113 protein-coding genes and 1 tRNA gene (1 of these 114 running past the window's edge) are annotated in these 110,267 nt (G+C 67.6%); 49 read left to right on the top strand and 65 right to left on the bottom strand.

Annotation, left to right across the window (positions count from 1 at the left end; translation table 11 throughout):
* The 3 genes in view from F3H32_RS05720 to lpdA (F3H32_RS05710) are tightly spaced (at most 56 nt apart) and all read left to right on the top strand, a layout consistent with a single transcriptional unit that may run on beyond the window.
* Positions 1 to 902 carry the 3' portion of an MFS transporter gene (locus F3H32_RS05720; protein WP_149765007.1) on the top strand. It extends 343 nt beyond the left edge of the window, so only the last 902 of its 1,245 coding nucleotides appear in the window; the start codon falls outside the window, past its left edge; the stop codon is at positions 900 to 902.
* A 56-nt stretch (positions 903 to 958) separates the two neighbouring features.
* On the top strand, positions 959 to 1,540 hold the full coding sequence (locus F3H32_RS05715; RefSeq protein WP_149765006.1) for a DUF924 family protein: 582 nt from the start codon (positions 959 to 961) through the stop codon (positions 1,538 to 1,540).
* Positions 1,541 to 1,584: 44 nt separating this feature from the next.
* The gene (gene lpdA, locus F3H32_RS05710; RefSeq protein WP_149765005.1) at positions 1,585 to 2,976 is read left to right on the top strand and encodes a dihydrolipoyl dehydrogenase; all 1,392 of its coding nucleotides are present in this window, start codon (positions 1,585 to 1,587) and stop codon (positions 2,974 to 2,976) included.
* A 109-nt stretch (positions 2,977 to 3,085) separates the two neighbouring features.
* Here the strand turns inward: lpdA (F3H32_RS05710) and F3H32_RS05705 are convergent, their stop codons facing one another.
* The 4 genes from F3H32_RS05705 to F3H32_RS05690 form a co-directional block, all read right to left on the bottom strand.
* On the bottom strand, positions 3,086 to 4,255 hold the full coding sequence (locus tag F3H32_RS05705; RefSeq protein ID WP_149765004.1) for a M20 aminoacylase family protein: 1,170 nt from the start codon (positions 4,253 to 4,255) through the stop codon (positions 3,086 to 3,088).
* 92 nt (positions 4,256 to 4,347) lie between these two features.
* Positions 4,348 to 4,992, bottom strand: coding sequence for a thiamine diphosphokinase (locus tag F3H32_RS05700; RefSeq protein WP_149765003.1), 645 nt, complete (start codon positions 4,990 to 4,992; stop codon positions 4,348 to 4,350).
* Complete coding sequence (locus F3H32_RS05695) at positions 4,989 to 5,201, bottom strand: DUF2842 domain-containing protein (RefSeq protein WP_149765002.1); 213 nt, start codon at positions 5,199 to 5,201, stop codon at positions 4,989 to 4,991. Before F3H32_RS05695 ends, F3H32_RS05700 begins: the two co-directional genes overlap by 4 nt.
* Positions 5,202 to 5,213: 12 nt before the next feature.
* The gene (locus F3H32_RS05690) at positions 5,214 to 6,506 is read right to left on the bottom strand and encodes an adenylosuccinate synthase (RefSeq protein ID WP_149765001.1); all 1,293 of its coding nucleotides are present in this window, start codon (positions 6,504 to 6,506) and stop codon (positions 5,214 to 5,216) included.
* A gap of 226 nt (positions 6,507 to 6,732) precedes the next feature.
* On the opposite strand from F3H32_RS05690, the gene F3H32_RS05685 reads away from it, so the two are divergent.
* On the top strand, positions 6,733 to 6,942 hold the full coding sequence (locus tag F3H32_RS05685) for a hypothetical protein (RefSeq protein ID WP_149765000.1): 210 nt from the start codon (positions 6,733 to 6,735) through the stop codon (positions 6,940 to 6,942).
* Between the two features lie 201 nt (positions 6,943 to 7,143).
* Here the strand turns inward: F3H32_RS05685 and F3H32_RS05680 are convergent, their stop codons facing one another.
* From F3H32_RS05680 to recA, 3 genes are all read right to left on the bottom strand, one after another.
* Positions 7,144 to 7,434: a DUF1330 domain-containing protein gene (locus tag F3H32_RS05680; protein ID WP_149764999.1), complete on the bottom strand. Its 291-nt coding sequence runs from the start codon at positions 7,432 to 7,434 to the stop codon at positions 7,144 to 7,146.
* Entirely contained in the window at positions 7,431 to 10,088 is a 2,658-nt protein-coding gene (gene alaS / locus F3H32_RS05675) for an alanine--tRNA ligase (RefSeq protein WP_149764998.1), read from the bottom strand. Before alaS ends, F3H32_RS05680 begins: the two co-directional genes overlap by 4 nt.
* Positions 10,089 to 10,305: 217 nt before the next feature.
* Positions 10,306 to 11,376, bottom strand: coding sequence for a recombinase RecA (gene recA, locus F3H32_RS05670; protein WP_115755442.1), 1,071 nt, complete (start codon positions 11,374 to 11,376; stop codon positions 10,306 to 10,308).
* 240 nt (positions 11,377 to 11,616) lie between these two features.
* On the opposite strand from recA, the gene F3H32_RS05665 reads away from it, so the two are divergent.
* Positions 11,617 to 12,201 carry a sulfotransferase family protein gene (locus F3H32_RS05665; protein WP_149764997.1) on the top strand — a complete coding sequence of 195 codons (585 nt, stop codon included), beginning with the start codon at positions 11,617 to 11,619 and terminating at the stop codon, positions 12,199 to 12,201.
* Here F3H32_RS05665 and F3H32_RS05660 read toward each other — a convergent pair.
* The 5 genes from F3H32_RS05660 to F3H32_RS05640 form a co-directional block, all read right to left on the bottom strand.
* On the bottom strand, positions 12,186 to 14,273 hold the full coding sequence (locus tag F3H32_RS05660) for an ATP-binding response regulator (protein WP_149764996.1): 2,088 nt from the start codon (positions 14,271 to 14,273) through the stop codon (positions 12,186 to 12,188). The genes F3H32_RS05665 and F3H32_RS05660 overlap by 16 nt on opposite strands.
* Before the next feature lie 59 nt (positions 14,274 to 14,332).
* Positions 14,333 to 15,484, bottom strand: coding sequence for an RsmB/NOP family class I SAM-dependent RNA methyltransferase (locus F3H32_RS05655; RefSeq protein WP_149764995.1), 1,152 nt, complete (start codon positions 15,482 to 15,484; stop codon positions 14,333 to 14,335).
* A 75-nt stretch (positions 15,485 to 15,559) separates the two neighbouring features.
* Entirely contained in the window at positions 15,560 to 16,357 is a 798-nt protein-coding gene (locus F3H32_RS05650; RefSeq protein ID WP_149764994.1) for a lysozyme family protein, read from the bottom strand.
* 83 nt (positions 16,358 to 16,440) lie between these two features.
* Complete coding sequence (gene guaB, locus F3H32_RS05645; RefSeq protein WP_149764993.1) at positions 16,441 to 17,889, bottom strand: IMP dehydrogenase; 1,449 nt, start codon at positions 17,887 to 17,889, stop codon at positions 16,441 to 16,443.
* Between the two features lie 69 nt (positions 17,890 to 17,958).
* Positions 17,959 to 18,930: a TDT family transporter gene (locus F3H32_RS05640; protein ID WP_149764992.1), complete on the bottom strand. Its 972-nt coding sequence runs from the start codon at positions 18,928 to 18,930 to the stop codon at positions 17,959 to 17,961.
* A 163-nt stretch (positions 18,931 to 19,093) separates the two neighbouring features.
* Here F3H32_RS05640 and F3H32_RS05635 point away from each other — a divergent pair, with 163 nt between their 5' ends.
* On the top strand, positions 19,094 to 20,233 hold the full coding sequence (locus tag F3H32_RS05635; RefSeq protein ID WP_149764991.1) for an OmpP1/FadL family transporter: 1,140 nt from the start codon (positions 19,094 to 19,096) through the stop codon (positions 20,231 to 20,233).
* Between the two features lie 139 nt (positions 20,234 to 20,372).
* On the opposite strand, the gene murD is transcribed toward F3H32_RS05635, so the two are convergent.
* From murD to F3H32_RS05590, 9 genes are all read right to left on the bottom strand, one after another.
* Entirely contained in the window at positions 20,373 to 21,773 is a 1,401-nt protein-coding gene (gene murD / locus F3H32_RS05630; protein ID WP_149764990.1) for a UDP-N-acetylmuramoyl-L-alanine--D-glutamate ligase, read from the bottom strand.
* Positions 21,774 to 21,856: 83 nt separating this feature from the next.
* The gene (mraY, locus tag F3H32_RS05625) at positions 21,857 to 22,939 is read right to left on the bottom strand and encodes a phospho-N-acetylmuramoyl-pentapeptide-transferase (RefSeq protein WP_149764989.1); all 1,083 of its coding nucleotides are present in this window, start codon (positions 22,937 to 22,939) and stop codon (positions 21,857 to 21,859) included.
* Positions 22,939 to 24,324 (bottom strand): UDP-N-acetylmuramoyl-tripeptide--D-alanyl-D-alanine ligase, encoded by a 1,386-nt coding sequence (locus F3H32_RS05620; RefSeq protein WP_149764988.1) that lies wholly within the window; start codon positions 24,322 to 24,324, stop codon positions 22,939 to 22,941. The genes mraY and F3H32_RS05620 overlap by 1 nt, the downstream gene beginning before the upstream one ends.
* A complete protein-coding gene (locus F3H32_RS05615; protein WP_149765050.1) occupies positions 24,321 to 25,790 on the bottom strand; it encodes a UDP-N-acetylmuramoyl-L-alanyl-D-glutamate--2,6-diaminopimelate ligase in 1,470 nt (489 codons plus the stop codon). The genes F3H32_RS05620 and F3H32_RS05615 overlap by 4 nt, the downstream gene beginning before the upstream one ends.
* 30 nt (positions 25,791 to 25,820) lie before the next feature.
* Complete coding sequence (locus tag F3H32_RS05610) at positions 25,821 to 27,626, bottom strand: peptidoglycan D,D-transpeptidase FtsI family protein (protein WP_149764987.1); 1,806 nt, start codon at positions 27,624 to 27,626, stop codon at positions 25,821 to 25,823.
* Positions 27,623 to 28,006, bottom strand: coding sequence for a cell division protein FtsL (gene ftsL, locus F3H32_RS05605; RefSeq protein WP_188128595.1), 384 nt, complete (start codon positions 28,004 to 28,006; stop codon positions 27,623 to 27,625). The genes F3H32_RS05610 and ftsL overlap by 4 nt, the downstream gene beginning before the upstream one ends.
* Complete coding sequence (gene rsmH, locus F3H32_RS05600; RefSeq protein ID WP_149764985.1) at positions 28,006 to 28,974, bottom strand: 16S rRNA (cytosine(1402)-N(4))-methyltransferase RsmH; 969 nt, start codon at positions 28,972 to 28,974, stop codon at positions 28,006 to 28,008. The genes ftsL and rsmH overlap by 1 nt, the downstream gene beginning before the upstream one ends.
* A 3-nt stretch (positions 28,975 to 28,977) precedes the next feature.
* Entirely contained in the window at positions 28,978 to 29,487 is a 510-nt protein-coding gene (gene mraZ, locus F3H32_RS05595) for a division/cell wall cluster transcriptional repressor MraZ (protein ID WP_149764984.1), read from the bottom strand.
* Between the two features lie 628 nt (positions 29,488 to 30,115).
* The gene (locus F3H32_RS05590; RefSeq protein WP_149764983.1) at positions 30,116 to 31,219 is read right to left on the bottom strand and encodes an Mrp/NBP35 family ATP-binding protein; all 1,104 of its coding nucleotides are present in this window, start codon (positions 31,217 to 31,219) and stop codon (positions 30,116 to 30,118) included.
* Between the two features lie 199 nt (positions 31,220 to 31,418).
* On the opposite strand from F3H32_RS05590, the gene F3H32_RS18065 reads away from it, so the two are divergent.
* The 3 genes from F3H32_RS18065 to rlmJ all read left to right on the top strand — a co-directional run bounded on the left by F3H32_RS18065 (position 31,419) and on the right by rlmJ (position 33,078).
* Positions 31,419 to 31,541 (top strand): hypothetical protein, encoded by a 123-nt coding sequence (locus tag F3H32_RS18065; RefSeq protein WP_262494984.1) that lies wholly within the window; start codon positions 31,419 to 31,421, stop codon positions 31,539 to 31,541.
* 5 nt (positions 31,542 to 31,546) lie between these two features.
* Complete coding sequence (locus F3H32_RS05585; RefSeq protein ID WP_115756038.1) at positions 31,547 to 31,768, top strand: DUF1127 domain-containing protein; 222 nt, start codon at positions 31,547 to 31,549, stop codon at positions 31,766 to 31,768.
* Between the two features lie 542 nt (positions 31,769 to 32,310).
* Positions 32,311 to 33,078, top strand: coding sequence for a 23S rRNA (adenine(2030)-N(6))-methyltransferase RlmJ (gene rlmJ / locus F3H32_RS05580; protein WP_149764982.1), 768 nt, complete (start codon positions 32,311 to 32,313; stop codon positions 33,076 to 33,078).
* On the opposite strand, the gene F3H32_RS05575 is transcribed toward rlmJ, so the two are convergent.
* From F3H32_RS05575 to gatC, 4 genes are read right to left on the bottom strand one after another with little or no spacing between them, the layout of a single operon-like run.
* Complete coding sequence (locus F3H32_RS05575) at positions 33,075 to 33,782, bottom strand: N-acetylmuramoyl-L-alanine amidase (RefSeq protein ID WP_149764981.1); 708 nt, start codon at positions 33,780 to 33,782, stop codon at positions 33,075 to 33,077. The two genes, rlmJ and F3H32_RS05575, sit on opposite strands and share 4 nt — an antisense overlap.
* On the bottom strand, positions 33,779 to 34,324 hold the full coding sequence (locus F3H32_RS05570; protein WP_149764980.1) for a hypothetical protein: 546 nt from the start codon (positions 34,322 to 34,324) through the stop codon (positions 33,779 to 33,781). The genes F3H32_RS05575 and F3H32_RS05570 overlap by 4 nt, the downstream gene beginning before the upstream one ends.
* 23 nt (positions 34,325 to 34,347) lie before the next feature.
* Complete coding sequence (gatA, locus tag F3H32_RS05565) at positions 34,348 to 35,829, bottom strand: Asp-tRNA(Asn)/Glu-tRNA(Gln) amidotransferase subunit GatA (RefSeq protein ID WP_149764979.1); 1,482 nt, start codon at positions 35,827 to 35,829, stop codon at positions 34,348 to 34,350.
* Positions 35,826 to 36,113 (bottom strand): Asp-tRNA(Asn)/Glu-tRNA(Gln) amidotransferase subunit GatC, encoded by a 288-nt coding sequence (gene gatC, locus F3H32_RS05560; protein ID WP_115756034.1) that lies wholly within the window; start codon positions 36,111 to 36,113, stop codon positions 35,826 to 35,828. The genes gatA and gatC overlap by 4 nt, the downstream gene beginning before the upstream one ends.
* Positions 36,114 to 36,244: 131 nt before the next feature.
* Between gatC and F3H32_RS05555 the strand changes: the two genes are divergently transcribed.
* Complete coding sequence (locus F3H32_RS05555; protein WP_149764978.1) at positions 36,245 to 36,937, top strand: metal-dependent hydrolase; 693 nt, start codon at positions 36,245 to 36,247, stop codon at positions 36,935 to 36,937.
* A 351-nt stretch (positions 36,938 to 37,288) separates the two neighbouring features.
* Here the strand turns inward: F3H32_RS05555 and F3H32_RS17660 are convergent, their stop codons facing one another.
* The 12 genes from F3H32_RS17660 to F3H32_RS05500 form a co-directional block, all read right to left on the bottom strand.
* Positions 37,289 to 37,450, bottom strand: a complete 162-nt coding sequence (locus F3H32_RS17660) for a hypothetical protein (RefSeq protein WP_188128594.1) — start codon at positions 37,448 to 37,450, stop codon at positions 37,289 to 37,291.
* A gap of 130 nt (positions 37,451 to 37,580) precedes the next feature.
* Positions 37,581 to 38,360 carry a succinate dehydrogenase iron-sulfur subunit gene (locus F3H32_RS05550; RefSeq protein ID WP_149764977.1) on the bottom strand — a complete coding sequence of 260 codons (780 nt, stop codon included), beginning with the start codon at positions 38,358 to 38,360 and terminating at the stop codon, positions 37,581 to 37,583.
* 55 nt (positions 38,361 to 38,415) lie between these two features.
* Entirely contained in the window at positions 38,416 to 38,742 is a 327-nt protein-coding gene (locus F3H32_RS05545; protein WP_149764976.1) for a hypothetical protein, read from the bottom strand.
* Entirely contained in the window at positions 38,742 to 39,107 is a 366-nt protein-coding gene (locus tag F3H32_RS05540; protein ID WP_223191353.1) for a hypothetical protein, read from the bottom strand. The genes F3H32_RS05545 and F3H32_RS05540 overlap by 1 nt, the downstream gene beginning before the upstream one ends.
* A complete protein-coding gene (gene sdhA / locus F3H32_RS05535; protein ID WP_149764975.1) occupies positions 39,107 to 40,909 on the bottom strand; it encodes a succinate dehydrogenase flavoprotein subunit in 1,803 nt (600 codons plus the stop codon). Before sdhA ends, F3H32_RS05540 begins: the two co-directional genes overlap by 1 nt.
* 9 nt (positions 40,910 to 40,918) lie before the next feature.
* On the bottom strand, positions 40,919 to 41,308 hold the full coding sequence (sdhD, locus tag F3H32_RS05530) for a succinate dehydrogenase, hydrophobic membrane anchor protein (protein WP_149764974.1): 390 nt from the start codon (positions 41,306 to 41,308) through the stop codon (positions 40,919 to 40,921).
* A gap of 12 nt (positions 41,309 to 41,320) precedes the next feature.
* Entirely contained in the window at positions 41,321 to 41,713 is a 393-nt protein-coding gene (gene sdhC, locus F3H32_RS05525; protein ID WP_149764973.1) for a succinate dehydrogenase, cytochrome b556 subunit, read from the bottom strand.
* A gap of 312 nt (positions 41,714 to 42,025) precedes the next feature.
* Complete coding sequence (locus F3H32_RS05520) at positions 42,026 to 43,060, bottom strand: MaoC family dehydratase (RefSeq protein WP_149764972.1); 1,035 nt, start codon at positions 43,058 to 43,060, stop codon at positions 42,026 to 42,028.
* A 9-nt stretch (positions 43,061 to 43,069) separates the two neighbouring features.
* Positions 43,070 to 43,276, bottom strand: coding sequence for a DUF1737 domain-containing protein (locus F3H32_RS05515; protein ID WP_115756639.1), 207 nt, complete (start codon positions 43,274 to 43,276; stop codon positions 43,070 to 43,072).
* 1 nt (position 43,277) lies between these two features.
* The gene (locus tag F3H32_RS05510; protein WP_115756638.1) at positions 43,278 to 43,823 is read right to left on the bottom strand and encodes an NnrU family protein; all 546 of its coding nucleotides are present in this window, start codon (positions 43,821 to 43,823) and stop codon (positions 43,278 to 43,280) included.
* A gap of 44 nt (positions 43,824 to 43,867) precedes the next feature.
* Positions 43,868 to 44,710 carry an HpcH/HpaI aldolase/citrate lyase family protein gene (locus F3H32_RS05505; RefSeq protein ID WP_149764971.1) on the bottom strand — a complete coding sequence of 281 codons (843 nt, stop codon included), beginning with the start codon at positions 44,708 to 44,710 and terminating at the stop codon, positions 43,868 to 43,870.
* Between the two features lie 80 nt (positions 44,711 to 44,790).
* Entirely contained in the window at positions 44,791 to 45,525 is a 735-nt protein-coding gene (locus F3H32_RS05500) for a sulfite exporter TauE/SafE family protein (protein WP_115756636.1), read from the bottom strand.
* Positions 45,526 to 45,710: 185 nt separating this feature from the next.
* On the opposite strand from F3H32_RS05500, the gene mdh reads away from it, so the two are divergent.
* From mdh to F3H32_RS05435, 13 genes are all read left to right on the top strand, one after another.
* Positions 45,711 to 46,673, top strand: a complete 963-nt coding sequence (gene mdh, locus F3H32_RS05495) for a malate dehydrogenase (RefSeq protein ID WP_149764970.1) — start codon at positions 45,711 to 45,713, stop codon at positions 46,671 to 46,673.
* 308 nt (positions 46,674 to 46,981) lie between these two features.
* On the top strand, positions 46,982 to 48,175 hold the full coding sequence (sucC, locus tag F3H32_RS05490; protein WP_115756634.1) for an ADP-forming succinate--CoA ligase subunit beta: 1,194 nt from the start codon (positions 46,982 to 46,984) through the stop codon (positions 48,173 to 48,175).
* Positions 48,175 to 48,720 carry a hypothetical protein gene (locus F3H32_RS05485; RefSeq protein WP_139293895.1) on the top strand — a complete coding sequence of 182 codons (546 nt, stop codon included), beginning with the start codon at positions 48,175 to 48,177 and terminating at the stop codon, positions 48,718 to 48,720. The genes sucC and F3H32_RS05485 overlap by 1 nt, the downstream gene beginning before the upstream one ends.
* A gap of 45 nt (positions 48,721 to 48,765) precedes the next feature.
* Positions 48,766 to 49,650, top strand: a complete 885-nt coding sequence (sucD, locus tag F3H32_RS05480; RefSeq protein WP_149764969.1) for a succinate--CoA ligase subunit alpha — start codon at positions 48,766 to 48,768, stop codon at positions 49,648 to 49,650.
* 175 nt (positions 49,651 to 49,825) lie between these two features.
* Positions 49,826 to 50,977 carry a glycosyltransferase family 2 protein gene (locus F3H32_RS05475; protein WP_149764968.1) on the top strand — a complete coding sequence of 384 codons (1,152 nt, stop codon included), beginning with the start codon at positions 49,826 to 49,828 and terminating at the stop codon, positions 50,975 to 50,977.
* Positions 50,978 to 50,996: 19 nt separating this feature from the next.
* Complete coding sequence (locus F3H32_RS05470; RefSeq protein ID WP_149764967.1) at positions 50,997 to 53,966, top strand: 2-oxoglutarate dehydrogenase E1 component; 2,970 nt, start codon at positions 50,997 to 50,999, stop codon at positions 53,964 to 53,966.
* 2 nt (positions 53,967 to 53,968) lie between these two features.
* On the top strand, positions 53,969 to 55,519 hold the full coding sequence (odhB, locus tag F3H32_RS05465; RefSeq protein WP_149764966.1) for a 2-oxoglutarate dehydrogenase complex dihydrolipoyllysine-residue succinyltransferase: 1,551 nt from the start codon (positions 53,969 to 53,971) through the stop codon (positions 55,517 to 55,519).
* A 128-nt stretch (positions 55,520 to 55,647) separates the two neighbouring features.
* The gene (locus F3H32_RS05460; RefSeq protein ID WP_149764965.1) at positions 55,648 to 56,529 is read left to right on the top strand and encodes a sulfotransferase family 2 domain-containing protein; all 882 of its coding nucleotides are present in this window, start codon (positions 55,648 to 55,650) and stop codon (positions 56,527 to 56,529) included.
* A 123-nt stretch (positions 56,530 to 56,652) separates the two neighbouring features.
* Positions 56,653 to 56,907, top strand: coding sequence for a hypothetical protein (locus F3H32_RS05455; protein ID WP_149764964.1), 255 nt, complete (start codon positions 56,653 to 56,655; stop codon positions 56,905 to 56,907).
* Positions 56,907 to 57,299, top strand: a complete 393-nt coding sequence (locus F3H32_RS05450; protein ID WP_149764963.1) for an MAPEG family protein — start codon at positions 56,907 to 56,909, stop codon at positions 57,297 to 57,299. The genes F3H32_RS05455 and F3H32_RS05450 overlap by 1 nt, the downstream gene beginning before the upstream one ends.
* Before the next feature lie 50 nt (positions 57,300 to 57,349).
* A complete protein-coding gene (gene lpdA / locus F3H32_RS05445) occupies positions 57,350 to 58,744 on the top strand; it encodes a dihydrolipoyl dehydrogenase (RefSeq protein WP_149764962.1) in 1,395 nt (464 codons plus the stop codon).
* A 162-nt stretch (positions 58,745 to 58,906) separates the two neighbouring features.
* Complete coding sequence (locus F3H32_RS05440; protein ID WP_149764961.1) at positions 58,907 to 59,401, top strand: lytic transglycosylase domain-containing protein; 495 nt, start codon at positions 58,907 to 58,909, stop codon at positions 59,399 to 59,401.
* Between the two features lie 222 nt (positions 59,402 to 59,623).
* Positions 59,624 to 60,781, top strand: coding sequence for a lysozyme inhibitor LprI family protein (locus F3H32_RS05435; protein ID WP_149764960.1), 1,158 nt, complete (start codon positions 59,624 to 59,626; stop codon positions 60,779 to 60,781).
* Between the two features lie 143 nt (positions 60,782 to 60,924).
* Here F3H32_RS05435 and F3H32_RS05430 read toward each other — a convergent pair whose 3' ends face one another.
* A complete protein-coding gene (locus F3H32_RS05430) occupies positions 60,925 to 61,365 on the bottom strand; it encodes a GNAT family N-acetyltransferase (RefSeq protein WP_149764959.1) in 441 nt (146 codons plus the stop codon).
* An 11-nt stretch (positions 61,366 to 61,376) separates the two neighbouring features.
* A complete protein-coding gene (locus F3H32_RS05425; RefSeq protein WP_149764958.1) occupies positions 61,377 to 62,216 on the bottom strand; it encodes an AAA family ATPase in 840 nt (279 codons plus the stop codon).
* Between the two features lie 161 nt (positions 62,217 to 62,377).
* On the opposite strand from F3H32_RS05425, the gene dksA reads away from it, so the two are divergent.
* Positions 62,378 to 62,800, top strand: coding sequence for an RNA polymerase-binding protein DksA (gene dksA, locus F3H32_RS05420; RefSeq protein ID WP_115756752.1), 423 nt, complete (start codon positions 62,378 to 62,380; stop codon positions 62,798 to 62,800).
* 45 nt (positions 62,801 to 62,845) lie between these two features.
* Positions 62,846 to 63,967, top strand: coding sequence for an FAD-dependent monooxygenase (locus F3H32_RS05415; RefSeq protein WP_149764957.1), 1,122 nt, complete (start codon positions 62,846 to 62,848; stop codon positions 63,965 to 63,967).
* A gap of 176 nt (positions 63,968 to 64,143) precedes the next feature.
* Here the strand turns inward: F3H32_RS05415 and glmM are convergent, their stop codons facing one another.
* The 8 genes from glmM to F3H32_RS05375 form a co-directional block, all read right to left on the bottom strand.
* A complete protein-coding gene (glmM, locus tag F3H32_RS05410; RefSeq protein WP_149764956.1) occupies positions 64,144 to 65,487 on the bottom strand; it encodes a phosphoglucosamine mutase in 1,344 nt (447 codons plus the stop codon).
* Positions 65,488 to 65,497: 10 nt separating this feature from the next.
* Positions 65,498 to 66,469, bottom strand: coding sequence for a dihydropteroate synthase (folP, locus tag F3H32_RS05405; RefSeq protein WP_149764955.1), 972 nt, complete (start codon positions 66,467 to 66,469; stop codon positions 65,498 to 65,500).
* Between the two features lie 43 nt (positions 66,470 to 66,512).
* Positions 66,513 to 67,295, bottom strand: a complete 783-nt coding sequence (locus tag F3H32_RS05400; protein WP_149764954.1) for a dihydroneopterin aldolase — start codon at positions 67,293 to 67,295, stop codon at positions 66,513 to 66,515.
* A 78-nt stretch (positions 67,296 to 67,373) separates the two neighbouring features.
* The gene (locus F3H32_RS05395) at positions 67,374 to 67,910 is read right to left on the bottom strand and encodes a cell wall hydrolase (RefSeq protein WP_115756520.1); all 537 of its coding nucleotides are present in this window, start codon (positions 67,908 to 67,910) and stop codon (positions 67,374 to 67,376) included.
* Between the two features lie 215 nt (positions 67,911 to 68,125).
* On the bottom strand, positions 68,126 to 70,687 hold the full coding sequence (locus F3H32_RS05390) for a putative PEP-binding protein (protein ID WP_149764953.1): 2,562 nt from the start codon (positions 70,685 to 70,687) through the stop codon (positions 68,126 to 68,128).
* A 147-nt stretch (positions 70,688 to 70,834) separates the two neighbouring features.
* Entirely contained in the window at positions 70,835 to 72,892 is a 2,058-nt protein-coding gene (glyS, locus tag F3H32_RS05385; protein WP_149764952.1) for a glycine--tRNA ligase subunit beta, read from the bottom strand.
* Positions 72,892 to 73,374, bottom strand: coding sequence for a DUF6446 family protein (locus F3H32_RS05380; RefSeq protein ID WP_149764951.1), 483 nt, complete (start codon positions 73,372 to 73,374; stop codon positions 72,892 to 72,894). The genes glyS and F3H32_RS05380 overlap by 1 nt, the downstream gene beginning before the upstream one ends.
* The gene (locus F3H32_RS05375) at positions 73,371 to 74,321 is read right to left on the bottom strand and encodes a glycine--tRNA ligase subunit alpha (protein ID WP_149764950.1); all 951 of its coding nucleotides are present in this window, start codon (positions 74,319 to 74,321) and stop codon (positions 73,371 to 73,373) included. The genes F3H32_RS05380 and F3H32_RS05375 overlap by 4 nt, the downstream gene beginning before the upstream one ends.
* A gap of 85 nt (positions 74,322 to 74,406) precedes the next feature.
* Between F3H32_RS05375 and F3H32_RS05370 the strand changes: the two genes are divergently transcribed.
* Complete coding sequence (locus F3H32_RS05370) at positions 74,407 to 75,870, top strand: peptidoglycan-binding domain-containing protein (RefSeq protein ID WP_149764949.1); 1,464 nt, start codon at positions 74,407 to 74,409, stop codon at positions 75,868 to 75,870.
* On the opposite strand, the gene F3H32_RS05365 is transcribed toward F3H32_RS05370, so the two are convergent.
* The gene (locus F3H32_RS05365) at positions 75,867 to 77,315 is read right to left on the bottom strand and encodes a TrkH family potassium uptake protein (protein ID WP_149764948.1); all 1,449 of its coding nucleotides are present in this window, start codon (positions 77,313 to 77,315) and stop codon (positions 75,867 to 75,869) included. The genes F3H32_RS05370 and F3H32_RS05365 overlap by 4 nt on opposite strands.
* Before the next feature lie 84 nt (positions 77,316 to 77,399).
* Here F3H32_RS05365 and F3H32_RS05360 point away from each other — a divergent pair.
* Positions 77,400 to 77,473 (top strand) — tRNA-Gly (locus F3H32_RS05360).
* Between the two features lie 261 nt (positions 77,474 to 77,734).
* Here the strand turns inward: F3H32_RS05360 and F3H32_RS17845 are convergent.
* Positions 77,735 to 78,001 carry a hypothetical protein gene (locus tag F3H32_RS17845; RefSeq protein ID WP_223191352.1) on the bottom strand — a complete coding sequence of 89 codons (267 nt, stop codon included), beginning with the start codon at positions 77,999 to 78,001 and terminating at the stop codon, positions 77,735 to 77,737.
* Here F3H32_RS17845 and F3H32_RS05355 point away from each other — a divergent pair.
* Positions 78,000 to 78,842: a 5-bromo-4-chloroindolyl phosphate hydrolysis family protein gene (locus tag F3H32_RS05355; RefSeq protein WP_223191351.1), complete on the top strand. Its 843-nt coding sequence runs from the start codon at positions 78,000 to 78,002 to the stop codon at positions 78,840 to 78,842. The genes F3H32_RS17845 and F3H32_RS05355 overlap by 2 nt on opposite strands.
* Positions 78,843 to 78,845: 3 nt before the next feature.
* Positions 78,846 to 79,631 carry a tRNA pseudouridine(38-40) synthase TruA gene (gene truA, locus F3H32_RS05350; RefSeq protein ID WP_149764946.1) on the top strand — a complete coding sequence of 262 codons (786 nt, stop codon included), beginning with the start codon at positions 78,846 to 78,848 and terminating at the stop codon, positions 79,629 to 79,631.
* Here the strand turns inward: truA and F3H32_RS05345 are convergent.
* Both F3H32_RS05345 and F3H32_RS05340 read right to left on the bottom strand, forming a co-directional pair.
* Positions 79,598 to 80,557 (bottom strand): NAD-dependent epimerase/dehydratase family protein, encoded by a 960-nt coding sequence (locus tag F3H32_RS05345; protein ID WP_223191350.1) that lies wholly within the window; start codon positions 80,555 to 80,557, stop codon positions 79,598 to 79,600. The genes truA and F3H32_RS05345 overlap by 34 nt on opposite strands.
* A gap of 152 nt (positions 80,558 to 80,709) precedes the next feature.
* Positions 80,710 to 81,459 carry a sugar transferase gene (locus F3H32_RS05340; protein ID WP_149764944.1) on the bottom strand — a complete coding sequence of 250 codons (750 nt, stop codon included), beginning with the start codon at positions 81,457 to 81,459 and terminating at the stop codon, positions 80,710 to 80,712.
* A gap of 154 nt (positions 81,460 to 81,613) precedes the next feature.
* Here F3H32_RS05340 and F3H32_RS05335 point away from each other — a divergent pair, with 154 nt between their 5' ends.
* The 9 genes from F3H32_RS05335 (at position 81,614) to F3H32_RS05295 (ending at position 89,333) form a co-directional block, all read left to right on the top strand.
* The gene (locus tag F3H32_RS05335) at positions 81,614 to 82,069 is read left to right on the top strand and encodes a universal stress protein (RefSeq protein ID WP_149764943.1); all 456 of its coding nucleotides are present in this window, start codon (positions 81,614 to 81,616) and stop codon (positions 82,067 to 82,069) included.
* A gap of 180 nt (positions 82,070 to 82,249) precedes the next feature.
* Complete coding sequence (locus tag F3H32_RS05330; protein ID WP_149764942.1) at positions 82,250 to 82,804, top strand: NifU family protein; 555 nt, start codon at positions 82,250 to 82,252, stop codon at positions 82,802 to 82,804.
* Entirely contained in the window at positions 82,797 to 83,390 is a 594-nt protein-coding gene (gene tsaB, locus F3H32_RS05325; RefSeq protein ID WP_149764941.1) for a tRNA (adenosine(37)-N6)-threonylcarbamoyltransferase complex dimerization subunit type 1 TsaB, read from the top strand. Before F3H32_RS05330 ends, tsaB begins: the two co-directional genes overlap by 8 nt.
* Complete coding sequence (locus F3H32_RS05320; RefSeq protein WP_149764940.1) at positions 83,387 to 83,788, top strand: GNAT family N-acetyltransferase; 402 nt, start codon at positions 83,387 to 83,389, stop codon at positions 83,786 to 83,788. The genes tsaB and F3H32_RS05320 overlap by 4 nt, the downstream gene beginning before the upstream one ends.
* Positions 83,789 to 83,879: 91 nt before the next feature.
* Positions 83,880 to 84,866: a BMP family lipoprotein gene (locus tag F3H32_RS05315; RefSeq protein WP_149764939.1), complete on the top strand. Its 987-nt coding sequence runs from the start codon at positions 83,880 to 83,882 to the stop codon at positions 84,864 to 84,866.
* Positions 84,866 to 86,425, top strand: coding sequence for an ABC transporter ATP-binding protein (locus F3H32_RS05310; RefSeq protein WP_149764938.1), 1,560 nt, complete (start codon positions 84,866 to 84,868; stop codon positions 86,423 to 86,425). Before F3H32_RS05315 ends, F3H32_RS05310 begins: the two co-directional genes overlap by 1 nt.
* Before the next feature lie 61 nt (positions 86,426 to 86,486).
* On the top strand, positions 86,487 to 87,581 hold the full coding sequence (locus F3H32_RS05305; protein ID WP_149764937.1) for an ABC transporter permease: 1,095 nt from the start codon (positions 86,487 to 86,489) through the stop codon (positions 87,579 to 87,581).
* Positions 87,581 to 88,546 carry an ABC transporter permease gene (locus F3H32_RS05300; RefSeq protein WP_149764936.1) on the top strand — a complete coding sequence of 322 codons (966 nt, stop codon included), beginning with the start codon at positions 87,581 to 87,583 and terminating at the stop codon, positions 88,544 to 88,546. The genes F3H32_RS05305 and F3H32_RS05300 overlap by 1 nt, the downstream gene beginning before the upstream one ends.
* Positions 88,530 to 89,333: a purine-nucleoside phosphorylase gene (locus F3H32_RS05295; RefSeq protein ID WP_149764935.1), complete on the top strand. Its 804-nt coding sequence runs from the start codon at positions 88,530 to 88,532 to the stop codon at positions 89,331 to 89,333. Before F3H32_RS05300 ends, F3H32_RS05295 begins: the two co-directional genes overlap by 17 nt.
* Positions 89,334 to 89,352: 19 nt before the next feature.
* Here the strand turns inward: F3H32_RS05295 and mnmH are convergent, their stop codons facing one another.
* Entirely contained in the window at positions 89,353 to 90,450 is a 1,098-nt protein-coding gene (gene mnmH / locus F3H32_RS05290) for a tRNA 2-selenouridine(34) synthase MnmH (RefSeq protein ID WP_149764934.1), read from the bottom strand.
* Entirely contained in the window at positions 90,451 to 91,029 is a 579-nt protein-coding gene (locus F3H32_RS05285; RefSeq protein WP_149764933.1) for a L,D-transpeptidase, read from the bottom strand.
* Between the two features lie 427 nt (positions 91,030 to 91,456).
* Between F3H32_RS05285 and F3H32_RS05280 the strand changes: the two genes are divergently transcribed.
* A complete protein-coding gene (locus tag F3H32_RS05280; protein ID WP_149764932.1) occupies positions 91,457 to 93,880 on the top strand; it encodes a heavy metal translocating P-type ATPase in 2,424 nt (807 codons plus the stop codon).
* Positions 93,877 to 94,524 (top strand): GDSL-type esterase/lipase family protein, encoded by a 648-nt coding sequence (locus F3H32_RS05275; protein ID WP_223191349.1) that lies wholly within the window; start codon positions 93,877 to 93,879, stop codon positions 94,522 to 94,524. Before F3H32_RS05280 ends, F3H32_RS05275 begins: the two co-directional genes overlap by 4 nt.
* A gap of 70 nt (positions 94,525 to 94,594) precedes the next feature.
* Here the strand turns inward: F3H32_RS05275 and F3H32_RS05270 are convergent, their stop codons facing one another.
* The 7 genes from F3H32_RS05270 to F3H32_RS05240 form a co-directional block, all read right to left on the bottom strand.
* On the bottom strand, positions 94,595 to 95,194 hold the full coding sequence (locus F3H32_RS05270; RefSeq protein ID WP_149764931.1) for a superoxide dismutase: 600 nt from the start codon (positions 95,192 to 95,194) through the stop codon (positions 94,595 to 94,597).
* Positions 95,195 to 95,270: 76 nt separating this feature from the next.
* Positions 95,271 to 95,759 carry a hypothetical protein gene (locus F3H32_RS05265; RefSeq protein ID WP_149764930.1) on the bottom strand — a complete coding sequence of 163 codons (489 nt, stop codon included), beginning with the start codon at positions 95,757 to 95,759 and terminating at the stop codon, positions 95,271 to 95,273.
* A 59-nt stretch (positions 95,760 to 95,818) separates the two neighbouring features.
* The gene (locus F3H32_RS05260) at positions 95,819 to 96,337 is read right to left on the bottom strand and encodes a sarcosine oxidase subunit gamma (RefSeq protein ID WP_149764929.1); all 519 of its coding nucleotides are present in this window, start codon (positions 96,335 to 96,337) and stop codon (positions 95,819 to 95,821) included.
* The gene (locus tag F3H32_RS05255) at positions 96,330 to 99,260 is read right to left on the bottom strand and encodes a sarcosine oxidase subunit alpha family protein (protein ID WP_149764928.1); all 2,931 of its coding nucleotides are present in this window, start codon (positions 99,258 to 99,260) and stop codon (positions 96,330 to 96,332) included. The genes F3H32_RS05260 and F3H32_RS05255 overlap by 8 nt, the downstream gene beginning before the upstream one ends.
* Positions 99,257 to 99,628 (bottom strand): sarcosine oxidase subunit delta, encoded by a 372-nt coding sequence (locus F3H32_RS05250; protein WP_149764927.1) that lies wholly within the window; start codon positions 99,626 to 99,628, stop codon positions 99,257 to 99,259. The genes F3H32_RS05255 and F3H32_RS05250 overlap by 4 nt, the downstream gene beginning before the upstream one ends.
* Before the next feature lie 237 nt (positions 99,629 to 99,865).
* Entirely contained in the window at positions 99,866 to 100,114 is a 249-nt protein-coding gene (locus F3H32_RS05245) for a hypothetical protein (RefSeq protein WP_149764926.1), read from the bottom strand.
* A 157-nt stretch (positions 100,115 to 100,271) separates the two neighbouring features.
* A complete protein-coding gene (locus F3H32_RS05240) occupies positions 100,272 to 101,546 on the bottom strand; it encodes a sarcosine oxidase subunit beta family protein (protein WP_149764925.1) in 1,275 nt (424 codons plus the stop codon).
* Between the two features lie 204 nt (positions 101,547 to 101,750).
* On the opposite strand from F3H32_RS05240, the gene ccmI reads away from it, so the two are divergent.
* The 3 genes from ccmI to F3H32_RS05225 are packed head-to-tail and all read left to right on the top strand — an operon-like array spanning position 101,751 to position 103,623.
* Entirely contained in the window at positions 101,751 to 102,968 is a 1,218-nt protein-coding gene (gene ccmI, locus F3H32_RS05235; RefSeq protein WP_149764924.1) for a c-type cytochrome biogenesis protein CcmI, read from the top strand.
* Positions 102,965 to 103,441, top strand: a complete 477-nt coding sequence (gene ruvX / locus F3H32_RS05230) for a Holliday junction resolvase RuvX (RefSeq protein ID WP_149764923.1) — start codon at positions 102,965 to 102,967, stop codon at positions 103,439 to 103,441. The genes ccmI and ruvX overlap by 4 nt, the downstream gene beginning before the upstream one ends.
* Positions 103,438 to 103,623: a DUF1289 domain-containing protein gene (locus F3H32_RS05225; protein ID WP_149764922.1), complete on the top strand. Its 186-nt coding sequence runs from the start codon at positions 103,438 to 103,440 to the stop codon at positions 103,621 to 103,623. The genes ruvX and F3H32_RS05225 overlap by 4 nt, the downstream gene beginning before the upstream one ends.
* On the opposite strand, the gene F3H32_RS05220 is transcribed toward F3H32_RS05225, so the two are convergent.
* The 3 genes from F3H32_RS05220 to F3H32_RS05210 all read right to left on the bottom strand — a co-directional run bounded on the left by F3H32_RS05220 (position 103,620) and on the right by F3H32_RS05210 (position 106,019).
* Positions 103,620 to 103,967: a hypothetical protein gene (locus F3H32_RS05220; protein ID WP_115754625.1), complete on the bottom strand. Its 348-nt coding sequence runs from the start codon at positions 103,965 to 103,967 to the stop codon at positions 103,620 to 103,622. The two genes, F3H32_RS05225 and F3H32_RS05220, sit on opposite strands and share 4 nt — an antisense overlap.
* On the bottom strand, positions 103,964 to 104,875 hold the full coding sequence (locus tag F3H32_RS05215; RefSeq protein ID WP_149764921.1) for a DnaJ C-terminal domain-containing protein: 912 nt from the start codon (positions 104,873 to 104,875) through the stop codon (positions 103,964 to 103,966). Before F3H32_RS05215 ends, F3H32_RS05220 begins: the two co-directional genes overlap by 4 nt.
* Before the next feature lie 433 nt (positions 104,876 to 105,308).
* A complete protein-coding gene (locus F3H32_RS05210; protein ID WP_149764920.1) occupies positions 105,309 to 106,019 on the bottom strand; it encodes an XRE family transcriptional regulator in 711 nt (236 codons plus the stop codon).
* 72 nt (positions 106,020 to 106,091) lie between these two features.
* Here F3H32_RS05210 and F3H32_RS05205 point away from each other — a divergent pair, with 72 nt between their 5' ends.
* Genes F3H32_RS05205 through F3H32_RS05195 form a run of 3 tightly spaced genes read left to right on the top strand, consistent with a single transcriptional unit; the run spans position 106,092 to position 106,767 of the window.
* A complete protein-coding gene (locus F3H32_RS05205) occupies positions 106,092 to 106,379 on the top strand; it encodes a hypothetical protein (protein ID WP_149764919.1) in 288 nt (95 codons plus the stop codon).
* Positions 106,376 to 106,588 carry a hypothetical protein gene (locus F3H32_RS05200; RefSeq protein WP_149764918.1) on the top strand — a complete coding sequence of 71 codons (213 nt, stop codon included), beginning with the start codon at positions 106,376 to 106,378 and terminating at the stop codon, positions 106,586 to 106,588. Before F3H32_RS05205 ends, F3H32_RS05200 begins: the two co-directional genes overlap by 4 nt.
* Positions 106,585 to 106,767: a hypothetical protein gene (locus tag F3H32_RS05195; protein WP_149764917.1), complete on the top strand. Its 183-nt coding sequence runs from the start codon at positions 106,585 to 106,587 to the stop codon at positions 106,765 to 106,767. Before F3H32_RS05200 ends, F3H32_RS05195 begins: the two co-directional genes overlap by 4 nt.
* A gap of 18 nt (positions 106,768 to 106,785) precedes the next feature.
* Here the strand turns inward: F3H32_RS05195 and F3H32_RS05190 are convergent, their stop codons facing one another.
* Positions 106,786 to 107,025 (bottom strand): hypothetical protein, encoded by a 240-nt coding sequence (locus F3H32_RS05190; protein ID WP_149764916.1) that lies wholly within the window; start codon positions 107,023 to 107,025, stop codon positions 106,786 to 106,788.
* Between the two features lie 64 nt (positions 107,026 to 107,089).
* Here F3H32_RS05190 and F3H32_RS17840 point away from each other — a divergent pair, with 64 nt between their 5' ends.
* The 3 genes from F3H32_RS17840 (at position 107,090) to F3H32_RS05180 (ending at position 109,920) form a co-directional block, all read left to right on the top strand.
* A complete protein-coding gene (locus F3H32_RS17840) occupies positions 107,090 to 107,314 on the top strand; it encodes a hypothetical protein (protein WP_223191348.1) in 225 nt (74 codons plus the stop codon).
* An 18-nt stretch (positions 107,315 to 107,332) separates the two neighbouring features.
* Positions 107,333 to 109,021 carry a hypothetical protein gene (locus tag F3H32_RS05185; RefSeq protein WP_149764915.1) on the top strand — a complete coding sequence of 563 codons (1,689 nt, stop codon included), beginning with the start codon at positions 107,333 to 107,335 and terminating at the stop codon, positions 109,019 to 109,021.
* Positions 109,022 to 109,095: 74 nt separating this feature from the next.
* A complete protein-coding gene (locus F3H32_RS05180) occupies positions 109,096 to 109,920 on the top strand; it encodes a contractile injection system protein, VgrG/Pvc8 family (protein WP_149764914.1) in 825 nt (274 codons plus the stop codon).
* A gap of 13 nt (positions 109,921 to 109,933) precedes the next feature.
* Here the strand turns inward: F3H32_RS05180 and F3H32_RS05175 are convergent.
* Positions 109,934 to 110,267 (bottom strand): transposase (locus F3H32_RS05175; protein WP_149764913.1); only part of this gene is annotated, 334 nt, incomplete at its 5' end.

The raw sequence follows: 110,267 nt of genomic DNA, 5'->3' as shown, positions 1-110,267 counted from the left end.
CGGAAAGCTGGCTGAACGCCGGCACCACCAACGAAAACCGCGGCCAGGCCATGTCGGCCTATATGATCATGCAGATGCTGGGCATCATCACCGCGCAGCTGCTGATGAACACCGCCGACCCCTCGGGCTATCTGCTGTTCGTGATCCCTTCGGTGCTGGTCAGCCTGTCTTTCCTGCCGATCCTGCTGTCGACCCAGCCGGCGCCGCAATTCGCCACCCTGAAGCGGATGAGCTTTGGCGACCTGTTCCGCGCCTCGCCGCTGGGCTGCATCGGCATCTTCCTGATGGGCGGGGTGTTTTCGGCGCTGTTCGGCATGGCCTCGGTCTGGGGCTCGACCAAGGGGCTTTCGGTGCGCGAAATCTCGGCCTTCGTCGCGGCGATCTATGCCGGAGGGCTGCTGTTGCAATACCCGATCGGCTGGCTTTCCGACCATCGCGACCGTCGGATCATCGTGCTGGGGCTTTCCGTGCTGGGCGCCGCCGCCAGCCTGGCCACGGTGACGCTGCAACCGGGCATCTGGGGGCTGCTGCTGGCCGCGGCGCTGGTCGGCGGCGTGGCCAATCCGGTCTATTCGCTGCTTCTGGCTTATACCAACGACTTCCTGGACCAAAGCGACATGGCCGCCGCCTCGGCCGGGCTGCTGTTCATCAACGGCGTCGGCGCGATGGCGGGGCCGCTGATCACCGGCTGGCTGATGTCGCTTTTGGGCCCGGACGGGTTCTGGATCTATATCGGCCTGCTGCTGGCGATGCTGGCCTTTTATGCCGGCTGGCGGCGCACCCGCCGCCCGACCCCGACGCTTGACCAAAGCTTCGCCGTCATCGCCCCCTCGGCCACCCCGGTCGCGGTCGAGGCGGCGCTGGAAACCGCAAGTTCGGACGACCCGGACAAGCCCGGCTGACGGGGTTGCGGCGCGCGCCCGGCTCTGCGACCATTCCCGAAACGGAGGGCAAGCCCATGGCAGACATCGCGACACCCGAAGAGATCAACCGCTTCTGGCTGGACGAGGTCGGAGAAAAGGGCTGGTATACCCGCTCGGACGCGCTGGACGAAACCGTCCGCCACCGCTTCCAGCCGACCTGGGAACGCGCCGCCGACCTGGCGCCCGGCTGGGCCACCACGCCCCAGGGGATGCTGGCCGGGCTGATCCTGACCGACCAGTTCCCCCGCAACATGTTCCGCGAGGATGCGCGCGCCTTTGCCACCGACCCCCTGGCCCGCACCCTGGCGCGGGACGCGGTCGACAGCGGCCTGCACCTGCACATCGCGCCGCCCGCCCGGCAATTCGTCTACCTGCCCTTCGAGCATTCCGAAGACTTGGCCGACCAGCAGCGCGCCGTGGCGCTGTTTGCCGAATTCCTGCCCGGCGAGAACCTGCGCCATGCCGAACTGCATCGCGACACGATCGCGAAATTCGGCCGCTTCCCCTGGCGCAACGCGGCGCTGAACCGCGTCCCCACGCCGGCGGAAATCCGCGTGATGCAAGCCGGCGGCTATGGCGCCCTGGTCTCGGGCCAGCTCTCGCTTGCCGACCTGTGACGAATGGTTTAACGCTGAACTATCTTTTCAGACAGGGGGATTCCATGGCGCAAGGCTTCGACATGGTGGTGATCGGTTCCGGCCCCGGCGGCTATGTCTGCGCCATCCGCGGCGCGCAGCTGGGCCTGAAGGTCGCCTGTATCGAACGCGAGCATCTGGGCGGTATTTGCCTTAACTGGGGCTGCATCCCGACCAAGGCGCTGTTGCGCTCGGCCGAGGTCTTTCACCTGATGCGCCGCGCCAAGGAATTCGGCCTTTCCGCCGACAAGATCGGCTATGACCTGGGCGCGGTGGTCAGCCGCTCGCGCGGCGTGGCGAAACAGCTCGCCGGTGGCGTCGGCCACCTGCTGAAAAAGAACAAGGTCACCGTCATCATGGGCGAGGCGACGCTGACCGCCCACGGCAGGATCAGCGTCAAGACCGACAAGGGCACCCAGGAAGTCACCGCCAAGAACATCGTCCTGGCCACCGGCGCCCGCGCCCGCGAATTGCCGGGGCTGGAACCCGACGGCGATCTGGTCTGGAACTACAAGCACGCGCTGCAACCGCCGCGCATGCCCAAAAAGCTGCTGGTGATCGGTTCCGGCGCCATCGGCATCGAATTCGCCAGCTTCTTCAACACGCTGGGCGCAGACACCACGGTGGTCGAGGTGATGGACCGCGTGCTGCCGGTCGAGGATGCGGAAATCTCGGCCTTGGCGAAAAAGCAATTCGTCAAGCAGGGCATGACGATCCTGGAAAAGGCGGCGGTCAAGAAGCTCGACCGCGCGAAAGGCCGCGTCACCGCCCATATCGAAACCGGCGGCAAGACCCAGACGCATGAATTCGACACGGTGATCTCGGCCGTCGGCATCGTCGGCAATGTGGAAAACCTCGGCCTGGAAACGCTGGGGGCAAAGATCGACCGCAGCCATGTCGTCACCGACGAATATTGCCGCACCGGCGTCCAGGGCCTCTATGCCATCGGCGACGTGGCCGGTGCGCCCTGGCTTGCGCACAAGGCCAGCCACGAAGGCGTCATGGTCGCGAAACTCATCGCCGGCCAGCAGCCGCACCCGATCAAGCCGAACTCGATCCCCGGCTGCACCTATTGCAACCCGCAGGTCGCCAGCGTCGGCCTGACCGAGGAAAAGGCCAAGGCCGCCGGGCATAAGGTCAAGGTCGGCCGCTTCCCCTTCATCGGCAATGGCAAAGCCATCGCGCTTGGCGAACCCGAAGGGCTGATCAAGACCGTCTTCGACGCCACGACAGGCGAGCTTCTGGGCGCGCATATGGTCGGGGCGGAAGTCACCGAGCTGATCCAGGGCTATGTCGTCGGCCGCACCCTGGAAACCACCGAGGCCGAGTTGATGGAGACGGTCTTTCCGCATCCGACGCTCAGCGAAATGCTGCACGAGGCGACGCTTTCGGCCTATGGCCGCGCCATTCATTTCTGAAACGAAACGGGGCATTTCTGAAACGAAAAGGGGGCCCTGCCGCCCCCCGCTTCTTTCGTGCCCAAATATCCCACGGGGGTCCGGGGGTGTGAAACCCCCGGCGCAACGGTCACGTCTGGACCGGCATCCGCGCCTCGACCATGCCGGCATACCAGCTCGACCCGGCCGGAATCGCATTGTCGTCGAAATCATAGGCCGGGTGATGCACCATGGCGGTGTCGCCATTGCCCACGAAGATATAGGCGCCGGGGCGTTCGTTCAGCATATAGCTGAAATCCTCGCCCGCCATCAGCGGCTCCATCTCCATATCCACCCCGCCCGCGACCTGGCGCGCGACCTCGGCGGCAAAGCCGGTGGCCTCGGGGTGGTTCATCGTCACCGGATAGCCACGGTCATAGTTGACCTCGACCGTGGCGCCAAAGGCTGCGGCGGTATGGGTGGCGATACGCGTGATCCCCGCCTCCAACTGGTCGCGCACCTGGGGATCAAGGCTGCGGGCGGTCCCGCGCAGCTTCACCACCTGGGGAATCACGTTATGCGCCGTCGAATCGGTCTGCACCGTGCAGACCGACACCACGCCGCTTTTCAGCGGATCGACATTGCGCGACACCACCGATTGCAGGGCGACGACGATCTGGGCCGAAACCAGCATGGTGTCGATCGCCTCGTGCGGCTTGGCGGCATGGCCGCCCTTGCCGGTGACGATGATGTCGAACTGGTCGGCCGCCGCCATCATCGCGCCCTCGCGGATGGCAAAGCTGCCCACCGGATAGCCGGGCATATTGTGCATGCCATAGAACTCCTGGATGCCCCAGCGGTCCACCAGCCCGTCCTGGACCATGGCCAGGCCGCCCGCGCCGCCTTCTTCGGCGGGCTGGAAGATCACCACGGCGGTGCCGTCGAAATTGCGCGTCTCGGCCAGGTATTTCGCCGCGCCCAGCAGCATGGCGGTATGGCCGTCATGGCCGCAGGCATGCATGACCCCCGGCGTCTTCGAAGCGTATTCCGCCCCGGTCTGCTCGTTGATCGGCAAGGCGTCCATGTCGGCGCGCAGGCCGATGACCCGGCCGCTGGCAGTGCTGCGGCCCCGGATCGTGCCGACGATTCCGCTGCGGCCGACGCCCTCGGTCACTTCGTCCACGCCAAAGCTGCGCAGCAATTCCGCCACGCGGCCGGCGGTGCGGTGGACCTGATAGTCCAGTTCGGGATGCTGGTGAAAGTCGCGGCGCCAGGCGGTGATCTCGGGCAGCAATTCGGCAAAGCGGTTCTTGACGGGCATATGACGGTCTCCTTCACCCGCAGGTTACCCCTTTCGGGCGCCGCCGCAAGATCGGCCGCGGTGCCGGAGTATTTGGAAAACGGTGAAAGCCGTCAGAGAGTGCGCGCCATCCGTGCCAATTCCAAGCGCGGCAGGATCAGCAAGAGCGGGCCCTGGCATTCCAGCGTGACCGGGCCGGTAGCCTTGTTCGAGGTGCCGACGCGGCCGGTGGGCGAAAGGTCCAGCCCGTCGATCGGCCATTCCAGCCCTTGCGAACGGCCGGTGGCCGGACCCATCGGAAACAGCGAGACCCGCGTGCCGGGGGCAAGGTCCAGCATCAGGCGCGGCGGCGCAAGGGTGATCACGTCATCGCCCGCCAGCAGCAGGCAGGGCGGCCCGATGCCGCGCGCCAGCACGTTCAGCACCGCCAGGAAATGGTCGTGCCGCGTGCCGGAAAAGCCCAGGCCGATGACGAAGGGCGCGTCGATGCGGGACAGGCATTTCTCGAAATCCGTGCTGTCCTGTTCGGCGATGGGGTGCTGGTTCGCCGGTGGGATCTGGGACCGGGCGCGGGCCGAGATGCTGTCGAAATCGCCCCAGACCGCCTGTGGCACCAGACCGTGGCCCAATGCGATGTCGGCGCCGCTGTCGGCGGCCGCCACCACCGGGGCAAGCCGCAATGCCTGGTCCAGCTCGGCCCGCCCGACCGGCGCGCCGCCGATCAGCGTGACCGGCCGGGCGCTGGCCAGCCTGGTCATTGATCCTTGCCGATCCCGCTGAAGATCCGCCGGAACGGGAAAGCCCAAAGGATGCCCAGCACCAGATAGACCGCCAGTTCGATCAGGATCGGCTGGCGGCCCCAGGTCCGGTCCATCCAGTTCACCAGGCTGACCGCCAGCATGATGTAAAGCGGCAACCCGACCAGCAGGATCACCAGCGACCAGCGTTTGCGCGATTTCACGTCCATCTCAGGCCCGCATCAATCTGCGAAGGGATCGGTCACGAGGATGGTATCGTCACGCTCGGGCGAGGTCGAAAGCAGCGCCACCGGGCACTGGATCAGTTCCTCGATGCGGCGGACATATTTGATCGCGTTGGCGGGCAGGTCGGCCCAGGACCGCGCGCCTTGCGTCGATTCCTGCCAGCCCGCCATTTCTTCATAGACGGGTTTCGCCCTGGCTTGCAGCGAGGCGGCGGTGGGCAGGTGGTCGTAATGCTGGCCGTCCACCTGATAGCCGGTGCAGATCTTCAGCCTCTGGAACCCGTCCAGCACGTCCAGCTTGGTCAGCGCGATGCCGTCCACGCCGGAAATGGCGCAGGTCTGGCGCACCAGCACCGCGTCGAACCAGCCGCAGCGGCGCTTGCGGCCGGTGACGGTGCCGAATTCATGGCCGCGCTCGCCCAGGCGCTGGCCGTCGGCATCGTCGAGTTCGGTCGGGAACGGGCCTTCGCCGACGCGGGTGGTATAGGCCTTGACGATGCCCAGCACGAAACCGATGGCCGAGGGGCCAAGCCCGGTGCCGCTGGCCGCCATGCCCGACATGGTGGTCGAACTGGTGACATAGGGATAGGTGCCGAAGTCGATGTCCAGCAGGCTGCCCTGCGCGCCCTCGAACAGGATGCGCTTGCCGGCGCGGCGATAGTCGTTCATCACCTTCCAGACCGGCTGGGCGTATTGCAGAAGCTTCGGCGCGATCTCCAAGAGCTTTGCGCGCAGCTCGGCCCGGTCGATGGGCGCGGCGTCCAGGCCCTGGCGCAGCGCGTCGTGATGGGCCAGCAGCCGGTCCAGGCGCGAGTCCAGCGTCTCTTCGTCGCCCAGGTCGGCGACGCGGATGCTGCGGCGGCCGACCTTGTCCTCATAGGCGGGGCCGATGCCGCGGCCGGTGGTGCCGATCTTGCTGGCGCCCGCGGCTTCCTCGCGCAGCTTGTCCAGGTCCTGGTGCAGCGGCAGGATCAGCGGGGTGTTTTCCGCGATCATCAGGTTTTCCGGGCTGATTTCGACCCCTTGGGCGGAAAGCTTGTCGATTTCGGAAAACAGCGCCCAGGGGTCCAGCACGACGCCATTGCCGATGACCGCCATCTTGCCCTTGCGCACGATGCCCGAAGGCAACAGCGACAGCTTGAAGACCTGGTTGCCGATGACCAGCGTATGGCCGGCATTATGGCCGCCCTGGAAGCGCGCGATCACATCGGCGCGTTCCGAAAGCCAGTCGACGATCTTGCCCTTGCCCTCGTCGCCCCATTGCGCGCCGACGACCACCACATTGGCCATTGTGCTTACCCCTTGCGGTCATGAATGCCGCGAACCGTATAATGGCCGAAGCCCTTGGGGGAAAGCGCATTCCGTCGCAGGGCAGTCGCCCGCGGCGCTTGCGCTTGCGAATGGTCGGCCCTGGCTGCAATGCAGGATTGCGCAAACGGGCATGGCCGGGGCGCCTGGCCGGGCCTATGGTGCAGCCAGGGGAGGAAACCATTCGCCAACACCGAAAGGGTTTCCAATGGCCACCATCGCAAACGCTCAGCGGCCGACCGGGTTTCAAGGCATCATCCAGCGGCTTGCCCGCGACGCCGAGGCCCATATCGAAAAGCATTCGCGCCGCGCCCAGATCGAGGCGCTGGCGGCGAAATCCGATGCCGAACTGGCACGGATGAACCTGACCCGCGACCGGATCGTGCATTACGTCTTCAGCGACCGCATCTGGTTCTGACCGGGACCGCGGCCCCCCGGATCGGGACGGTTCGCGGGTGCAGGATCGCGGCGGGGGAAGCTTTTCGTCCGTGCGGCGCGGCGAGTCGCTGGCCAGCGGAGTGTTTGGAAGCTGGATCGGAAGGTCGAAACCGCCCCCCGGCGGCATTCCCGCCGCTTGTCCTGCTTTAGCGGCGCTCGCGGGAAAACCCGGCGGACCAGCCTAGGCGGGATTTTCTTCCACGATTACAAGCTCGCGTTCGGCCGCGTTCCTGGCATGATCCAGCGCCGCCTGATATTCCGCCGAATGATAGCAGGCCACCGCATCCTCGACACTGGCAAAGCGCACCACGACATTCCGGGCGCGCGCCCGCCCTTCAAGCTGCACATAACGCCCGCCGCGTGCCAGAAAAACCCCGCCATGCGCCGCGATCGCCGGGCCGGCCAGCTTGGCGTAGCGGCCGTAAGCTTCGGGATCGGTGACGGTCACATGGGAAATCCACAGCGCGGTCATGCCTTCTCTCCGATCAGCGCCTCGATGGCTGAAATGGCGCTTTCGGCGGCGGCAAGGCTGGGTGCCCCGCCCTGGGCCCGATCAGGACGGCCGCCGCCGCCCTTGCCGCCAAGCGCCGCCGTCGCCGCCTGGACCAGATCGACGGCGCTGACCCGCGCGGTCAGGTCAGAGGTCACGCCCGCGGCCACGGTCGCCTTGCCCTCGGCCTCGGCCAGCACCACCACCGCGCCCGAGCCGAGCCGGGATTTCATCTCATCGACCAGGGGGCCAAGCTCCTTGCCTGAAACCCCTTCGACCCGCCGGGCGATCAGCTTGATGCCGTTGATGTCCTTGGGCTGGTCATCGCTGCCGCCGCCCATGGCCAGTTGGCGCTTCAACTGTGCAACCTCGTTGGCCAGCGCCTTGCGCTCGTCCGCCAGGGCGCGGACCTTGTTCACCACGTCGCCGGCCTGCGCCTTGACGAGGCCGGCGATCTCGTTGAGCTCGCCGTCCACGCGGCGCAATTCCTCCATCGCGGCCTGGCCGGTCAGCGCCTCGATGCGGCGGATGCCGGCTGCCGACGCGGTCTCGCCGGTCAGGGCAAACATGCCGATATCGCCGGTCCGCCCCACATGCGTGCCGCCGCAAAGCTCCAGCGAATAGGTTTGGCCACCGCCACCCTTGCCCGAACCGGGCAGTTCACCCATCGAGACGACGCGCACCTCGTCGCCGTATTTCTCGCCGAACAGGGCCTGCGCGCCCAGGGCGCGGGCCTCGTCCGGGGTCATGATCCGGGTCTCGACCTGGCTGTTCTGGCGAATGAAATCATTCACCTCGCGCTCGACCTGCGCCAGTTCGTCGGGCGTCATCGCCTTGCCGTGGCTGAAGTCGAAACGCAGCCGGTCGGGCGCATTCAAGCTGCCGCGTTGGGCGACATGTTCGCCCAAGGCGCGGCGCAGCGCCTCGTGCAGCAGATGCGTGGCCGAGTGGTTGGCGCGGATGGCGCCGCGGCGGTCGTGATCGACCGCAAGCTGCGCGCCTTGGCCGCGCTGGATGCTGCCCAGCGTCACCTCGGCGACGTGGACGAAGACGCCGCCGGTCTTTTTCGTGTCGGTCACGCGGGCGGCGCCGGTTTCCGTCTTGATCAGGCCGGTATCGCCGACCTGGCCGCCAGATTCCGCGTAAAAGGGCGTCTGGTTCACGACGATCTGCACCGCCGCCCCCTCGCCCGCCTGCTCGACGGCGGCACCGTCCTGCACCAGGGCAAGGACCTGGCCCTCGCTGATTTCGGTGTCATAGCCCAGGAACTCGGTCGCACCATGCTCTTCGGCAATGTCGAACCAGATCGCGGCATCCCGGGTTTCGCCCGAGCCGGCCCAGGCGGCGCGCGCCTTGGCCTTTTGCTCGGCCATGGCGGCATCGAAGCCGGCCGTGTCCACCCCGCGGCTTTTTTCGCGCAAAGCATCCTGGGTCAGGTCCAGCGGGAAGCCATAGGTATCGTAAAGCTTGAACGCCGCCTCGCCCGGCAGGTCCGCGCCCTCGGGCAGCCGCGCCAATTCGTCGTCCAGAAGCCGCAGCCCGCGGTCCAGCGTCTGCTTGAACCGGGTTTCCTCCAGCCTCAGCGTCTCCTGGATCAAGGCCTGCGCCCGGCCCAGCTCGGGATAGGCAGCGCCCATCCCGCGCACCAGGGTCGGAACCAGGCGGTGCATCACCGGGTCCCTGGCGCCCAGCATATGCGCGTGACGCATGGCGCGGCGCATGATCCGGCGCAGCACATAGCCCCGCCCTTCGTTCGAGGGCATCACCCCATCCGCAATCAGGAAACTGGTCGAACGCAGATGGTCGGCAATGACGCGATGATGCACCTTGCCGGGGCCGTCCGGATCGGCGCTGGTGGCATGGGCGCTGGCCTCGATCAGGCTGCGCATCAGGTCGGTGTCGTAATTGTCGTGCTTGCCCTGCAACAGCGCGGCGATCCGCTCCAGCCCCATGCCGGTGTCGATGGACTGCATGTCCAGAGCGCGCATCGAGCCGTCCTCGAACTGCTCGTTCTGCATGAAGACCAGGTTCCAGATCTCGATGAAGCGGTCGCCATCCTCCTCGGGCGAGCCCGGCGGACCGCCCCAGATGCCGGGACCGTGGTCATAGAAGATCTCGGTGCAGGGGCCGCAGGGGCCGGTCGGGCCCATCTGCCAGAAATTGTCGCTGGTCGCGATGCGAATGATGCGTTCGTCCGGCAGGCCCGCGACCTTCTTCCAGATATTCGCCGCCTCGTCATCCGTGTGGTAGACGGTGACAAGCAGCTTGTCCTTGGGAATGCCGAAATCCCTGGTCAGCAATTCCCAGGCAAAAGGAATGGCGCCTTCCTTGAAGTAATCCCCGAAGCTGAAATTCCCCAGCATCTCGAAAAAAGTGTGGTGGCGCGCCGTATAGCCGACATTGTCCAGGTCGTTATGCTTGCCACCCGCACGCACGCATTTCTGCGCCGAGGTGGCGCGCGTGTAGTCGCGGGTCTCCACCCCGGTGAACAGGTTCTTGAACTGCACCATCCCCGAATTGGTGAACATCAAGGTCGGATCGTTCCTGGGCACCAGCGGACTCGATTCGACGACCTGGTGGCCGTTGCGTTCGAAAAAGTTCAGGAAAGTCGAGCGGATGTCATTCAAGCTGGGCATGTCGGGCCTTCATCGCAATGCGGCATTTCCGGCCGGGGCCGGCGTGCCGCCCGGTCTAGCCCCAGCCATGGCGGCTGTCCAGCGATCCCGCGCGGCCCGGCGCGGCCGGGTTCATCTTCCGTGCCAAATATCCTGGGGAGTCCGGGCCCAGGGCCCGGACGGGGCAAAGCCCCGCCTGCGACGGATATCGGACAGCCGCGCGTTTCCCCGGATCGGATCAATCTTCGGCCATCACCTCGTCGCCATCGTCCGAGACGCCGAAATCAAGCCCGTGGCTGGCGCGGATCTTGTCCTCGATCGCATAGGCGACGTCGGGATGATCGCGCAGATATTGCTTGGCATTCTCGCGCCCCTGGCCGATGCGCTCGTCGCCATGGGAATACCACGACCCCGATTTCTCGACCACGCCGGCCTTGACGCCCAGGTCGATCAACTCGCCGACTTTCGAGATCCCCTCGCCGTACATGATGTCGAACTCGACCTGGCGGAAGGGGGGCGCGACCTTGTTCTTGACCACCTTGACGCGGGTGGCATTGCCCGTCACCTCGTCGCGATCCTTGATCGAGCCGGTGCGGCGGATGTCCAGGCGCACCGAGGCATAGAATTTCAGGGCATTGCCGCCGGTCGTCGTCTCGGGGCTGCCGAACATCACGCCGATCTTCATGCGGATCTGGTTGATGAAGATCACCATGCAGTTCGACCGCCCGATGCTGGCGGTCAGCTTGCGCATCGCCTGGCTCATCAGCCGGGCCTGGCTGCCCATCTGCATGTCGCCCATGTCGCCCTCGATCTCGGATTTGGGCGTCAGCGCCGCCACCGAATCGACCACGACCAGGCTGACCGCGCCGGAACGGACCAGCGTATCGACGATCTCCAGCGCCTGTTCGCCGGTATCGGGCTGCGAGATCAGCAGCTCGTCCAGATTGACGCCCAGCTTGCGGGCATATTGCGGATCAAGCGCATGTTCGGCGTCGACAAACGCGCAGACGCCGCCCTTCTTCTGTTCCTCGGCCACCACATGCAGCGTCAGGGTGGTCTTGCCCGAGCTTTCCGGCCCGAAGATCTCGATGATCCGGCCCTTCGGCAGGCCGCCGATTCCCAGCGCGATGTCCAGCCCCAGCGAGCCGGTCGAGGTCGCCTCGATCTCGGCCACCGGATTGTCGGCCCCCAGCTTCATGATCGAACCCTTGCCGAACTGCCGTTCGATTTGGGCCAGGGCGCTGTCCAGCGCCTTCTGCTTGTCTGCGGATCGCTTGTCGTTCATGTCGAAAAGTGTTGCCCCTGCCATGCGGTCCTCATGCTTATTTCACACCCCGCCATCCGGGGCAATCAGCGCCCGCCCGCCATTTTGTTCACGGGTTGTTCCTATTTGCGCCTGGTCGCGCGGAAATGCAAGGCCCGGTTCGCGAATCAGGGGGACTTCGCATCTCTGCATCCAGATTGCGGCGGAAGGATTAAGAAATAGTTTACAGGCCCAGGCCCATTGGCTAATCCGGCGCGATGTCGCGATGGCGGAAAGTTGTGCGGAATGCTGATATTCTGGGAAAAGCGGCTGGTCTTCCTGGCGACGCCCAAGGCCGGCTCCACCGCCATCGAAACCGCCCTTGAGCCCCTGGCCAATGTCGCGGTCCAGCGCCCGGCCGAGCTGAAGCACGCCGATCTGCGCAGCTATCGGCGCCATATCGCGCCGTGGCTTCATTCCGTGACCGGCGACACATTCACCACGATCGCCCTGATGCGCGAGCCGATCGGCTGGCTGCGAAGCTGGTATCGCTTTCGCCTGCGCGACGACGACGAAGACCCCGACCACCCCATGATCGGCGTCAGCTTCGCGGATTTCGCCGGCGCCTATGCCGATCCCCGCGGGCCAAGGATCGCCCGCGTCGGCACCCAGGCGGATTTCCTGACCGCGGATACGGGCCGGGTCGATCGCATCTTTCGCTACGAGGACATGGATGCCTTTACCCATTTCCTTGAGGACCGGCTGGATTGCGCGATCAGCCTGCCCCGCGTCAATGTGCCGCCGGCGGTGGATGTCAGCCTGAATCCGGACCAGGAAAGCCTGCTGCGCCGGGTCATGGCGCAGGATTTCGCGCTTTATGATTCGCTCTGATCCACGGCACGACCGTCTTGGCCGCGCATCTGGCCGTCGGCGCCAAGCTGGCGCGTGACCAGCGCCGTCAGGTCCGAAAGCGAGAACGGCTTGGCCAGGAAGGCGGCGTCCGGCACCGGCGGGCGCCCTTCCGAGAAGATATCCTCGGCATAGCCGGACATGAAGATGACCTTCGTGTCGGGCCTGTCTCGCAAGGCGGTGCGCACCCATGCCGGCCCATCCATGCCAGGCATCACCACGTCGGTGACGAAGATGTCCACCGCCAGTCCGCGGTCCGCCAGCAAGGAAAGCGCGTCCTCGGCGCAGGCGGCTTCCAGCACGTGGAATCCCTGCAACTTCAGCGCGCGGCTGGCAAAGGCCCGGACCGGCGCCTCGTCCTCGACCAGCAGCACCGTGGCCTCGACATCGCGGCGGGGGCGCATCGGGCCTGGGGGTGCGGCCTGGGGTTCCTCTTGCGGCGAGATGCGGTCATGGGCGGGGAAGAACAGCGAAAAGCAGCTTCCCTGGCCGGGCGCGCTGTCGCAAAAGATATAGCCGCCGGTCTGCTTCACGATGCCATAGGCGGTGGAAAGCCCAAGGCCGGTCCCCTCGCCGGTGCGCTTGGTGGTGAAGAAGGGGTCAAAGATCTTGGCCAGATCGTCGGGGCCGATGCCGCAACCCTGGTCCCGCACCTGGACGCGGACATAATCCCCGGCCGGCAGGACGGCGCGGCCGAATTCGGTCCGGCTTTCCAGCCGGACATTATCAGTGCAAATGGCGATGTCGCCCCCTTCGGGCATGGCGTCGCGGGCATTGACCACCAGGTTCATGATGACCTGTTCGATCTGCCGCCGGTCGGCATGGATCATGCGCAACGCGGGATCATGGTCAAAGGTCAGCACGGTCCGCTCGCCCACCAGCCGATTGAGCAGATGCGTCAGTTCCGACAGCGTGTCGCGCAGGTCCATGATCTGCGGCTTGAGGGTCTGTTTGCGGGAAAAGGCCAGCAATTGCCGCACGAGCGCGGCGGCGCGGTTGGCGTTCTGGCCGATCTGGTCCAGGTCGGCATAGTCGGGATCGGCCTTGTCGTGACGCAGCATCAGCAGGTCGCAATGCCCGGTGATCGCCGTCAGCAGGTTGTTGAAGTCATGGGCGATTCCGCCGGCAAGCTGGCCGATCGCCTGCATCTTCTGGCTTTGGACGAACTGCGCCTCTAGCGTCTTGAGCGCGCTTGCATCGGAAAGGACGGCGGTGACATGCCCGCCCTGCCCGCGCGCCAGCGACACCTGCACAAAGCGATCCGCCCCTTCGGCCCTGACATGCAGCACCTCGCTGCCGCCGACCGTCCGGCCGGCGCCGACATCGGCGACCCAGTCCGCCAGTTCGCGCCCCAGCCCGTTCAGAAGCGCGGAAAGATTCTGCCCCAGGACCGCGCCGCCCAGCAGGTCGCAGGCCGCGGCATTGGCCCGGACGATGTTCGCCGCGGGGTCCAGGATCAGCAGCGACACCGGCAGCAGGTCGAAATCCTCGCCTTCGGTCCGAACCGGCGCGGGAGGGGGCGGCGCCGGCTTTTCCAGCGCCGCCGCCCGCCAAAGCTGGACCGAGGAACCGGCGTCGCGCGTGACCAGATATTCTCCGGCCCTGCCCAGGTCGGCGCGCACCTTGCCGCTGCGCGACAGCGCCAGGCCCAGATCGCTCCACAGCGTTTCCGGATCGGCGTGGCGCCGGCCCAGCGCGTGATGGATATAACGCCCGACCAGGTCGCCGATCCGGTCGAGCGCCTGGTGGTTTTGCGCCAGGACCAGGCCCTCGGGTCCGACGGCAAAGGCCGCAAGGTCATGATCCATGACGACAGGCAGAACCTTGTTCAGGTCCCGCCGCACCGCCAGTCCGCGCCAAAGATGGCGCGCCGCGATGGCGCCGCCCAGCAGATACCAGGCCGTCGCGGCCGCACCCAGGATCAGCAGCGTCGTGCCGCCCGCCCTGTCGGGCGGCTGCAATGCCAGCCAAAGCGCGCCGACGACCGCCGGCAGTGTCAGGAAAGGCAGCACGATTTGCGCCGAACGCAGCGTTTCCATCCGCTCCGAATTCATTCCAGCCTCTTGCCATCAGCGTTGCAACGCAAGCATAGGCCGCTGGGATTAACGATGGGTTAACGGCGGCGCATCAGCGCGAAATAAAACCCGTCCGAGGCGGAAAGCGGGGTGAAATGCCGGGTCGCCACCGCTTCGAATGCGGAATTGCGCGCCAGGAAATCCTGCACCTGCCGGTCGTTTTCGGCCGTCAGAACCGAACAGGTCATATAGGCCAGGCACCCGCCCGGCGCGACAAAACCGCATGCCTGGTCCAGGATCCGGGCCTGAAGGGCCAAAAGCCGCTCCAGATCGGCGGGGGTCAGGCGCCATTTCGCATCCGGGCCGCGCCGCCAGGTTCCGCTGCCCGAACAGGGAACATCGGCCAGCACCGTATCGAAGCGGCCCGCCAGCATGCCGGGCGGCGCGATGGCGATGCGCACCCCTGCACGTTCCGCGCGGGCCGGCAGATCGCCCATCCGCGCCGCATCCGCATCATGGGCGGTGATCGGCCCGGCACCCCGCGCGGCAAGCGCAAGCGCCTTGCCGCCGCCGCCGGCGCAATAATCCAGCAGGCTGCCTTGCGCGGGCATCATCGCGCAGGCCATTTGCGGCGAGAGATCCTGCAATTCCACCAGCCCGTCGCGATAGGCGCGGCTGCCGGCCAGCCGCCGCGCCCCTGTCGTGACCCGCAACGCGGTGGACAGGTCGGAATGGGGATCGGCGGCGATGCCGTCCTCGGCCAGCATGGCAGCGGCGCGGGCGGGATCCGCGCGGCGCTGGTTCACCCGCAGCCAGACCGGCGCACGCTCTCGCATCGCCAGGGCGACCGGCACTGCATCCGCCCCCAGCGCCTTGTGCCAATGGGGCAAAAGCCAGTCGGGCAGGTCCAGCGCCTCGTCGGGGGCGGGGGCGCGGCCCGCCGCCGCTTCGGCATCCGACAGCGGTGGCGGGGCGTGCCTTTCGCCCGAAAACAGCGTCGCCGGATCGACCCCTTCTTCGCGGCACATGCCCAGCAGCAGCCCGCGCCCCGACAACGCCCCGCCCAGGGCCGCGCGCGAACGCAGCCGGCGCAAGGCGTCGAAGACCAGATCGCGCACCGCCGCGCGGTCGCCAGAGCCGGCAAAGCGGCTGGCGCGTGCCCAGCGGATCAGCGCCGCTTCGGCGGCCTGCCCGGCAAGGATGCGGTCAAGGATGGCGATGGCCGCGTCGGCGCGGGCGGCGGGCGTCATGTCAGGCTGTCTCTCAGGGCGCGGCGGTTGCAGATGCCGCCCAGAAGAACGGCCGCCCCGGTTTTGTCAATCCCGTCACGGCGGCGCGCGCGGATGCCAAAGCGAGGCGCGCGGCCCTGCGGCACCCGCCGGGGCCAGCGCGATCATCGGCCCGGCGCCCGCGCCCAACGGGGACTGTCCCGTGGAAAGCACCGCCAACGAGCCGGGCCGGCCGCTGGGCGGACTGCCCAGGGGTGCGCCAAGCAGCATCACCCTTTGCCTTACCCGGCTGCGCTGGCCGGAATCGATGGCGGCGAAGCTGTTATACGTCTCGACCGAGCCGGCCATGCCGGAAAATCCCGCTTGCCGCAGCATCTGGTGCAGCGTGTCGAAACGGGCCAGGTAACGCTGCGCATGAACGGGGGTGCGGGAATGGAACGCACCGGCCGCCAGGCGCCAATCGCCGGTTTCGCCATGAAGCTGGCGTAGGAAGCGGGCCGCATAGCGGGCGTTTTCCAGCGGGTCGAACATCTGCGCCACCGAAGAGAAATGCCCGCCATGCCAGCGATAGTTTAGCTGGAAACAGCCGATGTCGATATTGATCCGGCCCTGCGCCACCCGGTCCTGGGCAAAGGCGATGGCGCTGGCGGGATCGTCGAACCAGGTCCCCTCGCCCTCGGCATTGGCGCTCCAGGCCCAGGGGCGGACCGTCCCCTCCAGCCGGCGGCCGCTTTCCGTCAGGGTCAGCGCGCCCAGGATTTCGGCCGGAACGCCGCTTTCGGCCGCCGCCTGCCCCGCGGCCCATTCGCAAAGCTCGGCCGAAGGCAAGGCGGCCGCGCGCAGCGGCAGCAAAGCCAGCAGCAAAAGGCCAAGAAGCGCAAAGGGACGAGGCATGACAAAGCCGCCAGGGAAAATCCTCCTTGCTATAGCCCCGCCCGGTTAAGATTCGGTAAGCGCCACCGGCCCGGCTCCCTTAGTCAGCCCAGCCTATAGTTCGGGCTTTCCCGCGTGATCTGGACATCATGGACATGGCTTTCCTTGAGCCCGGCGCCGGTGATGCGGACGAATTCGCAGCCGCCGCGCATCTCGGCCACGGTGGCATTTCCGGTATAACCCATGGCGGCGCGCAGCCCCCCCACAAGCTGATGGACCACCGCGGCGGCCGAGCCCTTGTAGGGCACCTGGCCCTCGATCCCCTCGGGGACCAGCTTGTCGCTGGCCGCGTCCTTCTGGAAATAGCGGTCGGCGGAACCGCGCGCCATGGCCCCCAGGGAACCCATGCCGCGATAGGATTTGAACGAGCGGCCCTGATACAGGATCACCTCTCCGGGGCTTTCATCGGTGCCGGCGATGGCGGAACCCACCATGGCGCAGGACGCGCCCGCGGCGATGGCCTTGGCGAAATCGCCCGAGAACTTGATGCCGCCATCGGCGATGATCGGCACGTCGCCTGCGCCGCGCACCGCATCCATGATCGCGGTCAGTTGCGGCACCCCCACGCCCGCGACGATGCGCGTGGTGCAGATCGAGCCGGGACCGATGCCCACCTTGACCGCATCGGCGCCGGCATCGACCAGGGCGCGGGCCGCCTCGGCGGTCGCGACGTTGCCGGCCACCACCTGCACCGCGTTCGAATGCGCCTTGATGCGCGACACGGCGCGCGCCACGCCTTCGGAATGGCCATGCGCGGTGTCGATCACCACCAGGTCCACCCCGGCCTCGACCAGGGCCAGGCTGCGCTCATAGCCTTCGTCGCCGACGGTCGAGGCGGCGGCGACGCGCAGCCGGCCCAACTCGTCCTTGCAGGCCAGGGGGTTCAGCACCGATTTCTCGGTATCCTTCAGCGTCAGCAGGCCGGTGAGCTTGCCTTCGGCATTGGTGATCAGCAGCTTTTCGATGCGGCGGGCCTTCATCAGGTCGATGGCCTGGACCCGATCGGCGGGTTCATGCAGGATGGCAAGGTTGTCGCTCGTCATTACCGCCCGCACCGGCATATCGTCGCTGTTGGCGAAGCGCATGTCGCGGTTGGTGATGATGCCGACCACGCGCCCGGACGCGTCCACCACCGGAAAGCCGGTGACGTTGTAGCGGTCTTGCAGCGCCTTGGCATCGGCGATGGTCTGATCGGGGGTCAGGGTGATCGGGTCGTAGACGATGCCCGATTCGAAACGCTTGACGCGGCGCACCTCGTCGGCCTGTTGCTCGGCGGTCAGGTTGCGGTGGATCACGCCGATGCCGCCGGCCTGGGCCATGGCGATGGCCATGCGGCTTTCGGTGACGGTGTCCATGGCGCTGGACAGCAGCGGAATGTTCATGCGGACCTGCCGCGTGACCCAGGTGGTCACATCGGCGGTCGAGGGCAACACCGAGGAAGCCGCAGGAACGAGAAGAACATCGTCGAAGGTCAAAGCCTCACGAATCTGCATGGGAGCATCCTTGTCAGGGGTTCGTTTGGCAGTTTCCCATTTCACGGCCCGGCGGGATTGTCCAGCCTGTCAGGCGATGGCGGCGTTGGTTTTCATCGCCAGCCCGCCGCTGGCCCAGGCGCGCCAGACCCGGAACAGGATCGGCAGCACCACCAGGCTGGCCGCCACCAGCAGCGCCTGCGCCGCCAGCGCCCAGCCGGGCGCAAAGCCCGAAACCGCCGTCCACAGCCCCGCCGTCGCCGCCAGCGGAAAGGTGAAGGCCCCCCAAAGCGGCGAGAACCCCGCCTCGACCAGCCAGCGCAGGCGCAGCGCCGCCAAGGCCAACGCCGCCGCCGCGGCCCAGGCCAGACCCAGCGCCACGCCCTGCCAGCCCAGGGCGGCGGCGACATTGCCCAGCATGGCGATGGGCGCCAGGTGGATCATCAAAAGCGGGCGCAAGGGCGCCGGCACCCGCTCGGCCGCGGCCTGGCGCAGGCTTACGATCCAGATAAAGCCGGCGAAAGCGGCCATCGGCCACCACAGCGCCTGGGCCAGCCCCATCCAGCCGAAACCGGCGGCGGCCTGCGCCGCGACGATCGGGCCGACAAAATTCAGTTGCCAGACCGGCGACACCCGGCCCTGCCCCGGCGTACGAGCCATGACGGGGATCGCCACCGCCCAAAAGGCCAGATGCGCCGCCATGCCGCCGATCAGCACCGCACGCGCCAGCCCCGGCGCATGGGGACCCAGCAGTTGCGCGGCGACATAGATCCCGACCAGCGCCGCGCCCAGGCCGGCGCGGCCGGGCAGCGTGCGCAGTTCCTCGGCCAGGACGGCGGGGCGGCGGGCCAGCTTGGCGGCATAGGCCAGCACGGCAAAGCCGCAGGCCGCGACCGCCATGCCGGTCATGATCCCCGAGACGCCTTGCGGCAGGCCGAATTGCGCCGTGGCGCCGCGCCAGGCCAAGGCCAGGCCAAGCGCGCCCAGAAGCGGCGGAAAGATCGCAGGCGGCACCCGGCGCCAAAGCCCGGCCGGATTGGGACGCGCTGGGGCGAAACGCATGGGAAACCTCCTGCTCGTGGTGTCGCGGCGCGGCGAACGGGCCACACCGGCGACAATGGTTGCGTCAGGACGCCGCGTTACCAAGCAGGGCCAATTGACGCAAGCAGGCGGCCTGCCGCAGGCTGGGTTGCACAGGTCGAAAAGACTGATCGGGGAGGTAACGATGAAAAGGATCATAACCGGCATCGGCGCGCTGCTGGCCACCGCGGCGCCCGCCCTTGCCGGCGGGATCGAACGCGCGCCGCAGTCGCTGGCGCCGCTGTTCGAACAGGGCAATTACCTGGAACTCAGCTTCGGCGGGGTGAACCCGGACGTGTCGGGACAGGATCTGGCGATCTATGGCGGCGCCTCAACAGGCGATGTGGCGCAAGGCTATGGCTTCGCCGGGCTGGCCTACAAGCATCAGTTCACCGACAACCTGTCGGGTGCCTTTATCCTGGAACAGCCTTTCGGGGCGGACATTGCCTATAAGACGATGGCCGAAGGCGGCTCGATGATGCTGGGCGGCACCTTCGCCAGGGTTGACTCCACAACCTATACCGCGCTGCTGCGCTACAAATTCGACAACAATTTCTCGGTGCATGGCGGCATTCGCGGCTCGCGCGCCGACGCCGAGGTCGGGCTGACTGGCGCGGCCTACAGCGACCTTGCGGGCTATAACGTCGACCTGGACAGCTCCTGGGGCGTGGGCTGGGTCGCGGGCGTGGCCTATGAGATGCCCGAGATCGCCGCCCGCGTCTCGCTGACCTACAACTCGCCCATCGAGCATGACTTCGACACGGTCGAAACCCATCCACTTACCGGTAGCGTGGAAAGCAAGACGACAGTCAAGACACCGCGGTCTTGGACGCTGGAGGGGCAGACAGGTATCGCCGCCGATACCCTGCTCTTCGGCTCGATCCGCTGGGTGAACTGGTCAGAGTTCAAGGTCAATCCGCAGGTTCTGGTTAGCCCGCCGCCGGCAGGCTTCGGTGTTGAGGGCGGGCTAGTCGAACTGGAGGACACCACGACCTATACCATCGGCGTCGGCCGCAAGTTCACCGAGAACTGGTCGGGTTCGCTCTCGTTCATGTATGAGCCGGACGGGGACGACCTGGTTTCGCCCCTGGCGCCGACCAACGGGCGCAAGGGCGTGACCTTGGCCGCGGTCTATACCCGCGACAACATCAAGGTCACGACCGGCATCAGCTATATCAAGCTGGGCGACGCCTATGCCGAAACCGGCACCCCGGACGAGCCGCGGGCGCGCATGTCGGGCAATCACGCCTGGGGCGCGGGCGTGCGGATCGGCTATTCCTTCTGATCCGGGCGGAACGGCCGCAACAGGCCCCGGCTCGCGCCGGGGCCGCTCCGCGCAAGCTTGCCCGCTTCACCGTTTTCAAATACTCATGCATCCGCGCCGGCGGGCACCGTCGCCGGAGTATTTGGGGAAACGGTGAAGATCAGCCTTGCAGCGCCTTGACCAGCGCGGTGAAATGTTCGCCGCGCTTTTCGAAATTCGGGTATTGGTCAAAGCTGGCGGCGGCGGGGGCCAGCAGGACGGTTTCCCCCGGCTGCGCCTCGGCCGCGGCGCGGGCGATGGCCTGTTCCATGGTCTCGGCGATCTCATAGGGGGTCTGGCCGATCTGAAGCGCGAAGTCGCGGGCGGAATGGCCGATCAGATAGGCCTTGGCGACATTGCCGAGAAAGGGCGCCAGCGCCTCGATGCCGCCATCCTTGCCCATGCCGCCGGCGATCCAGCGGATGCGCGGGAAGGCGGCCAGCGCCTTGGCCGCGGCATCGGCATTGGTGGCCTTGCTGTCGTTGACCCAGGCCACGCCGCCGATCTCGGCCACGGTCTGGCTGCGATGCGGCAACCCCTGGAAGCTGTGAAAGGCGCGCTCGATCTCGCGCGGGGCCAGGCCCAGGGCGCGGGTCGCGGCATAGGCGGCGCAGGCGTTCTGGTGGTTGTGCTCGCCCGGCAGGCCCTGGATGGCGCGCAGGTCGATCGAGGCTGTCTGGCGGCCCTTGCGCCATTCGGCAAGATGCCCCTTGCGGGCAAAGACCGACCAGCCGAAATGGTCGAGCTTCTGCCCCGAGGAGATGCGGATTACCCGGTCGTCCTCGGGCGCCATGGCAAGCTGGCCGGCAAGATAGCGCCCCTCGGCCTCGTCCACGCCGATCACGGCGCGGTCCGGCCCGCCCTCGGCGAAAAGCCGGCGCTTGGCGGCGAAATAGCCGCCCAAGCCGCCATGCCGGTCGAGATGGTCGGGCGACAGATTGGTGAAAACCGCGACATCGGGGGTCAGGGCACGGGCCAGGTCGGTCTGGTAGCTGGAAAGCTCCAGCACCACCACCTCGCCGTCATGGGCGGGTTCGAGCGACAGCACGCCGGTGCCGATATTGCCGCCCATCTGGGTGGGGCGGCCGGCCTCGCGCAGGATGTGGTGGATCAGAGCGGTGGTGGTGGACTTGCCGTTCGAGCCGGTGACGGCGATCACGCGCGGCATGGTGTCGAACCGTTCCCATTCCGCGGTGGCGAAGCTGCGAAAGAACAGGCCGATATCGTTGTCGACCGGCACGCCGAGTTCGTAAGCCTTGGCGATGACCGGGTGCGGCTTGGGGTAGAGATGCGGGATGCCGGGGCTGGTGATCAGCGCCGAGATGCCCTGCCAGTTCCGGTCCAGCGTCAGGTCGCGCAGGTGCAGCCCATCGGCCTGGGCCTGTTCGCGGGTGTCGATGCCGTCGTCCCAGGCGACGACCTGGCCGCCGCCGGCGGCCAGGGCCGCGGCGGTGGCGCGGCCCGAGCGGCCGAGACCAAGCACGGCGATGGTCTGGTTTTCGACGCCCTGGACCGGGATCATGCTGGTTTCCTTGGCTGTGGCAGGCCGGGGGCGCTTCGCCCCCCCGGACCCCCCGAGAGTATTTGCAAAACGGTGAAAGCCTGTCAGCGCAGCTTCAGGGTGGCAAGCCCGATCAGCGCCAGGATCAGCGCGATGATCCAGAAGCGGATGACGATCTGCGCCTCGCCCCAGCCCTTTTTCTCGAAATGGTGGTGGATCGGGGCCATCAGGAAGACCCGCTTGCCGGTGCGTTTGAAGTAGAGCACCTGGATGATGACGCTGAGCGCCTCGACCACGAAAAGGCCGCCGACGATGGCCAGGACGATTTCGTGCTTGGTGACGACGGCGATGGCGCCCAGCGCGCCGCCCAGCGCCAGGCTGCCGGTGTCGCCCATGAAGACGGCGGCGGGGGGCGCGTTATACCACAGGAAACCCAGCCCGCCACCGATCAGCGCCGCGACGAAGACCGCAAGCTCGCCGGTGCCGGGCACGAAATGCACGCCCAGGTAATTGGCGAAATTCGCGTTGCCGACCATATAGGCGATCACCGCGAAGCTGCCGGCCGCGATCATCACCGGCATGATCGCCAGCCCGTCCAGCCCGTCGGTCAGGTTCACCGCATTGGCGGCACCCAGGATCACCAGCACCGCGAAGGGCACGTAAAGCAGGCCCAGGTTGATCAGCGCATCCTTGAAGAAGGGCAGCGCCAGTTCGCCGCTAAGGGCCGGGGGATGTATCCATGCCGCCGCGGCGCCGGCGGCGACGGCGATGCCAAGCCCGATCAGCAGCCGCACCTTGCCCGAGAGCCCGGCATGGTGCTGCTTGGTGACTTTGGCATAATCGTCGGCAAAGCCGATGGCGGCAAAGCCCAGCGTGACCAGCAGCACGATCCAGACATAGCCGTTGTCGAGCCGCGCCCAAAGCAGCGTGCCGATGCTGAGCGCGGCCAGGATCAAGAGCCCGCCCATGGTCGGGGTGCCGGCCTTGGAGAAATGGTTTTCCGGCCCGTCGTCGCGGATCGGCTGGCCCTTTTTCTGCTTGCGGCGCAAAAGGTCGATCAGCGGCCGGCCGAAGAAAAAGCCGAAAAGCAGCGCGGTAAAGAAGGCGCCCCCGGCCCGGAAGGTGATATAGCGGAAAAGGTTGAAGAAATCCCCGCCGTCGGAGAGGGTCGTGAGCCAATAGAGCATTACGCTGTCCTTTCGCCAGGCGGCGTGCTTTGGCGCGTCCGCCGCAGCGCGTCAACCACCGTCGAGACCTTGGAGGACTTTGAACCCTTCACGAGCACGATATCGCCGGGCGCGACCAGGTCCTGCGCGCATTCGGCCAGTTCGGCGGCGGTATCGGCGTGGCGTCCGCGGCGGGCGGCGGGCAGCGCCTCGTGCAGGGCGCGCATGCGCGGGCCGGCGGTATGGACCAGGTCGACGGCGGCCATCGCCGGATCGGCGGCCATGCCGGCATGGAGCGCGATTTCCTCGGGGCCGAGTTCCAGCATGTCGCCCAGGATCGCCACCCGCCGCCCGCCGGTCAGCCGCGCCAGTGTCGCAAGCCCTGCCGAAAGCGAGGTGGGGTTGGAGTTATAGGCATCGTCGATCAGCCGGATGCCGCCCAGATCCTCGACCGCGCCGCGGCCCAGCGGCGGGCGCCAATCGGATAGACGCGCCGCCGCCTGGGCCAGATCCGCCCCCGCGGCCGACAGCGTCGCCAGCATGCCGACCGCGTTCATGACGAAATGCGTGCCGGGGGTCGCCAGGGTGAAATCCACCGCCTCGCCCAGCACGCGGGCGCGGACCTGGGTGGTGCCGTCCACCGTCTCTGCCTTAAGCGGCCGGGCCATGCCGTGCTGGCCAAAGCCGATGGTGATGGTGCCGGCCCCATCGGCGCAGTCGCGCAGAAGCTGCGTCACGGCCAGATCCTCGGGCAGGATGGCGGTGCCGGGCTGGGCCAGGCCGCGGAAGATCGCGCCCTTTTCGCGGGCGATGCCCTCGATGGCGCCAAAGGCTTCCAGATGCGCGGCGGCGACGGTGGTGATCATGGCGACATGCGGGCGGGCCAGGCGGGCCAGCGGCTCGATCTCGCCGGGATGGTTCATGCCGAGCTCGACGATGGCGAAATCGGTGTCCGGGGGCATGCGCGCTAGCGTCAGCGGCACGCCCCAATGGTTGTTGTAGCTGGCCTCGGCCGCGTGGATTTTCCCTTGCCCGGCCAGGGCGATGCGGGCCATCTCCTTGGTCGAGGTCTTGCCGACCGAGCCGGTGATGGCAATGACCTTGCCGCCCATGCGGGCGCGGCCGGCGCGGCCCAGCCCCTCCAGCGCGGCCAGGACATCGGGGACGACCAGCAGCGGCGCATCTGGGGCCACGCCCTGGGGGATGCGGCTGACCAGCGCCGCGCCTGCGCCCTTTTCCAGCGCCTGGGCCACGAAATCATGGCCGTCGCGGGCGGCTTGCAGGGCGACGAACAGATCGCCCGGCCGGATGGTACGGGTGTCGATGGAAACGCCGGTGACGGCAAAGTCACGGGTGGCGCGGCCGCCGGTCGCGGCGGCGGCGTCATGCGAGGTCCAGAGCGTCATATCTTGCCATCCAGCGCCGCGACGGCCACCGAGGCCTGTTCGGCATCGTCGAAGGGATAGACGTCGCTGCCGATGATCTGGCCGGTCTCGTGCCCCTTGCCGGCGATCAGCAGCGCGTCGCCCGGCTGCAAGGCATCGACGCCGCGCAGGATCGCCTCGGCGCGGTCGCCGATCTCGATGGCGTCAGAGCCGGCGCCGGCCATCACCTCGGCCCGGATCGCGGCCGGGTCTTCGCTGCGGGGGTTGTCGTCGGTGACATAGACGACATCGGCGAATTGCCGCGCCGCCTCGCCCATCAGCGGGCGCTTGAGCCGGTCGCGGTCGCCGCCGGCGCCAAAGACCACGATGATGCGGCCCATGACATGCGGGCGCAGGCTTTGCAGGGCCGAGGCCAGGGCGCCGGGCTTGTGGCTGTAATCGACAAAGACCGCCGCGCCGTTTTCCCGCACCGCCGCCAGTTCCATGCGACCGCGCACGGTGGCCAGGCCCGGCAGGGTTTCGATCACCGGGGTCGCATCGTCGCCGGCGGCGATGGCAAGGCCGGCGGCGGCCAGCACGTTTTCCGCCTGGAAGCCGCCGATCAGCGCCAGCCGCACCAGATGCGCCCGGCCGTTCAGGCTGAAGCGCAAATCCTGCCCGGTCGCGTCATAGCGCTGGCCCAGGATGCGCAGGTCGGCGTCTTCGTCCCTGCCGATGGTGGTCAGCGCCAGGCCGCGGTCGCGCGCGACCTCTGCCATCTGACGGCCGCGCGGGTCGTCGATATTGACCACCGCGCCCGCGCCTTCTTCAAGGATATGGTCGAAAAGCAGCGCCTTGGCGGCGAAATAGGCGTCGAAATCCTTGTGGTAGTCCAGATGGTCCTGGCTGAAATTGGTAAAGGCGCCGGCCTTCAGCCGCACACCGTCCAGCCGGCGCTGGTCAAGCCCGTGCGAGCTGGCCTCCATCGCCGCATGGGTGACGCCCGCTTGCGCCGCCTCGGCCAGCACCCGGTGCAGGGTGATCGGCTCGGGCGTGGTATGGGCCAGTTTCGCCTGGTAGTCGCCCTGCACGCCCATGGTGCCCAGGCTGATCGCCTTGTGCCCCAGCGCCTGCCAGATCTGCCGGGTGAAGGTCGCGACCGAGGTCTTGCCCGAGGTGCCGGTGACGGCCACCATGGTATGGGGCTGGGCGGCGAACCACAGCGCGGCCGCGCCCGCCAGGGCGGCGCGGGGATCCTCGGCCACCACCAGCGCGGCATCGGCGCCGGCCAGCGCCTCGGCGGCGATCTCGGCGCCCTTGCGGTCGGTCAGGATCGCGCCCGCCCCTTGGCGCAGCGCATATTGAATGAACGCGCCGCCATGCGCGGCCGAGCCCGGCAGCGCCGCGAACAGGTGGCCCGGCCTGACCTGGCGCGAATCCACGGCAAGGCCCGTCACCTCGGGGTCGCGCCCCTTGTCCCCCCTAAGCCCCAAAAGGGACAGTCGCATCGCCCGATCGGTCACGGAACCCCCGCTCATTCAGTTCGAGACGAGCCTTAGCCGATCCGGCAAAGGCCGTTCAACCATCGGAAGCTGGGTTTCCGTGGTCGGGCGCAGCCCCAGAAGCGGGGCGACGCGGCGGATCAGCTCGCCCGCAACCGGCGCGACCGTGGTGCCCGCCGTGCGGCTTTCGCCGCCGCCGGCCAGCCCGACCGACGGCTCGTCCAGCGTCACCACCAGCACATATTGCGGCGCGCTGACCGGAAAGGCCGAGGCAAAGGTGGTCACGTTCTTGTCCTTGTAATAGCCGCCGGTGGGCCGCGGCTTGTCGGCGGTGCCGGTCTTGCCCGCCACCTCGTAGCCCTCGACATTGGCCTGGCGCGCGGTGCCATGGGTGACGACCTTGCGCAAAAGCTGCATGGCGGTATGGGCTGCGGACGGGGAAAGCACCGGCTCGCCCGCGCGCATGCTGCGGCCATGCACCAGGGTCGGGCGCACGCGGCTGCCGTCATTGGCGATGGTCGCATAGGCAGCGGCCAGATGCAACGGGCTTGCCGCCAGGCCATGGCCAAAGGCCACCGTGGCCGAGGTGACGGCCGGCCAGCGTTGCGGCACCAGAGGCTTGCCGGTCGGCCCCTCGCTCATCTCGATCGGGGTTGGCTCGAACAGGCCCAGGCTTTCCAGGAAGTCGCGCTGCCGTTCGGGGCCCAGCAGTTGCGCGATCCGCACCGTGCCCACGTTCGAGGATTTGGCGATGATGTCGGCCACCGACAGCTTGCCGCCGTAATTGTGGAAATCGTTGATCAGGTATTTGCCGATCCGCATCGGCGACTGGGTGTTGATCATGGTGGCCGGGCCGATCAGCCCCAGGTCGATGGCCTGCGCCACCGGAAAGATCTTGAAGGTCGAGCCAAGCTCGTACTGGCCCTGCACCGCCCGGTTGAACAGCGGGCTGTCCGAAGGATCGCCCTTGAGCAGCGGGCGCGGCCGGTCGTTGGGGTCGAAATCGGGCAGGCTGGCCATGGCCACGACCTCGCCGGTCTTGACCTCCATCAGCACGCCCGTCGCGCCCTTGGCGTTCATGACCTTCATGCCGTTCGACAGCACCTCCTCCATCGCGGCCTGCACGGTCAGGTCCAGCGACAGGGTCAGCGGCGCGCCCTCATTGGCCGGATCGCGCAGCCATTGATCAAAGGCTTTCTCGACCCCGGCGACGCCCACCACCTCGGCGCTGGCCACGTCCTCTTTGCCAAAGGTGGCCCCGCCCAGCACATGGGCGGCGATATGGCCGTTGGGGTAAAGCCGCATCTCGCGCGGGCCGAACAGCAATCCCGGCTCGCCGATGTCGTGGACGGCCTGCATCTGTTCGGGGCTTATCTTCTTCTTGATCCAGACGAAGGTGCGCTTGCCGGTGAAATCCTTGAGCATCCGTTCAAGCTTCAGGTCTGGAAAGATGCGCACGAGTTCGCGCGCCGCGCGCTCGGGTTCGACCATCTGCTGGGGATGGGCATAAAGCGAATGGGTCAGCAGGTTGGTGGCCAGCACCCGCCCGTGGCGGTCGGTGATGTCGGCCCGCTGCGAGATGATCTGCGCGCCGCTGGTCTGGACCCGCGGCTCGCTGGGCTGGCTGGCGGCCAGCACGCCCATCTTGGCGCCCACGGTGCCAAAGGCCAGGGCAAAGGCGCAGGACATGAAGAACAGCCGGGTCCGGGCGCTGCCGCGCGCCCTTTCCTGGATCGCGGCATGCCTTTGGGCGCGGTTCTCGGCCTCGATGGCATCGGGGTTTTCGCCTGTTTCGCGGGCGCGAAGGATGCGGGCCAGCGGGCGCAGCGGGGTGCGGATCATGGCGTGCTCTCCTGTGGTCTGCGGGGCGGGAAGCCGGCGGGGCGTTCGACCGGAACATCGGCATCGAAACCGGGGACGGGTTCGGGGGACCGGGGCGCGGGGAAGGCCACCTGCCCCACGTCCACGAACTGGTCGGACCCAAAGGGCACCAGCTTCAGCCGCTCGAAGTTCAGGTCGACCAGTTGGCGCAACCGCTCGGGCCGGTTCAGATAGGCCCATTCGGCGCGCAGCACGCCCAGATCCTCGCGCAGCCGGCCGATCTGGCGCTGCATGTCGCTCATCTCGCTGATGGCGGCTTGGGTGCGATAATTCTCGCGATAGGCCCAGAAGGCCAGGCCCATCACCGAAAGCGCGGTCAGAAGGTAAAGCACCGAACGCATCAGGCCCCCCTTTCCGACAGCAGCGGCAGGCCCAGGCCCGCCGGATCGACCCGGCCCGCCGGGGCCGCGGTGCGGATGCCGACGCGCAACAGCGCCGAGCGCGCGCGCGGATTCCTCGCCAGTTCCGCCTCGTCCGCGCCGATGGCGCGGCGGAAGGGCAGCGTGAAGGCCGGCTCTTGGCGCGCCGCCTCGGGCGCATAGCGGCTGCCGCCGCCGGCGCTGTTCGACCGCGCCTGCATGAACCGCTTGACGATGCGGTCTTCCAGCGAATGGAAACTGACCACGGCCAGCTTGCCGCCCGGCCGCAAGGCGCGCTCGGCCGCCGCCAGCCCCGCGACCAACTGGCCGAATTCGTCGTTCACCCAGATGCGGATCGCCTGGAAGCTGCGGGTCGCGGAATGGCTTTGCCCCGGCTTCGGCCGCGGCAGGCAGCCGGCGACGATGTCGGAAAGCTGGCCGGTGCGCGACAGCGGCCGCGCCGCCACGATGGCGCGGGCGATGCGGCGCGAGGCGCGTTCCTCGCCGTAAAGATACAGCACATCGGCGATCACCTGCTCGGGCGCGGTGTTCAGCAGGTCGCCGGCCGTGGGCCCGTCGCCGCCCATGCGCATGTCCAAGGGCCCATCGCGCAGAAAGGAAAAGCCGCGCTCGGGCTGGTCAAGCTGCATCGAGCTGACGCCCAGGTCCAGCACCACGCCGTCCACCGGCCCGCCCGCCAGCCGGTCCAGGTCCGAAAACGTGCCCTCGACCAGATGCAGCCGGTCGCCGTATTCGCCCGCCCAAGCCTGGGCCATGCGAAAGACCGCCGGGTCGCGGTCGATGCCGATCACCCGGTCCGCGCCCTGTTCCAGCAGGCCGCGGGCATAACCGCCGGCGCCGAAAGTGCCATCAACCCAGATGCCCGTCACAGGCTGAACGGCCCGCAACAGCGGGCCAAGCAGGACGGGAATATGCGGTGCCTCGGCCATGCCCTAGCCCTCGTCCTTCGCCGCGGCGGGGGCCAGCAGCGACAGCGGATCGGCGCCGGGTTCCAGTTCCGGCACGCGGGCCTCCAGCGCGCGCTCTTCCTCGGCATAGGCTTCGGGGGTCCAGACCTTCAGGCTGTCGCCGGCCGAGATGAAAAAGGCGCTGTCGGTCAGGCCGATCTTTTCGCGCAGCTTCTGCGGCAGGACCAGCCGGCCGTCGCCGTCGATCTCGGCCTCGTCGGCATGGCCTTGATAGATGTTTTCCAAAAGGTTGCGGGCGGCCGAGCCGCGCGGCATGCGGGCGATGCCGTCCTCGATCTCTTCCATCGCCTCGATGGTGAAAAGCTGAAGCCAGTTCCAGTCGCGGGTGCCGTAGACGATGACCATCTGCGCGCGCTTGCCGGCCTGCCAGTCGGGATCGGATGCTTCGAAGACCCGGCGGAACTTGGCCGGGATGGAGACGCGGCCCTTCGCGTCCACCTTGACCTCTTCCGAGCCTCTGAACCTGCGTGCCAAGGGCCCGCACTCCTTCCACTGTCCCGACCTTTCCGGCTTGCCGGAAAAGGAAAGGCGGACCGGGCTGCTGCCACTGCCCGATCCGCCGCCCTCGTTCCCATCTCTGGGCCCCGTAGTTTCGGGGATCGCGCCCTGCGTTCCGCGCCACCTGGGGGAGGTGCTGCTCGCGCGCCGCAGAGGCCGTTTCGGAAACGGGTTGCCTGTATGAAAGCTGCTTGTCGCCTTTGGGGTCTTGGTGCCCCTGTTAGCCCGTTCCGTGAGCAAGGGATGCCATGGGATTTCACGGGACGCAATGGATTTGTTTGGGCGTCGCATGGGCGTGGGCGGGCTATCGCCAGCGAACACCTTGTGAACACTTTCACAGGGCCGCGACCGCACGGGCAGGTATCGAAGCCAGGGAATTGACCGCTACTAGATGTGGTATGGGACCGGGCTGTGGCAAATAAATCCCACAATCCCAAAGAATCGCCGCCGGCCTGAGCCGCGGGCCGGTTTTCCATCCGAAGGTGGAACGGAGAATCGCCGAAACCTCGCCCGGTCACGGCCCATCACGGCGCGGTGATTCGGTGAATCGGGGCGTTTCCCGTGCTTTCCCAGGCGTCGTTCCCGTGATTTCCCGGAACGCCGTTCAGGCCATGCCGCCGGCGATCAGGCGTTCGGCCAGCCGGGCAAAGGATTGCGCGGCCGGCCCGTCCCCGGCCGCGACAGGCGTGCCGGCATCGCCGGCCAGCCGCAGCTCCAGGTTCAGCGGGATCTCGCCCAGGAAGGGCAGTTGCAGCTTTTCCGCCTCGGCGGCAACGCCGCCATGGCCGAACAGATGCGCCTCATGGCCGCAATTGGGACAGATATAGGTCGACATGTTCTCGACCAGCCCCAGAACCGGGGTCTTGAGCTTGTCGAACATGTCGATGGCGCGCCGCGCGTCGATCAATGCCACGTCCTGCGGGGTCGAGACGATGATCGCGCCGCTGACCTGCGCCTTTTGGCACAAGGAAAGCTGCACGTCGCCGGTGCCGGGCGGCAGGTCCACCAGCAGCACGTCCAGTTCGCCCCATTTCACCTGGTTCAGCATCTGTTGCAGCGCGCCCATCAGCATCGGGCCGCGCCAGACCACCGCCTCGCCTTCCTTCATCATCAGGCCCAGCGACATGACGGTGACGCCATGGGCATGCAAGGGCTGGATCATCTGGCCCTCGCTGGTCGGGCGCTGCCCGGTCAGCCCCAGCATCCGCGGCTGCGACGGGCCATATATATCGGCATCCAGCAGGCCGACCCGCCTGCCCTGGCGCGCCAGGGCCACGGCCAGGTTCGAGGTCAGCGTGGATTTCCCCACCCCGCCCTTGCCCGAGCCGATGGCAAGGATGCGGGCCACGCCGCTGACCGGCGCGGGTCCGGCCTGGGGCGTGGGATGGCGCCCGATCTTGAGGCTGGGCGGCGGCTCGCCCCCCGACCTGGCCACGACCTGCGGCGCGGGACCGCGAGGGGCGGCCGGGGCGGTGGTCACGATCTGCACCTTCTCGACCCCGGCAAGGGCAGAAAGGCGGCGCTGCGCTTCGGCCTCGACCGGGGCCAGGGCGCGGGCCATGACCGCGTCCGCGGCTTCGATGACGAATCGCACCACGCCCGCGTCCACATTCAGCGCACGCACCAGATCGGCTGAAACCAGGTTTCCGCCGCCCGGAACCTGTATCTGCGCAAGTTCTTGAAGCACCTGTTCGCGTGATATCGCCATGACCATCCCCGTTCGAAGCGCCCGCAGCATCGCAATTCGAACCGCGATGGGCAACCCGCGCCAGGGGCCGGCGCCGCTAAACCGCTGTGCCCCCGCGTAAAATACGACCCATGCACTAGGAAAAACCTTCCGGCTTGCAAAAGGTCGGAAAAAAACGCACGGATTATGAACGGTTTGTGACAAGGCGTCCCGGCCAGCCATGCCGTTTCCGCATAGCAGCATCTCGCCTCTGGGCGTTGTGCAGATGCAGAAAAAGGGCCATGTTCGTCTCAACAGCGCGACAGGGAAAACCAACCGCGCCATCCGCAAGACGAAAGAGTGAATGAAATGGCTGTTCTCGATCTGATCCATGGCGGCGCGCATCGCGGCAACAACGGTGCGATCGCGAAATTCGTGTCCGACCTGCGGGACCATCTGGCCCGCCGCGCAGTCTATCGCCAGACCATGCGCGAACTGGGCGAACTTTCCAACCGCGAACTGGCGGATCTGGGCCTGAACCGGGGCGCCATCCGCTCGGTGGCCTACGAAGCCGCCTGGGGCGCGAAGTAAGAGACGAAACACCCGACCCACTCCTCCTCCCTTGGGTCCGGGTTCAGGCGGCATCCTCCCTCCTCCTCCCTGAGGATGCCGCCAAACCGATACAGTGAAGCCCCTCCTCCTCCCTGGGCTTCATCTGCAAGGCGGCCGCCCCCCTCCTCCCTCGGGGCGCCGCCATCTCATACGGCGGGACCCCTCCTCCTCCCTGGGTCTCGCGGTTCCGGCGGCAGCCTCCACCCTCCTCCCGGAGGTGCCGCCAAACCGATACGGTGAAGCCCCTCCTCCTCCCTGGGCTTCCCGGTTCAGGCGGCACCCTTCCTCCTCCCTGAGGGTGTCGCCACGACATACCGCCGCAAGGCGGAACGGCATGCGGACGGTCCCCTCCTCCTCCCTGGGATCGTCGGCACGCGGTAATGGCTTCCTCCTCCCTGCCATTGCCGCACCCTATACGCGGCCCCTCCTCCTCCCTGGGCCAGCGTTGCGCGGCGGTGCCCCCTCCTCCTCCCTGGGCGCCGCCGCTTTTCATTTCCAGGCCATCGGGTTAATCGCGGGACATGTTGTCCTATCAGCACGCCTATCACGCCGGGAACCTGGCCGACCTGCACAAGCACGCGCTGCTGGCTTGGATGCTGGCCTATCTGGCCGCCAAGCCGAAACCGCTGTCCTATCTGGAAACCCATGCCGGGCGCGGGCTTTACGACCTGGCGGCGCCCGAGGCGGAAAAGACCGGCGAGGCGGATGCGGGCATCACCCGCGCGCTGGCCGAAAACTGGCTGGCCGCCGATCACCCGCTGCGCCTGGCGCTGGATGCGGTGCGGGCGCGCCATGGCCCTACGGCCTATCCCGGCTCGCCGCTGATCGCGCAGCAATTCCTGCGCCCCGGCGACGTGGCGCATCTGGCCGAGCTGCACCCGGCCGAGCACCAGGCACTGGCCGAGGTCGCCGGTTTCGCGCATCTGCACCGCCAGGACGGGTTCCAGATGGCGCAGGCGCTTTGCCCGCCCGTGCCGCGGCGCGGATTGCTGCTGATCGACCCGAGCTATGAGGTCAAGGCGGATTACGACGCAATTCCCCGCCACATCGCCAAGCTGGCGCGCAAGTGGAACGTGGGCGTGATCGCCTTGTGGTATCCGATCCTGGCCGACAGTCGCCATGCGCCCATGGTCGAGGCGCTGCGGCGCGACCATGCCCAGGCGCTGATCTCGGAGGTGCGGTTCCCGCCGGCGCGGCCCGGTCATGGCATGGTCGGGTCAGGCATGGCGGTGCTGAACCCGCCCTATGGGCTGGAGGCCGAGGCCCGGCGAATCGCCGCGCTTTTCTAGGACCCTCGCTGGGGGACTTCGCGTCCCCCGCCCGCCGCTGGCGCGGCGGCCTCCCCCTGCGGGATATTTGGACACGAAAGAAGCGCGCAAGCCAGCGTGGCGGCCAGCCGGCGGTCGGTTTCGTCTTCGGGGCCGCAGGCCCAGGGACGGAAGCGCAGGCGGAAGGCGGCGAGGCGCGCCGGATCCGGGGGATAGCCGATGCGCGCCAGGCTGTCGGCCAGCGGCCGGTCCGCGCCTGGGCCATCGGGCCAGAGCGCCAGCCCCTGCAAGGCCAGCCGGCGCCAGTCGAAGCGCGGGCCGGGGTCGATCTTGCGCCCCGGCGCCATGTCGGAATGGCCGATCACGCCCTGGGGCGGGATGGACCAGCGCGTCATGATGGCGCAAAGCAATGCTTCGAGCGCCGCCATCTGCGGCTCGGGGAAAGGCCGGTCGCCGGGATTGACCAGTTCGATGCCGATGCTGCGGGAATTGACATCCTCGCGCCCCTGCCATGAGCCGGCGCCGGCGTGCCAGGCGCGGCGATGCTCGGGGACCAGGGGTTCGGCCCGACCGTCCTCGTGCACCAGCCAATGCGCGCTGACCTGGGCCAGGGGATCGCAAAGCCGGGCGCGGGCCGAGGGGCCGTCCGCCATGCCGGTGTAATGGATCACGATCAGTTCGGGGCGCTGCCCGCGCCGGTCGCCGTGGTTGGGCGAAGGGCTCAAGGCCCCGATCGGCGCAGCGGGCGCGGGTCCCAGCCGCAGGCAAAGCCGTCGCCGTCGGGATCAAGCCCGCGCGGGTCGATCACCGGCCCGCCCGCCGCGATGAAGGCGCTTTGCGCCACGTCGGCGCTGCCATAGTTGCGGCAGGCCGCCGCCGCGGCCGTGGCCGAGCCGCTGCGCTGGTATTTCCGCGTGCCCGGCGCCTGGCGTTCCTGCCGGGCATAGCGCACCAGAGACGGCGCGGCCGCCGGCGCCCCCGCCGGCGCGGCGGCGGCGGGGCGGGTGGCGGCATCGGCTGCGGGCCGCGCCGCCACCGGCGGCTTTGCTGGCGTTCCGGCAATATCGGCCGCGGTCGGCGCCTGGACCGGCAATTGCACCGGGATGATATCGGGCACCGGCCCCCTGCCATGCAGCGCCACCTCGCGCGTCTGCAAATATTCCGCATAGGGCGAGCCATTGTGCATGGCGCTGTAATTCGGGTTCCAGCCGGCATTCTCGCCGCAGGCAGCAAGGCCAAGCACCGCCAGGATCGCCAGGTTCCGCATCGCTTTCTCCCGTTTGAGGCCGGTCACCACCAGCGCGAGGGTTTCGCCGTAAATCCTGCCGCAGATTCGAGGCTTTGCGCAAGGTTCAAGAGCCCGCCTTCGTCCCAGGGCCGGCCGATCAGCTGCATGCCCAGCGGCAGGCCCCGGCGGTCCAGCCCCACCGGCACCGAAATCCCCGGCAGCCCGGCCAGGTTCACGGTGACGGTAAAGACGTCGTTGAGATACATCTCGACCGGGTCCTTGCCCGCCATCTCGCCCAGGCCAAAGGCGGCGCTGGGGGTGGCCGGCGTCAGGATGGCGTCGATGCCATCGGCAAAGACCTGGTCGAAGTCGCGCTTGATCAGCGCGCGCACCTTGCGGGCGCGGTTGTAATAGGCGTCGTAAAAGCCCGCCGACAGCACATAGGTGCCGATCATCACCCGGCGCTGCACCTCGGGGCCGAAGCCTTCGGCGCGGGTCTTTTCATACATCTCGACCACGCCGTCGCCGGCGCCAAGCGTCGCGCGGCGGCCATAGCGCACCCCGTCATAGCGCGCGAGGTTCGACGACGCCTCGGCCGGGGCGATCACATAGTAAGCCGGCAGCGCGTATTTCGTATGCGGCAGGGTGATGTCCACCACCTCGGCGCCGGCATCGCGCAGCATCTCGGCCGCCTGGTGCCAAAGCGCGTCGATCTCGTCCGACATGCCCTCCATGCGGTATTCGCGCGGAATGCCGATGCGACGGCCGCGGATGTCGCCGCTCAGCGCCGCCTCGTAATCCGGCACCGGACGTTCGGCGCTGGTCGAATCCTTGGCATCGACCGAGGCCATGGCGCCCAGCATGATCGCCGCATCGCGCACCGCTTTCGTCATCGGCCCGGCCTGGTCCAACGAACTGGCGAATGCGATCACCCCCCAGCGGCTGACCCGGCCATAGGTCGGCTTCAGCCCCACCGTGCCGGTGAAGGCCGCCGGCTGGCGGATCGAGCCGCCGGTATCGGTGCCGGTCGCGGCCAGGCACAGGTCGGCCGCCACCGCCGCCGCCGAGCCGCCCGAAGAGCCGCCGGGCGTCAGCGGCCGGTCGTCCACCTTCCACGGGTTCACCACCGGGCCATAGCAGGCGCTTTCGTTCGAGGAACCCATGGCGAATTCGTCCATGCTGAGCTTGCCCAGCATGACCGCGCCCGCATCCCACAGGTTCTGCGTCACCGTCGATTCATATTGCGGCAGGAAGCCGTCGAGGATGCGGCTGGCGGCCCGCGACGGGAAGCCCTTGGTGCAGAACAGGTCCTTGATGCCCAGCGGGATGCCGCACATGGCGGGCGCGTCGCCCGCCGCGATGCGCTGGTCGGCGGCCTCGGCCATCTGGCGGGCCTTTTCCGGGGTCTTGTGCGAATAGGCGTTCAGCGCCCCGGCAGCCTCGATGGCGCCCAGGCAGGCCTCGGTCAGCTCAAGGCTGGTGAAATCGCCCTTGCGCAGCCCGTCGCGGGCGGCCGAGATCGTCAGTCTGTTCAGGTCGCTCATTCCACCACCTTCGGCACGGCAAAGAAGCCCTCGCGCGCATCGGGCGCGTTCTTCAGGATCAGATCCTGCATCTCGCCATCGGTGACGACATCCTGGCGGCGCTTGAGGCGCATCGGCTCAACCCCGGTCATCGGCTCGACGCCGTCGACATCGACCTCGTTCAGCTGTTCCATGAAATGCAGGATGCCGTTCAATTCCTGCGCCAGCGCGGGCAGGTCGGCGTCCTTGACCGCAATCCGCGCCAGATGCGCGACCTTGCGGGCTTCGTCCTCGGTGATCGCCATGGATGGCTCCTTTCGCTTGCGCCGGGTTTTACCGGGGCGGCCGGGGCGGGGCAAGCACCCGTGCAGGCGGAACTTTACCCCCGCGGCCCGGCTTGGCAGGATGCGGCAGCACAAGAACAAGGAGCCTTCCGATGAAACTGACCTGGCTTGGCCATTCCGGCTTTCGGCTGGAAATCGAACAGGCGGTGATCCTGATCGACCCCTGGCTGTCCGGCAATCCGGTATTCCCCGAGGACCGGCGCGACGAGGCGATCCGCGGCGCCACCCATATCCTGCTGACCCATGGCCATGGCGACCATACCGGCGACACGCTGTCCATCGCGCGCGAGCTGAAAATCCCGGTCGTCGGCATCTATGACCTGATCAGCACCTGGCAGACGCATCAGGGCATCGAAGGCATGGGCTTCAACAAGGGCGGCACCGTCGATCTGGGTGGCGCCAAGGTGACAATGGTGAATGCCAGCCATTCCTCGTCCTTCGACGGCAACGAGGGGCCGGTCTATGCCGGCCACGAATCGGGCTACATGATCGCCGGCGAAGGCCATGTGATCTATGTCTCGGGCGATACCGACATCATGGCGGACATGGGATGGATGGGCGAATATCACCAGCCCGACATCGGCATCCTTTGCGCGGGCGGGCATTTCACCATGGACATGGAGCGGGCGGCCTGGGCGGCGCGGAAGTATTTCGACTTCAAGACGGTGATCCCTTGCCATTACAAGACCTTCCCGCTGCTGGCGCAGGATGCCGAGCCGCTGAAATCCGGCCTGCCCGGCGTACGGGTGCTGGAGCCAGAGGTGATGGTGCCGGTCACGCTTTAGGACCAGCGATATGCGCCTGGTCGGCGCGCGCCGCGGGCCGGGCCGGGGCGAAGATCACGACCAGCCGCGCGGGGCAGGCGGCGGCGTGGCTGGCAAGGCGCTGCCGCAATCGCCGCCTGCACAGGGGCTGGCCATCGACCAGGTCGATCTTGGCGAAAAAATGCGTTGGGATCGTCCGGTTGCGCTGCCGCCGGGGTATTTGTGCAACAGAGAAGCGGCAAAACCGGGTCTGGCTTCTCTGTTGCTCAAATACCCAAAAAATGCAACGCAGATACCATGCAGAAAAGACGAAAGCGCGGCCGCAAGGCCGCGCTGTAAGGCCCGCGGGATCCGTGGGCAAGCTTGCCGCGGTCAGGCGGCGTGGCGGATGTCGGCTTCCATCGGCATCGGATCGAAGCTGAAATAGCCATACATCTGTTCCAGCACGGCCAGCGCCGCGTGGCCTTGCGCCTTGGCCGGTTTCAGCACAGCCAGCTTGGCGCCCGGTTTTTGCGTTTCGGCAAGGATCTTCATCTCGGACTCTCCGGGTCGGACGTGGTCTCTCCCTGCCCGAAGACCTAATGCCGCGACGCAGAAAAAACCAGTTCCGCGACGCGGCGTCAGACGGCATATCATGGCATACCGGCCATGTCCGCCACGCAGGTCAGACGATGCGGTCCACCATCATGTGCTTGATCGAGGCGATGGCCTTGGCCGGGTTCAGCCCCTTGGGACAGGTATTGGTGCAGTTCATGATCGTGTGGCAGCGATACAGCTTGAACGGATCCTCAAGCGCGTCCAGCCGCTCGCCCGTGGCCTCATCGCGCGAATCGATGATCCAGCGATAGGCATGCAGCAGGGCCGCCGGACCCAGGTAGCGGTCGCCGTTCCACCAATAGCTGGGACATGCGGTCGAGCACGAGGCGCACAGGATGCATTCGTAAAGCCCGTCCAGCTTCTTGCGATCCTCGATCGACTGGCGCCATTCCTTGTCCGGCATCGGCGTTTCGGTGACCAGATAGGGGTTCACCGAGGCGTGCTGGGCATAGAAATGCGTCAGGTCGGGGATCAGGTCCTTGACCACCGGCATATGCGGCAGCGGATAGATGTTCACGTCGCCCTTGATCTCGTCCATGCCGTAGATGCAGGCCAGATGGTTGCCGCCGTCGATATTCATCGCGCAGGAACCGCAGATCCCCTCGCGGCAGGAGCGGCGGAAGGTCAGGGTGGGGTCGATCTCGTTCTTGATCTTGATCAGCGCATCCAGGATCATCGGGCCGCATTTGTCCAGGTCGACGAAATAGGTGTCGATGCGCGGATTCTCGCCGGTGTCGGGATCCCAGCGGTAGATGTTGAAGCGCCGGACATTCGTCGCGCCCTCGGGCCTGGGCCAGGTCTTGCCGACCCGCATGCGGCTGTTCTTGGGAAGGGTAAGTTGGACCATTGGGTAACTCCTGGTGGTCGGGCGACGCGGTCATGCGGCGGCTTGGGCTGGGGCGTCAGCTCGCCGGCCAGCCCGGTTGTTCGTAAAGCGTCCGCGTGGGCATCTGCCCCGAGCGGCGCTGGACGCAGCGGTTGAAGATCTCGGACGGGGCGCGGCCCAGGATCTGGTCCGAGGACAGATCGACGCTGACGAAGCCGCCGCGATAGCCATGCGAGCCGACGCCCAGCCCGACCTGGGTCCGCGGCGCGCGCGCGTCCAGCGCCTGGACCATGCAGACCTGTTCGGCCTGCTCGACCGGGATCCGCACCGGCGCGGGCGCGCAGGCCGCCAGCCCCGCCAGCGCCGGGGCAAGCCCCAGGCCAAGCGCCCCGCGGCCGGCCATCACGCGGCGCCCTTGGCGGCCGCGGCAGCGCGGGCGATGCATTGCGTGGTCGCGGGGCGGCCGACGATGGCCGCGACCGCGTCGCCGGCACCCAGCGCGCCGGCTTCGGCGATGCTGGTCAGTTCCGCGGTGGTGGCGCTTTGCATCACGCAATCGGTATAGGGTGCGACATTGGCGCCGGGCAGGCGCTTGGCCATTTCCCGGTTCACGATCACCCGCGCCGATGAGCGCATGGCATCGGGCGCCGGGGCGGCGACCGGCGGCAGGGTCGGCGCGGGACCCATGCCGGGATTTTGCACCACGCAGCCCGAAAGGGCCAGCGCGGCGGCGGTCAGGGAAAGGGGCAGGCTCAGGGAAAGACGCATCAGTAAACCCTCGCTTTCGGTGCGATCTTTTTCAGGTCGATCCCGCCTTCGTCTTGCCTGGTCAGAGGTTCAAGATGCACGGGCCGATAAGCCAGTTTAACATCGTTGCCTTCGATCCACGCAAGCGAGTGCTTGCGCCAATTGGCATCATCCCGCTCGGGCCAGTCTTCATGGGCATGGGCGCCGCGGCTTTCCTTGCGCGCCTCGGCCGCGACGATGGTGGCCAGGGCGTTGGGCATCAGGTTGGTCAGTTCCAGCGTTTCCATCAGGTCGCTGTTCCAGATCAGGCTGCGGTCGGTGACTTTCAGGTCGTCCATCTTGGCCGCGATCGCCTGCATCTTCTCGACGCCCTCGGCCAGGGTCTTGTCGGTGCGGAACACCGCGGCATCGGCCTGCATGGTGCGCTGCATCTCCAGCCGCAACTCGGCCGTGGGGACCGAGCCGTTGGCATTGCGGATGCGGTCAAAGCGGTTCAGCGCCTTGTCCACCTGTTCCTTGTTGGTGGTGGGGATCGCCGCCTTGCGGTCGATCACCTGGCCGGCGCGCAGCGCCGCGGCGCGGCCAAAGACCACCAGGTCGATCAGCGAGTTCGAGCCCAGCCGGTTCGCGCCATGGACCGAGGCGCAGCCGGCCTCGCCCACCGCCATCAGGCCGGGGAAGACCGCGTCCGGATTGCCTTCGGCGGGGTTCAGCACCTCGCCCCAATAGTTGGTGGGGATGCCGCCCATGTTGTAATGCACGGTGGGCAGGATCGGGATCGGCTCGCGCGTGACATCCACGCCGGCAAAGATCTTGGCCGATTCGCTGATGCCCGGCAGCCGCTCGGCCAGGCTTTCCGGCGGCAGGTGCATCAGGTTCAGGAACATGTGATCCTTGTTCGGGCCGACGCCGCGGCCCTCGCGGATCTCGATGGTGATGCAGCGGCTGACCACGTCGCGCGACGCCAGGTCCTTGTAGGTCGGCGCGTAGCGTTCCATGAACCGCTCGCCCTCGCTGTTGGTCAGGTAGCCGCCTTCGCCGCGCGCGCCTTCGGTGATCAGGCAGCCCGAGCCGTAGATGCCGGTCGGGTGGAACTGCACGAATTCCATGTCCTGAAGCGGCAGGCCGGCGCGGGCCACCATGCCGCCGCCGTCGCCGGTGCAGGTATGGGCCGAGGTGGCGCTGAAATAGGCCCGGCCATAGCCGCCGGTCGCCAGCACCACCATCTTGGCGTTGAAGACATGAATGGTGCCGTCGTCCAGCTTCCAGCACACCACGCCGGTGCAGGCGCCATCGGTGATGATCAGGTCCAGCGCAAAATATTCGATGAAGAATTCGGCCTTTTCCTTCAGCGACTGGCCATAAAGCGTATGCAGGATGGCGTGGCCGGTGCGGTCGGCGGCGGCGCAGGTGCGCTGCACCGGCGGGCCTTCGCCGAACTCGGTCGTGTGGCCGCCGAAGGGGCGCTGGTAGATCTTGCCCTCTTCGGTGCGGCTGAACGGCACGCCGTAATGTTCCAGCTCGTAGACGGCCTTGGGGGCCTCTCGCGCCAGGTATTCCATGGCGTCGGTATCGCCCAGCCAGTCCGAGCCCTTGACGGTGTCATACATGTGCCACTGCCAGTTGTCGGGGCCCATGTTCGACAGGCTGGCGGCGATGCCGCCCTGGGCCGCGACGGTGTGCGACCGGGTCGGGAAGACCTTGGTCACGCAGGCGGTGCGCAGCCCCTGTTCGGCCATGCCCAGCGTCGCGCGCAAGCCCGCGCCACCGGCACCGACGACCACGACGTCATATTCGTGCGTTTCGTATTCATAAGCAGCCATGGCGGAACCTCAGAGGACGACGATCGCGCCAAGGCCCATCCGGGCCAGCGCATAGACTGCGGCGGCGATGACCGCCCAGCCGAAGATCACGGAAAAGATGATGGCGGCCTTGCGCGTGGCGCCGCGGAAATAATCGTCGATCATGATCCGCGTGCCCTTGATGAAGTGGATCATGCCCACGATCACGAAAAGCGCGGTGATGAGCGCCGGAAAGGGGCGGCCGAAATAGGCCAGAAGCTGTTCCTGCGACAGGCCGATGGCGCGGGCGATCACGATCATGAACAGCGGCGTCAGCACGGTCAGCGCGACCGAGGACACGGTCATGGCCCAGTGATGCTGGGTGCCCTCATGGGCGGAACCCAGGCCTTCGGCGGTTTTGCGGGGGGTGATATAATGCATGATCCCTGCCCTTTAGAACGCGAAGAAGACGATCAGCGTCAGCACGGCCAGCACGACCGAGCCGGCGATCAGCGCCCGGCTGGACTGCTGCGCCTGGCGGATTTCCAGCCCATAGCCCGCGTCATAGGCCAGGTGCCGCAGACCGGCGAGCAGGTGATACCACAGCGCCCACATCGAGCCCGTCAGGATGATGAAGCCCAGCCAGGACCGGACCACCCAGTCGGCCGCGGCAAATGCGCCGGGCGAGGTGACGGCGGCCACCAGCCACCAGGTGATCAGCAAGATCCCGGCGACCAGCGCATGGCCGGTGATTCGGGTCATGATCGAGGTGATTGCGGCGATGGGCAGGCGATAGACCTGCAAATGCGGTGACAATGGCCGGTTGCCCCGGTTGACGTCAGCCATGATGCGCTCTCCTGCGTTCAGGCCCCGCACGCGACGGCTGGCGGCGAGGGCTGGCCGAAATTGGTTCTGCTTTTAGTGGCCTTGTCGCATCTGTCACGGGTCTGCGCCAGACATAAGGCGGATATGCGGCAGATTTTCCGGTTTTGTGATCACGCTAGCGGCGACTGTGATCACGATATGGCGGCCAGCCGCGCGGCTGATTGCGGTAGCAGGGCGGATTCGGGCCATTTGCGCCAATATCCAAGGGATTCTGTCATCTGCGATCCCGGCGCGCCGCTGCCCTGCAAGCCACGCGCCCGGACCGCAGCCCGGTTATTTCGGCATCAAGGCCCAGTAATCCAGGTCCAGCAGCACCTGCGAGGCGTATTTTCCATCCTCGCCGCGCAGGACGTGATCACCGGCACGGCCCTTATGCGCGACCAGGCGCAGGCGGATGGCGCCGACCCCCGGTGCGGGGGTGTCGGCCTTGTCCAGCACCTCGGACCAGGCGCGGATCGTGTCGCCGGCGAAGCAGGGATTGGCATGCGCCCCGCCGTTCAGCGCCACGATCATCTGCGCATTGGCCAAGCCATTGAAGCTGAGCGCGCGGGCCATGCTGATGACATGGCCGCCATAGATCAGCCGCCGGCCATCCTCGCGGAAAGTGGCGTCGAAATGCACCTTGGCGGTATTCTGCCACAGCCGGGTGGCCAGCATGTGTTCGGCCTCCTCTACCGTCACGCCGTCGACATGGTCGATGACCTCGCCCACCTGGTAGTCACCCCAGCGATGCGGCTCTCCGGCCAGGTCGAAGTCATATTGCAGGAAGTCCAGCCCTTCGGGCAGCACCAGGTCGGCGGGCGCCACCGATTTCGCCAGTTCGGGCACCACCGGCTGGGGCGCGGGGGCGGCGGCGTCCCGCTTGCGCACCATGACCCAGCGCACATAGTCCAGCACCACCTCGTCCATCTGGTTCAGGCCTTGGGTGCGGACCCAGACCACCCCGGACTTGCCGTTCGAGTTCTCGCGAAGCCCGATCACCTCGGACTGCGAACGCAGCGTGTCGCCGGGCCAGACCGGCTTCAGCCAGCGCCCCTGCGCATAGCCCAGGTTCGCCACCGCGTTCAGGCTGATATCGGGCACGGATTTGCCGAACACGACGTGAAAGGCGATCAGGTCGTCCATCGGACTGCCGTCCAACCCCGAGGCAGAGGCGAATTCGTCCGAGGAATAAAGCGCATGCCGCGCCGGATAAAGCGCATGGTAAAGCGCGCGCTCGCCCTCGGCCACGGTGCGGGGGACGGCGTGGGGGATCACCTGGCCGATGCGGTAATCCTCGAAGAAACGGCCGGGATTGGTCTTGCTCATGCGGGTTCCTTATTGCTGGCCCAGCTTCATGTCGGGATGGTAGTCGGCGGCGATTTCCTTGGTGACGGCCTGGGCGCAGCGCATCACGCCGCGCGCCGCGTCAAAGGCATAGGCCGGGCCGCCATGCAGCACCCAGCCCCTGGACAGCGCCTGGCTGACCTTGTGGCAAAAGGCTGCGGTGTCATCCTCGGTCAACAGGCGATAGACCGTCGGCATCTCAGCCTCCGAACGGGTTATAGCCCAGCCAGGCATGGATCAGCCCCACGACCAGCATCACCACGACGGCGCCGACGGCGGCCATCGCCTCTTTCCGGGCCGGGAACGGGCCGGCGGGCGGGGTCCAGCCCGGCTGCGCACGGTTGATGACGGCCATTTCGACCAGCGCCCACAGCGTCAGCCCGCCAAACAGCACAAAGCTGGGCAGGTCGCCATTGGGCAGCAGATGCGCCCCGGCCCAAAGCGCAAAGCCGGTCAGTTGCGGGTGGCGGATATGGCGGGTGATGCGCGTCTTCATGCCATCGGCGGCGAAAAGATAGATCGCCACCAGCACCAGCAGGTTGTTGATGCCCTTAAGGGGTGCCGTCGCCCCCCACCAGACCGGCCCCTGCGCCATGCGATAGCCGATCACCATCAGCACGACCGAAACCAGCACGCCCACGGCCACCGTGGCCCGGCCACCCAACTGGTCGCGCAGCCCCGGCGTCAGCCGCTTGAGAAGATGCGCCGCCCACCACAGCGCCACGCCAAGGATCATCAGAAACATCGGGCTATTCCCTTTCGCTGGATGTCAATGACGCTTCCTTGCCATCAGCCGGCCAGCGCGGCAATCGCCTTGGCCTTGGCCAAAGTGGCGCGGGCGGTCTCGACATGCAGGTTCTCGACGATCTTTCCGTCCACCACCGCCACGCCCTTGCCCTGGGCCTGCGCCTCGTCAAAGGCGTCGATCTGGCGGCGGGCCAGTTCGACCTCGGCCTGGGACGGGGCGAAGACCTGGTTGGCGACGGCAAGCTGGGCGGGATGGATCAGGGTCTTGCCGTCAAAGCCCATGTCGCGGCCCTGTTCGCATTCGGCGCGCAGTCCCTCGTCGTCCTTGAAGGCGTTGAAGACGCCGTCCACGATGACCCGGCCATGCGCCCGCGCCGCCAGAAGGCACAGGCCCAGCCCCGCCATCATCGCCAGCCGGTCGGGGCGAAAGCGGCTGTTCATCTCCTTGGCCAGGTCGTTAGTGCCCATGACCATGCCTTGCAGCCGCGGATGGCCGGCGATCTCGGCGGCGTTCAGCATCCCCTCAGCCGTTTCCATCATCGCCCAAAGCGGCGTGTCGGGCACCAGCGCCGCCACCCGGTCCAGGTCAGCGCCCCGGCTGACCTTGGGCACCAGCACCGCATCGGCGCCGGCCGCGGCAAAGGCGCGCGCGTCGCCTTCGCCCCATTCGGTGTCCATGCCGTTGATGCGCACGATCCGCACCCGCCCGCCGTAATCGGCCAGCAGCGCCCGCGCCAACAGGTCGCGCGCGCCCACCTTTTCAGCAGGCGCGACCGCGTCCTCCAGATCGAAGATGATCGCGTCGGCGGCCAGGTTCTGGGCCTTTTCCATGGCCCGTTGGTTGGCGGCAGGGATATAGAGGACGGAACGATAGGGACGGGTCATCAGGGCCTCGCGTAATAATCTTGCGCGAACCTGCCCCGAAAGGACGCGAATCGCAAGCACGGATTTGCCGCGCTGCGGCGTCAAAGCCCGTCCCAGATCAGCTTGGCCGAAACCGGAATCAGCGCCCAGGTGATGAAGCCATAAAAGACGCGCGGCGACATGCGCCGCACCAGCCACAGCCCGGCCAGCACCCCCAGCACGCCCGGCACCATCAGCACCGCGGCGATCGACAGGTTATGCGCCGAAAGCTGGCCCAGCATGGCATAGGGGATCAGCTTCACCGCATTGCAGATGGCAAAGAAGATCGTCGTGGTGCCGGCATAGGTCAGCGGCGCCATGCATAGCGGCTGGGCATAGACCTGATAGGGCGCGGCCCCGGAATGCGACACGAAACTGGTATAGCCCGAAATCGTGCCCCACAGGCTGCCCGCCCCCCAGCGCGGCGGCCGGGCGCTGGCGCCCACCCGGCCGCGCAGCAGCGCGTTCAGCGCGAATGCCAGCCCGATCACGCCGACGATCAGCCCGACCTGCGCGTCGTCGACGTGATGGGCGGTGGCCCAGCCCAAGGCGATGCCGGTGATCGCCCCCGGCACCAGCGTCCGCAGCACCCGCGCATCGAAATCGCGGCGAAAGGCCACCAGCCCGCCGATGTCCGAGACGATATAGACCGGCAGCAGGATGCCCGCCGCCTGCACCGGCGACATGACCAGCGCCAGCAGCGGCACGGAAATGGTGCCGACCATGGACAGCCCGCCCTTGGCCAGCCCGATCGAAAAGGCGGCGATCACCGCCAGCACCCAGCCCAGCATCTCCATCGCGCGCTCCCTTGTGGTGGCCCCCGGCCTAATCCAGGGCCGCGTCCGCGGCAATCCGTCCCCGTTCCGGCGATGTTAGCGATTGACACCGCTAGATTCCGCAACGCGGCCCGCGCCAAGGCTTGCGATTCTCATCCCGAGGGACTAGGCCACCGCGCGAACCATCATGGAAATCGGAGGTTATCATGGCCCGACCCAAGATCGCACTTATCGGTGCGGGACAGATCGGCGGAACTCTGGCGCATCTGGCCGCGATGAAGGAACTGGGCGACGTCGTCCTGTTCGACATCGCCGAAGGCACGCCCCAGGGCAAGGCGCTGGACATCGCGCAATCGGGCCCGTCCGAGGGTTTCGACGCCGTCATGAAGGGCGCCAACGATTATGCCGACATCGCCGGCGCCGATGTCTGCATCGTCACCGCAGGCGTTCCCCGCAAGCCGGGCATGAGCCGCGACGACCTCTTGGGCATCAACCTCAAGGTCATGAAATCCGTGGGCGAGGGCATCAGGCAGCACGCCCCGAACGCCTTTGTCATCTGCATCACCAACCCGCTGGACGCGATGGTCTGGGCGCTGCGCGAATTCAGCGGCCTGCCGCATGAAAAGGTCGTCGGCATGGCCGGCGTGCTGGATTCGGCCCGCTTCCGCCATTTCCTGTCGCTGGAATTCGGCGTCTCGATGCGCGACGTGACCGCCTTTGTGCTGGGCGGCCATGGCGACACCATGGTGCCGCTGACCCGCTATTCCACCGTCGGCGGCATCCCGCTGCCCGATCTGGTCAAGATGGGCTGGACCACCCAGGACAAGCTGGACGCCATCGTGCAGCGCACCCGCGACGGCGGGGCCGAGATCGTCGGTCTGCTGAAAACCGGCTCGGCCTTCTATGCGCCCGCGACTTCGGCGATCGAGATGGCGGAAGCCTATCTCAAGGACCAAAAGCGCGTGCTGCCCTGCGCCGCCTATGTCGAGGGCGCCTATGGGCTGGACGGGCTTTATGTCGGCGTGCCGACCGTGATCGGCGCCGGCGGCATTGAGCGGGTGATCGACATCACCCTGGACCGCGACGAACAGGTGATGTTCGACAAGTCCGTGGATGCGGTCAAAGGGCTGGTCGCGGCCTGCAAGGGCATCGACGCCACTCTGGCCTGACCCGCCGGTCATTCGCGCATCCTGGAAAACCCCGCGCATTCCGCGGGGTTTTTTCATGCCCGGCCGGATCCCCTTTGGCGTCCGCAGCCCGCCCGGCCCGCCGGGGGAATCGCACCGGATCGCGGTTGCGCGCCCCTGCGGTCACGCGGCGCGGCGCGGTGCCGCAGGCTTTGTGATCACGCCCTTTGAAACTGTGATCACAAAAGGCGAAATCCCGCCTGTTTTCACTGTTCCGCCGATCATAGGGCTATGGAACCGGCGCGGAATATGGCACAAGCCCCGCCAACCGACAACTGCGGGGGAAGACCATGAACATCCATGAATACCAGGCCAAGGCGTTGCTGCGCCAATACGGCGCGCCGGTCTCGGACGGGCGGGTGGTGATGAAGGCGGACGAAGCCAAGGCGGCGGCGGGGGAACTCGACGGGCCGCTTTGGGTCATCAAGGCCCAGATCCATGCCGGCGGTCGCGGCAAGGGTCATTTCAAGGAAAAGGAAGCCGGTGAAAAAGGCGGCGTCCGCCTGGCGAAATCCGTGGCCGAGGCCGAGGAGCTGACCCGCCAGATGCTGGGCCGCACCCTGGTCACCCACCAGACGGGCGAGACCGGCAAGCAGGTCAACCGCATCTATATCGAAGACGGCAGCGACATCGAGCGCGAACTGTATCTGGCGCTGCTGGTCGACCGCGGCACCTCGCGCGTCAGCTTCGTCGCCTCGACCGAAGGCGGCATGGACATCGAGGAAGTCGCGGCCTCGACCCCGGAAAAGATCGTCAGCTTCAGCGTCGATCCGGCCTCCGGCCTGTCCGATTTCCACGGCCGCCGCGTGGCCTTTGCCCTGGGCCTGAAGGGCGCGCAGGTCAAGCAATGCGTGGCGCTGGTCCGGAACCTGTATCGCATGTTCATCGAAAAGGACATGGAGATGCTGGAGATCAACCCGCTGATCGTGATGAAGGACGGCAATCTCAAGGCGCTGGACGCCAAGATGGGCTTTGACAACAACGCCCTTTACCGCCAGCCCGACATCCTGGCGCTGCGCGACGAGACCGAGGAAGACCCCAAGGAACTGGCTGCCTCGAAATTCGACCTGAACTATATCGCCCTGGACGGCGAGATCGGCTGCATGGTGAACGGCGCCGGCCTGGCGATGGCCACGATGGACATCATCAAGCTGTTCGGGGCCGAGCCCGCGAACTTCCTGGACGTCGGCGGCGGCGCCACCAAGGAAAAGGTGACCGAGGCGTTCAAGATCATCACCAGCGATCCGAATGTCAAAGGCATCCTGGTCAACATCTTCGGCGGCATCATGCGCTGCGACATCATCGCGGAAGGCATCATCGCCGCGGTGAAGGAAGTGGGCCTGCAAGTCCCGCTGGTCGTGCGGCTTGAGGGCACGAACGTCGATCTGGGCAAGAAGATCATCAGCGAGTCGGGCCTGAACGTGATCGCGGCCGACGACCTGTCGGACGCCGCGCAGAAGATCGTCAAGGCGGTGAAGGGCTAATGCGGATCGCGGTGATTTGTATGCTGAGCGCGGCCAGTCTTTCTGCCTGCACGAACTACGAAGGCATTCCGGCCGGTGCTGAAAATGCGCCTGAAGTCGTGCCGGCTGCGGCTCAAGCACCGTTTGACAGGGCTGAACAGCTACGAATTGCCACGCGAGCCTGTCTTGCAAGCGAATTGCAGGGGCCACAAACCCTGCAATCACTGCTTGGACAGGGCTATACGATCACGCGGGAATGGACGGGCGCCTACTCCTATACCCGAATGGAACCTGTTGCGGGCAAAGGCCTGTTCGAGAAGGTCGACATCATAAAGGTCAGCGACCCTAATGGACCAATCCCATGTGACATCGACGTCAGGCGTGACGTGGGATATTCGTCATTCCGCACGGTCCATTCGGAAATGATTGCCCAAGGCTACCAGCCGGTGGCCGACAATGGAGGGCGTTCGACCTTTACGAAAGGCGATATCAGTTTCAGCCTCTCCGGCAGATACAGCCATTCCGAGCCGCTGGCGACCATCACGCTAAGCCGAGATACGAAATGATGCGGGCATAGGCCCGCATGAACTTGATTTTTGCAGGAGGCTTGAATGGCCGTTCTCGTCAACAAAGACACCAAAGTCATCTGCCAGGGGATCACCGGGTCCCAGGGCACCTTCCACACCGAACAGGCGATCGCCTATGGCACGCAGATGGTCGGCGGCGTGACCCCCGGCAAGGGCGGCAGCACGCATCTTGACCTGCCGGTCTTCAACTCGGTCCACGAGGCCGTGGCGAAAACCGGCGCCAATGCGACCGTGATCTATGTCCCGCCGCCCTTTGCGGCCGATTCGATCCTGGAAGCCATCGACGCGGAAATCCCGCTGATCGTCGCCATCACCGAAGGTATCCCGGTGCTGGACATGATGAAGGTCAAGCGCGCGCTGCAAGGGTCGCAATCGCGCCTGATCGGGCCGAACTGCCCCGGCATCATGACGCCCGACGAATGCAAGATCGGCATCATGCCGGGCAGCATCTTCAAGCGCGGCTCGGTCGGCGTCGTGTCGCGTTCCGGCACGCTGACCTATGAAGCGGTCAAGCAGACTTCGGACGTGGGCCTGGGCCAGTCCTCGGCCGTGGGCATCGGCGGCGACCCGATCAAGGGCATGGAGCATATCGACGTGCTGCGCATGTTCCTGGACGACCCGGAAACCGAGTCGATCATCATGATCGGCGAGATCGGCGGCTCGGCCGAGGAAGAGGCGGCCGAGTTCCTGGCCGAGCAGAAGCGCAAGGGCAAGTGGAAGCCCACCGCCGGCTTCATCGCCGGGCGCACCGCGCCCAAGGGCCGCCGCATGGGCCATGCCGGGGCCATCGTCTCGGGCGGCAAGGGCGACGCGGAGTCGAAGATCGAGGCGATGAAATCCGCCGGGATCATCGTCGCCGACAGCCCCGCCGGCCTGGGCGAGGCGGTGCTGAAGGCCCTGGGCCGCTGACATACGGCAAGGGTTTTTGACTTGGGCGCAGCCCCAGCCTACCATACCATGGGCTGCGCCAGACCTTAGCAGCAGGTGCCAGATTGGACCGCCGTCGTCGCCAGATCGCCGCCAGACCCGCCGGGGCAATGCCCTGCCCGGCGCGCGGCGCTGCCCCTCCCGAAACGGGTGCGGCATGAATCAGCGGCACATTCTTGCAGCCCCGGCCAGGGCGGCGCAGGGCTGGGCGCTCTGCGTCTCGACCTACAACCGCGGCAAGCTGCTTTGCGATTGCGTCCGCGCCGCGCTGGCTTCGACCGAGCGGCCGGCGGAAATCGTCATCGTCGACGCCAGCGCCCATTGGCTGCGCCACCGCCAGGATGTCGAGGCGGTGATCGCCCAGGCCGGCGGCTGTCCGCTGACCTATGTGCCGGCGCTGCGCAAGTCGCTGACCGTCCAGCGCAATCAGGCCGTATCGCTGGCGCGGGCCGATATCCTGTTCATGATCGACGACGATGCGCTGCTGCATGCCGATTGCGCCGCGCGGATCATGGCGCATTATCGCGCCGATACCCAGGGCCGCATCGCCGCCATCTCGGCCCGCAACGCGCCGCTTGGCGGGTCGGCCGGCCTGGACGAATTGAAACAGACCAACCGCGCCGGCGGGCTGGTCGAGGGTCGGACCGGCCCGATGCAGCGCGGCATCGACCTGGTCCTGCGCCATCTGCTGATGATTCCGGCCGAACAGCGCTTCCTGGCCTATGACCGCCCCGAACGGCGCTGGCAGGGCGACCCGGCCCTGCCCCAGGGGCTGCTGCGCGTCGACTTCATCATAGGCTTCGCCCTGACCCTTCGCCGCGACCTGGCGCTGCGCGAGCCCTTCGATGAGGGGCTGGTGGGCAGTTCCATCGCCGAGGACCTGGACGCCAGCTATCGCCTTGGCCGCCACGGGCTTCTGGCCATCGCCCCGGATGCGCTGATCCATCATCTGGAGGCCGCGGCCGGGCGCGACCGGCGCCGCGTCAATGCCGCGCTGGCGCTGCTCAACATCGCCTATTTCGTGCGCCGCCATTCCCAGCGCCAGGGCCGCGACCTGGCCCGCTATGCGCTATGGTATCTGCGCATGACGCTGGCCGAGCTGCCCAAGGACCTGGCCGGCGGCCGCTGGGACCTGCCGCAGTTTCGCGGCGCGCTGCTGGCCGGGCGCAACCTGCCTGCCCTGCTGCGCCAGCCGCGGGCCGCGCTGCCGGCATGGTATCAGGATCTTCAGACCAGGCTGATGACCGGGGCGCTGCCCGGCCCCAGCCAGAACGATGCGACAGCACCCGATACGGGCGCGAACGGATAGGACTTCCCGGAGGCAAGCCATGAACGATCAATCACCAAATTCGGCCTTCCACGATTCAAGCTTTCTACAGGGCCATAACGCGGCCTATGTCGAACAGCTTTACGGGCAATGGGCCCAGAACCCGGCTGCGGTGGATCAGGCGTGGGACGCCTTCTTCCGCAGCCTGGGCGACGACGAGGCCACCGTCACCCGCGAAGCCAAGGGCGCAAGCTGGGGCCGCGCCGACTGGCCGCCGGTGCCCGCCGACGACACCACCGCGGCGCTGACCGGCGAATGGCCGATGCTGCCCAAGACCGAGGCCAAGGCGGCGCTGGACAAGATCGCCGCCAAGGCCGGCGAAAAGGGCGTCAGCCTGACCGACGAGCAGCTCAAGCGCGCGGTGCTGGACAGCGTCCGGGCCATCATGCTGATCCGCGCCTTCCGCATCCGCGGCCACCTGCATGCCGCGCTGGACCCGCTGAACATGCGCGAGGTTCCCGATCACGGCGAACTTGACCCAAAGACCTATGGCTTCACCGAGGGCGACCTGGACCGGCCGATCTTCATCGACAATGTCCTGGGCCTGCAAATCGCCACGATCCGGCAGATCGTGGACCTGATGAAGCGCACCTATTGCGGCACCTTCGCGCTGCAATTCATGCATATCTCGAACCCCGAGGAAGCCGGCTGGCTGAAAGAGCGGATCGAGGGCTATGGCAAGGAAATCGCCTTTACCCGCGAAGGCCGCCGTGCCATCCTCAACAAGCTGGTCGAGGCTGAGGGCTTCGAAAAGTTCCTGCATGTCAAATACATGGGCACCAAGCGCTTCGGCCTTGACGGCGGCGAGGCGCTGATCCCCGCGATGGAACAGATCATCAAGCGCGGCGGCGCGCTTGGCGTCAAGGAGGTGGTGGTCGGCATGCCGCATCGCGGCCGCCTGTCGGTCCTGGCCAATGTCATGGGCAAGCCCTATCGCGCCATCTTCCACGAATTCCAGGGCGGCAGCTACAAGCCCGACGACGTGGACGGCTCGGGCGACGTGAAATATCACCTCGGCGCCTCGTCCGACCGCACCTTTGACGACAATACGGTCCACCTGTCGCTGACCGCGAACCCCTCGCACCTGGAGGCGGTGAACCCGGTTGTGCTGGGCAAGGTCCGCGCCAAGCAGGACCAGATGTCCGACCAGGCCTATCGCACGGCGGTGGTGCCGATCCTGCTGCATGGCGATGCGGCCTTTGCCGGCCAGGGCATCGTTGCGGAATGCTTCCAGCTTTCCGGGATCAAGGGCCACCGCACCGGCGGCTGCATCCATATCGTGGTGAACAACCAGATCGGCTTTACCACCGCGCCGCATTTCAGCCGCACCTCGCCCTATCCGACCGATATCGCGCTGATGGTCGAGGCGCCGATCTTCCACGTCAACGGCGACGACCCCGAGGCGGTGGTCCATGCCGCGCGCGTCGCCATCGAGTTCCGGCAAAAGTTCCACAAGGACGTGGTCATCGACATCTTCTGCTATCGCCGCTTCGGTCACAACGAAGGCGACGAGCCGATGTTCACCAACCCGGTGATGTACAAGGCGATCAAGGGCCACAAGACCACGCTGCAACTTTACACCGAACGGCTGGTGGCCGACGGCCTGGTCCCCGAGGGCGAGATCGAAGAGATGAAGGCCGCCTTCCAGTCGCATCTGAACGCAGAGTTCGAGATCGGCAAGAACTTCAAGCCGAACAAGGCGGACTGGCTCGACGGCAAATGGTCCGGCCTTGAAGCGGGCGACGCCGAGGAGTCGCTGGGCCAGACCGGCATCGCGCCCGAAACCATGGCCGAGATCGGGGCGGCGCTGACCCGTGCTCCCGAAGGGTTCGACCTGCACCGGACCGTCGGCCGCCTGCTGGACGCCAAGAAGCAGATGCTGGACACCGGCAAGGGCTTCGACTGGGCCACGGGCGAGGCGCTGGCCTTTGGCTCGCTGCTGGTCGAGGGGCATCCGGTGCGGCTGGCCGGGCAGGATTCGACCCGCGGCACCTTTTCGCAGCGCCATTCCGCCCTGGTCGATCAGGCCACCGAAGAGCGTCACTATCCGCTGAACCACATCCGCGGCGGGCAGGCGCGCTACGAGGTCATCGACTCGATGCTGTCGGAATATGCGGTGCTGGGCTTCGAATACGGCTATTCCCTGGCCGAGCCCAACACCCTGACCCTGTGGGAGGCGCAGTTCGGCGACTTCGCCAACGGCGCGCAGATCATGTTCGACCAGTTCATCAACTCGGGCGAAAAGAAATGGCTGCGCATGTCGGGCCTGGTGATGCTGATGCCGCATGGATACGAGGGCCAGGGCCCCGAACACAGCTCGGCCCGGCTGGAACGCTGGTTGCAGATGTCCGCCGAGGACAACTGGATCGTCGCCAACTGCACCACGCCAGCGAACTATTTCCACATCCTGCGCCGGCAGTTGAAGCGGCCCTTCCGCAAGCCGCTGGTGCTGATGACGCCGAAATCGCTGCTGCGCCATCCGCTTGCAGTCTCGACCGCGGACGAGTTCCTGACCGGCTCGACCTTCAACCGGGTGCTGGCGGATGATGCGGATCGCGGCAAGTCCGAGTTCAAGCTGGTCCCGGACGACAAGATCCGCCGCGTGGTGATCTGTTCGGGCAAGGTCTATTACGACCTGTTGCAGGCCCGCGACGCCGCCGGCGCCGAGGATGTCTATATCCTGCGGCTGGAGCAGTTCTATCCCTTCCCGGCCCAGTCGATGTCCAAGGAGCTGGAACGCTTCAAGGATGCCGAGATCGTCTGGTGCCAGGAGGAACCCAAGAACCAGGGCGGCTGGAGCTTTGTCGAGCCGAACATCGAATGGGTGCTGTCGCGCATCGGCGCCAGCCATGGCCGCGCCCGCTATGTCGGCCGCGCTGCTGCCGCGTCGCCCGCCACCGGCCTTGCCTCGCGCCACAAGCTCGAGCAGGAGGCGCTGGTCGAGGAAGCCATCACCATCGGCGGGGCATGAGGATGGCGGTCGAACTGCGCGTTCCCACGCTGGGGGAATCGGTATCCGAGGCGACGGTGGCCACCTGGTTCAAGAAACCAGGCGACCGCGTGGCCGTTGATGAGATGCTGTGCGAGCTGGAAACCGACAAGGTGACGGTCGAGGTCCCCTCGCCCGTCGCGGGCAAGCTGGCCGAGATCGTCGCCCCCGAAGGCGCGGTGGTCGCGCCCAATGCGCTGCTGGCGCAGATCATGGAACAGGGCGATGCCGGCCCGGAAGAAATGTTGCCCAAGGCTGATGCGGGCACCAAGGCTCAGGAAGGACAGAGGAAAATGAGCGGAAAACCCGTCGATGTGATGGTGCCCACCCTGGGCGAAAGCGTGACCGAAGCCACGGTCGCGACCTGGTTCAAGAAGGTCGGCGACGCAGTCGCACAGGACGAGATGCTGTGCGAACTGGAAACCGACAAGGTCTCGGTCGAGGTGCCGGCCCCCGCCGCGGGCGTGCTGGCCGAAATCCTGGCGCCTGAGGGCGCGACGGTCGATGCCAGCGCCAAGCTGGCGATCATCACCGAAGGCGCGGCAGGCGCCGCCCCCGCGCCCAAGACCGAGGCCCCGGCGGCGGCCGCGGCCGCCGTGCAATCGCCCGGCGCCGGCCCGGAAACGCCCGCGCCGCGCAAGGATGTCGAGGACGCCCCTTCGGCCAAGAAGGCCATGGCCGAGGCGGGAGTCAGCCGCGATGCCGTCACCGGCACCGGCCGCGACGGCCGGGTGATGAAGGAAGACGTGGCCCGCGCGGCTGCGGCCCCTGCTGCCGCCTCGCCCGCGCCTGCCCCGGCCCAGGCCCCGCGCGCGCCCAGTTCCGCCGATGACGCCGCGCGCGAGGAACGCGTCAAGATGACCCGCCTGCGCGCCACCATCGCCCGCCGGCTCAAGGATGCGCAGAACACCGCCGCCATGCTGACCACCTATAACGAGGTGGACATGAAGGCGGTCATGGACCTGCGCAACACCTACAAGGAGCAGTTCGAAAAGAAGCACAAGGTCAAGCTGGGCTTCATGTCCTTCTTCGTGAAGGCCTGCTGCCACGCGCTGAAGGAAGTGCCCGAGGTCAATGCCGAGATCGACGGCGGCGACATCGTCTACAAGAACTTCGTCCATATGGGCGTGGCGGTCGGCACGCCGAACGGGCTGGTGGTCCCGGTGGTGCGCGACGCCGAGCAGAAAAGCTTTGCCCGGATCGAAAAAGAGATCGGCGAGCTGGGCCTGCGCGCCCGCGACGGCAAGCTGACCTTGGCGGAAATGCAGGGCGGCACCTTCACCATCTCGAATGGCGGCGTCTATGGCTCGCTGATGTCCTCGCCGATCCTGAACCCGCCGCAATCAGGTATTCTGGGGATGCACAAGATCCAGGACCGCCCCGTGGTGGTGGACGGGCAGATCACCATCCGGCCGATGATGTATCTGGCGCTGAGCTATGACCACCGCATCGTGGACGGCAAGGGCGCCGTGACCTTCCTGGTGCGGGTGAAAGAGGCGCTGGAGGATCCGCGCCGCCTGCTGATGGATCTGTGATCGTCTTGGGGCGCGGCCTCGGCCGCGCTCCTTTACCACCTTGCCGGATAGCATGTTGTCGTTCCTCCCGATCCCTGTTCTGATCTGCTTTATCCGCGCGGTTTCGCCGCCGCATCGGAGCGCCCCGCATGGCTAAAGACGCAGCCGCTCACGCCATGGGCTCGGTTTTCCTTGGGCCGGCGCTGCGGCCCGGTCCTGCCGCCGCACAGGCCGAAGCATTGCACCAGGCCTATCCGCAGGACTTTTCCGCGCCCGAGGCGGCGGCGCAGTTCCTGCGCAGCATCCACATGCCCGCCAGCTTCCGCTGGGCCTTCCTGAACAACGGCAAATCGGGCACCAGTTCGGCCCGGCGCCTGCTGTTCGAACTGGAATTCGGAGTGCCCCTGACCGCGAAATGGGACGTTCCCGGCGACATCAACTCCGATGCGATCGTGCATCACATGCAGGGACCGGCCGGGATCCTGCGGCCGGCCCTGGTGATCCCGAACGGCGTGGCGCGGCTGGAATCGGCACTGCGCATCACCACGGTCCGCCATCCCGTCGATCGCGCGCTTTCGGGCTTTGACTATCTCTGCCGGTCCCATGAGCTACGCCACGGCTGGTTCTCGGCGGACCGGTTGCGCATGAACGCCATGGTCGGTTTCGACTGGTCCCGCCATCCGCGCACGGAACAGGGTTTCGCGCGCTTCCTGCACTATGTCGCCCGCATCCGGGCAGAGGCCGGCAGCATGTCGGTCGATCCGCATTGGCGCGCGCAGATCGAAAACATCCGGCCGGCGATCTTCCGTCCCGATTTGATCGGTCGTGTCGAGGACATGCCGGGCTTTTTCGCCGAACTGGCCACTCGGCTGGATCGTCCGCTACCCGAGGATAACGATCGCACCGCCTCGAACCAGCAGGATCACCGCAGCGAGCGCAGCGCCCTGCTGAGCGCCGCGAACCGGGCCGCGATCCGCGAACTCTATGCCGCGGATTTCGAATGGCTGGGCTACGACCCGGAGGATCGCTGATGGTGCATAAGCCTTTCTCGATGGGACGGCGCGAAGCAACCCAAGCGGCGGTTCTTCCGTTGAGCGGCTGGTCGAACAGTGCTCCTTCCCAGGCGCGCGATGAAAAGCCGAAAGGATGAAACCATGCAGATGATCGCCCATTACAGCATCGCCGATTACGCCCGCTTCCGCGCCGCCTTCGACGCGGATGCCGAGGATCGCGGCAATAACGGCCTGTCGCTTTTGCAGCTATGGCGCGAGAGTGATCGCAGCGCCTGGGCGCTGTTCCAGATCGGCGATGCCGACGCCGCCAGGGCCTACCTGGAGGGCGCGGCGGGCGTCTTCAACAGCCAGGCCGGCGTCTCGGCCACGCAATTCCATTTCGTCGAGACCGCCTGATGGCCGCCGAGACCACCGCCCTGGCGCTGGCCGCGCTGCTGCAAGCCGTGCAGATCGGCCTGGCCGGCGCCGCGATGAACCGCGATGTCGGCGCGAAATGGAACGCCAGCCCGCGCGACACCCAGCCGGAATTTTCTGCCCTGACCGGCCGGCTGCGCCGCGCCGTGGACAACCATTTCCAGGGGCTGGTCCTGTTCACCATCGCCGTGCTGCTGGTGGTGCTGTCGGATGCCAGTTCGGCCCTGACCGTGCTGTGCGCCTGGACCTATCTGCTGGCGCGGCTGCTTTATGTTCCCGCCTATGCCTATGGCTGGACGCCCTGGCGCTCGGTCATCTGGGGGGTGGGGTTCGTCGCCACGCTGGCGATGATCGTGACCACCTTATTCACCTGAATCGAACGGGCGGCACCGCGAAAGGTGCCGCGAACTGCAAGGAGACCTGAATGTCCACCTATGACCTGATCGTGATCGGCGCCGGTCCCGGCGGCTATGTCTGTGCGATCCGCGCCGCCCAGCTGGGCCTGAAGGTCGCCTGCGTCGAGGGGCGCGAGACGCTGGGCGGCACCTGCCTGAACGTCGGCTGCATCCCCTCCAAGGCGCTGCTGCATGCCAGCCACATGCTGCACGAAACCCACGAGAATTTCGAAAAGATGGGCCTGATGGGCGCCAAGCCCAAGGTCGATTGGGACAAGATGCAGGGCTACAAGGCCGAGACGGTCGCCGGCAACACCAAGGGCATCGAGTTCTTGTTCAAGAAGAACAAGATCGACTGGCTGAAAGGCTGGGCCAGCATCGAGGGCGCCGGCAAGGTCAAGGTGGGCGAAACGGTCCACGAGACGAAGAACATCGTCATCGCCACCGGCTCGGAACCGGCCAGCCTGAAGGGGGTGACGGTCGACAATGACGCCGGCGTGGTGGTCGATTCGACCGGCGCGCTGTCCCTGCCCAGGATCCCCAAGTCGATGGTGGTGATCGGCGCCGGGGTGATCGGGCTGGAACTGGGCTCGGCCTATGCCCGGCTGGGCGCCGAGGTGACGGTGGTCGAGTTCCTGGACGCCATCACCCCCGGCATGGACGGCGAGGTGCAAAAGCAGTTCCAGAAGATCCTGGCCAAGCAGGGGCTGAAATTCGTCCTGGGCGCCGCGGTGTCCGAGGTCGAGGTCGAAAAGGGCAAGGCCGAAGTCACCTATAAGCTGCGCAAGGACGACAGCGAGCATGAGATCAAGGCCGAATGTGTGCTGGTCGCCACCGGCCGCCGCCCCCATGTCGCCGGGCTGGGCCTCGACACGGTCGGCGTGGCGCTGACCGATCGCGGCTTCGTCCAGATCGACGAGCATTGGCAGACCAGCGTCCAGGGCATCTATGCCATCGGCGACGCGGTGCCCGGCCCGATGCTGGCCCACAAGGCCGAGGACGAGGGCATGGCGGTGGCCGAGGTCATCGCCGGCAAGCACGGCCATGTGAATTACGACGTGATCCCCGGCGTGATCTATACCACGCCCGAGGTCGCCTCGGTCGGCCTGACCGAGGAAGCCGCCAAGGAAAGCGGCCGCAAGGTCAAGGTGGGCAAGTTCCCCTTCATGGGCAATGCCCGCGCCAAGGCCCTGTTCCAGGCCGAGGGCTTCGTCAAGATGATCACGGACGCCGAAACCGACCGGGTGCTGGGCTGCCACATCATCGGCCCGAATGCCGGCGAGATGATCCACGAGGTCTGCGTGGCGATGGAATTCGGCGCCTCGGCCCAGGACATCGCGCTGACCTGCCACGCCCATCCGACCTGCTCGGAAGCGGTGCGCGAGGCGGCCTTGGCCTGCGGCGGTGGTGCAATTCACGCCTGATCGGCGGATCGGCACCGAAACCGCCGCCGCATCGCGGCGGGTTTCCGCCGATGGACCGCCCCTGAACCGGGCGGTCCTGTCTTTTGATTTCCCCGACTCTGGCGGCTGGGGCTAAGCCCTTGGTCAATGAAAAGACCCAAATCACCAAGCCGAGGGGCAGTCATGAAATCCATGATCGGAGCACTGGTGCTGGGCGGCGTGCTGGCCGTCGGCGCCTGCGGCGACAACCGGGTCGATCCCGACCGCCGCTATCTGGTCGAACCGCGCGCCTCGGCGGCCCAGACCGCCAGGCTGCACCCGAACGAGACGCCTGAACTGCGCCGGCTGATCAACAAATACGCCGCCGCATACGATGTGCCGGCCGATCTGGTGCATCGCGTCATCATCCGCGAATCGACCCACCGGCCCGGCGCGCGCAACGGCCCCTATTACGGGCTGATGCAGATCCTGCCCGCCACCGCGCGCGGCATGGGCTATCAGGGCACGTCGGCGGGGCTGCTGGATGCCGAGACGAACCTGAAATACGGCGTCAAGTATCTGCGCGGCGCCTATATGGTTGCCGACGGCAATTACGACGGCGCGGTGAAGTGGTATTCCCGCGGCTATTACTACGAAGCCAAGCGCAAGGGGCTGCTGGAAGAAACCGGCCTGCGCTAGGCTCCGGTCGTTGTGAGATAAACAACAGCCCGCCGCGAGGTGGGCTTTTTGTTGAGGAACACCAGATTCTGCTATACGGGACATCGCTGCCGTTCTCGACGGACACTTAAACAGCCGAAGTTCGAGTCGATTTTTTTAGAAGGAGCCGTTGACCGGTGCCCGGCGATCGGAAAAGGCTGTATTGGTGCCGCTACGCGGCTGCCCTATTCTCCGGAACCCAGAATGAAAATTTTGAACGCCTCTTTCTTTTCCGTTGCTGCCTTCGCCCTTGTTGGACATTCCTCTGCATCAGCGGCCGACATCCAGATTACACAGGGGGATGCGACAACACCGTCCATCATCGACATCACCGGACCAATCGAAAGCGGAGACGCCGACCGGTTCTATGATCTTTCGCAACGAACCGAGAAGGCTATCGTCTTTCTCCAGTCGCCAGGAGGCTTGGTGGAGGAGGGATTGTCAATCGCAGCGGAAATTGGGCAACGCGGCTTTACTACGATCGTAGCGCCGGGGGGCGAATGCCACTCGATTTGCGCCGTGATCTGGGTCAGTGGCGGCAGCCGAATGATGGACAGCACCTCGACAATCGGTGTGCACGCGGCCTACCGCAACCAGGCGTCGGAAGATGGGACATCGCTGGCATCGGAGTCCGGTGTCGCCAACGCCGACATCGGCTCCTTCCTCACGCATGTGGGCCTTTCGCGGGAGGCCATTCGTTATTTTACGACAGCCGGACCGAATGACGTCCTGCCTATAACGCCGGAGATTGCTCAACGACTCGACATCGATACAGCTGTTACCGAGGGCGGTCAGATTAGAATGCCGGAGGAGAGGCCGACGCCGCGTCGTCTCGCTTGGCAATCGGCTACCTATATTGGTCTGAGCGGCGACTGCGCCCCGCTCCTCGGTCTCGACGCCGCGTTCCTGCAGGAGCAGGGCGGCCAGAGGCTCCGACTTGGACACGAGCTTTTCGGTGGCGAGCTCTTTGCTAGTTTGGTTCCGGAGATGAGTAGCCGGGTCAATTCGATAAAAGCAAGCATGGCGCTGAAAGACTGGTGCACTGGCGCTGCGACGGACCTTCACGAGGAGGGTATGTCAGTCGGCATTGCCGGGCCAGGCTACGATTGCGCCAATGCAGCGACTATCACCGAACGGGCGATCTGCGGCAGCTTCGAGCTGTGGCTGGAGGACAGGGCTTTGGGCTCGATCTACTCAATTCTTCGTAATGTGAGCAGCGGTGAAGAGCGCAGCGCACTGGCGCAGAAGCAGCACAGTTGGATCAGCCAGCGAGACCGTTGCGGCAGTGATGTCGACTGTATTCTGGACCGTTACAGGGCTTGGTTTCTGGATCTAAGTCTGATCGCGGCGAGGGCGAATTAACCCTTTTATGCAAAAACAGGGAACTTGCTTCCCTGCGAGCCGATTGGCACAGGAGATGGAGATGTACGGTCAGGTGGAGAAATGAACTAGGGTCTTCAGTAAGGTCCACCGCGCATCTGCATGTGACGGAAAAGGCCCGCCTCCTACCCCCGCCGCTGATACCGAATAAGCCCCGACTTCATCGCCACCCGGTCGTAAAGCATCCGCCCCGCGTAATTGTCCTCGGCCGTCAGCCAATAGACGGCGGGGATGCCGGCCCGGTCGGCCTGGGCATAGACGCCCTCGATCAGCGACCGGGCAATGCCGCGGCCGCGGGCCTGGGGGGCGGTGAACAGGTCCTGTAGATAGCAGACGCCTTCGTCGCGCCACAGGTTCGGGTGAAAGACGTAATGCGCCAGGCCCAGCAGCCGCCCGTCCGCCTCGGCCACCAGCCCGTGAAAATCGCGCGGATCATCCGCCATCAACCGGGCAAAGGCGCGGTCGTAAAACGCCGCCGGCCGGTCTTTGAAGCCATAGAACGCCTGATAGTCCCGGTAGAGCCGCTGCCAGTCTTCGCGGTCTTCGGGTCCCAGGGCGCGGATCATCGCGGCCACCCTTAGCGTTGACGCCGCGCCATGAAGGCCAGCCGCTCGAACAGCGCCACGTCCTGCTCGTTCTTCAGCAGCGCGCCATGCAGCTTGGGCAGCATCTCGCCGGCGGGGCGCTTCAGATCCTCGGGCGCCAGGTCCTCGGCCAGGATCAGCTTGAGCCAGTCCAGAAGCTCGCTGGTCGAGGGTTTCTTCTTCAGCCCCTGCACCTCGCGCAGTTCCAGGAACTGGCTCAGCGCCTCGTCCAGCAGCCGCGGTTTCAGGCCGGGATAATGCACCTCGACGATGCGCTTCAGCGTCTCGGCATCGGGAAAGCGGATATAGTGGAAAAAGCAGCGGCGCAGGAAAGCGTCCGGCAGTTCCTTTTCGTTGTTCGAGGTGATGATGACCACCGGCCGATGCCGCGCCCGCACCAGTTCGCCGGTCTCGTAGACATGGAACTCCATGCGGTCGAGTTCCTGTAGCAGGTCGTTCGGGAACTCGATATCGGCCTTGTCGATCTCGTCGATCAGCAGCACCACCTTGCCCGGTGCGTCGAAGGCCTGCCACAGCTTGCCCTTGCGGATGTAATTGGCGATGTCGTGAACCCGCGCCTCGCCAAGCTGGCTGTCGCGCAGCCGCGACACGGCGTCGTATTCGTAAAGCCCCTGCTGCGCGCGGGTGGTCGATTTCACGTTCCATTCGACGATGGGCAGGTCCAGGCTGGCCGCCACCTGCCGCGCCAGTTCGGTCTTGCCGGTCCCCGGCTCGCCCTTGACCAGCAGCGGGCGTTCCAGCGTGATCGCCGCATTCACGGCCATGGCCAGGTCGGGCGCCGCAACATAAGTCTGGGTCGAGGAAAACTGCATCCGCCTGTCCTTTTTCGCATTCTGCGCGACCCTAGCCAGCGCCTGCCGGCTTCGCAAGCCGACGGCGCGACTTGTCGGAAAGGGCTAGTGACAATTCCGCTGCCATACTTTATGGGGGCCGCAAGGATCGGGCATCCAGTCGCCCGGCTCCCGGAGGAACGATGAAAGCCCAGACCTTTCTGCCCGAAGATTATCGCCCCGCCGAAGACGAACCTTTCATGAATGAGCGTCAGCTCGAATATTTCCGCCGCAAGCTGATCGCATGGAAGCAGGAACTTCTGGATCAATCCGCCGAAACGCTGGAAGGCTTGCAGGACAGCGCCCGCAACGTCCCCGACCTGGCCGACCGCGCCTCCGAGGAGACGGACCGCTCGCTGGAACTGCGCACCCGCGACCGCCAGCGCAAGCTGGTCAGCAAGATCGACGCGGCCCTGCGGCGGATCGAGACCGGCGAATACGGCTATTGCGAGATGACCGGAGAACCGATCAGCCTGAAACGGCTGGACGCGCGCCCGATCGCCATCATGACGCTGGAAGCGCAGGAACGCCATGAACGGCGCGAACGCGTGCATCGCGACGACTGACCGCCGGCCCCCCTGCGGGGGCCGCTTCCTGGGCGGATAGGACGCATGCCGGGCCTCAAGCAGCATCCCGTCACCATCATCGGCGCCGGCGTGGCCGGCCTTACCGCCGCCTGCGCGCTGGCCAGGCACGGGGCGCAGGTCACGGTGCTGGAACGCGCCGGGGCGCTGCGCGAGGTCGGCGCGGGCTTGCAGATTTCCCCCAACGCCCTGCGGGTGCTGGCGGCATTGGGACTCGAATCGCGGTTCCTGGCGATCTCGGTTCCCTCGGAACGGGTCGAACTGCGCGATTCGGCCGGCCGCCCGGTGGCGCGGCTGGACATGGCGCGGCATCGGCCGCAGGACACCTTTCGCCTTGTGCATCGCGCCCGGCTGGTCGCCCTGCTGGAACAGGCGGCGCGCGATGCTGGCGCCCGCATCGAACTGGGCCACGAGGTCCGCGACCTGCCCGACGTCCCGCTGCTGATCGGGGCGGACGGGGTCAAAAGCCGCCTGCGCCCGGTTCTGAACGGCGCCGAGACGCCCTTCTTCACCGGCCAGACCGCCTGGCGGGCGCTGGTCCCGGCCGAGCCCGATCCCGAGCCGGTCGTCCAGGTCTTCATGGGCCCCGGCCAGCATCTGGTCAGCTATCCGCTGGGCTTTGGCCAGCGCAATATCGTGGCCGTGGTCGAACGCCCTGAATGGCACGAGGAAGGCTGGTCGATCCCCGGCGACCCGGCCGCTCTGCGCACCGCCTTCGCCCGTTTCGGCGGCCCGGTGCCGGGCTGGCTGGAGCGGGTGGAGCAAGTCGGCATCTGGGGCCTGCACCGCCACCCGGTCGCCGCGCATTGGCAAGACGGCCGCCGGGCGCTGATCGGCGACGCGGCCCATCCGACCCTGCCCTTCCTGGCCCAAGGCGCGGTCATGGCGATCGAGGATGCCTGGGTGCTGGCCGCCTGCCTGAACGCCGGCCCGGACCAGCAGGCGGCGCTGGCGCGGTTCCAGGCCCTGCGCCAGCCGCGCTGCCGGCGCATCGTCCAGGCGGCGAATGCCAATGCCCGCAACTACCATCTGCGCGGCCCGACCCGCGCGGTCGCCCATGCCGGGCTGCGCGCCATCTCGCGCCTCGCCCCCGCCCGGCTGGTCGAGCGTTTCGCCTGGCTCTACGACTACGACCCGACGGCTGTCTAGCGGACCCCGAACTTCTTTGTTCCCCAAATAGCCATGCGACCCCGCCAGCGTCGCCGCCGCATGAGTATTTGTAAAACGGTGAAACGCCGGGCCGCGCCCCATGGCACGCCCGCGCCCGTTTCACCGTTTCCCAAATACTCATGCCAAGCGCGCCGCCGGCGCTGCGGCCGGATGGGTCAGGCCGCCTTCTCCACCGCCGCGACGATGTTCTCGACCACCTCGCGCAGGACGGTCTCGTCCTCGGCCTCGGCCATGACGCGGATCAAGGGCTCGGTGCCGGACTTGCGGATCAGCACCCGGCCGCAGCCGTTCAGCCGCGCCTGGGCCCGCGCGATCTCGGCCTGGACGCTGTCTTGCGCCAGCGGATCGGCGCCCTGGGCATAGCGCACGTTCTTGAGCAATTGCGGCACCGGCTCGAACTGCGCCACCAGGTCCGAGGCCGGCCGGCCGCTATCCGACAGCGCCGCCAGGAATTGCAGGCTGGCGATCAGGCCGTCGCCGGTGGTGGCGTAGTCGGTCATCACGATATGGCCCGACTGCTCGCCCCCAAGGTTGAAGCCTGCGCCGCGCATGCGCTCGACCACGTAGCGGTCGCCGACCGCAGTGCGCTCGAGCCGCAGCCCGCGGCTTTGCAGGAAGCGTTCGAGGCCCAGGTTCGACATCACCGTGGCCACCAGCGCGCCGCCGCGCAGCCGGCCCTCGGCCGCCCAGCGGTCGGCCAGCAGCGCCATGATCTGGTCGCCATCGGCCACCTGGCCCCTTTCATCGACGATCATCACCCGGTCGGCATCGCCGTCCAGGCTGATGCCCATGTCGGCGCCATGCTCCAGCACCGCGCGCGCGCAGGCTTCGGGATGGGTCGAGCCAAGGCCGTCATTGATGTTGTGGCCGTTCGGGGAAACCCCCAGCGGGATCACCTCGGCCCCCAGTTCCCACAGCACGTCCGGCGCGGCGCGATAGGCGGCGCCATTGGCGCAATCCACCACCACCTTCAGCCCGTCCAGCCGGCGGCGCGAGGGGAAGGTGGTCTTGGCATATTCGACATAGCGCCCGCGCCCGTCGTCGATGCGCTTGGCGCGGCCGATATTCTGCGGCTGCGCCGGGGCGATTTCGCCCGCGACGATGCTTTCGATCTCGGCCTCGGCCTCGTCGGACAGCTTGAACCCGTCGGGACCGAAGAACTTGATGCCGTTGTCATCGGCCGGGTTGTGGCTGGCCGAGATCATGATGCCCACATCCGCCCGCATCGAGCGGGTCAGAAAGCCCACCGCCGGCGTCGGCACCGGGCCAAGCAGCAGCACGTTCATGCCGGTCGAGGTCAGCCCGGCGGTCAGCGCGTTTTCCAGCATATAGCCCGACAGCCGCGTGTCCTTGCCGATGACGACGCGGTGGTGATCCTCGCCCCCGCGGCGAAAATAGCGGCCGGCGGCGGCGCCAAGCCGCAGCGCCATCTCGGCCGTCATCGGATGGGTATTGGCGCGGCCCCGGACGCCGTCGGTGCCGAAAAGTTTCCTGCTCATCCTGCCCCGCTCAACTTGTTTCTGTGGTCACGGCCTGCCAGAGGGCAAGGCCCTGCCGTGTCTGCGCCACGTCATGGACGCGGTGGATCTGTATGCCCTGCGCCACCCCGGCCAGGGTCAGCGCCAGCGTCCCCGCCACCCGGTCCGCCGGCCGTTCGGCCCCGCCGATGCTGCCGACGAAGCGCTTGCGCGACACCCCCAGCAGCACGGCACAGCCCAGCCCGTGATAGACCGAGATGCGGCGCAGGATTGCCAGATTATGCGCCTGCGTCTTGCCAAAACCAATGCCGGGGTCGATCACGATCCTGTCGCGGTGGATGCCCGCCGCCTCGGCCCGCGCGATGCGGGCGGCCAGGGCGTCATAGACGTCCAGCAGCACGTCGCCATAGGTCGGATTGTCCTGCATGGTGGCCGGAATGCCCTGGGCGTGCATCAGGCAGACCGGCACACCCGCCGCGGCCACGGTCCCGGCCATGGCCGGATCGAAATCGAAGCCCGAGACATCGTTGACCAGCCCCGCCCCGGCGGCGATCGCGGCCTGCGCCACCGCGGCCTTGCGGGTGTCGACGGACACCGCCGCCAAGGCGCGGCCGGCGGCGATGGCCGGGGCCAGGCGGGCGATTTCCTGGTGGACCGGCACCTCGTCCGCACCGGGGCGGGTCGATTCGCCGCCGATATCCAGGATCTCGGCACCCTGCCCGGCCAGCAGCCGCGCCTGCGCCGCCGCGTCATAGCTGCCGCCGTCCGAGAAGCTGTCGGGCGTGGCATTGACGATGCCCATGATGCGCGGCCGGTCAAGCGGCAGGCCCAGCAGGGCCGCGCGCGGCCGGGTCAGCGCCGCCAGCACCGCGTCGGGGGCGCTGTCCACGACCCGCGGCGCCGCGCCCCGGCGCAGCAGTTCGAATTGCGAAAACCGCAGCCAGCCGCCGGCCAGTCGCCAGCGGCCGGTCTCGCAGGGGATGGGCCGGAAGTAATCGGTCATGCTTCGTCTCTACGCAGGTGCGCGGGCGATTCAAGCATCAAGATCAAAGGCTGCCGGTCGGAATGCGGAAACCCGCCGGCACCGTCGGCCGGGGCGCGCCCGCGGGCAGCGCCCAATCCAGGCGGCTGGCCCCCAGCCGCTCGGCCAGCCACAGCGTCAGGGCATGGGGTTCCGCCGCAAGCCCCGCCACGTCGCGCACCATGCGCGCCGGCGCCCAGACCACGGCGCGGCCTTCGGCGGCGGCCCAGTCCAGTTCGGTGCGGCTGTCGGCGACGGTCAGGCCCAGATGGCCGGCCAAGGCCCAGGCGGCCTGGTCCAGCGCCAGCAATTCGATTTCTCGCGCATTGCCGCCCTGGGGCAGCGGCAAGCCCGGCGCATCGGGCACCAGCGCCACCGCACCTTGCGGCAGCGCCAGGTCGCGGCCGTGAAAGACCACCCGGATAGCCGCCTGGACCGGATCGGCCTCGACCCGCGCCTGGCGGCGCACCAGGGTTACGCCCAACGCACCGGGAATGCGGTCCAGCTTTTCGACCGTGACCGAGACCTGCGCCGCGCGCGGATGCGCCAGGATCTGCGCCGCGATCTTTTCGGCCAGCGTTTCAAGCAGGTCATAGCGGCGGTCCGCCAGCCCCGCCGCCACCGCGCCGGTCAGGATGTCATAGGACAGGATGCGGTCGACCTCGTCGTTCACGCCGACGACATGGCTGGCCAGTTCAACGTCGATGTCAAAGCGCAGCCGCTGCGGCTGGCCCCGCTCGGTCTGGAAGGCGCCGATCTCGGCCGAAAGGATATAGTCGCGCAGGTGGATACGGTCAGGCTGGTCCATGGCGACCCTGTTTTCAGGAAAACGGCCCCGCCGCAAGGGACAGGGCCGCGGATCGGGCAGCAGATTTGCGTCGCTCCCTTAGTTCGAGGCCAGCCGGCGGTCCGAACGATAAAAGGTGTGGGCGCCGATCCGGGCCGTGCGCTCGAACCGCCGGGCCCAGGACGGGCTGACACTGCGGGCGTGGAAATAGGTCGCACCGTTGGTCAGCGTGCGGGGCGCGCCGGCAAGCGCCGCCATCGCGACCTTCTGCACGCGCGCGAAGGTGCCTTTTTCCCGGATGCGGGCATTCTTGTTATAGGTGAACTGGCCGCGCTGGTTCACCACGCCGCAGACCGTGCGGGGAAAGCGCGGATGGTCGACACGGTTCAGGATCACCTCGGCCACGGCGCGCTGGCCTTGCACGCCTTCGCCGCGGGCTTCGAAATAAAGCGCCTCGGCCAGGCATTGCAGATCGTTGGGATCGATGCGGACCGTGGCCTGGCTGGTGCGGGCGGTCCTGGTTTCATAGGCGACCTGGTGCTTCCCGTCGGCCAGGGCCGGAATGGTTGCGACAGGCGAAAAGGCGACGGCCACACACACGGAAACGCGCGCCAGCCATGACTTGCTAATCGACATGTTGGTCCTGTTTTCGGTCCGGGTCCGGCCCGGTCTGTTTCGTCGGAGGGTCGCCGTGGCAGCGGCGATCTGAGGCTAAAGGCCCGAAACAGGGCGGCCCCATCCAGCCCTGTTGGGCAGGATCGCCGCGATTCAGTTGAAATCTAACAATTTTGGCGGAAACCCGCCGACGCACGAACCGTCAGCGGGCAGATTCCGGCCAATGCGGCCCGGTCCTAGGACTGCAAGGGCGCGGCCGAATCGGCCGCCTCGCGCGCCATGAGAATCGATTCCTGCGCCGCCGCCAGCCGCGCCACCGGCACCCGAAAGGGCGAGCAAGAGACATAGTTCACCCCCGCCCGCAGGCAGAAGGCGATGGATTCGGGATTGCCGCCATGTTCGCCGCAGACCGAAATGGTGATGTCGGGCTTGTGGCTGCGCGCGCGTTCGGTGCCGATGGCGACCAGCTCGCCCACCCCGTCGCGGTCAAGGATGTGGAACGGATCCTCGGCATAGACGCCCTGGCTGACATAGGTGCCCATGAAGCGGCCGGCATCGTCGCGCGACAGCCCATAGGTCATCTGCGTCAAGTCGTTGGTGCCAAAGGACAGGAATGCCGAATGCTCGGCGATTTCACCGGCGCGCAGCGCGGCGCGGGGGGTTTCGACCATCACGCCCAGCCGATAGGCGAAATCCTTGCGCGTTTCGTTCCTGACGGCGGCGGCGACGGCGTCGATGCGGTTCTTGACCAGTTCGACCTCGCGCCGGGCGGAAACCAGCGGGATCATGATCTCGGGCACCACCGGGTCGCCGTTATGGCTGGCCTCGATCGTGGCCTCGAAGATGGCGCGGGCCTGCATGTCATAGATTTCCGGCACGGTGATGCCCAGGCGCACGCCGCGCATCCCCAGCATGGGGTTGAACTCGGACAGGGCCTCGACCCGCCGGGTCACGTCCGACAGGGGCAGGTCCAGCGATTCGGCCAGTTCCCGCATGCCTTCGCGGTCATGGGGCAGGAATTCGTGCAGCGGCGGGTCGAACAAGCGGATCGTCACCGGCAATCCGGCCATGATCTTGAACAGCGCCGCGAAATCGCTGCGCTGCATCGGCAGCAGCCGTTCCAGCGACAGGCGGCGGTCCTCGGGCTTGCCGGCAAAGATCATCTCGCGCATCGCCGGCAGGCGCTGGTCGTCGAAGAACATATGCTCGGTGCGGCACAGCCCGATGCCCTGCGCCTTGAAGCGGCGGGCGGTGCGGGCATCCTCGGGCGTGTCGGCATTGGCGCGGATGCGGATGCGGCAATGCGCATCGGCCCATTCCAGAAGCTGGGTGAAGCTTTCGTCCAGTGCCGGCTCCAGCATCTCGGCGGCGCCGGCCAGCACCTCGCCCGAGGTGCCGTCGATGGTGATCTCCTCGCCCTCGTGGAACAGGCGGAGGCCGACCTGCATGCTGCGGGCGCGGCTGTCGATGGAAATGCCGCTGGCGCCGACGATGCAGGGCAGACCGATGCCGCGGGCGATCACCGCCGCATGGCTGGTCATGCCGCCGCGTTCGGTCAGGACGGCCGCGGCGGCATGCATCCCGCGAATGTCCTCGGGGACCGTTTCGCGGCGCACCAGCACGCAGCGCTCGCCCCGCGCCTCGGCCGCCTGGGCGGCGGCGGCGGTAAAGACGATGCGGCCGGTGGCCGCGCCGGGGCTGGCATTGATGCCGCGAACGATCACGTCGCGGGCGGCGCGCGGATCGACCTGGTGATGCAACAGGTCCGACAGCGCCCGCGGCTCGACCCGCATCACCGCCTCTTCGGCCGGGATGACGCCGTCGCGGGCCAGCGCCACGGCGATGCGGACGCTGGCGCGGGAATTGCGGCTGACCCGCAGCGCGTCGATGATCGCAAGCCGGCCGTCCGAGACGACGAATTCGATCTGCATCTCTTCGCGCAGGCGTTCGCGGGCGGCGACGCCGAAACGGACCAGGTCGGCGAACACCTCTGGCGCCGCCTCTTGCAGCGAGGGGCCGCGCGGGTCGCGGGTCAGGTAAAGCGTCTCGGCCCCCTCGCCCTTGGCCCGGCCCTGGGTCTGGCCGCGAAAGCGGCCGGTGATGCGCGGCGCGCCGGTCACGCTGTCGATGAACTGGATGGTGCCCGAGCCGGTGACGCCCGGCCCGATGGCCAGCGCCATGTCCTGCACCACCAGGCCCAGCGGCGCGATGGCCGGCGCCCCCTTGGCCTGGCGCAGAAGCCGCGCCGTCGGCCCGTCCCAGGCCCGCGCCATGGAGCGCAGCACCTCGGCCAGTTGCCGGGCCGGGTCCTGGGGAAATTCCTCGTCGGTTTCGTCCTCATAGGCGCGCAGGGCGGCGGCAAGCCCGCCGTCGCTGTCCGAAAACATGTCCGGGTCCAGCCGCGCGACATGGACGGCATAGGATTGCACGAAGCCCAGATAGATCGCATCCGCCGCCGCCTTGCCGCGGCTTTTCACCAGCCGGGCGTGACATTCGTCGTTGATGCCGACATTCAGCACCGTGCCCGGCCCGCCCCAGGCCGGGTTCGCGGCCGAGGGGCGCACGCTGACCAGCCCGTCCGCGCGCCCGATGATGGCGGCCAGGCGGGCGCGGTCGGGCATCTGGCCGGCGGCGATGGCGCGCACCGCCTCGGCCGACAGCGCGAAGCTGGCCGGCACCGGCAATTCCATGCGGATCAGCCGTTGCAAGCATTTCGCCCGCCAGCCGTGGCGCGCGGCCTCGATCCCCGCCGAGGGGGTGATTTCGACGATGGCACCTGGGTCTGTCAGCGCGGTCATGATGCCGTCACATTAGGCATGGCCGGCGCATTGCTGCAAGTGCGAAGAACGGCGCCGGCGGCGGGGGCTTTGCCCCCACGCCGCCGCGGCCCCTGGCGGGGCCACGGCCGCGTTCCCCCAGGATATTTAGGCACGAAAGAAGCGGGATCAGCCCTCGATCCGGTTGAAATCGGCGATCAGCCGGCCGGCTTCACGGATGCGCGACAAGAGGTTCAGCCGGTTGCGGCGCAGGATCTGGTTGTCGGTATTGATCTGCACCGCCTCGAAGAAGCCGTCGATGGGCGCGCGCAGGCTGGCGATGCCTTGGGTCGCGGCCTGGAAATCCTCGAGCCGGACGGCTTCGCGGATCGCCGGTTCCGCCTGGTCGAGGGCGGCGAAAAGGGCGCGTTCCTGATCGGTTTCGGCGAATTTCGGATCGGCGCCGAAACTGTATTCGAGGCCGTCCTTGTCCTCGGCCTGGGCCAGGATGTTGCCGGCGCGTTTCAGGCCCAGAAGCAGGTTGGTCCCGTCTTCGGTCTTGAGCGCGTCGTTCAGCGCCGTGGCGCGGTTGACCAGCAGCACCAGGTCGTCGCTGCCGGGCATGGCCTGCACCGCGTCGATGATGTCATGGCGGATGCCCTGGTCGCGCAGGTGGACTTTCAGGCGGTCGTGGAAGAAGGCGAGGAGGTCCGCCGCATCGGCATCAGACCGCGCCTTGGCGAAGGTCTGGCCAAGATTGGCGCGCACCCCGTTCACCAGCACCAGCCGGATCACCCCCAAGGCGGCGCGGCGCAGCGCGAAGGGGTCCTTCGAGCCGGTGGGCTTTTCGTCGATGGCCCAGAAGCCGGCCAGCGTATCGAGCTTGTCGGCCAGCGCCACCGCCACCGATACCGGCGCCGAGGGCACCGCATCCGAGGGGCCGAGCGGCGAGTAATGGTCGCGGGCGGCGTCGGCCACCGGCTCGGGCAGGCCGGCCGCCAGAGCGTAATAGCGGCCCATCGTGCCTTGCAGTTCCGGGAACTCGCCCACCATGGCCGAGCGCAGGTCGAGTTTCGCTACCCGGGCCGCCTGTTCGGCCTGGTCGGGATCGGCGCCGACCAGCGGCGCGATCTCGCGCGAAAGCGCCGCGATGCGGGCGATGCGGTCGGCCTGGGAACCGAGCTTGCTTTGGAACGTCACAGCGCGCAGCCCATCGGCCCAGTCCGCCATCCCCGCCTTGGCCTCGCGCAGGTCGTTGTCCCAGAAGAAGGCCGCGTCCGACAGGCGCGCCGCCAGCACGCGCTGGTTGCCCTTCAGGATCGTGTCGCCCTGGTCCGGGGTCTCGATATTCGCCACGGTGACGAAGCCCTCGATCCGGCCGGTTTTGGGATTGCGGGCCGAAAAGAACTTCTGGTGTTCCTTCATCGAGGTTTGCAGCACCTCGGGCGGCAGGGACAGGAAGCGATCCTCGATGGTGCCCATCAGGGGGACCGGCCATTCGACCAGGCCCGCGACCTCGGAAAGCAAGCCCTCGTCCGGCACGATTTCCCAGCCGCGGGCAAAGGCGAGGTTCGCGGCCTCTTGCCGGATCGCGGCCTCGCGTTCGGCGGGGTCCAGCATGACGCGGGCGCGGCGAAGTTTCGCGGCGTAGTCGTCGAAGCCGGAAACTGTGATCTGATCCGGGGCCATGAAGCGGTGGCCGCGGGTGGTGGCGCCGGCGCGGATGCCCTCGATCTCCAGCGGCACCACGGTGCTGCCGGATTCGTCCGAAAGCAGGCAGATGATGGAATGCAGCGGCCGCACCCAGCGCAAGGACCCCGAGCCCCAGCGCATCGACTTGGGCCAGGGGAAGTCGCGGATCGTGCGCTCCAGCACCTCGGCCACGATCTGGGCGGCGGGGCGGCCGGGCTTCGTGACCACCGCGAACCAGACCTGGCCCTTTTTCTCGTCGCGCGCCTGCAACTGCTCGCGGGTCAGGCCGGTCGAGCGCAAGAAGCCCTCCAGCGCCGCGTCGGGGGCGTCGATGCGGGGACCCTTGCGTTCTTCGCGCGTGGTCGGGCTTTCGGCGGTCAGCCCCTCGACGGCCAGCGCCAGCCGGCGCGGCGTCGAAAAGGCGCCGGCCGAGCGATAGGTCAGCCCGGCCTCGACCAGCCCGTCGGTGACGCGCTTTTTCAGATCCTCGCGGGCGGGGGCCTGCATCCGCGCCGGAATCTCCTCCGAGAAAAGCTCGATCAGAAGGTCGGGCATCAGTCCATCACTCCGCGTTCGGGGGTCTTGTCGTTGAATTGGTGCCAGGCAAAGGCGCGGCCGTCGGGATAGACCACGATCACCCGGTCCACGTCGGGGCGGATCTCGGCCTGGCCCAGCACGGCGCGCGCCGCGCCCGATTCCAGGTCGGCGGTCAGCGCCTTGGCGGAATAGCACCTGAACCAGCCCGGCCCGTTCAGCGGCGTCGCATCGGGATAGGGCGCAGCATCGGCCAGCCCGGCCGGATCCAGGGTAAAGCAGGCGCGATAGCGGATGGGCGAGCTTGTGGCGTCGATGGCCCGGAAATCCCCCACCGCGACCGGATGGGCGGTGCCCTGCGCATCGGTGACGACGATGTCCTGCGCGCCGGTGATCTCGTCCACCTGCTCGTAGAAGCCATAGACTTGCAGATACCAGACGGCGAGGCCCGACAGCAGCGCCACCAGCACCAGCATCGAGGCGACGATCTTGCCCGAACTCATGCCGCATCCTCCGCTTGCAGGACCGCCGCCTCGGTGGTCACGAACAGGTCGGCGCAGCGTTTCGCCAGCGCCCGGACGCGGCCGATATAGGCCTGGCGTTCCGTGACCGAGATGACGCCGCGCGCGTCCAGCAGGTTGAACAGGTGGCTGGCCTTGATCGCCTGGTCATAGGCCGGATGCGCCATCGGGATGCGCCGCCCGGCGCTGTCCGTGTCGGCGGCCGACAGGATGCGGTCGCATTCCGCCTCGGCATCCTTGAAATGTTGCAGCAGCATGTCCGTATCGGCCTGTTCGAAGTTCCAGCGGGAATATTCGCGCTCGGCCTGGCGGAAGACGTCGCCATAGCGCAGCGGGATCGGGCTGCCCGGCGGGTTGAAGGGCATGTCCATCACATGCTCGACCCCCAGCACATACATCGCCAGCCGCTCCAGCCCATAGGTCAGCTCGCCCGAGACCGGGCGGCAGTCATGGCCGCCGACCTGCTGGAAATAGGTGAACTGGCTGACCTCCATGCCGTCGCACCAGACCTCCCAGCCCAGGCCCCAGGCGCCCAGCGTCGGGCTTTCCCAATCGTCCTCGACAAAGCGCACGTCGTGGATCATCGGGTCCAGGCCGATGGCGGCCAGGCTGCCCAGGTAAAGCTGTTGCAGGTTCGGCGGCGACGGTTTGATGATGACCTGATACTGGTAATAATGCTGCAAGCGGTTCGGGTTCTCGCCATAGCGGCCGTCGGTCGGGCGGCGCGAGGGCTGGACATAGGCCGCGGCCCAGGGACGCTGGCCCAGGCTGCGCAGGGTGGTCGCCGGGTGAAAGGTGCCGGCGCCGACCTCCATGTCATAGGGTTGCAGCACCGCGCAGCCCTGCCCCGCCCAATAGGATTGCAGGCGCAGGATCACGTCCTGAAAGCAGACGGGTTTCGCCTGCTGATGGTCCTTTGGGCTGGTCATCGGGGTTTCCTTCGGCATAACTGGCAGGAAATGTCTGCCGCCTTCTAGGCAGAGGGCGGCGCAGGGTCAATGAGAGGGACTGCCCATGCGGCGCTTTGCATTCGTCATCGGTGCGGCCCTGCCGCTGACTGCGGGCTTTGCGGCGCAGGCCGAGGACGTGGTGATCCGCATCGAGGCCAAGCGCGGCGCGGAAGCCGCGGCCGACACCGCCCGCAACTGGGGCGCGCAGTTCGGCGATGTCGTGACCTTCCCGCTGGCCGATGGCTGGGTCGGGATCGCGCTTGGTCCGATGCCGCGCGAAGAGGCGGCCGCGCGGCTGGCGCAGTTGAAAGAGCAGCGCCAGGTGCCGGGCGACAGCTTCCTTTCCCCCGCCGAAGGGCGGGAATTGACCCGGATCGGCGATGCAACCCCCGCCGAATCCGCTGACGCCCCCGACCAGGATCCCCAGGCGGCGGCGCCCGGCGGCAATGCCTCGACCTTCCCGCAGGCCCAGCCCCCGGCGACAGAGGAGGAGCCGGTGCCGGGGGACCTGGCCGGCGCGGATGCGGCCCCCTCGTCCGATGCCGCTACAACGGCGGAACCCGAACCTGCGCCCGAGCAGTTCTTCCTGCGCCTCGAATCCACCACCGACCGCGCGCAGGCCGAAGAGATGCTGGCGAAATGGCGCGAGACCCTGCCCGAGGCCGGGCTGTGGTCGCTGCCCAACGGCCGGCTGGCGGTGGCCTTGGGCCCGATGGACCGCGCGACCGGCACAGCCTGGCTTCAGGCGTTTCGGGATGCGGGCGCGGTGCCCAGGGACGCCTTCCTTGCGCCGGGCGAAGACATGGGCGAGATCGCGATCATCGGCAAGGTGCCGGATCTGGGCGCCCCCCCGGCCCCGGATGCGGCCGCCGTCCCCATGCCGCCGCTGGAAAAGGTCCAGCGCGCCTTGCGTTGGGCTGGCCATTACGACGGCGGCATCGACGGCAAGGACGGCCCCATGACCCGCGCCGCCATGGCCAGGGAAATCATGGACCGGCGCGCCTCGCCCGACCCGGCGACGGCCATGGCCGAACTGATCGCGCGGCGCGAGGCGTGGCGGGCCGAGATGGGCCTGGTCGAACTGCGCGACGCCCATACCGGCCTGATGCTGCCCGCGCCGATGGAAAAGCTGCAATTCGACCGCGCCGAACGCGCGCTGTCGATCTATGGCCCCAGGGACGGCTCGGGCGCGGCGCTGATCCTGTTCTCGCAGCCCGGCGGCCAGCAAGAGATGCTGGACCTTGCCGGCCTTGTGACCGCGCTTGGCTGGGTGCCCACGCCCGAGCGCAAGGTGGAACGCGGCAGCATCGTGCTGGACGGGCGCAACCAGACCCATATCGGCCATGCCGAGGGCCAGGTCGTGGACGGCCGGGCGCAGGGTTTCGTGCTGATCTGGCCCGTTTCCGACCCCGAAGACCAGCACCGGCTGGCGGCCGAGATCTCGGACAACCTGGCCCGCTTCGCCCCCGGCGCGGCCGAGACGCAGATCCAGGCGCCGGCCATCGCCCCCGCAGCCGCGCAGGACTAGCCGCGCCAGAACCGCGGCAGCAGCAGCACCAGGACCGAGATCAGTTCCAGCCGGCCCAGATACATCCCCCAGATCATCAGCCATTTCGACGCGGTGGGGAAATCCGTCACCGCGCCGTCGGGGGTCATTTCCGGCCCCCAGACCAGGCCGACATTGGCGATCGCGGTCCAGGCCGCGGTCAGCGCGGTGCGCGGATGCAGGCCGGTCAGCGCCAGCCCGACGATCAGCAGGCCAAAGGACAGGATGAACAGGGTAAAGAAGGCCATGACCGAATCGACCACGTCCTCGTCCAGCGGCCGGCCGCCGTAAAGCAGCGGGAACACCCGGTGCGGCGACTGCATCCGCCGCAACTGCGCCTTGACCGCCTGGAACAGCACCAGATAGCGAAACACCTTGACCGAACACGAGGTCGAGCCGGTGCAGCCCCCGATCAGCCCGACCACGATCAGGATGACAAAGGGGAAATGCCCCCATTGCGTCACATCGGCCGAGGCAAAGCCGGTGCCCGAAAAGGCCGAGACGACGTTGAAGGTGGTCTCGCGGATCACGTCGAAGGGATTCTTCGCCTCCAGCCACAGCAGGCGGTAAAGCACCACCAGCGCGATGGCGTAAAAGGTCCAGCGCAGATAGGCGCGCACCTGGATGTCGCGCCAGATCGGCTCGGCCGAGCCGCGGATCAGTTGTACCATGCGGATGAACGGGATCGAGGCCAGGATCATGAAGAACGCCGCGGCATATTCCGCCGGCCCGATGAAGGGCGCGAAACTGGCGTCGTAATTGGAAAACCCGCCGGTCGAACAGGTGGACAGCGCCAGCACCAAGGCGTCGAACCCCCCCATCCCCAGCAGGATATAGACCACCATGCAGCTTGCGGTCATGGCGATATAGACCCCGGTCATCTCGCGCGCGATGTCAAAGGCACGCGGCAGGATCTTGCCCAGCGTGTCGAACCCTTCCGAGCGAAAGAACTGCATGCCGCCGACCTTCATCACCGGCAGGAAGATCATGGCGACGACGATGATCCCCAAGCCCCCGGCCCAGTTCAGGAAGGCCCGCCACAGGTTCGTGCCCTTGGGCAGGCCGTCCAGGTCGGCGAATGTCGTGGTGCCGGTGGTGGTGACGCCCGACATGGCCTCGAAATAGGCGTCGGTAAAGCCGGCATGCGGCGCGCCCAGCATAAAGGGCAGCGCGCCCGCCACCGGCACCACCAGCCACAGCATCGCGGTCAGCAGAAACACCTGCTGGATGGTCATCGACCTGTCCACCTGCCGCGTCGACAGGGCCACCAGCGCCCCGGCCAGCATGGTCAATATGCCGCATTCCAGGAAGATCAGCCAATGCGCGTCGCCATGCCACCAATCGACCAGCATGGGCAGTGCCATCGCCGCCCCCAGCGTGACGACGACCTTGCCGACGATATTGGCCACGGGACGGATATCGATCATGCCGCCCTGCTTGCCCCGCCGTCCCGCAACCGTCAAGCGCGGCGCTTGCACGACGCCCGGCAAGCCCCTATAGAAAGATCCGACGCGGGTGTAGCTCAATGGTAGAGCAGCAGCCTTCCAAGCTGAATACGTGGGTTCGATTCCCATCACCCGCTCCATCCCTTCCCTTCCATGGCCCTGCCCTGGCGCTTCTTTCGTGGTGAAATATCCTGGGGGGAGCCCGTTTTGCGCCCATCGGGCGCGAAAGGGGCGGGGGGCAAAGCCCCCGATCCTGCCCTTCCGTTCCAGCCGCCAAGGCCCTATATCCTGCACGGTGCCCGCCGGGCCCGCCTGCGCCTTCGCTCGATACGCCGCGGGCAGCCGCCCGACACTTGCCGCGGGCAGCCGCCCGAACCTTACCCGCGGGCCCTGCCCGAACCTTACTCGCGGGCCCTGCCCGACACGCCGAAAGGAAGCCCATGTCCCAGAAAGCGATGCAGCGCCTGTCCTTCTTCCTGCTGATGGGATTGACGCTCTATGCCTCCTTCCTGGGCGCGGGCTGAGGGGGCGGCGATGGCAAGACGTTTCGGCGGCCGCTTTTCGCCCCAACCGCCGCGGGACGGCTCCGCCCCGCGACCGCCCGCGCGCCCCGCGCCGGGCGAAATCCGCCATCCGCTGGAATCGCGCACCCGCTGGGTCACGATCATGGCCATCCCCTTCCTCATCAGCGCCTTCTGGCAGGACCCGGCCGGGCTTGCGCTGCACCTGGTCGCGTTTGGCGCCATCGCCTCGGGCATGTGGATGACACGCGAGGGCTTGCAGGCAGAGGCGGCATATGACGCCCGCCGCATCGCCCGGCGTCCGGCGATCCCGCGCAAGCTTTTCGGCGGCATCCTGACCGGGCTGGGCCTGGCCATCGGCTCGTATGTGCCGGGGGCCGAGGCCGGGGCCGGCCTCATCGGCATCGCCGGCGCCATGCTGCACCTGCTGGCCTTTGGCAGCGACCCGATGCGCGACAAGGGCATGGAGGGCATCGACGCCGTCCAGCAGGACCGCGCCCAGCGCATCGTGGCCGAGGGCGAGACGCATCTCCAGGCCATGCAACAGGCCATCCTGCGCACCGGCGACCGCCGGCTTGAGGCGCGCGTCGGCCTTTTTGCCGCCGCCGCGCGCGACCTTTTCGCCCATGTCGAGGACAATCCCGACAATATCCCCGCCGTCCGCCGCTATCTCAGCGTCTATTTGCAAGGCGCGCGCGACGCGACGGCGAAATTCGCCGATCTTTACGCCCAGACCCGCGACCCGCGGGCAAGGCAGGATTACGAAACCCTGCTGAACGACCTGGAAACCGAATTTGCCGCCCGCCGCGCCAAGCTGCTGGAAGGCGGCCGCGCCGACCTGGACATCGAAATCAGCGTGCTGCGCGAGCGGCTGGCCCGCGAAGGGGTGCGGCCGCCCCCCGCCCCGGCAGAACCGGCAGAGTTGCAGCGGCCGATGACCCTCGACGATCTGGTCATCCCGCGCCAGACCGACAAGCCGCGCCGCTAGCCCATGCCCCGCTTTGCCCTGTTGATCGAATATGACGGCGGCCCCTTTGCCGGCTGGCAGGCCCAGGCCGACCGCCCCAGCGTCCAGGGCACGGTCGAGGCGGCGCTGGCCCGGCTTGATCCCGGTTTCGCGGCCGGCGCCCGGATCGCGGCGGCGGGGCGCACCGATGCCGGGGTCCATGCCACCGGCCAGGTCGCCCATGCCGATCTGGCCCGCGACTGGGACCCGTTCCGGCTGTCCGAGGCGCTGAACTGGCATCTCAAGCCCGCCCCCGTCGCCATCCTGGCCGCGGCGCGGGTGGCGGATGATTTCCACGCCCGCTTTTCCGCGCAAGAGCGGCGCTATCTGTTTCGGCTGGTCGCGCGGCGTGCGCCCGTGACCCATGACCGCGGCCGGGTCTGGCAGGTGCCGCAGCCCCTCGACCTTGCGGCCATGCGCGCCGGCGCGGCGCATCTGCTGGGGCAGCACGACTTCACCACCTTCCGCTCGACCATGTGCCAGGCGAAAAGCCCGGTAAAGACGCTGGACGAACTGACTATCCAGGAAATCCAGATCCCGCAGGGCCGCGAATATCGTTTCACCCTGCGGGCGCGGTCATTCCTGCACAATCAAGTGCGCTCGATCGTCGGCACGTTGGAGCGGGTGGGCGCCGGCGCCTGGCCGCCCGAGCGCGTGGCCCAGGCGCTGGCGGCCCGCGACCGCGCCGCCTGCGGGCCGGTCTGCCCGCCGCAGGGGCTTTACCTGACGGCCGCCACCTATCCGGCGCCGCCCTTTCCGCCCGGCGGCTGAAGTCCGGGCACCGGCTGGCCAGACCCCTCCCACAGCGCCGCCAGCCCCGCATGGATATCCGTGCCGGCGACAAAGCCCAGCCCCTGCCGCGCGGCCTGCGGACAGCCGCGCGAGGCGCGGATGTCGCCGCTGCGCGCCGGCTCGTGGCGGGCGGCGCTTGTGCCGCGTCCCGCAAGCCCGTCGATGGCCCGCGCCAGTTCCAAAAGCGAGGTCTCGACCCCGGTGCAAAGGTTGAAGATGCGGGCCCCGCCTTGGCGGCCGGCCAGGTCCCCGGCGCGAAGCAGCCCTTCGACCACGTCGCCCACATAGATGAAATCCCGGCTCTGCTGCCCGTCGCCAAAGATGACATGCGGCCGGTCGGCCCGCCGGTTGGCGCAGAATTTCGAAATCACCCCCGCATAGGGCGAGGCCGCATCCTGCCGCGGACCGTAGACGTTGAAAAAGCGCAGCCCGACCGAGGGCAGGCCATGCACCTCGGCCATGGCGCGGGCCTGATGCTCGCCCGCCAGCTTGTCGGCGGCATAGGGTGAAATCGGCAGGGGCAGATCGGCTTCGCGACATGCCGCGCCCGAGCGGTTGCCATAGACCGCCGCGGACGAGGCATGGACGACCGGAATGTTCCCCGCCCGATGCGCCGCCTGAAGAACGGCGATGGTGCCGCCCAGGTTGACGCCATGCGCCGCCACCCAGTCCCCGATGCAAAGCTGCACCGAAACCCGTGCGGCAAGGTGGAAGACGCATCCCGTCCCGGCCATCAGCAGGTCCAGCAGGTCCGCATCGCGCACGTCCCCGCGCACCAGCCGCGCAGCCGGCGACAGGTTGGCCGCCCGCCCGCTGGACAGGTCGTCAAGCACGACGACCTCGTTGCCATCCGCCAGCAGGCGATCGACAAGATGGCTGCCGATGAACCCGGCACCCCCCGTCACCAGCACCTTTCGCGCCGCGCCCGACGCCTTTCCGCTGCGCGCCGGGGCTGCGCCGGCCGTTTCATGAGCCGCGCGCGGGCGGGCCGCCTGAACGCCTGCGGGGGAACGGTCGGGGGCGGGTCGGGGTGCGGCCGGGCCGGAAATGGCGGGGCCTATGCGCGGCCGCGCCGCCGGGGCCGCTCGTCCTTGTAAAGGACGATCAGCACGGTGCGCCAGATGATCCACAGATCCAGCGCCAGGCTGCGGTTCTTCTGATAGATCAGGTCGATTTTCAGCTTGGTCGGCAGGCAGCGCCGGGCATAGGCGGCCTCGGTCGCCTCGGCGCTTTTGCAGCGGCGCAGGATGCGGTCCTCGTGCCGGTGATAGATCAGCGTGGCCAGGCCGGTGACGCCGGGGCGGCTTTTCAGCACCTGGCCATAGACCGCGGGATAGCGTTCGACATATTCGCGGATGGTCGGGCGCGGGCCGACAAAGCTCATGTCGCCCATCAGGATGTTGAACAATTGCGGCAATTCGTCTACGCGGCTGCGGCGCATGAAATGGCCCAGGGGCGTGATGCGCCAGGCCTTGTGCGCGCCGGTGACGCCGGAATCCTGCTGCTGGCACAGCATGGTGCGGAACTTGAGATGGGTGAAGGTCCGTCCCGGCGCCGCCATCCGCGGCGCGGCGTAAAAGATCGGCCGCCCCTGCGTCACCAGCAGGATCAGCGCAAAGATCGCCATGATGATGGACAGCGGCACCAGCAGCACCAGCGCCAGGGTGACGTCGAAAAGCCGCTTGGACAGCGGCATCGAGGCCGGGCCGACATCCTGGCCCTCGCCCCGGAACCACGACATCTCGGGTTGGGGCAATGTGGCGAGCCGGACAATATCGGTCTTTTCCCAGTCTTGGTGAATCGTCACAATTCCGTCCCGCGTTCGGCGCTTTGGCTGTCTTTTCGCCTAGCATAGCACCGCCCAATTGAGAACTGCCGCAAGGGGGAAACCGCGCGAGACTTGCGCAACCGTGTCCTTTCGGCCAGTCTTCGCTCATTCTTGGGCAACCGGGGCGGGATTCATGCGGAAGTTTCTGGTGGTTCTGGATGATTCGCGCGAATGCCTGAACGCCATCCGCTATGCCGCCCTGCGCGCGGCCAAGACCGGCGGCGGCGTGCAGGTTCTGGCGGTGATCCCGGCCAGCACCATCCAGCACGGCATGGGCGTGGCCGATGTCATGCGCGCCGAAGCCTATGAGCGGATCGAGGCGCATTACGAGGTTTTCGCCAAATGGATGCGCGACCGCCCCGGCATCGAACCCGAACTGGTGGTCCGCGAGGGCGAGCCGGGCGCCGAACTGCTGGCCCAGATCCACGACGACCCCGATGTCGGGGTGGTGGTGCTGGCCGCCTCGACCGAGTCGGCGGGGCCGGGGCCGCTGGTCACGCGGCTGATGCGGGAAATGGCCAGCCTGCCCTGTCCCATCACCATCGTGCCGGGCGACATCTCGCGCGAGCGGCTGGAGCGGATCACCTGACACCGGCACAGGCGCGCTGCGGCAGATGGTCGCCGCGTGATCGCGCGCCGCCGGGCCGCACCTCGCGCGCGCCACGGCACCGGGCCTGCGCGGCCGGGCCCATGCGGCCAAAGCCCACCCCGTGTCCGACTTGACTTGCCCGCCCCCCGATCCCCATATCGCCATGCAAAGGAGCCCGCCATGTTCATCCAGACCGAAACCACCCCCAACCCCGCAACGCTGAAATTCCTGCCCGGCGAAACCGTCCTGGGCAATGGCACCGCCGACTTCCCCGCGCCCGAGGCCGCGGCGACCAGCCCGCTTGCCCGCCGCATCTTTGCCGTGCCCGGCGTGACCGGGGTGTTCCTGGGTTCGGATTTCGTGACCGTGACCAAGGCCGAAGGGGCGATCTGGGACCATCTGAAGCCCTCGGTCCTGGGGGCGATCATGGAACATTACCAGTCGGGCGCCCCGGCCGTCGAGGGCGCGTCCGCGGGCGGGCATAACGACCAGGACGGGCCGGATTCCGGGATCGTCAGCCAGATCAAGGAATTGCTGGATACCCGCGTGCGCCCCGCCGTGGCGCAGGACGGCGGCGACATCACCTTCCACGGCTTCGACCGCGGCGTGGTCTATCTGCACATGCAGGGCGCCTGCGCCGGCTGCCCCTCGTCCACGCTGACGCTGAAGATGGGGATCGAGAACCTGCTGCGCCACTATATCCCCGAAGTGACCGAGGTGCGGCCCGTTGGCTGACGCGCTTTCGCTGGGCTTCGACACATCGGCCGCGCATTGCGCGGCCGCTTTGCTGCAAGGCGACCGCCTGCTGGTCCAGCGCCACGAAGACATGGCCCGCGGCCAGGCCGAGCGGCTGTTTCCGCTGCTGGAACAGGTGCTGGCCCATGCGGGCATGGGCTGGCGCGACCTTTCCGTCATCGGCTGCGGCATCGGGCCGGGCAATTTCACCGGCATCCGCATCTCGGTCGCGGCGGCGCGCGGGCTGGCGCTGTCGCTGGGCATCCCCGCCCTCGGCGTCAGCGTGACCGAGGCCGCGGCGCATGGCCTGCCCCGCCCCTGCCGCGTCACCCTGCCCGCGCGGGCGGGTCAGGTGATCTGGCAGGATTTCGGCACCGGGCAGGCCAGCGGACCGCAACAGGCCCTTGCGCATGAGCTGCCCCCCGGCCCGGCGCCCCAGCCCGCGGCCATGCCGCTGGCCGAAGCCATCGCGCGGATCGCCGCCGCCCGGCGCGGCCGGCCGGACCTGCCGCGCCCGGCGCCTATCTATCTGCGCCCCGCCGATGCCGCGCCGGCGCGCGACCGCGGTCCCTTGATCCTGTCATGACGCCCCAAGACCTGGCGGCGCTGCACGGCCGCTGCTTTGCCGCGCATCCGCGGCCCTGGACGGCGGCCGAGTTCCAGGCGCTGCTGGCCGGGCCGGCGAATTTCCTGCTGATCCGGCCGCAGGCCTTCCTGCTGGGCCGCGCCATCGCCGACGAGGCCGAGTTGCTGACGCTGGCCGTCGCCCCCGAGGCGCGGCGGCAGGGGCTGGCCTCGGCCCTGCTGGCCGAATTCGCCGCGACGTCACGGGCGCGGGGCGCGCGCGCAGCCTTTCTGGAAGTCGCCGCCGACAATGCCGCCGCGCTTGCGCTTTATGCGGGGGCCGGCTGGGAAGCCGTTGGAAAGCGGCGCGATTATTACGCCCCCGGAATCGGCGCCATAGTGATGCGGCGCGCGCTTTGATCCCAGACAAGATTGTTGACGGAGTCCGGCCCATGCGCCCTAATCCGAACATTCTGGGCCGACTCGCCCGCAAACCGTCCTGAGGTCCGACATGTTCCTGATGAAAACCCTGCGCGCCGGCGCCTGCCTGGCCCTGCTGCCCGCCATGGCCCTGGCCGATCCGGCGCTGATCTTCGATCTGGGCGGCAAGTTCGACAAATCCTTCAACGAGGCCGCCTATAACGGCGCCGAACGCTGGAAGGCCGAGACCGGCGGCACCTACAAGGAACTGGAAATGCAGTCCGAGGCGCAGCGCGAACAGGCCCTGCGCCGGCTGGCGCAGGCCGGGGCCAATCCCATCGTCATGACCGGCTTTGCCTTTGGCGAGGTGCTGGGCAAGATCGCGCCGGATTATCCCGATACGAAATTCGTCATCATCGACATGGTGGTCGAACAGCCGAACGTGCAATCGGTGGTCTTCACCGAGGAACAGGGCTCTTACCTGGCCGGCGTCGCGGCGGCGCTGGCATCGAAATCCGGCACCGTGGGCTTTATCGGCGGCATGGACATTCCGCTGATCCACAAGTTCGAATGCGGCTATGCCCAGGGCTTCAAGGCCACCCGGCCGGACGGCCAGCTTATCATCAACTATACCGGCACCACGCCCGCGGCCTGGAACGACCCGGTCAAGGGGGGCGAACTGCTCAAGGCGCAGGTCAGCCAAGGCGCGGATGTGGTCTATGCCGCAGCGGGCGGCACCGGCATCGGCGTGTTGCAGGCGGCGGCGGATGCCGGCGTGCTGTCGATCGGCGTGGACAGCAACCAGAACCACCTGCATCCGGGCAAGGTGCTGACCTCGATGGTCAAGGGCGTGGACAATTCCGTCTATGACGCCTTCAAGGCTGGGGCCGAGGTCGAGCCGGGCGTGAAGGTCATGGACCTGGCCTCGGGCGGGGTGTCGCTGGCCATGGACGACAACAACAAGCCGCTGATCTCGGGCGAGATCGCCGGCGCCATCGACGCTGCCGCCAAGGCCATCCAGGCCGGCGAGATCACGGTTCACGACTATATGGCCGACAACAGCTGCCCGGTGCGGTAATGACGGCCGCGCCCGCAATCGAGTTGCGGGGGATTTCCAAGGCCTTCGGCCCGGTGCAGGCGAACCGGGCCATCGACCTGGTGGTGCCGCGCGGCACCATCCACGGCATCATCGGCGAGAACGGCGCCGGGAAATCGACGCTGATGTCGATCCTTTACGGCTTTTACCGCCCCGATGCGGGCCAGATCCTGATCGACGGCAAGCCCGTCGCCATCGCCGACAGCCAGGCCGCGATCCGCGCCGGCATCGGCATGGTGTTCCAGCATTTCAAGCTGGTGCCGAATTTCACCGTGCTGGAAAACGTGGTGCTGGGCGCCGAAGACGGCCGGTTCCTGCGCCGCTCTCTGGCGCGGGCGCGCGGCGAGTTGAAGCGGCTGGCGGCGGAATACGGCTTGCAAGTCGATCCCGACGCGCTGGTCGAGGATCTGTCGGTCGGTCACCAGCAGCGGGTCGAGATCCTCAAGGCGCTGTATCGCCGCGCCGACATCCTGATCCTGGACGAGCCGACGGGCGTGCTGACCCCCGCCGAGGCCGATCACCTGTTCCGCATCCTGCGCAGCCTGAGGGACGAGGGCAAGACCATCATCCTGATCACCCACAAGCTGCGCGAGATCATGCAGATCACCGAAAATGTCTCGGTCATGCGGCGGGGCGAGATGGTGGCCTCGGTCAGGACCGCCGGGACCGGCCCGGCCGAACTGGCCGAGTTGATGGTGGGGCGCAAGGTGCTGTTGCGGGTGGAAAAGCCCCTCGCCCGCCCCGGCGCGCCGGTGCTGGAAGTGCAGGGATTGCGCATGGTCGATGCCGAGGGCGTCGAGCGGCTGCGCGGCATCGACCTGGCGATCCGCGCCGGCGAAATCCTGGGCATTGCCGGGGTGGCCGGCAACGGCCAGACGCAACTGCTGGAAATCCTGGGCGGCTATCCCCCGGCCGGCGCGACGCTTTCGGGCGAAATCCGGCTTGGCGGCCGGCCGCTGCCCCTGGCCGGATCGCAGGGCCGCGCCCGCCGCCGCGCCGGCATCGGCCATGTCCCCGAGGATCGCCAGGCCGAGGGGCTGATCATGGATTTCACCGCCTGGGAGAACATGGCCTTCGGTTATCAGGACGCGCCCCAGTTCCAGCGCGGCCCGTTGATGGATAATGCCGCGCTGCGCGCCGATGCGATGGGCAAGATCGCGCGTTTCGACATCCGCCCGCCCGACCCGGACCTGGCGGCGAAAAGCTTTTCCGGCGGCAACCAGCAAAAGATCGTGGTGGCGCGCGAGGTCGAGCGCGATCCCGACCTGCTGCTGGTCGGCCAGCCGACGCGCGGGGTCGATATCGGCGCCATCGAGTTCATCCACAAGCGCATCGTCGCCCTGCGCGACGCCGGCCGCGCGGTGCTGCTGGTTTCGGTCGAACTGGACGAGATCATGGCGCTGGCGGACCGCATCCTGGTGATGTTCGACGGCCGCATCATGGGCGAGCGGCTGCCCGCCGAGGCGACGGCCGCCGAACTGGGCAGCCTGATGGCCGGGGTGGAACCGGCGCGCGCCGATGCCGGCGGCATTGCGGGATGAGGCGCCGCATGCCTCCGGCGGGAGTATTTGGAAAACGGAGAAAGCCGGGAAAGGCGGGCTGATGGAGCGAATGCCGAAATGGGCGGATGTGATCCTGACGCCGCTGATCTCGCTGGTGCTGGCCTTTGCGCTTTCGGCGCTGCTGATCCTGGCCATCGGCGAAAGCCCGGCCGAGGCGCTGAAAGTCGTGGTCCAGGGTGCCCTGGGCTCCAGCTATGGCTGGGGCTTCACCCTGTATTATGCGACGAATTTCATCTTTACCGGCCTGGCGGTGGCGGTGGCCTATCACGCCGGCCTGTTCAATATCGGCGGCGAGGGGCAGGCCGCCATGGGGGGCCTTGGCGTCGCGCTGGTGGTGCTGGCCCTGCCCTGGCCGCATTGGGCCCTGGCATTGCCGGCGGCGGCTGTCGGGGCGGCGCTGATGGGCGCGCTATGGGCGCTGGTGCCCGCCTGGTTGCAGGCCCGGCGCGGCAGCCACGTCGTCATCACCACCATCATGTTCAACTTCATCGCCGCGGCGCTGCTGAATTACGTCCTGGTCAACCTGTTGCGGCCGGTGGGCAGCATGGATCCGGCCTCGGCCAGCTTTCCTGCGGCCACGCATCTGCCGAAACTGTCCGAGATGGCGCTGGCACTGGGCGTCGAATGGGGTCGCAACACCCCGGCCAATATCAGTTTCTTCGTGGCCGTCGCCGCCTGCCTGCTGGTCTGGCTGCTGATCTGGCACACGCGGCGGGGCTATGAGATCCGCGCCTTTGGCAAATCCGCAACGGCGGTGCGCTATGCCGGCATCTCGGCCTTGCGCATCACCGTGCTGGCCATGCTGGTCTCGGGCGCGCTGGCCGGGTTGATGGCGGTCAACAACGTCATGGGAGAGGCCGAGCGGCTGGTCCTGAACGCCGTCGAGGGCGCCGGCTTCATCGGCATCGCCGTGGCGCTGATGGGGCGCAACCATCCGCTGGGCGTGCTGCTGGCGGCGCTGCTCTTTGGCTTTCTCTATCAGGGCGGGGGCGAGCTGGCGCTGTGGACCTCGATCCCGCGCGAGCTGATCGTGGTCATCCAGGCGCTGGTGATCCTGTTCACCGGGGCGCTCGACAACATGGTGCGCATGCCGCTGGAACGGCTGTTCATGGCGCTGCGCCGCAAGGGGGCGTGATGGATTTCGCGACGCTGATCCAGATCCTTGATTCGGCGGTGCGGCTGATGACACCCCTGCTGCTGGCCTGCCTGGCCGGGCTTTATTCCGAACGCGCCGGGGTCTTCGACATCGGGCTGGAGGGCAAGATGCTGATGGCGGCCTTTGCCTCGGCCTCGGTCGCCTATGCCACCGGCAGCGCTTGGCTGGGGCTGCTGGCCGGCATCGCGGGCGCCGCGGCCCTGGCCGGGCTGCACGGCCTCGCCTCGATCAGCTTCCGCGGCAACCAGCTGATCTCGGGCGTGGCGATCAACTTCCTCGCCTCGGGGCTGACGGTGCTGCTGGGACAGAAGATCTTCGGGCTGGGCGGGCGCACGCCCTCGCTTTCCGGCGCGGCGCGCTTCGGCGAGATCACCCTGCCCTTCGCCGAAAGCCTGCGCCCGCTGCCGGTGATCGGCCCGGTCTATGCCGAACTGGTCTCGGGCCACACCATCCTGGTCTATGTGGCCTTCGCCATGGTGCCGCTGACCTGGTGGATGCTTTACCGCACCCGCTTCGGCCTGCGGCTGCGCGCGGTGGGCGAAAGCCCCGCCTCGGTCGATACCGCCGGCGTCTCGGTCATCCGGCTGCGCTTTGCCGCGGTGATGATCTGCGGGGTCCTGTGCGGCATCGCCGGCGCCTATCTGGCGACCGGCATCTCGGCCGGCTTCGTCAAGGAGATGACCGCCGGGCGCGGCTTCATCGCGCTGGCGGCGCTGATCTTCGCCAAATGGCGGCCCTGGGGGGCGCTGGGGGCCACCTTCCTCTTCGGGCTGATGGAGGCGGTGGCGAACCGCTTTCCGAACCTTGACCTGGGGGTCGTCACCGTGCCCTCGATGCTCATGAACGCCTTGCCCTATATCCTGACCGTCGTCATCCTGGCCGGCTTTGTCGGCCGCGCCATCCCGCCGCGCGCGGGCGGAGAACCCTATGTCAAAGAACGCTGACCTCGCCGATCTGATCCGCAGCCGGGCGGGGGACACGCCGCCGGAATACGGGCTGGTCCTTGGCTCGGGCCTGGGACACCTGGCGGCGGCGGTAAAGGGCGTGGCGATTCCCTATTCCGACCTGCCGGGCTTTCCGCATGCCGGGGTGTCGGGCCATGTGCCGCAACTGGTCGTCGGCACGCTGGAGGGTCGGCGCGTCGCCATCTTCGGCGGACGGGCGCATTACTACGAATCCGGCCGCGCCGATGCCATGCGGCTGCCGCTAGAGGTGCTCAAGGCGCTCGGCACCCGGAAACTGATCCTGACCAACGCCGCCGGCAGCCTGCGCGCCGAGATGCCGCCGGGCTCGCTGATGCTGCTGTCGGACCACATCGCCTTTGCCGGCACCAACCCGCTGATCGGCGAACCCAGCGAGGCGCGCTTCGTGCCGATGACCCACGCCCACGACCCCAGCCTCCGCGCCGGGCTGCAAGCCGCCGCCCAGGCCGAGGGGATCGCCCTGCCCGAGGGGGTCTATTGCTGGTTCTCGGGGCCCTCGTTCGAAACCCCGGCCGAAATCCGCGCCGCCCGCATCCTGGGCGCCGATGCGGTCGGCATGTCCACCGTCCCCGAGGTGATCCTGGCCCGTTTCCTGGGCCTGCGCTGCGCCGCCATCTCGGTCGTGACCAATATGGGCGCGGGCCTCTCGGACGAAGCGATCAGCCATGACCATACCAAGGCCATGGCACCCCTGGGCGCGGCCAAGCTGGAACGCATCCTGCGCCGCTTTCTGGGCGCGGCCGCCTGACCCCCGGCTTCTTTCGTGTTCAAATATCCCCGCCGGAGGCCGCCAAGCGCGCCGCCATTGCGGGCCTTTCCAGATCAAGCCCGGCCAGCGCCGCCTCGACCGCCGATGCGGCGCCATCCAGATCGTCCAGCCCGTCCAGCGCCACCACCGGCCAGCGCCCGTCGTCATGGCGCGCCCGGTGCTTTTCATAGCGCGGATCGTAATGGTCGCGGATCAGCCCCCCGGCCAGCCCGGCCCAGTCGGCGGCGTCGATCCTGCGCAGCCAGTCCTCGATCCGGTCGGCCGGGTGCAGCGGCCGCAGCAGCGCCACGATGCGCGCCACCGCTGCCGGATCGGCGCAGGTTTCGGCATAGGTGCGGGCGGTATAGGCGGCGCGCGCGCCCAACGGCACGGCCAGGCGGATGCGCGGCGCCTTGGCGATGGCCTGCCAGATGCCGCGCGGCAGGTTCAACGCGCCGATGCGCGAGCTTTCCGCCTCGACCAGCAGCGGGCGGGCGGGGTCCAGCGCCTCCAGCGCCAGGGCCAGGCGGCTTTCGAAGCGCTTCTGGCTGGGCTGGCCGCCCTGCATGGCGCCGAACAGGCTGCCGCGATGGTTCGCCAGCCCCTCCAGGTCGATGACCTGATGGCCGCGCGCGGCAAGGCGGGCCAGGATCTGGGTCTTGGCGCTGCCGGTATTGCCGTCCAGCACCAGCACGGGCGGGGCCAGGGGCGCGGCGACGCGCGCCACCACCAGCGCCCGCCACGCCTTGTAGCCGCCTTCAAGCCGCCCGGCGCGCCAGCCGATCTGCGACAGGATGCTGGTGAATGCGCCCGAGCGCTGGCCGCCGCGCCAGCGATAGACCAGCGGCCGCCAGCCGCCGCCGAACCCCGCCAGCGGCCCGGCGATATGGCGCGCGGCATTGGCGGCGACCATGGCCCCGCCCAGCTTGCGCGCATCAAAGGGCGACACCTGCTTGTAGATCGTCCCGACCTGCGCGCGTTCTTCGTTCGACAGCACGGGCAGGTTGATCGCGCCCGGCAGGTGATCTTCGGCATATTCCAGCGGGGTGCGCGTGTCGATGATGGTGTCGAACCCGGCCAGCGCCGGATCCGACAGCGATGTCAGGCGGGTATCCACTTAGTAGACGTAGACGGGCGTTCCGATCGGCACCTGCTCGAACAGCGCCATCACCGCTTCGTTGCGCATGCGGATGCAGCCGTTCGACACGGCCCGGCCGATCGAGTTCGGCTCGGTCGTGCCGTGGATGCGGATCGCGGTATCGTTGCCTTTGGCATCGTAAAGGTAAAGCGCCCGCGCGCCCAGCGGGTTCGACGGGCCACCGGGCATGCCATCGGCCCATTTGCCATATTGACCGGGATTGCGCTCGATCATCGCGGGCGTGGGCGTCCAGCTAGGCCATTCGGTTTTGCGCCCCACGGTGGCGCGGCCTTTCCAGACCAGTTCGGCGGTGCCGACGGCCACGCCATAGCGAACGGCCCGGCCCGGCGCCGTGACGTGGTAAAGGAAGAAATCCTTCGAGACCACGACGATGCTGCCGACTTCGAAATCGTCGCGGATGGCCACCTCGGTCGGGGCATAGGGGTCGCGCCGGGGTTCGGCCTGGGTGGCCAGGGCCGCCGGCTGCGCTTGGGCCAAAACCAGCGAGGGCGCGGCCACCAGCGGCAAGGCGGCCATCAGCATCTGTCTGCGGTTCATCTGTCCGTCCTGAATCCTTGCGTTCCTTGATCCTGCGCCTAACCGCTTGCGCCGCCGGGATCAACTCAAAGCCCCGTGACGCGGTTGAAAGGCGCGGCGAACGTGCTTAGCTTGCATCGGGAAAGGATCGCCTGCCATGACCTGCGCAAGCTGCGCCCCTCTTGTTCGCCCGCCGCGCCGCGCGCCCACGCGCGCCCCGCATCTGTGCCGGGGCCGGGGCGGGCGTGGTTGCCGCTGCCATATCGCGCTGCGGTTGCGCCTGGCCCGCCCGGCATTGGCGGCAAGCGGCCATCCGCTGGCCTGGCGGCCGGCGCGGGGCGACGTGCCCCAGCCCCACCAGGTCCTGCATCATCTGCCCCAGCATCCGCAGGCGCCGCCCTGTCCTGCCTGAATCGCGCCTTTTTCGCCATTCTGACAGGACAATCCGATGAAACATCACCCAAACGATGCCGAGCTGACCGTCTCGGGCATGAGCTGCGCCTCTTGCGTGGGCCGCGTCGAAAAGGCGCTGGCCGCAGTGCCGGGCGTGCATGAACCACAGATCAACCTGGCCACCGGCCGCGCGCATTTCCGCCTGAGCGCGCCCGAGGCCCTGCCCCGCGCCGTCGCGGCGCTTGCAGGCGCAGGCTATCCGGCCGAGCCAAAGGAAACCCGCCTGACGATCGAGGGCATGACCTGCGCCTCGTGCTCGGGCCGGGTCGAAAGGACGCTGGCCGCCCTGCCGGGGGTCGAAACGGCACAGGTCAACCTGGCCACGGCCAGCGCCACCATCCGCCATTCGCCCAGCCTCGCGCCCCAGGCGCTGGCCGATGCCGTCACCGCCAAGGGCTATCCGGCCGCGGTCCGGGCCCAGGCCGCGCCGCATCTGCCCGATCACGGCGGCGATGCCCAGGCGCTGCGCCGCAATTTCCTGATCGCGCTGGTCCTGACCCTGCCGCTTTTCATCGCCGAGATGGGCGGCCATGCCGTCCCGGCATTCCATCATTGGCTGCACGCGGCCCTGGGCCAGCGCACGCTGTGGGTGCTGGAATTCCTGCTGACCACCGCCGTCCTGGCCGGTCCGGGGCGGATGTTCTTCCGCATCGGCGTTCCCGCCTTGCTGCGCCGCGCGCCGGAAATGAACAGCCTGGTGGCGCTGGGTGCCTCGGCCGCCTGGGCCTATTCCACCGTCGCGACCTTTGCGCCGGGGGTGCTGCCCCCGGATGCGGTGCATGTCTATTTCGAGGCCGCCGCCGTCATCGTCACGCTGATCCTGCTGGGCCGCTGGCTTGAGGCGCGCGCCAAGGGCCGGGCCGGCGACGCCATCCGCCGCCTGATCGAACTGGCCCCCGACAGCGCCCATGTCGAACGCGACGGCCGCATCGTGGAAATCCCCGTGGCCGAATTGCGCACCGGCGACATCGTGCATCTGAAACCCGGCGAGCGGGTGGCGGTGGACGGCGTTCTGACCCAGGGCAGCGGCGCCATCGACGAATCCATGCTGACCGGAGAGCCGGTGCCCGTCGTCAAATCCCCCGGCGATGCGGTGACGGGCGGCACGGTGAACGGCAATGCGGCGCTGGCCTATCGCGTGACCGCGACGGGCGGCGACACGGTCTTGGCCCGCATCATCCGCCTGGTCGAAGAGGCGCAGGCCACCAAGCTGCCGGTTCAGGCGCTGGTCGACCGGATCACCGCGGTCTTCGTGCCGGCGGTGATGGCGCTTTCGGTCCTGACCTTCGTGCTGTGGATGATCTTTGCCGGCGCATTGGGACAGGCGCTGGTCGCGGCGATTGCGGTCCTGATCATCGCCTGCCCCTGCGCCATGGGGCTGGCCGTCCCGGTCTCGATCATGGTCGGCACCGGGCGCGGCGCGGAACTGGGCGTGCTGTTCCGGCGCGGCGATGCCCTGCAAACCCTGGCCGAGGCGCGGATCGTGGGCTTTGACAAGACCGGCACCCTGACGCAGGGCGCCCCGGCCCTGACCGCCATCGAGGCCGAGGATATCGAACCGCTGGACGCCCTGCGCCTGGCCGCCGCGGCCGAGGCCCGTTCCGAGCATCCGCTGGCCGCAGCCGTCCTTGGCGCGGCGCGCGACAAGGGGCTGGACCTGCCCCCGGCCGAAGCGGTCGAGGCAAGGACCGGGCGCGGGCTGACCGCGCGGGTCGAGGGGCGCGCGCTGCTGATCGGCAATGCCGCGGCGCTGGCCGAAGCCGGCATTACCCCCGCGCCCGCCTTGATCGCCGCGGCCGAAGGCTGGGCCGCGCAAGGGGCGACGCCGGTGCATCTGGCGATCGACGGCCGGCACGCCGCGGCGATGGCGCTGGCCGATCCCATCCGCCCCGAGGCGGCCCAGGCCATCGCGGAACTGCACCGGCTTGGCCTGCAAACGGCGATGATCTCGGGCGATGTGCAGGCCACGGCCGAGGCGGTGGGCCGCAAGCTGGGCATCGACCGCGTGACCGCGGGTGTGCTGCCCGAAGGCAAGCTGGCCGCCATCCGCGACATGGGACGCGGCACGGTCTTTGTCGGCGACGGCATCAACGATGCCCCGGCGCTGGCAGCGGCCGAAACCGGCATCGCCATCGGCACCGGCACCGATGTCGCCATCGAATCGGCCCAGGTGGTGCTGGTCGGCGGCGATCCGATGGGCGTGGCGCGGGCCATTGCGCTGTCGCGCAGCGTCATGCGCAATATCCGGCAGAACCTGTTCTGGGCCTTTGGCTACAATGTCGCGCTGATCCCGGTGGCCATGGGGGCGCTGGTGCCCTTTGGCGGGCCGCAACTGTCGCCGATGCTGGGGGCCGGGGCGATGGCGCTGTCCTCGGTCTTCGTGGTCAGCAACGCGCTGCGGCTAAGGCGCGCCGGATGATGGCGATGCTGCTGAGGGCCCTTGTCCTGCTGGTCGTCCTGGCCGCCGTTCCGGCGGCGGCCGGGCCGCTGCGGATCCTGGCCTTTGGCGACAGCCTGACCGAAGGTTACGGCCTGCCGGCCCAGGACGGGCTGGTGCCGCAGTTGCAAAACTGGCTGGACGCGCGCGGCCATGACGTGCTGGTGCTGAATGGCGGGCTGTCTGGCGATACCGCCACCGGCGGGCGGGTGCGGATCGGCCATTCGCTGGCCCGCCACCGGCCCGATGCGGTGATCGTGGAACTGGGCGGCAACGACCTGCTGCTGGGTCTTGCCCCGGCCATGGTCGAGGACAGCCTGGATTCGATCCTGCGCCAGGCCGGCCGGGACGGCAGGCCGCTGCTGCTGGTCGGCATCGCCTCGCCCGATCACGACGACCGGCTGCGCGGCGACTGGGCGGCGATCTGGCCGCGCCTTGCCGCGCGCCACGATGCGCTGCTGATGGAGAACCTGTATCAGCCGCTTTTCGACCTGCCGGACCAGGGATACAGGACCATGCTGCAACCCGACGGGCTGCACGCCTCGGCCCAGGGGGTGGGGCTGATCGTGCAATCGCTGGGTCCCAAGGTCGAGGCCCTGATCGCCAGGGCCGAAGCCCGGCGCTGATCCGGGGGCGCGAGCGCATGAAAAAGGCCCGCCGGTCCGGCGGGCCTTGATGCAGGAAAGCGCCAGGCGGTCAAAGCCGCGAGGCGACGTTTTCCCAGTTCACCAGGTTGTTGAGGAAGTTTTCCAGGTATTTCGGCCGCGCATTGCGGAAGTCGATGTAATAGCTGTGTTCCCACACGTCGCAGCCCAAGAGCGCGGTCTGGCCGAAGCAAAGCGGGTTCACGCCGTTCTCGGTCTTGGTGATCTTGAGGCTGCCGTCCTTGTCCTTGACCAGCCATGCCCAGCCCGAGCCGAACTGGCCCACGCCGGCCTCGTTGAATTTCTTCTTGAACTCGTCCACGGAACCAAAGGCTTCGGTCAGGCCCTTTTCCAGCTCGCCCGGAATGGCGCCGGGGTTCGGACCCATCATTTCCCAGAACTGGGCGTGGTTCCAGTGCTGGCTGGCGTTGTTGAAGATGCCGTTCTGGGCCACCGCGCCGGCCTGATAGGTGCCGCGGACGATGTCCTCTAGGCTCTTGCCCTCCCATTCGGTGCCGGCGATCAGCTCGTTCAGCTTGTCGACATAGGCCTTGTGGTGCTTGTCGTGGTGGTATTCCAGCGTCTCCTTGGACATGCCGCCAGCAGCCAGCGCGTCGTGAGCATAGGGAAGATCGGGAAGCGTGAAGGCCATTTTCGGTTCCTTTCCAACGGTTTCGGATTACAGTTCTGGCATGGATGCCGAACGGGGGGAAGCCCCTGCCGGCGCCTCAACGCCAGGCAAGGGGCGCAGGTTCCTGCTTGGGGCCGCCGCTGGCGGGCGAACCGCAAACGCCGGTGCCGGCCATGACATTGGCATAGCCAAGCGCCGTGGCCGTCACCCGTGCGCGACCGTCGGCCTTTTGCACCACCAGCCGATAGTCCAGCCGCTCGGTCCGCTGCCCCGAGGCGTTTCGCACCCCGGCCAGCGCCCAGCCATAGCTGCGGCTGGCGGCGTCGTCGGCGGTGATCACCGCCTGGATCGGCTGGCCGACGATACGTTGCAGGATCGGGTCGAAAACCTCGATCCGGCCCTGGCGCGGGCCGGAGGTCTGGCGGGTCATCATGATGAATTCGGGCACCCAGCCGGTGCCGCTTTCGTCGATCATCTGGCACATCATCACCACGGGCGGCTCTTGCCCCCAATCCTGCGCCAGGGCGGCGGCGGGGGCCAAAAGCAGGCCGGCCAGAAGAAAGGACAAAGGCAGGGCGGGGCGCATGGAATCAACCGGGTAGCTTTCACCCCCATCCATACGCCGCGCCGCCACGGTCACAAGCCCTAGCGCGGATCCAGCCCGGTGCCCGGCGCGGCCGCCCCGGCCAGGATGGCGCGCAGATAATCCGCGACCGAGCGGAAGCCGATCAGCGCGTAGCCGCCCGGCTCGCGCCAGATGCCGCAGGCGGCCTGGGCGGCGCGGGTGCGGCGCAGCCCGTCATCGGGCATCGCGGCCAGATCGGCGGGGCACAGCTTTGCCAGCACGTCCAGCGCGCGTGCGCCCTGGATGCGGAACATGGCGCGCATGTCGCTGACATCCAACACCAGCGCGTGTTCGGTGGCCAGCGCGTCCTGCAAGACGGCCAGCGCCTCGGCCGTCTCGGCCAGCGGCAGGACCAGCAGCAATTCGTCGGGCGACATCCAGCCAAGGCTGCGGTTGCCATCGGTGGTGATGCGGCCCTGTTCGGGCAGTGCCAGCCCCGCGGCCTCGGCGATGGCATCGCCCGCCTGCGCCAGGTCGGCGCGGATCTGGATCATGCCCCGGTCCTGCACCTGCGAGATGGTTGCCAATGCCTCAGCCATTCGCCCGGCTCCCTTCCTTGTCGTAAAAGACCGGATCGACGATCCGCGCCTTGTAGCTGTCCTGGCCCCCGGCGGGAAATTCCAGCACCTCGCCCATGCGCTGCGGCCCATGCCGCACCAGGCCCATGGCGATGGGCCGATCCAGCGTCGGCGACAGGTAGGTCGAGGTCACGCGCCCCTGCACCTTGCGCTGGCCGTTGGCGTTCACGCCCTCGTCCACCGCATAGACGCCGTCGGGCAGCACCCGCCCGTCCAGGCTTTCCAGCCCCACCAGCTTCCAGCGGCCGGGATCGGTCATGTGGCTGCGTTCCTGGGCGCGCTTGCCGATATAGTCGGACTTTTTCTTGCTGATCGCCCAGGACATGCCCAGGTCCTGCGGGATCACCGTGCCGTCGGTTTCGTCGCCGATCATGATGAAGCCCTTTTCGGCGCGCATGACATGCATGGCCTCGGTGCCATAGGGGGTGACGTCCAGGTCGCGCCCGGCCTCGTGCAGCTTTTCCCACAGTTCCAGGCCGCGGTTCGCCGGCACCGCCACCTCGAAGGAAAGCTCGCCCGAAAAGCTGATGCGATAGACCCGCGCCGGGATGCCGGCCACCTGCCCCTCGGCCCAGCCCATGAAGGGCAGCGCCTCGGCCGACAGGTCCATGCCGCCCAGCCGTTCCAGCAGCATGCGGGCCTTGGGGCCGACCACGGCGACCTGCGCCCATTGCTCGGTGACATTGGCGGTCCAGACCTTCCAGTCCCACCATTCGCATTGCAGCCAGTCCTCGAAATGGCCGTGCATGCGCTCGGCCCCGCCGGTGGTGGTGTGGACCAGCCAGGTGTCGTCGCTTAGCCGCGCGGCCACGCCGTCGTCGATGAGGAAGCCGTTCTCGTTGCAGATCAGGCCATAGCGGCACTTGCCGATGGGCAGGCTGGACATCATGCCGGTATACATCATGTCCAGGAATTTGCCCGCATCGGGCCCCTTGACGATGATCTTGCCCAGGGTCGAGGCGTCGAGCGTGCCGACGCTGGCCCGCACCGCCCGGATCTCGCGCGCCACCGCGTCGCCATGGCTTTCGCCGCCCTTGGGGTAGCAATAGGGGCGGCGCCAATGGCCGACCGGCTCGAAAAAGGCGCCCTGCGCCTCGTGCCAGCCATGCATGGGCGTCTTGCGCAGCGGCAGGAAGGTCTCGCCCCGCGCCTCGGCGGCGATGGCGCCCAGGGTCAGCGGCGTATAGGGCGGGCGGAAGGTCGTGGTGCCGGTGGCCGGGATCGGCTGGTTCAGCGCCTTGGACAGCACGGCCAGGCCGTTGATATTGCTGACCTTGCCCTGGTCGGTCGCCATGCCCAGCGTGGTGTAGCGCTTGGTATGTTCGACGCTGTGATAGCCCTCTTGCGCGGCCAGTTCGACATCCGAGACCTTCACGTCGTTCTGGAAATCCAGCCACATCTTGAATTTCATCTTGCGGGTGGCATGGGCCGGCATGACCCAGACCGGCATCAGGGCCGATTCCGCCTGCGCGCCGGTCAGTTCGGCGGCCAACAGGTCGCCCGCCGCGGCACCCGCGCAGCTTGCCATCGCATTGCCGTCGGCCCCGGTCGGGGGGCGGGACGGATCGGGGGCGAACATCGTCTGCGCATCCGACCAGTTCAGCTTGCCGCCGCAATGGCTCCACAGATGCACCACCGGCGACCAGCCGCCGGACATGGCGACGCAATCGGCATCCACCGTTTCCGTCACCTGGCCCGAGCCGGAATGGGCGCAGATCTTGACCGCCTCGACCGCATGGCCGCCCTTGATGCCGGCGATGGCGCTGCCGGTCAGGACGCGCAGGCCGCGGGCGCGGACCGCCGCGGGCAGCGCGCCGTCGGCCGTGCTGCGGGCGTCGATCACCGCGACGACCTTTAGCCCGGCATCCAGCGCCGCCAGCGCGGTGCGATAGGCGTCGTCGTTATTGGTGACGACGACGATCCGCCGCCCCGGCGCCACGCCGTAAAGGTCGATGTAATCGCGCAGGGCCGAGGCCAGCATCACCCCCGGCACGTCATTGCCGGCAAAGCTCAGCGGCCGTTCCAGCGCCCCCGTGGCGACGACGACATGGCCCGCGCGGATGCGCCACAGGCGCTGGCGCGGAATGCCGGCATTCGGGTCGTGATCGGCCAGCGATTCCCGCACCAGCAGATAGCCGTGGTCGTAAAGCCCGGTCGCCTGGGTCGCGCGGCGCAGGGTGACGTTCTCCATCCCCCGCAGTTCCGCCAGCAGCGCATCGACGCGGGACTGGCCGTCGGCGTGATCGGTCGGGGTGCGGCCGCCGAAATGCGGCGTCTGCTCGACCAGCCAGACCGACTTGCCGTCGCGACCCGCATCCCGCGCCGCGGTCAGCCCGGCGATGCCGCCGCCGACCACCACCACGTCCACATGGGCATAGGCCTGTTCGTATTTGTCCGGGTCGGCTTCGGTCGGGGCCTTGCCCAGCCCGGCCGAGCGGCGGATGATCGGCTCGAACACATGCTTCCAGAACGGGCGCGGATGCATGAAGGTCTTGTAATAGAATCCCGCCGGGAAAAAGCGGTAAAGCCAGTTGTTCACCGCGCCGATATCGGCGTTCAGGCTGGGCCAGGCGTTCTGGCTGGCCGTCACCATGCCGCCGACCAGCGGTGTGGTGGTGGCGCGCTGGTTCGGCTCGAACCGGCCGCCCTGGCCCAGGCCCAGCAGCGCGTTCGGTTCCTCGGCGCCCGAGGCGATCGGGCCGCGCGGCCGGTGATACTTGAAGCTGCGGCCCATCATCAGTTGGCCGTTCGCCAGCAGGGCGGACGCCAGCGTGTCGCCCGCGACCCCGCGCATCTGGCGGCCGTCGAAGCGGAAGGGCAGTTGATAGGCGCGGTCGATCAGGCGGCCGCCGCGCGGCAGGCGAAAGGGTCCGGTCTGGGTCATTGGGTCAGGCCCTCGGGGGCAGAGGTCGGGGTCGGGCTGGTGGCGTCGAAATCGGGCCGCCATTGCGGGTGCCGATGCTGGATGGCGGCGACGATCTCGGGCGTGGGAAACGGGGTCTGCGCCTTGTAGGTGCCATAGACCTGAAGCGTGGCGGTGTCGCGCGCCGCCATGAACCACTTGCCGCAGCCATAGGCATGGCGCCAGCGTTCGAAATGCACGCCCTTGGGGTTCCTGCGGGCGAACAGATAGGCTTCGAATTCCGCATCGGACGAGCCGGGGCCGAAACGCTTCAGATGCGCCTCTCCGCCCGGCTGAAGTTCGGTTTCCTCGGCCGCGATGCCGCAATAGGGACAGGTCAGGGTCAGCATGGAACACTCCTCGGCGGCAGATCGCGCAAAGACGGCGACGCGCCCCGGCGGACGGCCGGGCGCACAATAGCGGTGAAATGCGGGTAAAGGAAAGACGGACGGGCGCGGCGCGGCACAAGGCCGGCGCCCCGCAGCATGTCCGCCGCCGCGGGGGCGGTGACATGCGCAGGCACCAAGGGGCAAAACGCCCCCCGGCAACCGGAAACGGCGGCGCCCAAAAGCGCCGGGACGCGCGGCTTAGTTGGCGGGCGCCACAGGCTCGGCCGGAGCGGGAGCAGCCGGATCGGCCGGCACCGCATCGACAGGCGGATCGACCGAAACGGCGCCATCATCCAGCGGCGCGCTGTCCGACGAGACCGCCGGAGCGGTATCGGTTTCGGTCGCCGCCGGTTCGGTGCCCGAGGACACAAACCAGTAGATGACGACCAGCACGACGACGACGACACCGACGATAAGCCACAGGTTGCTCTTGTTCTGTTCGGCCATGAAGCAAACTCCTTGGTCATGGGGACGTGACCCCACAATCCACCAAACCGGCCGGGGTTTCCCATAGCTTGTGCCGGATTCCGCGGCCCTACGGCGGGTTGGGCGAAAATCGGCCCAAACCGGACACCCTGTGGCAGGATCATGCCCGCGCTGCGCATCAATGCGCCACCCCCGCGGCGACGCTTTCGTCGATGAAGCGGCCCTGCGCGAAACGGTCCAGGCCGAAATCGGCGGCCAGCGGGCCGGGCCGGCCCTGCGCCACCAGTTCCGCCATCGCCCAGCCCGAGCCGGGAATGGCCTTGAACCCGCCCGTGCCCCAGCCGCAATTGACGAAGATATTGCCCACCGGCGTCGCGGACAGGATGGGCGAGCGGTCGCCGGTCATGTCCACGATGCCGCCCCATTGCCGCAGCATCTTGAGCCGCGACAGCATCGGAAAGGTCTCGATCAGGGCGCGGACGGTTTCCTCGACATGGTGCCAGGAACCGCGCTGGGTATAGTTGTTGAACCCGTCCGTGCCGCCGCCGATCACCATTTCGCCCTTGTCGGATTGCGACAGGTAGCCGTGGACGGTGTTGGCCATGATGACCAGGTTGCAGCAGGGCTTGATCGGCTCGGAGACCAGCGCCTGAAGCGCTAGCGATTCGATGGGCAGGCGAAAGCCCGCCATATCGGCCAGGACCGAGCTGTGGCCGGCCGCGATCAGCGCCAGCTTGTCGCATTCGATCCGGCCCTTGCCGGTGTTCACCGCGGCGACCTTGCCGCCCTGGGTCTCGATCCCGGTCACTTCGCAGTTCTGGATGATATGCATCCCCATGGCCGAGCAGGCCCGCGCATAGCCCCAGGCCACCGCATCATGGCGCGCCGTGCCGGCGCGTTCCTGGTAAAGCCCGCCCAGCACCGGATAGCGCGGCCCGTCGATATTGATGATCGGCAGCATGTCCTTGATGCGCCGGGGGCTGATCCATTCGGTCGCCACCCCCTGCAAGTGGTTGGCATGGGCCGTGCGCTTGTAGCCGCGCACCTCATGTTCGGTCTGCGCCAGCATCAGAAGGCCGCGCGGGCTGAACATGATGTTATAGTTCAGGTCCTGCGACAGGTTCTCGTAAAGCTTCAGCGCCTTGTCATAGATCGCCGCCGACGGGTCTTGCAGATAGTTCGAGCGGATAATGGTGGTGTTGCGGCCGGTATTGCCGCCGCCCAGCCAGCCCTTTTCGATCACCGCGACATCGGTGATGCCGAAATTCCTGCCCAGGTAATAGGCGGTCGCCAGCCCGTGGCCGCCCGCGCCGACGATGACGACCTGGTATTTCCGCCGCGGCTCGGGGCTGGCCCAGGCGCGCTTCCAGCCGCTATGAAGCCGCAGCGCCTCGCGCGCGATGGCAAAGACCGAATAGCGGCCGGTGCTGGAACTTGCGGGGGCGGCGGGCATGGCGGAACCTCTTGCGACTCGATCCCCTGCACAGTGTCGCGGGCGCGATTTCCGGGCAAGCCGGGTTGCGACGGGGCCATTGTCGAATTGCGTCAGCGGCGGGCGCAGATGTCCCGCCGGCCGGATCGCGATTTGTCGCAGCACTTTGGCTTTCTTGGCCCGGCGAAAACCGCTATCACCGGGCCAGCCAAAGAGAGGAAGCCGATGTTCTGGATCATCTGCGCCGCGCTGGTGGGGGTGGTGGCCGCGGCCATTGCCGCGCCGCTTCTGCGCCGGCAGGGCGAGGGGGCCGAGCCCGCCGCCGCCTATGACCTGCGAATCTATCGCGACCAACTGCGCGAGGTCGAACGCGATCTGGAACGCGGCGTTGTCGACACGGCCGATGCCGAACGGCTGCGGGTCGAAATCGGGCGCAAGGTGCTGGCCGCCGACCGCGCGCTGCAACGCAGCGGCAGCGGCGCCCGTTCCTCGGGCGGCTGGGCGGCCGTGGCGGTGCTGGCGGTGCTGCTGGGCGGGGCTTTCCTGGTCTATCAGCGCCTGGGCCAGCCCGACCGGCCCGGTGCCCCCATCGCCCAGCGTATCGCCGATGCGCAGGAGCTTTACGACAGCCGCCCCAGCCAGACCGATGCCGAAGCACAGGCCCCCAAGCCCTTTCGCCCGCCGCCCGATGCCGAATACCTGGCGCTGATCGAGCGGCTGCGAGAGGCGGTCAAGGCCAATCCCAACGATCTGCGCGGGCTGGAACTGCTGGCCGGCCATGAAGAGCGGCTGGGCAACATGGCCGCCGCCAAGGACGCGCAGCGCCGCCTGGTCGCCCTGCGCGGCGAACAGGCCAGCAGCGACGATCTGGGACGGCTGGCCGCCCTGACGATCGAGGCGGCGGGCGGCATCATCACCCAGGACGGCGAAAAGGCCGTGGCCCAGGCGCTGGCCCGCGACGCGCGCAACCCGCAGGCGCGCTTCATGATGGGGCTGCTGCACCTGCAAAACGGCCGGCCCGACCGGGCCTTTCCCATCTGGGCCGGGCTGCTGGCCGAGGGGCCCGAGACCGCGCCCTGGATCGTGCCGATCCGCGGCTCGATCCAGGACCTGGCCTGGCTGGCGGGCCACCCCGACTATGTCCCGCCCGAGCCGGCGCAGGGCCTGCCGGGTCCCGATGCCGCGGCCATGGCCGCCGCCCAGGACATGACGCCCGAAGAGCGCGAGCAGATGATCGAGGGCATGGTCAAGGGGCTGGAAGCCCGGCTGGCCACCCAGGGCGGCACCGCCGAGGAATGGGGCCGGCTGATCTCGTCCCTGCCGCTGATCGGGCAAAAGGACCATGCCGCCGACATCCTGGCCGAGGCGCGCCGGCTTTTCGCCGAAGATCCCGCCGGGCTGGAGCAGATCGAGGCGGCGGCAAACCAGGCCGGCGTGGAATGATCTGCGAAAGCGCAGAGGCCCTTGCCCAGGCCCTGCCCCGCAGCGGCGCGATTGCCGGGCTGGACCTGGGCACCAAGACCATCGGGGTCGCGGTCAGCGACGGGCTGCGCAGCGTCGCTTCGCCGCTGACGGTGATCCGCCGCACGAAATTCACCGCGGACGCCCAGGCGCTGCTGGAAATCGCCGCCGACCGGGCGCTGGTCGGGCTGGTGCTGGGCCTGCCGCGCAACATGGACGGCAGCGAGGGGCCGCGGGCGCAATCCACCCGCGCCTTTGCCCGCAACCTGGAACGGCTGACGCCGCTGCCCATCGCCTTTTGGGACGAGCGGCTGTCCACCGTCGCCGCCGAACGCGCGCTGTTGGAGGGCGACACCTCGCGCAAGCGCCGGGCCGAGCTCATCGACCAGGTGGCGGCCGGCTATATCCTGCAAGGGGCGCTGGACCGGCTGCGCCATCTGGGGGCGGCGGGGTGACGGTCTCGACCCCTTGCGTCGATATCTGCCGCATCGACCCCGAAAGCCGGCTTTGCACCGGCTGCCGGCGCAGCATCGACGAGATCACCCGCTGGGCCGGCATGACCGAGACCGAGCGGCTGGAGATCATGGCCGACCTGCCGGCGCGCACCCTGCCCGCCGCCATGCGCCCGGCCAGCTAGCGCGGCAGCGTCCGCACCTCGCGGATCGCGGCCTTCAGCCGCACCCGTGTCTCGACCGGCTCGCGCGCCACCGCGTCCAGGATCGCCCGCATGTCGCCGCGCAACCCGTGCAACTGGTCGACCAGCGACAGCACCAGGGCCAGCGCCTCGGCATCCAGATGATACCCCTCGGCCAGTTCGACCACCAGGTTCAGCCGCGCCAGGTCGATCTCGCGAAACAGCGGGCCCTGTTCGGATTGCACCGGCACCACGACGCCGGCGCGGATATAGCCGTCAAGCTGGTCCGAGGTCAGTTCGCCGACCACCTCCAGCGTCTGGGTCAGGGTGTAATGGCGCGGGGTCATGCTCTCCTCCCCGGATCATAGGCGTGGTTCTGGCGCCATTCTTCCATGAAACGCGCAAGCTCGTCATCGATCTTGGGCGGCATCGCGATCTTGAGCACGACATGCTGATCGCCCCGCCGCCCGTCCGTGCCCTTGATGCCGCGGCCCTTGAGCCGCAGCTTGCGACCCGAACTGGCGCCGCGCGGGATGGTCAGCATGACCGGGCCGTCGATGGTCTGCGCCTCGACCTTGCCGCCCAGCACCGCCTCGTCGATGGTGATGGGCAGGGTGGTTTCCACATCATTGCCGTCGCGGCGCCAGTCGGGATCCTCGGCCACGATCAGCGTCAGCAGCGCGTCGCCCGGCTCGCCATTGCCCATGCCGGCGCCGCCCTTGCCGCGCAGCCGGATCACCTGCCCGTCATGCGCGCCTTCGGGGATCCTGACCTCCAGCACGCTGCCCTCGGGCATGGTGATCCGGGTCGAGCCGCCCCGCGCCGCGGTCATGAAGTCGATCTCCAGCGTGAAGCGCTGGTCGGGACCGCGCATGTCGAAGCTGCGCGCCCCGCCGCGCCGCGCCCCGGCCCCGCCGCGCCCGCCGAACAGATCCGAGAACACATCGGACAAGTCGTCGAAACCATGCGGCTGGCGATAGGGATTGTCGCCCGATTCGGCATATTCGCGGTAATAATGCCGCTGCGCCTGTTCCTGGCCCTGGGCGTCGATCTCTCCCCGGTCGAAACGCGCCCGCTGCTCGGGGTCCTTGAGCAGGTCATAGGCCGTCGAGGCCGCCTTGAAGCGTTCATGCGCGGCCGGATCGGGATTCAGGTCGGGATGGTCGGTCTTGGCGATCCGGCGATAGGATTTCTTGATGTCGTCCTGGCTGGCATTCCTGCCCAGCCCCAGCGCCTTGTACGGATCGTCGGCCATGGCCGCGTCTTCCCTTCCTTACCTGTCGCCACGGGAACGCGCCCGTGCCTTTTCCGGCTGCATGCCGTCCCCGGCTTGCCCGCATGGGACAGCAGCCGCCCCGGTTTGTCCAGCCGTTTCCGCGCCATGACATGCGGCGGCGGATCGCCGCATGCGCCGGGCGGGCATCCCGGCTATCCTGGGCCGGTGCCGGGGCAACGCGGCAGCGGCGGTTTCGGCGGGCGCGGGCGCAGGGGGGCCTTGCCCCCCGTTGGGGGGGAAGGAATTAATCTGGAATGAGAGGATCGGGCTTTTTTGGAATGGCCCGGATTGAAGCCCGAAGATTGCTGGGGTTTCTCTTGGCGGGCCGATCCCTCCTGGCCCTGCCGCGCGGAACATGATCGGCTGGAATATCCGCCGTCACCTTCCCTCCCCCTCCGAACGTGGAAGCAAGTCACCATTCGTGCGTGGAGTTCACGACGCGGCCGATGATCTGGATGCTGTCCAGGTCGGCCGCGTCAACCGTTATGGGCGGGTAGTTCGCGTTGGTCGAAAGCAGCTGTATGCGGTTGCCCGGCAGTTCCATCACCCGCTTGACGAACAGATCGGAGTTAAACCGAACCGCATAGATGCGGCTGTCGCGCGGCTCTGTCTGCGCCATGTCGAGCAGGATCAGATCACCATCGTAGAGCTCTGGCTCCATGCTGTCGCCTTTGACCGAGATCACCGCAAGGTTGCAGGGCTTCAAGCCGCGCCGCTCAAGGAACTTGCGGTTGAAGGCATAATATCCGCTTCCTTCCTCTTCCTGGACCATAGCGCCGTGGCCGGCGCTTGCTTCGACCGTGTAGCGGGGGATAGGGATGAACTCTTGCCCTGAAGGGGTAAAATTTCCCCCATCAGGCGCCGTTGCGGTGCGCGCGCCATCACTTCCAGCAATGATTTCGTTCAGATCAACGCCAAAAACGGCGTGAAGCGCGGCCAAAAACTCGTGATCCGCCCGCTGTCTGCCGGTCTCAATGCTCTTGATTTTCTCCGCTTTGAAGCCAAGGCGGTCCCCAAAGGTGGCACGGGACAGGCCCAGTGAGGCCCGGAATGTGGAAATATTACCGCCTATATCAGTCACTTGGCCTCCAAGTGGTAAAATATACCCATTATCATGTTGCATGACTGGGTAATATTTACCTATAAAGACAATACGCCAAGACAGCGTGTCACGGCAGCAATACAGGGGAAAGCAATGTCATTCCAGAATAACGTGTTCCAGCCCGGCGCGATCCTGCACGAGGTGATCGCCGGGGCCATGCGTTCGCGGGGCACCACCCTGCATGAATGGTGCAAAGACAAGGGCGTGGCGTGGTCCACCGTGCGCCAAGTGACCTTCGGGATGTCGGCCGGGCCGCGCAGCCAAGGGCTGCTTGACCACCTGATCGAGGACGCCGGCCGCGAGGTGGTCACCGCTGCCTATCGCGTCCGCATGGATGCCGAGGCGCAGAAGCTGGCCCAGACCACGAAGGTGGCGGCATGAGCAAACCGTCCTGGGACGCCTCGGAACTGGCGCGGTCGGCGCTGTCGGAACTGTCCGAGCGTGAGCGCGCCGACCTGATGGCGCAGGAATTCGGCAAGATCACCGATCTTCAGGCGATTTGCGAAGCGCGCAATCTGCTGACCGAGCGCGCCAGCGAGATCATCGCGGACCGCTACGTGGATCACCTGCTGGGCGAGGTGGCGGCATGATCGCGCTGATTGGTGTTGCCGGACTGGTTCTGGCGTTCCTGACCGGCGTGTGCTTGGGGGCCGCTGCGGTCGAGGACGTGGACGGGGAACTGCGCTTGTCGGCCGGCTGGTGGGTGCTGCCCGGTGCGATCCTGGGCGGGCTGCTGATGGCGGCTGTGGTCGTCGGGATGGGCGCGTGATGCGAGGGCTGGCCAGGTTCATTGCAGACCGTGCCGTGTGGCACTTGCTACGCGCTCTTCATCCACATGAGCTAGGAGCTTCCGAAACAATCTTAGTGCTTGGATCGCTGCCTCGCCCGATAGTTGCAGGCGGAACGGCTTCGCCTCAAGTCCGGCCATCATCCTCCCGCCAAGATCGAGTTCTTGTCGTTCGGAGTTCCACGAAAGATCAATCGGACCAAACACCTCAAGGCCGAAAGTCGGGTCATTGTCAGGCACGGGCGGTTCCTTTTTCTGGTGATGGTGAGTCGGCCGACGATACCACCCGGCAGGATGGCGCGAAATGAGCCGGTTCGCCGTTCGGGGCAGCGGGGCTTACTGGTCCGTGCTGGACGGCGGTAAGGCTGTCGCGACCTTTTCCACCTGGTGGAAGGCAGACGACCATGCCGACCGGCTTGAGCGGCAGGCGCGCACCCGCGTCCGCGGCTGCCTGACTTGCGGGTCACAGTTCATCAGCGAGGGGCCGCACAACCGCATGTGCGCGGCCTGCCGCCAACAATCACATTAAGAAACGAGGCAGCGAGCCATGGGGCAGGTCGCGCGTAAATTCGAGGTGGTCGAGGGTGGGTGCGCAATCCCTTCGATCCGGCTGATTGAGCACCCTATTGCGCACCCATTGCGCACCCAAGAAACTGAAGGTTCGTTAGACCGACAGATGGTGGGGGCTAACGAACCCACTAACGAACCCCTAACGAACCTCGAAAAGTGGCTGACCGTTGCCGAGGTCGCGCACTTGGGGGGCGTATCCGAGAGGGCGGTGCAGAAGAGCATATCCGCCCGCCGTTGGCGCGGTGTGGATCTGCTTGTTCGCGAGGAAGCGGCCAGTGTCGGGCGCGGCGGCAAGGTGCTGCGCGTCCATGTTGACAGCCTGCCGGCCGATCTGCGCGAGGCGTGGTATCTGGCGCAGGGCATCGAACTGCACAGGGCCGTGGACCCGGCGACGGGCGAAACCCGCCTGATGCCCGGCGCCGACCTGAAGAACGATCCGAAATGGGAAGAGCGCACCGCGGTTGCGCGGTGGCGGCTGGACCTGATCCGGCCGGCGGTGACGCAGCCGAAGGGCAGCCCTGCGCGCAAGGCCGCGCTGGACGTGCTGGCCGACCAGGCGCATGCGACCCCGGACGGCCGGCGCAAGGTGCTGTCCCGATCCACCCTGTATAACTGGGTTGCGGCCTATGATGCAGGCGGGCTGCTGGGCCTGATGCCGGAAGTCCGCAAGGACAAGGGCACCTCGCGCGCCATCGTGACCCAGGCATGGGACGGGTTCTTCGCCGGCCGCATCGCTGCCGCCGATCACCAGCGCGTCGGCGACGAGGTGACACATTATATACGGTCGCTGTGGGCGTCGGGCGAAAGCGGCTGGCGCGTCATCTGCGAGAAGTCCACCACCCGCCTGATCGAAATCAGCCGCGCCCTGCGCGACGTGCCGTTCGATGTCCTGCCGCTGGGCCGGCTGTCGGGCCGAGCCGATGCGCAGACCCAGTTCGGGATTTGCCACATCAACCGGCGGCTGGCCGAGGCCGAGCGCAGCTATCGCGTGGTGGCGATCCGCAACAAAGACAACGCCCGGTATCAAGATACCATCGCGCCGACGATCCGCCGCGACTATGCCCAGTTGGCCCCGCGCGAGATCGTGGTGGGCGACGTGCACCCCATGGACATCATGGTTCTGCGGCCGGACGGATCGCGGGCCTATCCGAAGGCGATCAGCTGGTTCGATCCCTCGACCAACGAAATCCACATGACCGTGGTGCTGCTGGAAAAGGCCGAGGGCATCCGGCGCGAGCATGTCGCCATGGCGTTCGAGGCCATGGTTGGGGACTGGGGCCTGCCCAAGCTGCTGTATCTGGACAACGGTTCGGAATACCGCTGGGCCGAGATGATCGACGGCTTCACGGCGCTGTCGAAGCTGGCCGGCATGACGGTCAAGGAATACGGCGAAGGCTCATTGGCCGATGCCCGTGTGGCCGAGGCCCGGCAGGCGGTGGTGCGGTCGCTGGCCTACAACGCCAAGGGCAAGCCCGGGATTGAAGGCAGCTTCGGCAACCTCGAACAGGTGTTCTTCGCCAATGTCGAAGGCTGGACGGCCGGCGACCGGATGCGGAAGAAAACCCATGCCAAGGGCCGCGATCCCATCCCGTTCCCGGGCGACATGGCCGAGTTCATGCGGGTGATCAGCACCCACCTGGAACACTATCACAAGCGCCCGCAATAACCATTACAGACGAAGCCGGCACCAAGGCCGACGCCGTCGAAATCGCCCTGGATGATCGTGACGGGTTTATTGAGTTGCCGACCCCGGGCGCGCCGCTGCTGGTGTTTCTGGGATACCGTGAAACCGGGCTGGTGCCGATGGGGCTGTTCACCTCGGACGAGGTGACGGTTTCGTCGCCCCCGGCCACCCTGACGATCCGGGCCAAAGCCGCCGATCTGGGCGGCAGCATCAAGGACCAAAAGACCCGCAGCTGGGACAAGGTCACCATCGGCGAGATCGTCGGCAAGATCGCCGGCGAGCACCGCCTTGAGCCCAAGGTATCCGAGCGGTTCCAATCGGTGCGGATCGACCACATCGACCAGACCGATGAAAGCGACATCAGCTTCCTTGACCGCCTCGGGCGCGATCACGACGCGCTGGTCAGCGTCAAGGGCGGCGCCTTGCTGTTCATGGGCAAAGGCGAGGGCCGCACGGTCAGCGGCCTGCCCATCCCGCCGCGCCCGGTGGTCGAAGGCGACACCACCAGCTGGACCCTGACCCTGACCACACGCGAGGCTTACAAGTCGGTGACAGCGATCTGGCAGGACACGAAAGAGGCCAAGCGCCAAGAGGTGACCGCCGGCGACGGCGCGCCCGTCCTGAAGCTGCGCCACATCCACAAGACCCAGGAAGAGGCCCAAGCCGCCGCGACCGCCAAGCTGGGCGAGATCACCCGAGGCAATGACACCTTCGAGGCGTCATTGCCCGGCGACCCCCTGATTGCGGCCGAGGGTCGCATCTTGGCGACCGGCTTCCGGGTTGGGGTCAATGGTCTCTGGTCGATCCGCACCGCAACCCATACGCTGGACAGCGGCGGGTTCAGCACCTCGATTTCGGCCGAGCGTCCGGGGGCGGACTAGGGTCTGTTGAGATTCATCGTGAGTTGATCAGGGCTGCCACAGCGTAGATCATGGCCTCAAAGGATGTATCGGTCTTTTCGGACCGCATGGCGATACGCTTGAACTCCTTGAGTTTGCAGAAGAAGTTCTCGATGAGGTGGCGGCGCTTGTAGAGTTCGGGATCGATGATCAACGGCGCGCGGCGCTGTGGACGCTGCGAGATGCAGATCAGCGCGCCGCGTGCGTTCATCTCGGCGATGATCCAGTTGCTGTCGAAGGCCTTGTCGGCCAGCATCGCATTGAAGGCGAGCCCCTCGATCAGCGGCGCGACCCCAACCGTGTCAAAGCGGTGCCCCGGTATCAGGACG

The organism is Paracoccus thiocyanatus, from assembly GCF_900156255.1.
Lineage (GTDB): Bacteria > Pseudomonadota > Alphaproteobacteria > Rhodobacterales > Rhodobacteraceae > Paracoccus > Paracoccus thiocyanatus.
The sequence above is the reverse complement of the archived record's forward strand: the minus strand, read 5'-3'. Positions and strand labels throughout refer to the sequence as shown.

Coding starts and splice junctions, on each gene's coding strand:
- F3H32_RS05515 (WP_115756639.1), bottom strand. CDS start 43,276: ATGCCGACGGTCTATCGCCTGTTGACCGAGGATGACACCGCAGCCTTT.
- F3H32_RS05485 (WP_139293895.1), top strand. CDS start 48,175: ATGCGGATCGCGGTGATTTGTATGCTGAGCGCGGCCAGTCTTTCTGCC.
- F3H32_RS05475 (WP_149764968.1), top strand. CDS start 49,826: ATGAATCAGCGGCACATTCTTGCAGCCCCGGCCAGGGCGGCGCAGGGC.
- F3H32_RS05590 (WP_149764983.1), bottom strand. CDS start 31,219: ATGGCGATATCACGCGAACAGGTGCTTCAAGAACTTGCGCAGATACAG.
- mdh (WP_149764970.1), top strand. CDS start 45,711: ATGGCCCGACCCAAGATCGCACTTATCGGTGCGGGACAGATCGGCGGA.
- glyS (WP_149764952.1), bottom strand. CDS start 72,892: ATGCCCGACCTTCTGATCGAGCTTTTCTCGGAGGAGATTCCGGCGCGG.
- F3H32_RS05365 (WP_149764948.1), bottom strand. CDS start 77,315: ATGATCGATATCCGTCCCGTGGCCAATATCGTCGGCAAGGTCGTCGTC.
- gatA (WP_149764979.1), bottom strand. CDS start 35,829: ATGAGCGACCTGAACAGACTGACGATCTCGGCCGCCCGCGACGGGCTG.
- F3H32_RS05245 (WP_149764926.1), bottom strand. CDS start 100,114: ATGGCCGAACAGAACAAGAGCAACCTGTGGCTTATCGTCGGTGTCGTC.
- F3H32_RS05520 (WP_149764972.1), bottom strand. CDS start 43,060: ATGAGCAAGACCAATCCCGGCCGTTTCTTCGAGGATTACCGCATCGGC.
- F3H32_RS05665 (WP_149764997.1), top strand. CDS start 11,617: ATGCTGATATTCTGGGAAAAGCGGCTGGTCTTCCTGGCGACGCCCAAG.
- F3H32_RS05695 (WP_149765002.1), bottom strand. CDS start 5,201: ATGGACGTGAAATCGCGCAAACGCTGGTCGCTGGTGATCCTGCTGGTC.
- lpdA (WP_149765005.1), top strand. CDS start 1,585: ATGGCGCAAGGCTTCGACATGGTGGTGATCGGTTCCGGCCCCGGCGGC.
- F3H32_RS05715 (WP_149765006.1), top strand. CDS start 959: ATGGCAGACATCGCGACACCCGAAGAGATCAACCGCTTCTGGCTGGAC.
- F3H32_RS05195 (WP_149764917.1), top strand. CDS start 106,585: ATGATCGCGCTGATTGGTGTTGCCGGACTGGTTCTGGCGTTCCTGACC.
- F3H32_RS05550 (WP_149764977.1), bottom strand. CDS start 38,360: ATGGTCCAACTTACCCTTCCCAAGAACAGCCGCATGCGGGTCGGCAAG.
- sdhD (WP_149764974.1), bottom strand. CDS start 41,308: ATGCATTATATCACCCCCCGCAAAACCGCCGAAGGCCTGGGTTCCGCC.
- F3H32_RS05610 (WP_149764987.1), bottom strand. CDS start 27,626: ATGATCCGCACCCCGCTGCGCCCGCTGGCCCGCATCCTTCGCGCCCGC.
- F3H32_RS17660 (WP_188128594.1), bottom strand. CDS start 37,450: ATGAAGATCCTTGCCGAAACGCAAAAACCGGGCGCCAAGCTGGCTGTG.
- F3H32_RS05330 (WP_149764942.1), top strand. CDS start 82,250: ATGTTCATCCAGACCGAAACCACCCCCAACCCCGCAACGCTGAAATTC.
- F3H32_RS05450 (WP_149764963.1), top strand. CDS start 56,907: ATGGCCGCCGAGACCACCGCCCTGGCGCTGGCCGCGCTGCTGCAAGCC.
- F3H32_RS05650 (WP_149764994.1), bottom strand. CDS start 16,357: ATGCCTCGTCCCTTTGCGCTTCTTGGCCTTTTGCTGCTGGCTTTGCTG.
- F3H32_RS05255 (WP_149764928.1), bottom strand. CDS start 99,260: ATGACCCAGACCGGACCCTTTCGCCTGCCGCGCGGCGGCCGCCTGATC.
- F3H32_RS05240 (WP_149764925.1), bottom strand. CDS start 101,546: ATGCCCGCCGCCCCCGCAAGTTCCAGCACCGGCCGCTATTCGGTCTTT.
- folP (WP_149764955.1), bottom strand. CDS start 66,469: ATGACCGATTACTTCCGGCCCATCCCCTGCGAGACCGGCCGCTGGCGA.
- F3H32_RS05185 (WP_149764915.1), top strand. CDS start 107,333: ATGGGGCAGGTCGCGCGTAAATTCGAGGTGGTCGAGGGTGGGTGCGCA.
- F3H32_RS05265 (WP_149764930.1), bottom strand. CDS start 95,759: ATGCGCCCCGCCCTGCCTTTGTCCTTTCTTCTGGCCGGCCTGCTTTTG.
- F3H32_RS05375 (WP_149764950.1), bottom strand. CDS start 74,321: ATGACCAGCCCAAAGGACCATCAGCAGGCGAAACCCGTCTGCTTTCAG.
- F3H32_RS05335 (WP_149764943.1), top strand. CDS start 81,614: ATGCGGAAGTTTCTGGTGGTTCTGGATGATTCGCGCGAATGCCTGAAC.
- F3H32_RS05680 (WP_149764999.1), bottom strand. CDS start 7,434: ATGACCGCGCTGTGGATTTCCCATGTGACCGTCACCGATCCCGAAGCT.
- F3H32_RS05280 (WP_149764932.1), top strand. CDS start 91,457: ATGAAACATCACCCAAACGATGCCGAGCTGACCGTCTCGGGCATGAGC.
- F3H32_RS05460 (WP_149764965.1), top strand. CDS start 55,648: ATGGCTAAAGACGCAGCCGCTCACGCCATGGGCTCGGTTTTCCTTGGG.
- F3H32_RS05455 (WP_149764964.1), top strand. CDS start 56,653: ATGCAGATGATCGCCCATTACAGCATCGCCGATTACGCCCGCTTCCGC.
- F3H32_RS05215 (WP_149764921.1), bottom strand. CDS start 104,875: ATGGCCGACGATCCGTACAAGGCGCTGGGGCTGGGCAGGAATGCCAGC.
- ruvX (WP_149764923.1), top strand. CDS start 102,965: ATGATCTGCGAAAGCGCAGAGGCCCTTGCCCAGGCCCTGCCCCGCAGC.
- F3H32_RS05635 (WP_149764991.1), top strand. CDS start 19,094: ATGAAAAGGATCATAACCGGCATCGGCGCGCTGCTGGCCACCGCGGCG.
- F3H32_RS05300 (WP_149764936.1), top strand. CDS start 87,581: ATGGATTTCGCGACGCTGATCCAGATCCTTGATTCGGCGGTGCGGCTG.
- F3H32_RS05620 (WP_149764988.1), bottom strand. CDS start 24,324: ATGACGCTCTGGACCTCGCATGACGCCGCCGCCGCGACCGGCGGCCGC.
- F3H32_RS05555 (WP_149764978.1), top strand. CDS start 36,245: ATGAAACTGACCTGGCTTGGCCATTCCGGCTTTCGGCTGGAAATCGAA.
- F3H32_RS05505 (WP_149764971.1), bottom strand. CDS start 44,710: ATGACCCGTCCCTATCGTTCCGTCCTCTATATCCCTGCCGCCAACCAA.
- ftsL (WP_188128595.1), bottom strand. CDS start 28,006: ATGCGTTCGGTGCTTTACCTTCTGACCGCGCTTTCGGTGATGGGCCTG.
- F3H32_RS05270 (WP_149764931.1), bottom strand. CDS start 95,194: ATGGCCTTCACGCTTCCCGATCTTCCCTATGCTCACGACGCGCTGGCT.
- murD (WP_149764990.1), bottom strand. CDS start 21,773: ATGATCCCGGTCCAGGGCGTCGAAAACCAGACCATCGCCGTGCTTGGT.
- F3H32_RS05540 (WP_223191353.1), bottom strand. CDS start 39,107: ATGCGTCTTTCCCTGAGCCTGCCCCTTTCCCTGACCGCCGCCGCGCTG.
- F3H32_RS05200 (WP_149764918.1), top strand. CDS start 106,376: ATGAGCAAACCGTCCTGGGACGCCTCGGAACTGGCGCGGTCGGCGCTG.
- sucD (WP_149764969.1), top strand. CDS start 48,766: ATGGCCGTTCTCGTCAACAAAGACACCAAAGTCATCTGCCAGGGGATC.
- F3H32_RS05260 (WP_149764929.1), bottom strand. CDS start 96,337: ATGGCTGAGGCATTGGCAACCATCTCGCAGGTGCAGGACCGGGGCATG.
- F3H32_RS05435 (WP_149764960.1), top strand. CDS start 59,624: ATGAAAATTTTGAACGCCTCTTTCTTTTCCGTTGCTGCCTTCGCCCTT.
- sdhA (WP_149764975.1), bottom strand. CDS start 40,909: ATGGCTGCTTATGAATACGAAACGCACGAATATGACGTCGTGGTCGTC.
- F3H32_RS17845 (WP_223191352.1), bottom strand. CDS start 78,001: ATGATCGTGACCCAGCGGGTGCGCGATTCCAGCGGATGGCGGATTTCG.
- F3H32_RS05615 (WP_149765050.1), bottom strand. CDS start 25,790: ATGCGACTGTCCCTTTTGGGGCTTAGGGGGGACAAGGGGCGCGACCCC.
- F3H32_RS05250 (WP_149764927.1), bottom strand. CDS start 99,628: ATGCTGACCCTGACCTGTCCCTATTGCGGCATCGCGGCCGAGGAAACC.
- recA (WP_115755442.1), bottom strand. CDS start 11,376: ATGGCAGGGGCAACACTTTTCGACATGAACGACAAGCGATCCGCAGAC.
- rlmJ (WP_149764982.1), top strand. CDS start 32,311: ATGTTGTCCTATCAGCACGCCTATCACGCCGGGAACCTGGCCGACCTG.
- F3H32_RS05500 (WP_115756636.1), bottom strand. CDS start 45,525: ATGGAGATGCTGGGCTGGGTGCTGGCGGTGATCGCCGCCTTTTCGATC.
- F3H32_RS05655 (WP_149764995.1), bottom strand. CDS start 15,484: ATGACGCCCGCCGCCCGCGCCGACGCGGCCATCGCCATCCTTGACCGC.
- mraY (WP_149764989.1), bottom strand. CDS start 22,939: ATGCTCTATTGGCTCACGACCCTCTCCGACGGCGGGGATTTCTTCAAC.
- F3H32_RS05685 (WP_149765000.1), top strand. CDS start 6,733: ATGGCCACCATCGCAAACGCTCAGCGGCCGACCGGGTTTCAAGGCATC.
- F3H32_RS05570 (WP_149764980.1), bottom strand. CDS start 34,324: ATGCGGAACCTGGCGATCCTGGCGGTGCTTGGCCTTGCTGCCTGCGGC.
- sdhC (WP_149764973.1), bottom strand. CDS start 41,713: ATGGCTGACGTCAACCGGGGCAACCGGCCATTGTCACCGCATTTGCAG.
- F3H32_RS05430 (WP_149764959.1), bottom strand. CDS start 61,365: ATGATCCGCGCCCTGGGACCCGAAGACCGCGAAGACTGGCAGCGGCTC.
- F3H32_RS05440 (WP_149764961.1), top strand. CDS start 58,907: ATGAAATCCATGATCGGAGCACTGGTGCTGGGCGGCGTGCTGGCCGTC.
- F3H32_RS05275 (WP_223191349.1), top strand. CDS start 93,877: ATGATGGCGATGCTGCTGAGGGCCCTTGTCCTGCTGGTCGTCCTGGCC.
- F3H32_RS05295 (WP_149764935.1), top strand. CDS start 88,530: ATGTCAAAGAACGCTGACCTCGCCGATCTGATCCGCAGCCGGGCGGGG.
- F3H32_RS05690 (WP_149765001.1), bottom strand. CDS start 6,506: ATGGCCAATGTGGTGGTCGTCGGCGCGCAATGGGGCGACGAGGGCAAG.
- F3H32_RS05705 (WP_149765004.1), bottom strand. CDS start 4,255: ATGCCCGTCAAGAACCGCTTTGCCGAATTGCTGCCCGAGATCACCGCC.
- F3H32_RS05305 (WP_149764937.1), top strand. CDS start 86,487: ATGGAGCGAATGCCGAAATGGGCGGATGTGATCCTGACGCCGCTGATC.
- odhB (WP_149764966.1), top strand. CDS start 53,969: ATGGCGGTCGAACTGCGCGTTCCCACGCTGGGGGAATCGGTATCCGAG.
- truA (WP_149764946.1), top strand. CDS start 78,846: ATGCCCCGCTTTGCCCTGTTGATCGAATATGACGGCGGCCCCTTTGCC.
- sucC (WP_115756634.1), top strand. CDS start 46,982: ATGAACATCCATGAATACCAGGCCAAGGCGTTGCTGCGCCAATACGGC.
- F3H32_RS05700 (WP_149765003.1), bottom strand. CDS start 4,992: ATGACCAGGCTGGCCAGCGCCCGGCCGGTCACGCTGATCGGCGGCGCG.
- F3H32_RS05380 (WP_149764951.1), bottom strand. CDS start 73,374: ATGAGTTCGGGCAAGATCGTCGCCTCGATGCTGGTGCTGGTGGCGCTG.
- dksA (WP_115756752.1), top strand. CDS start 62,378: ATGAAAGCCCAGACCTTTCTGCCCGAAGATTATCGCCCCGCCGAAGAC.
- F3H32_RS17840 (WP_223191348.1), top strand. CDS start 107,090: ATGAGCCGGTTCGCCGTTCGGGGCAGCGGGGCTTACTGGTCCGTGCTG.
- F3H32_RS05310 (WP_149764938.1), top strand. CDS start 84,866: ATGACGGCCGCGCCCGCAATCGAGTTGCGGGGGATTTCCAAGGCCTTC.
- F3H32_RS05415 (WP_149764957.1), top strand. CDS start 62,846: ATGCCGGGCCTCAAGCAGCATCCCGTCACCATCATCGGCGCCGGCGTG.
- F3H32_RS05545 (WP_149764976.1), bottom strand. CDS start 38,742: ATGGCCGGCCGCGGGGCGCTTGGCCTGGGGCTTGCCCCGGCGCTGGCG.
- F3H32_RS05585 (WP_115756038.1), top strand. CDS start 31,547: ATGGCTGTTCTCGATCTGATCCATGGCGGCGCGCATCGCGGCAACAAC.
- F3H32_RS05425 (WP_149764958.1), bottom strand. CDS start 62,216: ATGCAGTTTTCCTCGACCCAGACTTATGTTGCGGCGCCCGACCTGGCC.
- F3H32_RS05220 (WP_115754625.1), bottom strand. CDS start 103,967: ATGACCCCGCGCCATTACACCCTGACCCAGACGCTGGAGGTGGTCGGC.
- F3H32_RS05510 (WP_115756638.1), bottom strand. CDS start 43,823: ATGTTTCTGATGATCCTTGGCGTGGCGCTGTGGTGGGCGGCGCATCTT.
- F3H32_RS05315 (WP_149764939.1), top strand. CDS start 83,880: ATGTTCCTGATGAAAACCCTGCGCGCCGGCGCCTGCCTGGCCCTGCTG.
- F3H32_RS05285 (WP_149764933.1), bottom strand. CDS start 91,029: ATGAACCGCAGACAGATGCTGATGGCCGCCTTGCCGCTGGTGGCCGCG.
- F3H32_RS05400 (WP_149764954.1), bottom strand. CDS start 67,295: ATGGACCAGCCTGACCGTATCCACCTGCGCGACTATATCCTTTCGGCC.
- guaB (WP_149764993.1), bottom strand. CDS start 17,889: ATGCAGATTCGTGAGGCTTTGACCTTCGACGATGTTCTTCTCGTTCCT.
- ccmI (WP_149764924.1), top strand. CDS start 101,751: ATGTTCTGGATCATCTGCGCCGCGCTGGTGGGGGTGGTGGCCGCGGCC.
- gatC (WP_115756034.1), bottom strand. CDS start 36,113: ATGGCGATCACCGAGGACGAAGCCCGCAAGGTCGCGCATCTGGCGCGG.
- lpdA (WP_149764962.1), top strand. CDS start 57,350: ATGTCCACCTATGACCTGATCGTGATCGGCGCCGGTCCCGGCGGCTAT.
- F3H32_RS05355 (WP_223191351.1), top strand. CDS start 78,000: ATGGCCATCCCCTTCCTCATCAGCGCCTTCTGGCAGGACCCGGCCGGG.
- alaS (WP_149764998.1), bottom strand. CDS start 10,088: ATGCCCAGCTTGAATGACATCCGCTCGACTTTCCTGAACTTTTTCGAA.
- F3H32_RS05395 (WP_115756520.1), bottom strand. CDS start 67,910: ATGTCGATTAGCAAGTCATGGCTGGCGCGCGTTTCCGTGTGTGTGGCC.
- F3H32_RS05640 (WP_149764992.1), bottom strand. CDS start 18,930: ATGCGTTTCGCCCCAGCGCGTCCCAATCCGGCCGGGCTTTGGCGCCGG.
- glmM (WP_149764956.1), bottom strand. CDS start 65,487: ATGAGCAGGAAACTTTTCGGCACCGACGGCGTCCGGGGCCGCGCCAAT.
- F3H32_RS05390 (WP_149764953.1), bottom strand. CDS start 70,687: ATGACCGCGCTGACAGACCCAGGTGCCATCGTCGAAATCACCCCCTCG.
- F3H32_RS05660 (WP_149764996.1), bottom strand. CDS start 14,273: ATGAATTCGGAGCGGATGGAAACGCTGCGTTCGGCGCAAATCGTGCTG.
- F3H32_RS05205 (WP_149764919.1), top strand. CDS start 106,092: ATGTCATTCCAGAATAACGTGTTCCAGCCCGGCGCGATCCTGCACGAG.
- rsmH (WP_149764985.1), bottom strand. CDS start 28,974: ATGGCCGAGGCACCGCATATTCCCGTCCTGCTTGGCCCGCTGTTGCGG.
- F3H32_RS05320 (WP_149764940.1), top strand. CDS start 83,387: ATGACGCCCCAAGACCTGGCGGCGCTGCACGGCCGCTGCTTTGCCGCG.
- F3H32_RS05470 (WP_149764967.1), top strand. CDS start 50,997: ATGAACGATCAATCACCAAATTCGGCCTTCCACGATTCAAGCTTTCTA.
- F3H32_RS05370 (WP_149764949.1), top strand. CDS start 74,407: ATGCGGCGCTTTGCATTCGTCATCGGTGCGGCCCTGCCGCTGACTGCG.
- F3H32_RS18065 (WP_262494984.1), top strand. CDS start 31,419: ATGCCGTTTCCGCATAGCAGCATCTCGCCTCTGGGCGTTGTGCAGATG.
- F3H32_RS05210 (WP_149764920.1), bottom strand. CDS start 106,019: ATGCAACATGATAATGGGTATATTTTACCACTTGGAGGCCAAGTGACT.